Annotated in this window: 95 protein-coding genes, 1 pseudogene and 1 riboswitch (1 of these 97 running past the window's edge); of the genes and pseudogenes, 64 read left to right on the top strand and 32 right to left on the bottom strand. The window is 73.5% G+C overall.

Going from position 1 to position 115343, the window contains the following annotated elements; genetic code table 11:
- Nucleotides 1–1052, bottom strand: the 5' portion of a protein-coding gene (locus IE244_RS25590) for an NAD(P)/FAD-dependent oxidoreductase (RefSeq protein WP_191875920.1). The gene continues 163 nt to the left of window position 1, outside the view; 1052 of the gene's 1215 nt are visible here — the first part of the coding sequence; the start codon lies at nucleotides 1050–1052; the stop codon falls past the left edge of the window.
- A 177-nt stretch (nucleotides 1053–1229) separates the two neighbouring features.
- Here IE244_RS25590 and IE244_RS42865 point away from each other — a divergent pair, with 177 nt between their 5' ends.
- From IE244_RS42865 to IE244_RS25550, 10 genes are all read left to right on the top strand, one after another.
- A complete protein-coding gene (locus IE244_RS42865; protein WP_268252913.1) occupies nucleotides 1230–1352 on the top strand; it encodes a putative leader peptide in 123 nt (40 codons plus the stop codon).
- A 78-nt stretch (nucleotides 1353–1430) separates the two neighbouring features.
- On the top strand, nucleotides 1431–2318 hold the full coding sequence (locus tag IE244_RS25585) for a glutathione S-transferase C-terminal domain-containing protein (protein WP_191875919.1): 888 nt from the start codon (nucleotides 1431–1433) through the stop codon (nucleotides 2316–2318).
- Between the two features lie 77 nt (nucleotides 2319–2395).
- A riboswitch (SAM riboswitch) is annotated at nucleotides 2396–2508 on the top strand.
- Nucleotides 2509–2540: 32 nt separating this feature from the next.
- Nucleotides 2541–2693, top strand: a complete 153-nt coding sequence (locus tag IE244_RS25580; RefSeq protein ID WP_191875918.1) for a hypothetical protein — start codon at nucleotides 2541–2543, stop codon at nucleotides 2691–2693.
- A gap of 202 nt (nucleotides 2694–2895) precedes the next feature.
- Complete coding sequence (locus IE244_RS25575) at nucleotides 2896–3876, top strand: amino acid ABC transporter permease (RefSeq protein ID WP_191875917.1); 981 nt, start codon at nucleotides 2896–2898, stop codon at nucleotides 3874–3876.
- The gene (locus tag IE244_RS25570; RefSeq protein WP_191875916.1) at nucleotides 3873–4664 is read left to right on the top strand and encodes an amino acid ABC transporter ATP-binding protein; all 792 of its coding nucleotides are present in this window, start codon (nucleotides 3873–3875) and stop codon (nucleotides 4662–4664) included. The genes IE244_RS25575 and IE244_RS25570 overlap by 4 nt, the downstream gene beginning before the upstream one ends.
- Before the next feature lie 42 nt (nucleotides 4665–4706).
- The gene (locus IE244_RS25565; protein WP_191875915.1) at nucleotides 4707–5726 is read left to right on the top strand and encodes an ABC transporter substrate-binding protein; all 1020 of its coding nucleotides are present in this window, start codon (nucleotides 4707–4709) and stop codon (nucleotides 5724–5726) included.
- Nucleotides 5727–5847: 121 nt separating this feature from the next.
- A complete protein-coding gene (locus IE244_RS43210) occupies nucleotides 5848–5967 on the top strand; it encodes a putative leader peptide (protein WP_373305773.1) in 120 nt (39 codons plus the stop codon).
- Nucleotides 5968–6075: 108 nt separating this feature from the next.
- Entirely contained in the window at nucleotides 6076–7278 is a 1203-nt protein-coding gene (locus IE244_RS25560; RefSeq protein ID WP_191875914.1) for an LLM class flavin-dependent oxidoreductase, read from the top strand.
- Between the two features lie 23 nt (nucleotides 7279–7301).
- Complete coding sequence (locus IE244_RS25555) at nucleotides 7302–8681, top strand: NtaA/DmoA family FMN-dependent monooxygenase (RefSeq protein ID WP_191875913.1); 1380 nt, start codon at nucleotides 7302–7304, stop codon at nucleotides 8679–8681.
- Nucleotides 8682–8960: 279 nt separating this feature from the next.
- On the top strand, nucleotides 8961–10679 hold the full coding sequence (locus IE244_RS25550) for a LuxR family transcriptional regulator AbsR2 (RefSeq protein WP_191875912.1): 1719 nt from the start codon (nucleotides 8961–8963) through the stop codon (nucleotides 10677–10679).
- Between the two features lie 43 nt (nucleotides 10680–10722).
- Here the strand turns inward: IE244_RS25550 and IE244_RS25545 are convergent, their stop codons facing one another.
- Entirely contained in the window at nucleotides 10723–13335 is a 2613-nt protein-coding gene (locus IE244_RS25545) for a CHAT domain-containing protein (RefSeq protein ID WP_229854327.1), read from the bottom strand.
- A 75-nt stretch (nucleotides 13336–13410) separates the two neighbouring features.
- Here IE244_RS25545 and IE244_RS25540 point away from each other — a divergent pair, with 75 nt between their 5' ends.
- The 3 genes from IE244_RS25540 (at nucleotide 13411) to IE244_RS25530 (ending at nucleotide 16018) form a co-directional block, all read left to right on the top strand.
- Nucleotides 13411–14835 carry a S8 family peptidase gene (locus tag IE244_RS25540; protein ID WP_191875910.1) on the top strand — a complete coding sequence of 475 codons (1425 nt, stop codon included), beginning with the start codon at nucleotides 13411–13413 and terminating at the stop codon, nucleotides 14833–14835.
- The gene (locus IE244_RS25535) at nucleotides 14832–15470 is read left to right on the top strand and encodes an RNA polymerase sigma factor (RefSeq protein WP_191875909.1); all 639 of its coding nucleotides are present in this window, start codon (nucleotides 14832–14834) and stop codon (nucleotides 15468–15470) included. The genes IE244_RS25540 and IE244_RS25535 overlap by 4 nt, the downstream gene beginning before the upstream one ends.
- A 116-nt stretch (nucleotides 15471–15586) precedes the next feature.
- The gene (locus IE244_RS25530) at nucleotides 15587–16018 is read left to right on the top strand and encodes a hypothetical protein (RefSeq protein ID WP_191876082.1); all 432 of its coding nucleotides are present in this window, start codon (nucleotides 15587–15589) and stop codon (nucleotides 16016–16018) included.
- Nucleotides 16019–16024: 6 nt separating this feature from the next.
- Here the strand turns inward: IE244_RS25530 and IE244_RS25525 are convergent, their stop codons facing one another.
- The 7 genes from IE244_RS25525 to IE244_RS25495 all read right to left on the bottom strand — a co-directional run bounded on the left by IE244_RS25525 (nucleotide 16025) and on the right by IE244_RS25495 (nucleotide 24931).
- Nucleotides 16025–17242: a cytochrome P450 gene (locus IE244_RS25525; RefSeq protein WP_191875908.1), complete on the bottom strand. Its 1218-nt coding sequence runs from the start codon at nucleotides 17240–17242 to the stop codon at nucleotides 16025–16027.
- Between the two features lie 62 nt (nucleotides 17243–17304).
- Nucleotides 17305–18084, bottom strand: a complete 780-nt coding sequence (locus IE244_RS25520) for an N-formylglutamate amidohydrolase (RefSeq protein WP_191875907.1) — start codon at nucleotides 18082–18084, stop codon at nucleotides 17305–17307.
- Between the two features lie 106 nt (nucleotides 18085–18190).
- Nucleotides 18191–20410 (bottom strand): NADP-dependent isocitrate dehydrogenase, encoded by a 2220-nt coding sequence (locus IE244_RS25515; RefSeq protein WP_191875906.1) that lies wholly within the window; start codon nucleotides 20408–20410, stop codon nucleotides 18191–18193.
- A 253-nt stretch (nucleotides 20411–20663) separates the two neighbouring features.
- Nucleotides 20664–21074, bottom strand: coding sequence for a DUF4186 domain-containing protein (locus tag IE244_RS25510; RefSeq protein WP_191875905.1), 411 nt, complete (start codon nucleotides 21072–21074; stop codon nucleotides 20664–20666).
- Between the two features lie 20 nt (nucleotides 21075–21094).
- Nucleotides 21095–22180 carry a mechanosensitive ion channel family protein gene (locus tag IE244_RS25505; protein ID WP_191875904.1) on the bottom strand — a complete coding sequence of 362 codons (1086 nt, stop codon included), beginning with the start codon at nucleotides 22178–22180 and terminating at the stop codon, nucleotides 21095–21097.
- A gap of 182 nt (nucleotides 22181–22362) precedes the next feature.
- The gene (locus IE244_RS25500) at nucleotides 22363–23892 is read right to left on the bottom strand and encodes an amino acid permease (RefSeq protein WP_191875903.1); all 1530 of its coding nucleotides are present in this window, start codon (nucleotides 23890–23892) and stop codon (nucleotides 22363–22365) included.
- 52 nt (nucleotides 23893–23944) lie between these two features.
- The gene (locus IE244_RS25495) at nucleotides 23945–24931 is read right to left on the bottom strand and encodes a hypothetical protein (protein WP_191875902.1); all 987 of its coding nucleotides are present in this window, start codon (nucleotides 24929–24931) and stop codon (nucleotides 23945–23947) included.
- Nucleotides 24932–25181: 250 nt separating this feature from the next.
- Between IE244_RS25495 and IE244_RS25490 the strand changes: the two genes are divergently transcribed.
- Genes IE244_RS25490 through IE244_RS42190 form a run of 3 tightly spaced genes read left to right on the top strand, consistent with a single transcriptional unit; the run spans nucleotide 25182 to nucleotide 29520 of the window.
- Complete coding sequence (locus tag IE244_RS25490) at nucleotides 25182–26612, top strand: FGGY family carbohydrate kinase (protein ID WP_191875901.1); 1431 nt, start codon at nucleotides 25182–25184, stop codon at nucleotides 26610–26612.
- Nucleotides 26609–28054: an FAD-dependent oxidoreductase gene (locus IE244_RS25485; RefSeq protein ID WP_191875900.1), complete on the top strand. Its 1446-nt coding sequence runs from the start codon at nucleotides 26609–26611 to the stop codon at nucleotides 28052–28054. The genes IE244_RS25490 and IE244_RS25485 overlap by 4 nt, the downstream gene beginning before the upstream one ends.
- Nucleotides 28051–29520 (top strand): NAD(P)/FAD-dependent oxidoreductase, encoded by a 1470-nt coding sequence (locus IE244_RS42190; protein ID WP_229854326.1) that lies wholly within the window; start codon nucleotides 28051–28053, stop codon nucleotides 29518–29520. Before IE244_RS25485 ends, IE244_RS42190 begins: the two co-directional genes overlap by 4 nt.
- An 85-nt stretch (nucleotides 29521–29605) precedes the next feature.
- Here the strand turns inward: IE244_RS42190 and IE244_RS25470 are convergent, their stop codons facing one another.
- Together IE244_RS25470 and IE244_RS25465 are read right to left on the bottom strand one after the other, a co-directional pair.
- A complete protein-coding gene (locus IE244_RS25470) occupies nucleotides 29606–30370 on the bottom strand; it encodes a crotonase/enoyl-CoA hydratase family protein (protein WP_191875899.1) in 765 nt (254 codons plus the stop codon).
- Between the two features lie 48 nt (nucleotides 30371–30418).
- The gene (locus IE244_RS25465; protein WP_191875898.1) at nucleotides 30419–31393 is read right to left on the bottom strand and encodes a lysylphosphatidylglycerol synthase transmembrane domain-containing protein; all 975 of its coding nucleotides are present in this window, start codon (nucleotides 31391–31393) and stop codon (nucleotides 30419–30421) included.
- Nucleotides 31394–31489: 96 nt separating this feature from the next.
- On the opposite strand from IE244_RS25465, the gene IE244_RS25460 reads away from it, so the two are divergent.
- From IE244_RS25460 to IE244_RS25390, 15 genes are all read left to right on the top strand, one after another.
- Nucleotides 31490–33355, top strand: coding sequence for an ABC transporter ATP-binding protein (locus IE244_RS25460; protein ID WP_191876081.1), 1866 nt, complete (start codon nucleotides 31490–31492; stop codon nucleotides 33353–33355).
- A 434-nt stretch (nucleotides 33356–33789) separates the two neighbouring features.
- Complete coding sequence (locus IE244_RS25455; protein ID WP_191875897.1) at nucleotides 33790–34650, top strand: SCO4651 family lipoprotein; 861 nt, start codon at nucleotides 33790–33792, stop codon at nucleotides 34648–34650.
- Nucleotides 34651–34723: 73 nt separating this feature from the next.
- Nucleotides 34724–35263, top strand: coding sequence for a (2Fe-2S)-binding protein (locus IE244_RS25450; RefSeq protein WP_191875896.1), 540 nt, complete (start codon nucleotides 34724–34726; stop codon nucleotides 35261–35263).
- Nucleotides 35260–36255 (top strand): FAD binding domain-containing protein, encoded by a 996-nt coding sequence (locus IE244_RS25445; RefSeq protein WP_191875895.1) that lies wholly within the window; start codon nucleotides 35260–35262, stop codon nucleotides 36253–36255. Before IE244_RS25450 ends, IE244_RS25445 begins: the two co-directional genes overlap by 4 nt.
- Before the next feature lie 26 nt (nucleotides 36256–36281).
- The gene (locus IE244_RS25440) at nucleotides 36282–38381 is read left to right on the top strand and encodes a xanthine dehydrogenase family protein molybdopterin-binding subunit (RefSeq protein WP_191875894.1); all 2100 of its coding nucleotides are present in this window, start codon (nucleotides 36282–36284) and stop codon (nucleotides 38379–38381) included.
- A gap of 2 nt (nucleotides 38382–38383) precedes the next feature.
- Nucleotides 38384–40753 (top strand): glycoside hydrolase family 65 protein, encoded by a 2370-nt coding sequence (locus IE244_RS25435; RefSeq protein ID WP_191875893.1) that lies wholly within the window; start codon nucleotides 38384–38386, stop codon nucleotides 40751–40753.
- A gap of 156 nt (nucleotides 40754–40909) precedes the next feature.
- Entirely contained in the window at nucleotides 40910–42106 is a 1197-nt protein-coding gene (locus IE244_RS25430; RefSeq protein ID WP_191875892.1) for an exo-beta-N-acetylmuramidase NamZ family protein, read from the top strand.
- 48 nt (nucleotides 42107–42154) lie between these two features.
- Nucleotides 42155–43135 (top strand): GNAT family N-acetyltransferase, encoded by a 981-nt coding sequence (locus IE244_RS25425; RefSeq protein WP_191875891.1) that lies wholly within the window; start codon nucleotides 42155–42157, stop codon nucleotides 43133–43135.
- Complete coding sequence (locus IE244_RS25420; RefSeq protein ID WP_229854325.1) at nucleotides 43132–44511, top strand: ABC transporter substrate-binding protein; 1380 nt, start codon at nucleotides 43132–43134, stop codon at nucleotides 44509–44511. The genes IE244_RS25425 and IE244_RS25420 overlap by 4 nt, the downstream gene beginning before the upstream one ends.
- On the top strand, nucleotides 44505–45467 hold the full coding sequence (locus IE244_RS25415; protein WP_191875890.1) for a carbohydrate ABC transporter permease: 963 nt from the start codon (nucleotides 44505–44507) through the stop codon (nucleotides 45465–45467). The genes IE244_RS25420 and IE244_RS25415 overlap by 7 nt, the downstream gene beginning before the upstream one ends.
- Nucleotides 45464–46333 (top strand): carbohydrate ABC transporter permease, encoded by an 870-nt coding sequence (locus IE244_RS25410; RefSeq protein ID WP_191875889.1) that lies wholly within the window; start codon nucleotides 45464–45466, stop codon nucleotides 46331–46333. The genes IE244_RS25415 and IE244_RS25410 overlap by 4 nt, the downstream gene beginning before the upstream one ends.
- A gap of 101 nt (nucleotides 46334–46434) precedes the next feature.
- Nucleotides 46435–47247, top strand: a complete 813-nt coding sequence (locus IE244_RS25405) for a LytR/AlgR family response regulator transcription factor (protein ID WP_191875888.1) — start codon at nucleotides 46435–46437, stop codon at nucleotides 47245–47247.
- A gap of 125 nt (nucleotides 47248–47372) precedes the next feature.
- The gene (locus tag IE244_RS25400; protein WP_191875887.1) at nucleotides 47373–47768 is read left to right on the top strand and encodes a hypothetical protein; all 396 of its coding nucleotides are present in this window, start codon (nucleotides 47373–47375) and stop codon (nucleotides 47766–47768) included.
- Between the two features lie 31 nt (nucleotides 47769–47799).
- The gene (locus IE244_RS25395) at nucleotides 47800–49536 is read left to right on the top strand and encodes a sodium/solute symporter (RefSeq protein WP_191875886.1); all 1737 of its coding nucleotides are present in this window, start codon (nucleotides 47800–47802) and stop codon (nucleotides 49534–49536) included.
- Nucleotides 49537–49629: 93 nt separating this feature from the next.
- Nucleotides 49630–50817: a sensor histidine kinase gene (locus IE244_RS25390; RefSeq protein WP_191875885.1), complete on the top strand. Its 1188-nt coding sequence runs from the start codon at nucleotides 49630–49632 to the stop codon at nucleotides 50815–50817.
- A 39-nt stretch (nucleotides 50818–50856) separates the two neighbouring features.
- Here IE244_RS25390 and IE244_RS25385 read toward each other — a convergent pair whose 3' ends face one another.
- The 5 genes from IE244_RS25385 to IE244_RS25365 form a co-directional block, all read right to left on the bottom strand.
- Complete coding sequence (locus IE244_RS25385) at nucleotides 50857–51393, bottom strand: hypothetical protein (protein ID WP_191875884.1); 537 nt, start codon at nucleotides 51391–51393, stop codon at nucleotides 50857–50859.
- Nucleotides 51390–52565, bottom strand: coding sequence for a hypothetical protein (locus IE244_RS25380; protein WP_191875883.1), 1176 nt, complete (start codon nucleotides 52563–52565; stop codon nucleotides 51390–51392). Before IE244_RS25380 ends, IE244_RS25385 begins: the two co-directional genes overlap by 4 nt.
- A gap of 61 nt (nucleotides 52566–52626) precedes the next feature.
- Entirely contained in the window at nucleotides 52627–54852 is a 2226-nt protein-coding gene (locus tag IE244_RS25375; protein WP_191875882.1) for a hypothetical protein, read from the bottom strand.
- Nucleotides 54849–55925, bottom strand: a complete 1077-nt coding sequence (locus IE244_RS25370) for a hypothetical protein (RefSeq protein WP_191875881.1) — start codon at nucleotides 55923–55925, stop codon at nucleotides 54849–54851. Before IE244_RS25370 ends, IE244_RS25375 begins: the two co-directional genes overlap by 4 nt.
- A 13-nt stretch (nucleotides 55926–55938) precedes the next feature.
- Nucleotides 55939–56985 (bottom strand): protein kinase domain-containing protein, encoded by a 1047-nt coding sequence (locus IE244_RS25365; protein WP_191875880.1) that lies wholly within the window; start codon nucleotides 56983–56985, stop codon nucleotides 55939–55941.
- 135 nt (nucleotides 56986–57120) lie between these two features.
- On the opposite strand from IE244_RS25365, the gene IE244_RS25360 reads away from it, so the two are divergent.
- The 13 genes from IE244_RS25360 to IE244_RS25300 are packed head-to-tail and all read left to right on the top strand — an operon-like array spanning nucleotide 57121 to nucleotide 72800.
- Nucleotides 57121–57972 (top strand): CHAT domain-containing protein, encoded by an 852-nt coding sequence (locus IE244_RS25360; RefSeq protein ID WP_191875879.1) that lies wholly within the window; start codon nucleotides 57121–57123, stop codon nucleotides 57970–57972.
- Complete coding sequence (locus tag IE244_RS25355) at nucleotides 57969–58607, top strand: hypothetical protein (protein ID WP_191875878.1); 639 nt, start codon at nucleotides 57969–57971, stop codon at nucleotides 58605–58607. Before IE244_RS25360 ends, IE244_RS25355 begins: the two co-directional genes overlap by 4 nt.
- Nucleotide 58608: 1 nt before the next feature.
- On the top strand, nucleotides 58609–59622 hold the full coding sequence (locus tag IE244_RS25350) for a HesA/MoeB/ThiF family protein (RefSeq protein ID WP_191875877.1): 1014 nt from the start codon (nucleotides 58609–58611) through the stop codon (nucleotides 59620–59622).
- Nucleotides 59619–61118, top strand: coding sequence for an effector-associated domain EAD1-containing protein (locus IE244_RS25345; protein ID WP_191875876.1), 1500 nt, complete (start codon nucleotides 59619–59621; stop codon nucleotides 61116–61118). Before IE244_RS25350 ends, IE244_RS25345 begins: the two co-directional genes overlap by 4 nt.
- Nucleotides 61111–62202, top strand: a complete 1092-nt coding sequence (locus IE244_RS25340; protein WP_191875875.1) for a JAB N-terminal domain-containing protein — start codon at nucleotides 61111–61113, stop codon at nucleotides 62200–62202. The genes IE244_RS25345 and IE244_RS25340 overlap by 8 nt, the downstream gene beginning before the upstream one ends.
- Nucleotides 62150–63022 carry a hypothetical protein gene (locus tag IE244_RS25335; protein WP_191875874.1) on the top strand — a complete coding sequence of 291 codons (873 nt, stop codon included), beginning with the start codon at nucleotides 62150–62152 and terminating at the stop codon, nucleotides 63020–63022. The genes IE244_RS25340 and IE244_RS25335 overlap by 53 nt, the downstream gene beginning before the upstream one ends.
- The gene (locus IE244_RS25330) at nucleotides 63019–64929 is read left to right on the top strand and encodes an ATP-binding protein (RefSeq protein WP_191875873.1); all 1911 of its coding nucleotides are present in this window, start codon (nucleotides 63019–63021) and stop codon (nucleotides 64927–64929) included. The genes IE244_RS25335 and IE244_RS25330 overlap by 4 nt, the downstream gene beginning before the upstream one ends.
- Before the next feature lie 39 nt (nucleotides 64930–64968).
- Nucleotides 64969–66171: an AAA family ATPase gene (locus tag IE244_RS25325; protein ID WP_191875872.1), complete on the top strand. Its 1203-nt coding sequence runs from the start codon at nucleotides 64969–64971 to the stop codon at nucleotides 66169–66171.
- 30 nt (nucleotides 66172–66201) lie between these two features.
- Complete coding sequence (locus IE244_RS25320) at nucleotides 66202–66996, top strand: hypothetical protein (RefSeq protein WP_191875871.1); 795 nt, start codon at nucleotides 66202–66204, stop codon at nucleotides 66994–66996.
- Between the two features lie 3 nt (nucleotides 66997–66999).
- Nucleotides 67000–67272 carry a hypothetical protein gene (locus tag IE244_RS25315; protein ID WP_191875870.1) on the top strand — a complete coding sequence of 91 codons (273 nt, stop codon included), beginning with the start codon at nucleotides 67000–67002 and terminating at the stop codon, nucleotides 67270–67272.
- Nucleotides 67269–67943 carry a hypothetical protein gene (locus IE244_RS25310; RefSeq protein WP_191875869.1) on the top strand — a complete coding sequence of 225 codons (675 nt, stop codon included), beginning with the start codon at nucleotides 67269–67271 and terminating at the stop codon, nucleotides 67941–67943. The genes IE244_RS25315 and IE244_RS25310 overlap by 4 nt, the downstream gene beginning before the upstream one ends.
- 37 nt (nucleotides 67944–67980) lie before the next feature.
- A complete protein-coding gene (locus tag IE244_RS25305) occupies nucleotides 67981–69636 on the top strand; it encodes a DUF8588 domain-containing protein (protein WP_191875868.1) in 1656 nt (551 codons plus the stop codon).
- Complete coding sequence (locus tag IE244_RS25300; protein WP_191875867.1) at nucleotides 69633–72800, top strand: WD40 repeat domain-containing protein; 3168 nt, start codon at nucleotides 69633–69635, stop codon at nucleotides 72798–72800. The genes IE244_RS25305 and IE244_RS25300 overlap by 4 nt, the downstream gene beginning before the upstream one ends.
- 17 nt (nucleotides 72801–72817) lie before the next feature.
- Here IE244_RS25300 and IE244_RS25295 read toward each other — a convergent pair whose 3' ends face one another.
- From IE244_RS25295 to IE244_RS25280, 4 genes are all read right to left on the bottom strand, one after another.
- Nucleotides 72818–73027, bottom strand: coding sequence for a radical SAM-modified peptide, FtsH ternary system-associated (locus IE244_RS25295; protein WP_191875866.1), 210 nt, complete (start codon nucleotides 73025–73027; stop codon nucleotides 72818–72820).
- A gap of 4 nt (nucleotides 73028–73031) precedes the next feature.
- Nucleotides 73032–74039 (bottom strand): AmmeMemoRadiSam system radical SAM enzyme, encoded by a 1008-nt coding sequence (gene amrS / locus IE244_RS25290; protein WP_191875865.1) that lies wholly within the window; start codon nucleotides 74037–74039, stop codon nucleotides 73032–73034.
- A 121-nt stretch (nucleotides 74040–74160) separates the two neighbouring features.
- Nucleotides 74161–75315 carry a hypothetical protein gene (locus tag IE244_RS25285; RefSeq protein WP_191875864.1) on the bottom strand — a complete coding sequence of 385 codons (1155 nt, stop codon included), beginning with the start codon at nucleotides 75313–75315 and terminating at the stop codon, nucleotides 74161–74163.
- A 140-nt stretch (nucleotides 75316–75455) separates the two neighbouring features.
- Complete coding sequence (locus tag IE244_RS25280) at nucleotides 75456–76280, bottom strand: hypothetical protein (RefSeq protein ID WP_191875863.1); 825 nt, start codon at nucleotides 76278–76280, stop codon at nucleotides 75456–75458.
- A gap of 173 nt (nucleotides 76281–76453) precedes the next feature.
- Here IE244_RS25280 and IE244_RS42185 point away from each other — a divergent pair, with 173 nt between their 5' ends.
- The 5 genes from IE244_RS42185 to IE244_RS25260 all read left to right on the top strand — a co-directional run bounded on the left by IE244_RS42185 (nucleotide 76454) and on the right by IE244_RS25260 (nucleotide 78823).
- Nucleotides 76454–76780, top strand: coding sequence for a methyltransferase family protein (locus tag IE244_RS42185; protein ID WP_229854323.1), 327 nt, complete (start codon nucleotides 76454–76456; stop codon nucleotides 76778–76780).
- A gap of 21 nt (nucleotides 76781–76801) precedes the next feature.
- The gene (locus tag IE244_RS42180; protein WP_229854322.1) at nucleotides 76802–77032 is read left to right on the top strand and encodes a hypothetical protein; all 231 of its coding nucleotides are present in this window, start codon (nucleotides 76802–76804) and stop codon (nucleotides 77030–77032) included.
- Between the two features lie 315 nt (nucleotides 77033–77347).
- The gene (locus IE244_RS25270) at nucleotides 77348–77569 is read left to right on the top strand and encodes a CbtB domain-containing protein (protein ID WP_191875862.1); all 222 of its coding nucleotides are present in this window, start codon (nucleotides 77348–77350) and stop codon (nucleotides 77567–77569) included.
- Nucleotides 77570–77591: 22 nt separating this feature from the next.
- The gene (locus tag IE244_RS25265) at nucleotides 77592–78344 is read left to right on the top strand and encodes a CbtA family protein (RefSeq protein ID WP_191875861.1); all 753 of its coding nucleotides are present in this window, start codon (nucleotides 77592–77594) and stop codon (nucleotides 78342–78344) included.
- Between the two features lie 146 nt (nucleotides 78345–78490).
- Nucleotides 78491–78823: a hypothetical protein gene (locus IE244_RS25260; protein ID WP_191875860.1), complete on the top strand. Its 333-nt coding sequence runs from the start codon at nucleotides 78491–78493 to the stop codon at nucleotides 78821–78823.
- A gap of 174 nt (nucleotides 78824–78997) precedes the next feature.
- Here the strand turns inward: IE244_RS25260 and IE244_RS25255 are convergent, their stop codons facing one another.
- From IE244_RS25255 to IE244_RS25245, 3 genes are all read right to left on the bottom strand, one after another.
- Complete coding sequence (locus IE244_RS25255) at nucleotides 78998–79579, bottom strand: histidine phosphatase family protein (RefSeq protein ID WP_191875859.1); 582 nt, start codon at nucleotides 79577–79579, stop codon at nucleotides 78998–79000.
- A 183-nt stretch (nucleotides 79580–79762) separates the two neighbouring features.
- Nucleotides 79763–80311 carry an NIPSNAP family protein gene (locus IE244_RS25250; RefSeq protein WP_191875858.1) on the bottom strand — a complete coding sequence of 183 codons (549 nt, stop codon included), beginning with the start codon at nucleotides 80309–80311 and terminating at the stop codon, nucleotides 79763–79765.
- Nucleotides 80308–80775 (bottom strand): hypothetical protein, encoded by a 468-nt coding sequence (locus IE244_RS25245; protein ID WP_191875857.1) that lies wholly within the window; start codon nucleotides 80773–80775, stop codon nucleotides 80308–80310. Before IE244_RS25245 ends, IE244_RS25250 begins: the two co-directional genes overlap by 4 nt.
- Before the next feature lie 56 nt (nucleotides 80776–80831).
- Here IE244_RS25245 and IE244_RS25240 point away from each other — a divergent pair, with 56 nt between their 5' ends.
- The 5 genes from IE244_RS25240 to IE244_RS25220 all read left to right on the top strand — a co-directional run bounded on the left by IE244_RS25240 (nucleotide 80832) and on the right by IE244_RS25220 (nucleotide 87067).
- Nucleotides 80832–81761: a helix-turn-helix transcriptional regulator gene (locus IE244_RS25240; protein WP_191875856.1), complete on the top strand. Its 930-nt coding sequence runs from the start codon at nucleotides 80832–80834 to the stop codon at nucleotides 81759–81761.
- Nucleotides 81762–81986: 225 nt separating this feature from the next.
- Entirely contained in the window at nucleotides 81987–82790 is an 804-nt protein-coding gene (locus tag IE244_RS25235; protein WP_191875855.1) for an intradiol ring-cleavage dioxygenase, read from the top strand.
- Nucleotides 82791–82961: 171 nt separating this feature from the next.
- The gene (locus tag IE244_RS25230; RefSeq protein ID WP_191875854.1) at nucleotides 82962–85421 is read left to right on the top strand and encodes an ATP-binding protein; all 2460 of its coding nucleotides are present in this window, start codon (nucleotides 82962–82964) and stop codon (nucleotides 85419–85421) included.
- 67 nt (nucleotides 85422–85488) lie between these two features.
- The gene (locus tag IE244_RS25225) at nucleotides 85489–86202 is read left to right on the top strand and encodes a FadR/GntR family transcriptional regulator (RefSeq protein ID WP_191875853.1); all 714 of its coding nucleotides are present in this window, start codon (nucleotides 85489–85491) and stop codon (nucleotides 86200–86202) included.
- A 1-nt stretch (nucleotide 86203) separates the two neighbouring features.
- Nucleotides 86204–87067 (top strand): sterol desaturase family protein, encoded by an 864-nt coding sequence (locus tag IE244_RS25220; RefSeq protein ID WP_191875852.1) that lies wholly within the window; start codon nucleotides 86204–86206, stop codon nucleotides 87065–87067.
- Here the strand turns inward: IE244_RS25220 and IE244_RS25215 are convergent.
- Together IE244_RS25215 and IE244_RS25210 are read right to left on the bottom strand one after the other, a co-directional pair.
- Nucleotides 87061–87729 carry a M23 family metallopeptidase gene (locus IE244_RS25215; RefSeq protein ID WP_191875851.1) on the bottom strand — a complete coding sequence of 223 codons (669 nt, stop codon included), beginning with the start codon at nucleotides 87727–87729 and terminating at the stop codon, nucleotides 87061–87063. The genes IE244_RS25220 and IE244_RS25215 overlap by 7 nt on opposite strands.
- Nucleotides 87730–87738: 9 nt before the next feature.
- Nucleotides 87739–88455: a peptidoglycan-binding protein gene (locus tag IE244_RS25210; RefSeq protein WP_191875850.1), complete on the bottom strand. Its 717-nt coding sequence runs from the start codon at nucleotides 88453–88455 to the stop codon at nucleotides 87739–87741.
- 367 nt (nucleotides 88456–88822) lie between these two features.
- Between IE244_RS25210 and IE244_RS25205 the strand changes: the two genes are divergently transcribed.
- Complete coding sequence (locus tag IE244_RS25205) at nucleotides 88823–89578, top strand: AfsR/SARP family transcriptional regulator (protein ID WP_191875849.1); 756 nt, start codon at nucleotides 88823–88825, stop codon at nucleotides 89576–89578.
- A gap of 207 nt (nucleotides 89579–89785) precedes the next feature.
- On the opposite strand, the gene IE244_RS25200 is transcribed toward IE244_RS25205, so the two are convergent.
- Nucleotides 89786–89971 (bottom strand): hypothetical protein, encoded by a 186-nt coding sequence (locus IE244_RS25200; RefSeq protein ID WP_191875848.1) that lies wholly within the window; start codon nucleotides 89969–89971, stop codon nucleotides 89786–89788.
- Nucleotides 89972–90141: 170 nt separating this feature from the next.
- Between IE244_RS25200 and IE244_RS25195 the strand changes: the two genes are divergently transcribed.
- Nucleotides 90142–93543, top strand: a complete 3402-nt coding sequence (locus tag IE244_RS25195; RefSeq protein WP_191875847.1) for a LodA/GoxA family CTQ-dependent oxidase — start codon at nucleotides 90142–90144, stop codon at nucleotides 93541–93543.
- A 40-nt stretch (nucleotides 93544–93583) separates the two neighbouring features.
- Nucleotides 93584–94792: an NAD(P)/FAD-dependent oxidoreductase gene (locus IE244_RS25190; RefSeq protein WP_191875846.1), complete on the top strand. Its 1209-nt coding sequence runs from the start codon at nucleotides 93584–93586 to the stop codon at nucleotides 94790–94792.
- Here the strand turns inward: IE244_RS25190 and IE244_RS25185 are convergent.
- Genes IE244_RS25185 through IE244_RS25165 form a run of 5 tightly spaced genes read right to left on the bottom strand, consistent with a single transcriptional unit; the run spans nucleotide 94704 to nucleotide 103025 of the window.
- Complete coding sequence (locus IE244_RS25185) at nucleotides 94704–95594, bottom strand: RICIN domain-containing protein (protein ID WP_191875845.1); 891 nt, start codon at nucleotides 95592–95594, stop codon at nucleotides 94704–94706. The two genes, IE244_RS25190 and IE244_RS25185, sit on opposite strands and share 89 nt — an antisense overlap.
- Nucleotides 95595–95628: 34 nt before the next feature.
- Nucleotides 95629–96396 (bottom strand): T-complex 10 C-terminal domain-containing protein, encoded by a 768-nt coding sequence (locus tag IE244_RS25180; protein ID WP_191875844.1) that lies wholly within the window; start codon nucleotides 96394–96396, stop codon nucleotides 95629–95631.
- Nucleotides 96397–96447: 51 nt separating this feature from the next.
- Entirely contained in the window at nucleotides 96448–98625 is a 2178-nt protein-coding gene (locus tag IE244_RS25175) for a hypothetical protein (protein WP_191875843.1), read from the bottom strand.
- A 28-nt stretch (nucleotides 98626–98653) separates the two neighbouring features.
- Nucleotides 98654–100978, bottom strand: a complete 2325-nt coding sequence (locus tag IE244_RS25170; RefSeq protein ID WP_191875842.1) for a hypothetical protein — start codon at nucleotides 100976–100978, stop codon at nucleotides 98654–98656.
- A 25-nt stretch (nucleotides 100979–101003) separates the two neighbouring features.
- Nucleotides 101004–103025 carry a hypothetical protein gene (locus IE244_RS25165; RefSeq protein WP_191875841.1) on the bottom strand — a complete coding sequence of 674 codons (2022 nt, stop codon included), beginning with the start codon at nucleotides 103023–103025 and terminating at the stop codon, nucleotides 101004–101006.
- 188 nt (nucleotides 103026–103213) lie between these two features.
- Here IE244_RS25165 and IE244_RS25160 point away from each other — a divergent pair, with 188 nt between their 5' ends.
- From IE244_RS25160 to IE244_RS25135, 6 genes are all read left to right on the top strand, one after another.
- Nucleotides 103214–104203, top strand: a complete 990-nt coding sequence (locus IE244_RS25160; RefSeq protein ID WP_191875840.1) for a hypothetical protein — start codon at nucleotides 103214–103216, stop codon at nucleotides 104201–104203.
- Between the two features lie 38 nt (nucleotides 104204–104241).
- On the top strand, nucleotides 104242–106392 hold the full coding sequence (locus tag IE244_RS25155) for a hypothetical protein (RefSeq protein WP_191875839.1): 2151 nt from the start codon (nucleotides 104242–104244) through the stop codon (nucleotides 106390–106392).
- Nucleotides 106393–106402: 10 nt separating this feature from the next.
- Complete coding sequence (locus IE244_RS25150) at nucleotides 106403–108649, top strand: hypothetical protein (RefSeq protein ID WP_191875838.1); 2247 nt, start codon at nucleotides 106403–106405, stop codon at nucleotides 108647–108649.
- 23 nt (nucleotides 108650–108672) lie between these two features.
- Entirely contained in the window at nucleotides 108673–111021 is a 2349-nt protein-coding gene (locus IE244_RS25145; protein WP_191875837.1) for a hypothetical protein, read from the top strand.
- Nucleotides 111018–111935: a hypothetical protein gene (locus IE244_RS25140; protein ID WP_191875836.1), complete on the top strand. Its 918-nt coding sequence runs from the start codon at nucleotides 111018–111020 to the stop codon at nucleotides 111933–111935. The genes IE244_RS25145 and IE244_RS25140 overlap by 4 nt, the downstream gene beginning before the upstream one ends.
- Before the next feature lie 88 nt (nucleotides 111936–112023).
- Nucleotides 112024–112206, top strand: a complete 183-nt coding sequence (locus IE244_RS25135; protein WP_229854321.1) for a GMC family oxidoreductase N-terminal domain-containing protein — start codon at nucleotides 112024–112026, stop codon at nucleotides 112204–112206.
- A 69-nt stretch (nucleotides 112207–112275) separates the two neighbouring features.
- Here the strand turns inward: IE244_RS25135 and katG are convergent, their stop codons facing one another.
- Nucleotides 112276–114468, bottom strand: coding sequence for a catalase/peroxidase HPI (gene katG / locus IE244_RS25130; RefSeq protein WP_191875835.1), 2193 nt, complete (start codon nucleotides 114466–114468; stop codon nucleotides 112276–112278).
- 693 nt (nucleotides 114469–115161) lie between these two features.
- Between katG and IE244_RS25120 the strand changes: the two are divergent.
- Nucleotides 115162–115343: pseudogene (locus tag IE244_RS25120) on the top strand (flavodoxin family protein); the annotation flags it as partial.

Raw genomic sequence — 115343 nt, 5'->3', positions numbered from 1 at the left:
ACGGCCAGTCCGATGCCGGCGCCCTCGTGCCCGCACGCGTGGAAGAGGCCCGGCGCGCGGGGGTCGGGGCCGATCGCCGGAAGGTGGTCGGGCAGGTACGGCCGAAAGCCCGCGTACGTGCGCAGCGCGCGCACCCGCTCCAGGAACGGGAACAGTCCGATCGCCCCGGCCGCGAGCGCCCGTACCGCCGCGAGCGACAGTGAGCGGTCGAAGCCGACCCGCTCCCGGCTGGCACCGATCAGCACCGGTCCGGCGGCCGTGCCCTCCACCACCGGGGAGGTGCGCAGGGCGGCCGAGTCGCTGGCGACGTCGGCCACGTAGTCCGCGGCGTACACCTTGTGCCGGACCGTCCGCGGCAGCGGCTCGGTGACCAGGACGAAGCCGCGCCGGGGGAGCACCGGCAGCCGGACGCCGGCGAGCGCCGCGAGGTCGCCGCCCCAGGTGCCGGCCGCGTTCACCACCGCCGGTGCGTGCAGGTCGCCGCGGTCGGTGCGCACCCCGGCCACCGTGCCGTCGGCCGTGCGCAGCACGCCGGTCACGGTCCGGCCGGTGTGCAGACGGGCGCCGGAGGCGCGGAGCAGATGGGCGGCGGCGAGGGCGGGCATGACCTGGGCGTCCTGCGGATAGAACACGCCGCCCGCCTGGCCGGTGGCCAGGTGGGGTTCCAGGGAAGGGAGTTGGTCCGCGCGGACCGGGTCCGCCACGACTCCGGCGGACCGCTGGCCGTCGGCGAACGCGTGCAGCGCGGTGAGGGCGTCCGGGGTGGCGGCGACGACCAGGCCGCCCTTGGGTTCGTATTCGAACGCCGTGCCCAGTTCGTCGCCCAGCTGTGCCCACAACCGGGCGGACAGCAGGGCGAGATCGAGCTCGGGGCCGGGTTCCTTGTCGGAGACCAGCAGGTTGCCCTCACCCGCCCCGGTGGTGCCGCCGGCCACCGGGCCCCGGTCCACCACTCGTACGTCGAGGCCGGCCCGCGCGGCGTACCACGCGCAGGCCGCGCCTACCATTCCGGCTCCTACGACCACGACGTCGCAGGTCAGTCGCTTCGGCACGTCAGTACTATGTCACATGGCGCTGGTTCTGAGGAGACCTCGGAAGACATGGGGCCCCGACTCCGCCCGACCGGCGCCGCACACGACACCTGTTTCCAGGCGTGGACGCCCCCTTGACGCCGACTTGAGCCGGATCGACACTCCAGTCAGGGAATCCTAGTGAACAGGTAGGAAATCATGAGGCGCCTCGAAGCGGTCACCGGCCGAAAGGGCCGTACACCGCTGCGCGCCCCCCTGCTCACCTCCCGCCGTCACATCGATCTGCTGCGCGTCTGCAGCGCCATCAGCCTCCACCGCTGAGCCGGGGCCCCTGGCGCCCACCGGCCCCGTGCCGCTCGCCGGCGCGCACCTTCGCATGCCCACGACCCGGGGAGACGCATGTCCATCACCCAGCTCGCCGCCGTCCCGCCCGTCCACCGCGCCGCCCCCGTCTTCCGCGGCCGGCTCGGGCGGGACGCGCGCAGCGGCCACCACGCCGTGCCGCACCGCTACCGGCTCCATCTGTCCACCGCCTGCCCCGACGGACTGCGCCTCGCCGTCGGCCACAGCCTCCTCGGCCTCGACGACGGCTGTCCGGTCAGCCTCCTGCCCGCCGTCCCCGACTGTCCCGGCGGCGGTCACTCCGCGCTGCGCCCGCTGTACGAGGCGAGCGCCCACCACTACACCGGCCCCGCTCTCGGACCCGTGCTCAGCGACGACTGGTCCGGCCGGATCGTCAGTACCCACGCCCCCGACATCCTGCGCGACCTCGACCGCTTCCCGCACGAGGGGCGGGTCTCCCTCTACCCCCGCGGCCTGGAGTCGGTGATCGAGGCCGCCGAGCGGATGTGCTCCGAAGGGGTCGAGGAGGCCGCGCAGCGCGCCGGGCAGGCCGGCGGCGACCCGGCCGAGCGGGCCGCCGCCCTCGACGTGCTCCTCGACACCCTGGGCCGGCTGGAGAACCGGCTGGCCGGTGAGGAGTACCTGGTCGACGACCGGCTCACCGCGGCCGACGTGGAACTGTGGGCGGCGCTGGTGCAGTTGGACACCGTCCACCGCTGTCACCTGGACGCCTGCGCCGTGCACCGCATCGCCGGCCACGGCGCCCTGTGGGCCTACGCCCGCCGGCTCGCCGCCCACCCGGCCTTCGGCCGCCACCTCGACCTCGACGGCATCTCCCGTCGGCACCACGGCCGTTGCAGGGGTCTGGAAGCTGCCGGAGCCGCTGTCCAGATCCTGGACTGGGCGGGCCACGCCGCGGATGCCGGGGGTACTTCCCGCAGGTGAGAGCGGTCAGATGATGTCCAGTGGGCGGACGGCCGTTGACATTCGGACGGACGGCTGACTTACTTACGGCTCAGAACGGTCATGAGCGTCAGCGCCAAGCCCTGGCTCGCTGACCGGCAACCCTCGCATCGCGGTGGGGTGCCCCAGGTGAGGACCGGACCGGAACAGACGTTTTCGGTAAGCGCGAGGGCCCCGCGGGGCCGGACAGTGACAGGTGACGCCATGCACGCAGCTCCCAGGACGGCCCTGAGCCGCCCCCAGGGCCGCGTACGGTCGTACGCCGGGCTCCTCGTCGCCGACCGCGCCGTCGATCTGCTCCGCGTCAACAGCGCTCTGTGTACCACCGCGCCGGGCTGTGCCCGCTGCCGGGGCTGAGCTCCCCGTCCCGCCCGCGCCCTTCGCGGCCCGCGCCTCCGTCAGCCCCGCGTCCCTCAGGCACACCGATCCCGCGCTGTGCCGTCGCCCGCCCAGCCCCCGGTTCCCGCGCGCCGCCGTGCGCCGCCTCGTGCCGTAGCGCCGTCGCGGCCCGCACCGGCCCGCCGCGGTCCCGGGGTGTCCGAATCCGCCGGAGCCCGCCATGAGTGAACCCCCAGGCGCCGCCGTCTCCCTCGCCGAGGCGCCGCTCGCCGACACTCCGTCAAAACCGCCTGCCGCACAGCGTGTTCAGCCGCTGCGCCGGCCCGGCCGGTGGATCGCCACCGCCGCCGTCCTCGTCGTCGTCGCGCAGATCCTGCACGGACTGGCCACCAACCCGTTCTACCAGTGGGACCGCTTCCGCTACTGGTTCCTGCGGCCCGCCGTCCTCGACGGACTCCTCGTCACCCTCGAAGTCGCCGCGCTCAGCGCCGTGCTGGGGCTGCTCGGCGGCGTCCTGCTGGCCCTCGCACGGCAGTCGGGCAGCCCCGTGCTGAGCGCCGTGAGCTGGACCTACACCTGGCTGTTCCGCTCGGTGCCGCTGATCGTGGTCCTGATCTTCCTCTACAACTTCTCGGCCCTGTACAAGACGTTGAGCCTGGGCATCCCCTTCGGCCCCGCCTTCGTCACCTTCGACGAGTCGAAGCTCGCCACCGACATGACCGTCGCCGTGGTCGGGCTCAGCCTCAACGAGGCGGCGTACGCGGCGGAGGTCGTCCGCGGCGGCGTCCTCTCCGTCGACCAGGGGCAGCACGAGGCGGCGGCCGCGCTCGGGCTGCCCAGGGGCTACCAGTTCACCCGGATCGTCCTCCCGCAGGCCCTGAGGTCCATCACGCCGAACTACGTCAACCAGCTCATCGGCCTGGTCAAGAGCACCTCACTGGTCTTCTACGTGTCGCTGCTCGACCTGTTCGGCTCCGTGCAGACCATGGGCAGCACCTACCCCGGCGACATCGTGCCGCTGCTGCTGGTCGCCACCGTCTGGTACCTGATCCTCACCAGCGCCGTGTCCGTCGTCCAGTTCTACGTCGAGCGGTACTTCGCGCGGGGCGCCACCCGCACCCTGCCGCCGACCCCGCTGCAGAAGGCGCGCGCGGGCCTCGCCGCACTCCGGGCCCGAGCGGGCAGGGAGGCCGCCGTATGACCGCCGACGGCACTCTGGAGACGACCCCGGCCGCGCTGGAGGTCCACGACGTCCACAAGTGGTACGGCGCCCATCGTGTGCTCGACGGCATCGACCTGACCGTGCGCCCCGGCGAGGTCACCGTCGTCATCGGCCCGTCCGGCTCCGGCAAGTCCACCCTGCTGCGGGTCATCAACCACCTGGAGAAGCCCGAGGCCGGCCATGTCAGCGTCGGCGGCGAGCTGATCGGCGTCAGGCGCGGCAGCGGCGGACGGCTCCGGGAGCTGAGCGAACGCGCACTCCTGGCCCAGCGCAGCCGCATCGGGTTCGTCTTCCAGAACTTCAACCTCTTCCCGCATCTGACCGTCCTCGACAACGTCGCCGCCGCGCCCGTCGCCACCGGCCGCCTCGCCCGGCCCGAGGCCCGTGAGCGCGCCCGCGAGCTGCTCACCCGGGTCGGCCTCGGCGACCGTACCGACGCCTATCCGCGCCAGCTGTCCGGCGGACAGCAGCAGCGGGTCGCCATCGCACGCGCCCTCGCGCTGCGCCCCGGCATCATCCTCTTCGACGAGCCCACGTCCGCGCTCGACCCCGAACTGGTCGGCGAGGTGCTCTCCGTCATCAAGGACCTCGCCACCAGCGGCACCACCCTGGTCATCGTCACCCACGAGATCGCCTTCGCCCGCGAGGTCGCCGACCGGATCGTCTTCATCGACGGCGGCCGGATCGTCGAACAGGGCCCGCCCCGGGAAGTCCTGGACACGCCGCGCCACGCGCGCACCCGGGACTTCCTCGCGAAGGTCCTCTGACCGCCCGTACGCCCCCCGTGAACCCGAACGACAAGGACAGCCATGCCCACCCAGCTCTCCCGACGCAGCCTGATACGCGGCATCACCGCGGCGACCGCGGTCGCCACCCTCGCCACCGGGCTCGCCGCCTGCGGGGGTGACAGCGACGCCGCCACCACGACCGACACCGCCGGCACGGTGACCGTGGGCAGGGTGTCCAACGGCGCGGCCCGGCAGACCGCGCTGAAGGTCTCCGAGGTCAAGTCCATCAGCGCCGAACTGCCCGCCGCGGTCCGCAGGAGCGGCACCCTGAAGATCGTGGTGGGCGCGCTGCCCGACGGCTTCCCGCCACTCGCCTACATCGGCGGCGACCAGAAGACGCTCACCGGCGCGGAGCCGGACTTCGGCCGCCTGGTCGCGGCCGTCCTCGGACTCAAGCCCCAGGTGTCCAACGCCACCTGGGAGAACATGTTCGTCGGCATCGACAGCGGCAAGGCCGACGTCGGCTTCGCCAACATCACCGACACCGAGGAACGCAAGAAGAAGTACGACTTCGCCTCCTACCGCAAGGACAACGTCGGCTTCGAGGTGCTGAAGAAGAGCACCTGGAACTTCGACGGCCGCTACGAGAACCTCGCCGGCCGGACGGTCGCCGTCGACAACGGCACCAACCAGGAGAAGATCCTCCTGGAGTGGCAGGCGAAGCTGAAGAAGGAGGGCAAGACCCTCACCGTCAAGCACTACGCCAGCAAGAACGCCACCTACCTGGCGCTGACCGGCGGCAGGATCGACGCCTACTTCGCGGCCAACCCCGGGGTCGCCTACCACGTCGCCCAGACCGCCGGGTCGCCCGACCCGACCCGCAGCGCGGGCACGTTCTCCGGCGCCGGCGCGAGCCTCCAGGGCCTGATCGCGGCCACCACCAAGAAGGACAGCGGACTGGCCGAGCCGATCGCGGACGCCGTCAACCACCTGATCCGAAGCGGCCAGTACGCCCGGTGGCTGGCCGCCTACCACCTCTCCGACGAGGCCGTCACCACATCGCAGGTCAACCCGCCCGGTCTGCCGCTCGGCAACTCCTGACCGGCCCTCACCCGGCGGGCGCGCGCGGCACGGGAACAACCGGCGCCGGCGGAGCGTTGGACGTCATGACGAGAACCGACAGGCGGACGCCGTCCCGGCCCGCCGCGACCGACCGACGGAGGTGACGGCCGTGCCCCGTGCGTTCCCGCCGCGTGCCCCGCACCCGTACCGCTCCGTCCGTCTGCACTCCCGGCCGCACATAGACCTGCAGCGCGTGTCCGCCGCGCTCTGTCGCCGCTGAGTCCCTCCCCGGCCCCTCGGCCAGGGACTCCTCCTGCCGCGCTCGCCCCCGCCGACGTCCCGCGCCGCGAGCCGGTGTTCTCACACGGACATCAAGGAAGGCACCGACGTGTCCCCAACTCCCGCTTCCCACCTGCACCTCGCCGTCGCCCTGGACGGCACCGGCTGGCACCCCGCCTCCTGGCGCGAGCCGGTCGCCCGCCCCCATGACCTCTTCACCGCCGGCTACTGGGCCGGCCTGGTCGCCGAGGCCGAACGCGGCCTCATCGACTTCGTTACCATCGAGGACGGCCTCGGCCCGCAGTCCGCACACCCCCTCGACCCCGACGAGCGCACCGACCAGGTACGCGGCCGGCTCGACGCGGTCCTCGTCGCCTCCCGCGTCGCCCCGCTCACCCGGCACATAGGCCTGGTGCCGACCGTGGTGGCCACACACACCGAGCCGTTCCACGTCTCCAAGGCCATCGCCACCCTCGACCACGTCAGCACCGGCCGCGCGGGCCTGCGCGTACAGGTCAGCGGCCGGCCGGACGAGGCGGCCCACTTCGGCCGCCGTACCCTCGGCCGGATCGACGCCTACGACAGCCCCGCCGCGCGGGACCTGGTCGCCGAACTGTTCGACGAGGCCGCCGACCACGTGGAAGTGGTGCGCCGGCTCTGGGACAGCTGGGAGGACGACGCCGAGATCCGGGACGCGGCCACGGGCCGCTTCATCGACCGGGACAAGCTGCACTACATCGACTTCGAGGGCCGCTTCTTCCACGTCAAGGGCCCCTCGATCACCCCGCGCCCGCCCCAGGGCCAGCCGCTGGTCACCGCTCTCGCCCACCAGACCCTCCCGTACCGCCTCGTGGCCCGGCAGGCGGACGTCGGCTATGTCACCCCGCACGACGTGGCGCAGGCCCGCGCGATCGTCGCCGAGATCCGCGCCGAGCAGCAGACGGCGGGCCGGGCCGGGGACACCCTGCACGTCTTCGGAGACCTCGTGGTCTTCCTCGACGACAGCGAGGAAGCGGCGCGGGCGCGGCGGGACCGGCTGGACGCGCTCGCGGGGGAGCCGTACACCAGCGACGCCCGGATCTTCACCGGCACGGCCGGTGAACTGGCCGACCTGCTGGAGGACTGGGCGGCCGGCGGACTGACCGGTTTCCGGCTGCGGCCCGCCGTCGCCGGTCACGACCTGCCCCGCATCAGTCGCGACCTGGTGCCCGAGCTCCAGCGCCGGGGGCGCTTCCGGGAGGCCTACGAGGCCGGCACCCTGCGCGGCCTGCTCGGCCTCGCCCGCCCCGCCAACCGCTACGCAGCCGCCTGAGCCGGAGAGGACGACCGCACCCCATGAGCAAGCCGCTGAAGCAGATCCACCTGGCCGCGCACTTCCCCGGAGTCAACAACACCACCGTGTGGAGCGACCCCGCCGCAGGCAGCCACATCGAGTTCAGCTCCTTCGTGCACTTCGCACAGACCGCCGAACGCGCCAAGTTCGACTTCCTGTTCCTCGCCGAGGGACTCAGGCTGCGCGAACAGGGCGGCACGATCTACGACCTGGACGTGGTCGGCCGTCCCGACACCTTCACCGTGCTGGCCGCGCTGGCCGCCGTCACCGACCGGCTCGGCCTCACCGGCACCATCAACTCCACGTTCAACGAGCCGTACGAGGTGGCCCGCCAGTTCGCCAGCCTCGACCACCTCTCCGGCGGCCGCTCCGCGTGGAACGTGGTCACCTCCTGGGACGCGTTCACCGGCGAGAACTTCCGCCGCGGCGGCTTCCTGCCGCAGGAGGAGCGCTACTCCCGGGCCGAGGAGTTCCTCGCCACCGCGCACGAACTGTTCGACTCCTGGCGCGGCGACGAGATCCTCGCCGACCAGGCCACCGGCACCTTCCTGAGGGACGCCGGGGCGGGCTCCTTCGCGCACCGGGGGCAGCACTTCGACATCCACGGCCGGTTCAACGTCCCGCGCTCCCCGCAGGGCCGTCCGGTGATCTTCCAGGCAGGTGACTCCGAGGAAGGCCGGGAGTTCGCCGCCTCCGGCGCGGACGCGATCTTCAGCAGGTACGCGACCCTGAAGGAGGGCCAGGCCTTCTACACGGACGTCAAGTCCCGGCTCGCCAAGTACGGCCGCCGGCCCGACCAGCTGCTCATCCTGCCCGCCGCGACCTTCGTCCTCGGCGACACCGACCAGGAGGCCGCCGAACTCGCCCGCGAGGTGCGCCGGCAGCAGGTCAGCGGGGCGACCGCGATCAAGCACCTGGAGTTCGTCTGGAACCGCGACCTGTCGGGGTACGACCCCGAGGGCCCGCTGCCCGAGGTCGATCCGCTGGTCGGCGAGGAGCACATCTCCCGGGGCCGCGCCCAGGTGCGGATGTACCGGGACCCGATCGCCATCGCGCGCGAGTGGCGCCAGCTGGCCGAGGCCAACAAGTGGTCCATCCGGGACCTCGTCATCAACACCGGCAACCGGCAGACCTTCGTCGGCTCCCCGGCCACCGTCGCGCAGACCATCGACGACTTCGTGCAGGCCGACGCCTCCGACGGCTTCATCCTCGTCCCGCACATCACCCCCGGAGGCCTGGACCCCTTCGCGGACAAGGTCGTACCCCTGCTCCAGGAACGGGGCGTGTTCCGCACCGAGTACGAGGGCACGACCCTGCGCGACCACCTCGGCCTCGCCCACCCGGACGCCGGCGCCGCCCCGTCCCGGCGGGCCGCGTCGTGACGTTCCCCGCGATCAGCCGGGCGGGCCGGTCGTCCGGGCGGCCGCGGACACCGGGGCGGCCGCGGACGTCACCTCCCCCGTAGGTGACGTCCGCGGCCGCTCCCCCCGGCGCCGGACCGTGGTCGTCCCCGGTCGTGTGCCGTCACCAGCACCCGCCGCACAAGCGTGCACAGGCGTCGGGTCATGCGGCCAGCGTGCCGTCCGCCCGCGCCGGGCGCCTGAGTCGGGAGCTACTCAAGTCACCCTGTATCAAAGGTGAGCAGGCGCGCTCAGAAGACTGTGAGGACTCACGAACAGGACGCGAAGTCACTGGAGCAGCCCTGGCCGTTCACCGGTCGCGAGGACGAACGGGAGCGGGTGCGCGCGGCGTCGGCCGCGGGCCGGCCCGGCATCGTGGTGACCGGACCGCCCGGCCACGGCAAGACCCGGCTGATCACCGAGGCGGTCCGGGGCACGGGGCACGCCCGGGTGACCGGCACACCCGAGGCCCGGGGGCTGCCCTTCGCGGCCTTCGCCCACCTGCTGCCCGACGCCGTCTCGCCGCAGCGCGCGGTGCGGATCCTGTCCGGACTGCGGCTCCTCGTCGTGGACGACGCCCATCTGCTCGACGACGCCTCCGCCGCCCTCGTCCACCAGCTCGCCGTGCACGGCCGCACCCGGCTCGTGGTGGCCGCGGTCGACGGCGCGCCCGCACCCGGCGCGGTGTCCCGGCTGTGGACCGGGGAGCTGCTGCCCCGGCTGGCCCTCGACCCGCTGCCCTGCGAGGACGTCGCCCACCTGCTCGCCACCGCCGGGCTGGAACCGCTCACCGTGCGCCGTCTGCACCGGATGTGCCGCGGCGATCTGCGGCTGCTGCGCGACCTGGTCGACGCGCTCGACCGGGCCGGGCGGCTGCTTCCCGTTCCCGGTACACGGGAGCGGGCCTGGCGGGGAGAGCTGCCGGTCACGCCGGCGGTGCGCGAGCGGCTCGCCCCGGCGCTGGAGCGCCGCGCGCGGGGCGAGCGGGACGTCCTGGACCGCCTGGCCTTCGCCGAGCCGCTGCCCCTGCCGCTGTCGCCGGTGCCGGCCGACCTCGATCTGGACGTGCTGGAGCGACTGGAGACGGACGGCCTGGTCCACGTCGGCGATCAGGGCACGGTCACGCTGGCGCATCCGCTGCACGGACCGTTCCTGCGCGCCACGGCCGGGCGGCTGCGGGCACGCCGATGGGCCGGCGCGCCCCGCTCGTACACGGCGGCCCTGGAGGCCGAGCAACGGCTGCTGGCACGGCGGATCGAGCAGCTGGACGTCCGGCCGGTGCCGACGCCGGTGGGGGAGTGGCTGGTCGCCGAGGACGCGGGGCTGCCCGCCGGGTACGCCGCCGTCCGCGCCCGGTTCGCCCGGCTGCGCGGCGAGGTACGGGACGCCGCCGCCTGGGCTCGTCAGGGACTGCGGCGGACACCGGGGGACGTCGGCTGCGATGAGGAACTCGCCCTGGCCGAGGGAGAGTTGAAGGCCGGTCGCGGTGGCGACGTGTTCGCCCGCTACGACTGCGTACGCCTCGGCGCGCCGGAGCGGGTCGCCGGGACGCTGCCGGCGGGCAGTGTGGTCGCCCGGCACGCGGAGGCGCTGTCGCGTGGTGACGGGGCCGCGCTGGACCGCGCCGCCGAGGCCCTGGAGGAGCGGGGCTTCCTGCTGTTCGCGGCCGAGGCGCGGGCGCAGGCCGTGCGGGTGCACCGGGATCCACGGTCGGCGCGGATGTCCCGGACCCGGGCGGTCTCGCTCGCACGGCGGTGCCAGGGGGCGCGCACGCCGGCGTTGGCGGGGCTGGTCCTCGGCGAACTCACGGCCCGGCAGCGGCAGATCGTGACACTTGCCGCGGCGGGCCTGAGCAACCGGGAGATCGCGGAGCGGCTGACCCTGTCGGTGCGGACCGTGGGGAATCATCTGTACAGCGCGTACAGCCGCCTCGGTACCGGCGACCGGGGAGCTCTGCCGTCGCTGTGCGAGTCCGCCTGACGTCCGCCGCCCGCACGCGCCCCTGCACCGCCCGAGAGCCTCTTCACGCCGCCCCGAAGGCCGCGAACGCCCAGCCCGTCGCCTGGTGCACCGGGTCCTCGGGCAGGGTGGTGCGGGCGTCCCGGAGCGCCTCCGCCAGCGACAGGCCCGCGCCCAGACCCTTGTGCAGGGCCAGCATCAGGGGGACCACGGCGGCGTCGTTGACCGGGGCACTGCTCGCCACCACCCCGGCCGTGCCCAGCGGCAGCAACGCGGTGACCAGCCCGAGGAGTTCGTCGGCGCCGACGGACGCCAGGCGGGCCGTGTCGCAGCTGGAGAGGATGATCCGGTACGGGCTGCGGGCGAGCCGTTCGAAGTCGTGCACGATCAGCGGGCCGTCGGCCATGCGCAGGGCCGAGAAGAGGGGGCTGTCGCCGCGGAACGTGCCGTGGGCGGCGATGTGCGCGAGAGCCGCGCCGTCCAGGTGCTCCAGGACGCGGGGGACCTGGGCCGCGTCGCCCTCCAGGACCGTCGCCGTGCCGTAGCGGTCGGCCAGTTCCGGTACTTCCGCGCCGCCGGTGGCGAGGCCGGGGCCGCGCACCAGGACGTGCCGGCCGCCCGGCGGCGGCTCCGTCTCGCGGGCGCGCAGCCAGCTGCCCGCCGACGGCGACACGCTGAGGACGCGGTCCCGCAGCGCGGGCAGCAGCGCCCACGGCACCCGGTGCAGCGCCCCCGGAGGAACGATCACCACCGGACCCGGACCGAGCTGTGCCGCCGCCCCGCCCAGCAGCAGCTCCTGCAGGCGCAGTCCCGCGGCCTCCACCAGGGGCAGCCGCGCCTCGGCGCCGGGGTGGGCGAGCCGCCGCAGTCCGGCCTGGACGTGCTCGGCCTCGGCCACCGCCTCGGCCAGCGGGCCGCCGGTGAACCGCCGTACCCGGCCCTGCCCGCACAGCAGGACGTGCACCCGCCCGTCGACCACGGCGAGTTCGGCCAGGTGCGCCTCGCCCAGCCGGTCCAGCAGCCGGGCCACGTCGAAACGGTCGCCCTCGTGCGGGGCGGCGCCGCGGATGTGATGGGTGCGGGAGCGGATCTCCCGTTCCAGGCGCCGCTGTTCACGCTCCAGCGCGGGTATGGGGCGGCCCTCCATCCGGGCCTCCTCCGCGCGGGCCGCGATCTCCCGGTAGGCGGTCAGGCCGCTCAGCAGCGCCGGGTCGGCGGGCGGCCGGGTGGGCGGCGCGGACAGCACGGTGGCCCGCCAGCGCTCGCTCCACTGGAGCAGCCGGCGCGGTGTGCCGTGGGCGAGGCTCACCTCCTGGGCCAGCGCGGCCAGTTCGGCGCCCTGCGCGGAGGCGTGGGCCCGCAGCTCCGAGGCGCCGAGCGTCATCCGGTGGTCGTCCAGCACCTCCAGCCCCCGCCGGCAGGCCTCCAGCACGCCCCGCCGGGACCCTGCCGCGCGCGCCCGGAGCGCCTGCGCCGCCCAGCCGGTCACCCGGGCCGGCGGCGGGCCGCCGTGCCGGCTGCGCGCGGCCACCGCCAGATGCCGCTCCGCGTCGGCCGTCCAGCCCAGCGCCAGCGCGATCCGGCCCGCGAGCAGCGACGCCTCCGGTGCGGCGGGCGAGCCGAAGGAGGCCAGCTTCCCGGCGACCGCCGCCGCGTCCGCGACCAGCCGCCCCGAGCGGCGCCCGGCCGCCACCCGTGCCTCGATCAGCACCAGCCGGGCATGCGTCTGCCACCACAGCCGCCGCTGCGCCGCGAACAGCCGTACGGCGACGGCGGCGCGGGCCACGGCGGTGTGCGGGTCCCCGGCCGAGCGGGCGGCCCGCGCGGCCGCCAGCAGCAGCTCGGCCTTGCGCGTCGACTGCCCGCCGATCCGGTCCAGCAGCGCGATCGCCGCGTCCGCCTCGGCCAGCGCCTCCGGGGCCAGACCGGCCGCCATCAGCACCTCGCAGCGCCGGATGGACAGCATGTACGTGGGGGTGCCGAGTTTCGCGTACCGCTCCTCGGCCTCGTCCAGCAGCCGCAGCGCCGCCGGGATGTCCCCGGAGCGGAACGCGGCGAGGCCCCGGCTCTCCACCGCGTCGGCCTTGTCGTGCTCCTGGCCGGTGGTGTCCCACAGCCGCTCCGCCGCCGTGAAGTCCGCGACCGCCCGGTCCACCGCGCCGAGCGCCAGATGCACGGTGGCCCGCAGGGTCAGCGCCCGCGCGGTCCAGATGTCGTCGCCGACCTGGCGCAGCACCGGCAGCGCCCGCCGAACGTCCTCCAGCGCCTCCCGGTGATGCCCCAGCACCCACCACACATACGCCCGCCGGTACAGCACCCGGGCCCGGGTGTGCCCGGAGCCCCGGGCGACCCCGCGCTCGAAGGAGGTGAGCCCCTGCCGCGTGCGCCCCGCGTGCACCAGTGCGACCCCGAGCGTCGCGAGCACATCCGCCTCACGGTCGGCCGACTCGGCGCGCGCGGCCAGGTCCCGGGCCCGGCGCAGATGCCGGAGCGCGATCCGCAGGTCCCCGAAGTCCCGCTGCCAGATGCCGAGCACCTGGTGGGCGACGCTGGCGTGCAGCGGCGGCGGAGCGGCGTGCAGCACCTGTTCCGCGCGTGCCCGGGCCTCGCCCGGGTCGGCGAACACCAAGGGCAGCAGTTCGAGCACCGACTCGCTTCCCGCTGTCACGTCTCGCATGGTAGTGGCCTGCTGTATCAGACGGTGGTCCCACGACTCTCACTGTCGAACACCGTCTTCAGGGGGAGGAAGGCCATGGCACCACAGCGATTCCACGAGCAGTTCGCACACATCCAGCACTCCATGCCCGGCGTCGCGCTGGCCATGGGGCCGGAGGAGGACGCACACTTCCTCTACGAGAAGGGGGTCGTCCTGGCCCGCGACGGCGAGGAGGCCCGCGTCGTCGAGGACACCGTGCGCGCCCACTTCACCGCGACCGAGGGCCTCGTCCCCGACCACGTCCGCCGGGACGGCCCCGAGACCGGCCGCACCGGCGTCACCCGCATCCGCACCGGTGCCCCGGACGCCGGCGAGGACACCGTCCCGCACGCGCTGCGCGCCCTGCGGGAGGCCGAGGACCGCCGGGGCCGCCGGCTGGTGAGCCGCAACCACGTGGTGCACATCGCGGTCAACGCCTGCCCCGGCGACGAGCCGGTGCCCGTCGCGCGCACCCAGCCGGCCAACCCGGCCGCCGCCGAGGGCCGTTACGACGCGGGCAGCGCCGTCGGCGTCCTCGTGATCGACACCGGCCTCGTGCACGACCACGGCTCCTACCCGCTGCTCGCCCACACCACGGGCGACGCCCAGGCGGCCGAGACCGACGCCGGCGGCGTGCTCGGCCAGTACGTCGGCCACGGCACGTTCATCGCCGGGGTGCTCGCGGCCGTCGCGCCCAACACCGCCCTCACCGTCCGGGGCACCCTCAACGACGCCGGGGCGATCCTGGAGTCCGAGTTCGGTGCCCGGCTCTTCGAGGCGGTCGACCGAGGCGGCTGGCCCGACATCATCAGCCTCTCCGCCGGCACCCCCACCGAGGGCGGCGACGGCCTGCTCGGCCTGGACGCGTTCATGCGCGAACTGCGCGGCCAGCGCACCCTGCTGGTGGCCGCCGCCGGCAACAACGCCAGTGACACGCCGTTCTGGCCCGCCGCCTACGCCGCCCTGCCCGAGTACGCCGACAGCGTGCTGTCGGTCGGCGCGCTGCGCGCGGACGGCGACGGCGCCGCCTGCTTCAGCAACCACGGCCCCTGGGTGCGGGTCTACGCCCCGGGCGAGCGCCTCACCAGCGCCCTCACCGGGTTCGCCGCCCCCGTGCCGTACGTCTACCAGCACTCCACCTACGACAGCTGCCGGTACGGCTCCGACTACCTGTGCACCTGCCAGTTCCCGCGCCACACCGGTGTGCTGAGCGAGGGCCGGGAGAGCACCGGTGCCAAGCCGGACCAGGTGATGTTCGACGGACTCGCGCAGTGGAGCGGCACGTCCTTCGCCACCCCGGTCGCCGCGGGTCTGGTCGCCGCCCATATGACGGCGCATCAGGAACGTGACCCGCGCGCCGCGCGCACGCGCCTGCTGGCGGCCACCACCGACACGGCCGATGTGCGCGGGGCGCACGTCCCGGCGCTCCGGCCGCCCAGCTGGCGCCCCGTCCCCGTCGTCGTCCCGGCCCTGCCCGCATGAGGGCCGGAACCCTCCGCTCCACGGCGTACCATGACGTGCCGTACACGAGGGGTGGAGCCGTGGACCGAACAGAGGTCGGCGCGCTGGTCCAGTCCGCCGTCGACGGAGACGCCGCGGCCTGGAAAGCGCTGGTGGAAGGGATGAGTCCGCTCGTGTGGTCGGTCGTGCGCGCACACCGGCTCTCCGACGCCGACGGGCACGAGGTCTATCAGACCGTCTGGTTCCGCTTCGCCCAGAACCTGGGCCGCATCCGCGAACCCGACAAGGCCGGTTCCTGGCTGGCCAGTACCACCCGCCACGAGTGCCTGAAGGTGCTCAAGGCCCTGACCCGGCTCACCCTGACGGACGATCCGCGGGTGCTGGACCGGGCCAGCGACGACCGGACCCCCGAGGAGTCGCTGATCGACTCGGAGGAGGCGGCGGACCGGGCCGAGCGGGTGCGCTGCCTGTGGCAGGAGCTGGAGGGACTGGGGGAGCGCTGCCGGCAGCTGCTGCGCGTGCTCGTGGCCTCCCCGCCGCCCAGCTACGGGGAGATCTCGGCCGCCCTCGGTATCGCGGTCGGCAGTATCGGCCCCTTGCGCCAGCGCTGTCTGCGCCGGCTGCGGGCCCGGATGGACGCACGGGGGGCGGCGTGAGCGACGACGAGGACCGGTTCCCGCGACACGGCGCGGACGAGCACCGACAGGCCGGGGACCGGCATCGACGGGCCGGGGACGAGTTCCGCGGGGCCGGGGCCGGGGACGAGGAGGAGCTGGCGGACGCCGTGCTGGAGGAGGGGCTGCGCCAGGCCGCCGCCGTCCTGGACCCCGTCCCGGACTTCCTGCGCCAACTCGCCCTGGACGCCTACGCCCTGCACGACCTGGACGCGCAGCTCGCCGAGCTGACCTTCGACTCGCTCGTGGACGCGCTGCCCGTCAGGGGCGTCACGGACGCGCCCCGGATGCTGACGTTCCGGGCGGGTGAGGTCACCGTCGACGTCGAGGTCACCGACCACGGGCTGATCGGCCAGCTGCTGCCGCCGCAGTCGGCGCGCATCGAGGTGCTCGGCGGCCCGCAGACCGCCCGCCAGGTCACGGTCGACACCCTCGGCCGCTTCAGCAGTGACACGGCGCCGGCCGGCCCGTTCGCCCTCAGGCTGCGCACCGGCGCGGAGGTGATCGTCACGGAGTGGCTGCGAGCCTGAACCCGGTCAGCTGGACCAGGTCACGGGCAGCGTCCGCGGGCCGCGGATCATGGTCTTGTGCCGCCAGCGCACCTGCTCGGCCGGCACGGCGAGCCGCAGCCCGGGCAGCCGGTCCAGCAGCGTGTCCACCAGCAGCTCGGTCTGCAGCCGGGCCAGGACCGCGCCGGTGCAGAAGTGCGGGCCGTTGCCGAACGCGAGATGCGGACGGGGAGCGCGGTCCGGATCGATGCGGTCCGGGTCCGCGAAGACGTCCGGGTCCCGGTTGGCGGCGAGGTAGGAGACGTAGACCGGTTCGCCCGCGGTGATCCGGTGACCGGCGATCTCCACGTCCTCCAGGGCGATCCGGGCGAGCCCGACCGTGCTGCGGTGCGGGATGTGGCGCAGCAGCTCGTCCAGCACCGGACCGCGCGCCTCGGGCCGTGCCCGCATCCGCTCCATCAGTTCCGGCCGGGTCAGCAGCAGGTACAGCATCTGCCCGCAGTTGTGCGTGACGGCCTCACCGCCGATCTGCAGCGGGCCGGCCAGCCCGACGGCCTCCTCCTCGCTGATCTCCCCGGCCGCCACGGCCCGGCCGAGCAGCGCGTAGACGTCTTCGCCCGTGCTGTGCGCGCGGGCCCGGACGACGGAGCGGATCCAGTCGTACAGACCGTCCTTGGCCTGGCCGGCGGCCTCGGCCCCGGTGGTGGAGATGATCTCCCGCGTCCAGGTGTGCACCTGGTCCCGGTCGGCGGGCGGCACCCCCATGACCTCGCTGACGACGCTGATCGGGAACGGCTCCAGCACCCGCTCGACCAGGTCGGCCGGCGGCCCGTCCCGGACGACACCCTCCACCAGCTCGTCCAGGATCGCCTGCGCGCGGGGCCGCAGCCGCTTCATCGCGCTCACCGTGAACGCGCCGGCGACGGGCCTGCGCAGCCGGTTGTGGTCGGGCTGGTCGGCCCAGGCCAGCGAGCCGGGCCGGGGCGCGAAGTTCGGTGCGAGCCGGGTGATCTGACGCCGGGTCACCTCGGCACGGCTGAACCGCGGGTCGTTGGTGATCAGCTTCACGTCGTCATAGCGGGTCGCCAGCCACGCCCAGCCCTCGCCGAACGGCAGCCGGATGCGGGTCAGCGGGCCCTCGCGCATGAGGTCGGCGAGCACCGGGTCGAAGTCCGTCCCGTCCAGGTCGGATGCGGGCCAGTCGCGCACGGGGGCCTGGCCGGTGAGCGTGGTCTCGTCGGTCATGCGCACCACACTGGTACGGGCAGCGGTGGCTGTCCTGTGGGAGTGCGCCAGGCGGGGGCGCTTCAGGCCGCGTCCACGAGTGCGGCCAGGGCGTTCGCCAGCCGTTCCAGTCCCGGCCCGGCCGGGCCGCCCGGCTCCGTCATGTAGGTGTCACGGCGGATCTCCACCATCAGGGCCGCGACCCGGGTGTCGGTGCCGTGGAACTCCAGCGGCACGTATGTCCCGGCGAACGGGCTGTCCAGCCCCGTCCCACCGCAGGCCGTGAACGCCCTGCGGGCGGCCTTGGCCAGGCCGGGCGGGGTGTGCAGGGAATCCGTGCCCAGGCACACCGGCGGACGCGGCCCGCTGCCGTGCAGCTCGTAGGGGAGCGGCTCGCTCGGATAGGAGTGGACGTCGATCACCACGGCCCGCCCGGTCGCGGCCAGCCGGTCCGCGACCGCCTCGGTCATGGCCCGCGCGTACGGCCGGAAGTACCGCGCCAGCAGCGGCTCCGGATCGGTGTCCGCGGGCCGCAGCGCGGTGCGGTGCGTGGTCCGGGTGTAGACGGCGCCCATCCCGACGGCCGTCATCTCCTCCCGCTCGTCCGGGAACCGCTCCGGGTCCACGACCAGCCGGGACAGCCGGTTCACGAACCGCCACGGCGTGACGCCGGCCCGCTCGGCGGCCCGCTCGGCGAGCTCGGCGGTGTGCGCGTCCGTGATGTGGTCCAGCTCCCGCTCCAGCGCGGCGTCGTCCAGCACGATGCCGGCCCGCACGTCCGCGGGGACCGCCCGCGCGGAGTGCGGCACGTGCAGCAGCACGGGCGAGTCGGGGGCGCCGGGCAGGAGTTCGAACGAGGACACGGGCTGCTCCGTGGCGTTTCGGTGGTGTGGACACGGCTCCGCCCCGGCCGGGGTCGCCGGCCGGGGCGGAGGATCACTCGGGTGAGCGGCTCGGGCGCCGCGGGCGTCAGCTCAGGGACGCCAGCACCTCGTTCCAGGTGGCGGACGGGCGCATGACCGCGTCCGCCTTGGCCTTGTCGACCTGGTAGTAGCCGCCGATGTCGGCCGGCTTGCCCTGGACGGCGATCAGCTCGTCCACGATCTTCTGCTCGTTCGCGGCGAGGGTCTCGGCGAGCGGCGCGAAGGCCTTGGCCAGGTCGGCGTCGTCGGTCTGCCGGGCCAGCTCCTGCGCCCAGTACAGGGACAGGAAGAAGTGGCTGCCGCGGTTGTCGATGCCGCCGACGCGGCGGGTCGGGGACTTGTCCTCGTTGAGGAAGGTCGCCGTGGCGCGGTCGAGGGTGTCGGCGAGGACCTTGGCGCGGGCGTTGCCGGTGGCGGTCGCGTACTGCTCGAAGGAGGGCACGAGCGCGAAGAACTCACCGAGGGAGTCCCAGCGCAGGTAGTTCTCCTTGACCAGCTGCTGGACGTGCTTCGGCGCGGAGCCGCCGGCGCCCGTCTCGAACAGGCCGCCGCCCGCCATCAGCGGCACGACCGACAGCATCTTGGCGCTGGTGCCCAGCTCCAGGATCGGGAAGAGGTCGGTCAGGTAGTCGCGCAGGACGTTGCCGGTGACCGAGATCGTGTTCTCGCCGCGGCGGATGCGCTCCACCGACAGCTTGGTGGCCTCGACGGGGCTCAGGATCCTGATGTCCAGGCCCTCGGTGTCGTGCTCGGGCAGGTACTGCTTGACCTTGGCGATCAGGTTGGCGTCGTGCGCGCGGCCCTCGTCCAGCCAGAACACGGCCGGGTCGCCGGTGGCGCGGGCGCGGGTGACGGCCAGCTTGACCCAGTCGCGGATCGGGGCGTCCTTGGTCTGGCAGGCGCGGAAGATGTCGCCGGCGGCGACCGGCTGCTCGATCAGCACGTTGCCGGTGGCGTCGACCAGGCGGACCGTGCCGGCCGTGGCGACCTCGAAGGTCTTGTCGTGGGAGCCGTACTCCTCGGCCTTCTGCGCCATCAGGCCGACGTTCGGGACCGAGCCCATGGTGGACGGGTCGAAGGCGCCGTTGGCCCGGCAGTCCTCGATCACGGCCTGGTAGACACCGGCGTAGGAGGAGTCCGGGACGACGGCGAGGGTGTCGGCCTCCTGGCCGTCCGGGCCCCACATGTGGCCGGAGGTGCGGATCATCGCCGGCATGGAGGCGTCGATGATGACGTCGGAGGGCACGTGCAGGTTGGTGATGCCCTTGTCGGAGTCGACCATGGCGAGGGCCGGGCCCTCGGCGATCTCGGCGTCGAAGGAGGCCTTGATCTCGGCGCCCTCGGGCAGGTTCTCCAGGCCCTTCAGGATGCCGCCCAGGCCGTCGTTCGGGGTGAGGCCCGCCGCCTTGAGCGTCTCGCCGTACTTCGCGAACGTCTTCGGGAAGAAGGCGCGCACCACGTGACCGAAGATGATCGGGTCGGAGACCTTCATCATCGTCGCCTTCAGGTGCACGGAGAACAGGACGCCCTCCTGCTTGGCGCGGGCGACCTGCGCGGCGAGGAACCCTTCGAGCTCGGCGACGCGCATGACGGAGGCGTCGACGACCTCGTCCTTGCGGACCGGTACGGACTCCTTCAGGACGGTGGTGGTGCCGTCCGCGGCGACCAGCTCGATCCTCAGCGCGCCGTCCTCGGCGATGACGACGGACTTCTCGGTGGAGCGGAAGTCGTTCTCGCCCATCGTGGCCACATTGGTGCGGGACTCGGAGGTCCAGGCGCCCATGCGGTGCGGGTGGGTCTTGGCGTAGTTCTTCACCGAGGCCGGGGCGCGGCGGTCGGAGTTGCCCTCACGCAGGACCGGGTTGACGGCGGAGCCCTTGACCTTGTCGTAACGGGCGCGGATCTCGCGCTCCTCGTCGGTCTTCGGGTCGTCCGGGTAGTCCGGCAGCGCGTAGCCCTTGCCCTGCAGCTCGGCGACGGCGGCCTTCAGCTGCGGGATGGACGCCGAGATGTTCGGCAGCTTGATGATGTTGGCCGCGGGGGTCTTGGCCAGCTCGCCCAGCTCGGACAGCGCGTCCGGGATGCGCTGGTCCTCGTTCAGGTACTCCGGGAAGACGGCGATGATGCGCCCGGCCAGCGAGATGTCCCGGGTGGTCACGGGCACACCGGCCTGCGAGGCGTACGCCTGGATCACCGGCAGGAACGAATGCGTCGCCAGGGCCGGGGCCTCGTCTGTGTAGGTGTAGATGATGGTCGAGTCAGTCACCGGGTGCTCCGCTCCACGTCTGCAACATTGCTCGACATCAAGATATCTCGTGATGGAGTCCGGCTCGACAGGGGTCCTGACCGGAAATCGTTCCCGTCGGCGCGGCCGCACGCCCGCGCCGGCCGCACGCGGTCGCGAACGGCCTGCTCAGCGGCGGCGAGGTGCGTGAGGGCGGCGGGCCTGCGTACCCGCTGCGCTCGCCGTCGCCCGGGGCCCCGCACGGGGCGACGACGGAGACGCGGCCGCGCCCCGGTCAGCCCGGGCGGGCGGGGCCGGGCCCGCCCGGGGTTCCGCCCGTCATCTCCCGCTCGATCCACCGGCAGATCACGTCCACCACGTACATGTGCTCGGCCCGGGTCAGCTCCCGCCCCTTCGGGATCCCGTGCCAGCGCTCCAGACAGCCCCGGCAGCAGGTGGCGGTCGCGTGCTGGGCGACGAAGACCGGGTGGCCGCGGTACGGCGTCTGCTTGCCGTCCTTGTGCGGCCGGGCCGGTGCCAGCCGCCGCGCGATCAGGTCGTAGGCGTGCCACCGGATCGTGGCCGGGCCCTTGAGCTCCGCGGTCGCCCGGTCCCGCCCCCGCAGGCGGAACCGGGCGCGGAACGGCTGGCGCGCGAGCGCGTCCAGCGTCCGGTCCAGGGCACGGGGGTCGGGCGAGGCGGTCATGCTGCTTCGAGCATACGGGGCTACTCGGCGGCCCCCGAGACGACGTCCTCCCCGCTGCGCTGCTGCGGGATCACCACCGCGCCCTGCTGCAGCGCGACGGTGCGGGTGGGGGGCGGGATGCTGATGCCCTCCGCGCGGTAGCGGCGGTGCAGGCGCTTGATGAACTCGTGCTTGATCCGGTACTGGTCGCTGAACTCGCCGACACCGAGGACGATGGTGAAACCGATGCGGGAGTCGCCGAAGGTGTGGAAGCGGATGGCGGGCTCGTGGTCCGGGACGGCGCCCTCGACCTCGCGCATGACCTCCGTGACGACCTCCGCAGTCACCCGCTCCACGTGCTCCAGGTCGCAGTCGTAGCCCACCCCGGCCTGCACCAGCACCGTCAACCGCTGCTCGGGGTGCGTGTAGTTGGTCATGTTGGCCTTGGCGAGCTGGCCGTTGGGGATGACCACCAGGTTGTTGGACAGCTGGCGGACCGTCGTCTGGCGCCAGTTGATGTCCACGACGTACCCCTCCTCGCCGCCGCTCAGCCGGATGTAGTCACCGGGCTGCACGGTCTTGGAGGCCAGGATGTGGATGCCCGCGAAGAGGTTGGCGAGGGTGTCCTGCAGGGCCAGGGCCACGGCCAGGCCGCCGACGCCCAGGGCGGTCAGCAGGGGCGCTATGGAGATACCGAGCGTCTGCAGGACGACCAGGAAGCCGATCGCCAGGACCAGCACCCGGGTGATGTTGACGAAGATGGTCGCCGAGCCCGCCACGCCCGAGCGGGACTGGGTGACCGAGCTGACCAGGCCGGAGATCACCCGGGCCGCGGACAGGGTCACCACGAGGATCAGCCACACTTCGAGGATCTGGTTCGTGTGGTGCTGCACGGTCCGGGTCAGCGGCAGCACGACCGCTGCCGCCGCCGCGCCGCCCGCGATCGCCGCCCACGGGACGACCGAGCGCAGCGCGTCCACGATGACGTCGTCGCCGCTCCAGCGGGTCCGCTTGGCGTGCCCCGCGAGCCAGCGCAGCAGCGTGCGCGACAGGAACGCGAGCAGCAGGCCCGCCGCGAGGGAGATGCCGGCGAGGACGAGGTCGTCCAGGGTCAGCGCGCGGTTCACCGGTCACCTCCGCGGCGTGCGCGGGCTGCGGAGTGGGGAGGTCTCGTCACGTGGTCACCTGCTCGATGTGCGGGAAGTGCGAACGCGCCGGTCCGGGAGCTCCGGTGACCGGCGCGATCGTTCATCCTGCCGTATCCGGCACACCAGTTCGCACCGGGACCGGCGCTCTCCGGGCACGTGGCTCAGACGATGCCCTCCGCCAGTTCGGCCTGGTCGCGGTCGCTGCCGTACGCGGCGGCGGTCGGAGTGCCGTAGGACCGGCGGGCGACGTACCACCACACGCTCGCCAGGACCAGCACGACGGCGAGCGCCACCGAGGCGTAGTTCATCGTGTCCACGGTGACCGGTGAGGCCTGCGGCAGGCAGAACAGCACGGTCACACAGGCCACCCAGATCACCGCGATCCAGCCGACCGGCCTGCTCCAGCGGCCCAGATGCCACGGCCCGGGCCGGAAACGGTCGCCCGCGCGCAGCCGCAGCAGCACGGGGATGGCGTAGGCCGGGGTGATGCCGATGACGTTGATGGCGGTCACCGCGTTGTACGCCGTCGCCGAGTACAGCGACGGCAGCGCGAGGACGCCGGCCACGACGACGGCCAGCCACACGGCGGCGACCGGCGTCTGGGTGCGGCTGCTCACCTTGCGCCACAGGTGCGAGCCGGGCAGCGCGCCGTCCCGGCTGAACGCGAACACCATCCGGCTGGCCGCCGCGACCTCGGCGTTGCCGCAGAACAGCTGGGCGATGATCACGACCAGCAGCAGCGCGCTGGCGCCGCCGGTGCCGAGGCCGTCGAGCAGGATCTGCGCGGGCGGCACCCCGGTCGCGGTGGTGCGCGTGGCGTCGTAGTCCTGGATGGCGAAGGTCAGCCCGGCGAGCAGCACGAACCCGGCGATCCAGGACGCCCAGATGGACCTGACGATGCCGCGCGCCGCCGCCACCGAGGCCTGCGAGGTCTCCTCGGACAGGTGGGCGGAGGCGTCGTAGCCCGAGAAGGTGTACTGCGCGAGCAGCAGGCCGACCGCCGCCACGTACAGCGGGTTGTGCCAGCCGGTCTCGTTGACGAACTTCGTGAACACGAAGGACACCGACCGGTGGTGGTCGGGGACGATCGCGAGCGCGCCGACGATGAGCGCGACGCCCGCCAGGTGCCACCACACGCTGACCGAGTTGAGCACACTGACCAGGCGGACGCCGAACAGGTTCAGCACCGCGTGCAGGAGCAGAATGGCGCAGAAGATGAGCATGGTCCGGCCCGGCGTCGGCGTGAAGCCCCACTGCAGGTTCGCGAACGCGCCGGTGAACAGCGCGGCGCCGTAGTCGATGCCGGCGATCGCGCCGAGCAGCCCGAGCAGATTCAGCCAGCCCGTGTACCAGCCCCAGCGCCGGCCGCCGAGCCGGTCGGCCATGTAGTACAGGGCGCCGGAGGTCGGATAGGCGCTGGTGACCTCGGCGAGCGCCAGGCCGACGCACAGCACGAACAGGCCGACGCCCGCCCAGCCCCACAGCATCACGGCGGGCCCGCCGGTGTTCAGGCCGAAGCCGTACAGGGTCATGCAACCCGACAGGATCGAGATCACCGAGAAGCTGATCGCGAAGTTGCCGAAGCCGCCCATGCGGCGGGCCAGGACCGGCCGGTAGCCGAGTTCGCGCAGCCGCTGCTCCTCGTCCTGCTGCGGCAGGCCCGGGGCGGGCGCGGGATCGGGGGTGGACATGCGGGGGACCTCCGGGTCGACGGGCTGGGGACAGGGCACGTTCAGGGGGTCTTCAGGGGCGGGTGCCGTCCGCGGCGGCCCGGCAGCGCTCCCGGGCCTGGGTGAACACCTCCACGGCACGGGCACGGTCGGGCGTGCGGTACAGCCACGGCGGGGGCGTGAAGTACGGGCCGATGGCGTCGAACACCCGGCCCGCGTCGGGGAACTGCAGCGAGCCCCACAGGGCGTGGGCCAGGTGGTTGAGGTCCAGCAGGGAGCGCTCGGCGGGCCGCGTGTGCCCGAACCAGGACTCCAGGGCACGCCGCGCCTCCCGGGCCGAGTCCTCCGCCACCCAGTGCAGGTCGAGCGCCGCGTCGTGCCCGCTGGCACGCCGGTAGCGCTCGACGCGGACGTACAGCGGCAGCACGTGCAGCGCGGAACCGCGCGGGGCCCGCGCGGCGGCCCACTGCGCGTAGCCGGCGGCCTCCGCGAGCCGGCCCGAGCCGCCCCGCACATACAGGAACTGCAGCATCCGGTGGTGCGCCTCGCGGTTGTACGGGTCGCGCTTGCCCGCCTCGGCCAGCAGCCCCCAGGGACCCGGCGGCAGCACCGGCTCGGGCGCGGCCACCCGGTGCTCCTCCCACCGCTGCTCCGGATCCAGCTGCGCCAGCGCCAGCAGGCACACCCACGGCACCGGATCCTGCGGGGCGATCCGGGTGGCGGACTGGGCGGCGTCCCAGGACTCGATCCACAACTCGTGGGTACGGCGGTGCCTCTCCCGCTGGGCCCGCAACGCCCGCTCCACCCCGACCCGCGCGTGCATCACCGCGGCATGGACGCTCTCCGGCTCCTCCGCGAGCCAGGCGCGCACCACGTCGGTGCCGGCGGCGGCCGCCGCGAGGACCTGGGTGCGCTGGGTCCACTGCCAGCCGTGCGCGGTGTCCGCCAGCAGCGCGCGCATCGCCATCCAGCGGCCGGTGCGCAGATCCTGGAGCGCGGCGCGCAGGGCGTGGTCGGGGCCGGCGGGGTCGTAGGAGGGGCGGGGGGCTTCTCTGGCCATCAGCCGTCGGTCCCGGGCCGGCGCACGGGCGAGCTGACGGGGTCGCGTGGCAACGGCCCTCCTGTGGGCGGCGGTCGTGGGGTGGCGCGCGGGTCGGCGGTCACTATAGAGGTGCCGGTTCCGCCTTGCCATTGTTGTCAACTCAACCATTTGTCCAGGCAAGTTGAGCGGCGGGGAGAAGCTTGACGGCGGCCATGGCACGGCGGCAGGCTGACACGGTGATCTTCGGGGCGAAGTGGCGGGAGGTGTGATGGCGAGGCCGGTGCTCGCCGTCGACCAGGGCACGTCCGGCACCAAGGCCCTCGTGGTCTGCCCGGAACGCGGTGTCCTGGGCTCCGGGTTCGCCGAGGTCCGCCCCCGGTACCTGCCCGGTGGACTGGTCGAGGCGGACCCGGCCGAGCTGTACGACTCGGTGGTCCACGCCGGCCGGCAGGCGCTGGCCGAGGCCGGTGAGGACGTCGTGGCCCTGGGCCTGGCCAACCAGGGCGAGACGGTCCTCGCCTGGGACCCGGCCGACGGCCGCCCGCTGACCGACGCCCTGGTGTGGCAGGACCGGCGCGCCGAGTCCGTGTGCGCCGAACTCGCCGAGCACGCCGAGGAACTGCGCCGGCTGACCGGGCTGCCCCTCGACCCGTACTTCGCCGCGCCGAAGATGGCCTGGATCCGCCGCCACCTCACCCGCGAGGGCGTCGTGACCACCTCCGACGCCTGGCTGGTCCACCGCCTCACCGGCGCCTGTGTCACCGACGCCGCCACCGCCGGCCGCACCCAGCTCCTCGACCTCGACCGCGCCGAGTGGTCCCCGCGCGCCCTCGACCTGTACGGCCTGGCCGGCGAACGCCTCCCCGAGGTGACCGACACGGCAGGACCGGTGGGCACCACCACGGCGTTCGGCCGCGAGATCCCGCTCACCGGACTGATCGTCGACCAGCAGGCCGCCCTGCTCGCCCAGCGCGTCACCGCGCCCGGCGCCGCCAAGTGCACCTACGGCACCGGCGCCTTCCTGCTCGCACACACCGGCGACCGCCCCCGGCGCGGCAGCTCCGGCCTGGTCAGCTGTGTCGCCTGGCGGCTCGCCGGAACCCCCGCCTACTGCCTCGACGGCCAGGTCTACACGGCCGCCTCCGCCGTCCGCTGGCTCACCGAACTCGGCGTCATCTCCTCCGCCGCCGACCTCGACCCCGTCGGCGGTGCCGTCCCCGACAGCGGCGGGGTCACCTTCGTGCCCGCCCTCGCCGGACTCGCCGCCCCCTGGTGGCGCGGCGACCTGCGGGGCTCGCTCACCGGCCTCGGCCTCGACACCGGCCCCGGCCACCTGGTGCGCGCCCTGTGCGAAGGCATCGCCGCCCAGGTCGCCGAACTCGCCGACGCGGCCGCCGCCGACCTCGGCGCCCCGCTGGACACGCTCCGCGTCGACGGCGGACTGACCCGCTCGGCGCTGCTCCTGCAGACCCAGGCCGACCTGCTGCAACGCCCCGTCGAGGTGTCCGCGCTGCCCGACGCGACCGCACTCGGCGCGGCCGCCCTCGCCCGCCTCGGCGCGGACCGTACCCTGGCCGTCGAACAGGCACTGCCCGACTGGAAGCCCGCCGCCGTGTACGAACCCCGGGTCACCGCCGACCAGGCCGCCGAACGCCGCGACCGCTTCCGCACCGCCGTGGCCGCCCTGCTCGGCTCATGACCGTCACCCGGGAAGGCCCGCTGCCCGGTCGGACGTACGACGTCGTGATCGTCGGCGCCGGAGTCGTCGGCTGCGCCCTCGCCCGTGAACTCGCCCGCCGGCCCCGGCTGAGCGTCGCCCTGGTGGAGGCCCAGGACGACGTCGGCCAGGGCACGTCCAAGGCGAACACGGCGATCCTGCACACCGGTTTCGACGCCGCCCCGGGGACCCTGGAGGCCTGGCTGGTCCGCGAGGGCTACCACCGGCTGGGCGCCTACGCCGCCGAGACCGGCATCCCCGTCGAACGCGTCGGCGCCCTGCTGGTCGCCTGGGACGAGGAACAGCTGGCCGCCCTGCCCCGGCTGGCCGGGAAGGCCGAGCGCAACGGCTACGGCGAGACGTCCTTGCTGGGCTCCGACGAGGTGTACGCCCGCGAACCCCGCCTCGGACCCGGAGCGCTCGGCGCCCTGCACGTGCCCGGCGAGAGCATCATCTGCCCCTGGACGACGACCCTGGCGTACGCCACCCAGGCGGTCCGCGCCGGAGTGGACCTGCACCTGAACGCCGCGGTCGCACAGGCGGCTTGGCAGGCCGGCCACCACCTCGTCACGTCCCGGGGCACCCTGCGCGCCCGCCGGCTGGTCAACGCGGCCGGACTGCACGCCGACACCGTCGACCGGCTGCTCGGCCACGAGGACTTCACCGTCACCCCGCGCCGCGGCCAGCTCCTGGTGTACGACAGGCTCGCCCGCCCGCTCGTCCGGCACATCCTCCTGCCCGTGCCGACCGCGCGCGGCAAGGGCGTCCTGGTCGCGCCCACCGTCCACGGCAACGTGCTGCTCGGGCCCACCGCCGAGGACCTCGACGACAAGCGGGCCACGGGCTCCACCGCCGAGGGCCTCGCCGGACTGCGGGACAAGGGCCGCCGTATCCTGCCCGCGCTCCTCGACGAGGAGGTCACCGCCGTCTACGCCGGGCTGCGCGCGGCCATCGGGCAGGAGGACTACCGGATCACCGCTCACCCCGAGCAGGGGTACGTCACCGTCGGCGGCATCCGCTCCACCGGCCTGACCGCTTCGATGGCCATCGCCGCCCATGTCACCGGCCTGCTGGCCGGCACCGGTCTCGACCTCGGCCCGGTGCGCGAGCCGGATCCGGTGACCGTCCCCGGCCTCGGCGAGGCGTTGCCGCGCCCCTGCCAACGGCCCGACCTCGTCGCCGCCGACCCCGAGTACGGCGTCCTCGTCTGCCACTGCGAGCGCGTCTCCCAGGGCGAGATCCGCGACGCCCTCGCCGCTCCGATCCCGCCCCGCACCCTGGAGGCCCTGCGCCGACGCACCCGCGCCGGGGCGGGCCGGTGCCAGGGGTTCTACTGCGGCGCGGCGGTGCGGGACCTGTTGGAACGGGGTCTCGCGCAGGCCGATCCGGCCGGCCGGGGGCCCTCGGGAAAGGGGTGGCCGTGACGAGCCCGCGCCGGGTCGACGTCCTCGTCGTCGGCGCCGGCCCCGCCGGACTCGCCGCGGCCGCACGGCTGGCCGCCGCCGGTGCCGGGCACGTGGAGGTGCTGGATCGGGAGGCCGAGCCGGGGGGAGTCCCACGGCACTGCGCACACGGCGGCTTCGGCACGTGGACGCGTCCGCTGACCGGTCCGGGATACGCCCGGCTGCTGGCGGAGGCCGCCGCCCGCGCGGGCGCGGTGGTCCGGACCGGGGTGACGGCTCTGGACTGGGCAGGGGCCGGGGCGCCCGGGGCGGTGGGTCTCTTCGGCCCGGGGCGGCCGTGGGCCGCGGATCCGGCGGCGGCAGGGGAGTTCGGGGCGGGTGTTCCGGACGGGGCCGCAGCCGAGGCGTCCCCCACGCGAACCGGCCGCCCGTGCGAGCGGACCGCTGCCGGAACCGGCCCGTGCGTGTCCACGAGCGTGCCCCTCGCCGGCTCCGGTACCGGCCGGGTGCCCCTCGGCTCCGGCTCCGGTACCGGCCCGGCGCTCCACGTCGTCGGTCCCGGCGGCCCCGAGACCGTCGAGGCGCGCGTCGTCGTCCTGGCCACCGGTGCCCGGGAACGCCCGCGCACCGCCCGGCTGGTGCCCGGCACCCGCCCCGCCGGCGTCTACACCACCGGTGAACTCCAGCAGGCGGTCCATCTCTTCGGGCAGCGCGTCGGCACCCGCGCGGTCGTCGTCGGCGCCGAGGACGTCTCGTACGCGGCGGCCGCCACCGTGCGCGCGGCCGGCGCCGAGGTGGTCGCCCTGGTGACCGAGCACCCGCGGGCCCAGACCGGGCGGGCCCGCGCCCAGACCGCCCGGCTGTGCCACGGCATCCCCCTGCTGACGGGGACCACGGTCGCCGAACTCCTCGGCCACGGCCGCCTGTCCGGCGTCCGCGTCCGGCACCGCGACGGCCGTACGACCGTGCTGGCCTGCGACACCGTCGTCTTCACCGGCGACTTCGTACCCGATCACGAACTCGCCCGGCGCGGCGCCCTCGCCCTGGACCCCGGCACCCGCGGCCCCGCCGTCGACGGCACGCTGCACACCTCCCGGACCGGGGTCTTCGCCGCCGGGAACGTCCTGCACGCCGTCGAACGCGCCGGTGCGGCGGCCGGTGAGGGGGCCAGGGCTGCCGGCGCGGTGCTGGACTTCCTGGCGGGCGCCCCCTGGCCGGACCCGGGAGTCCCGCTCGTCGTCGAGGAGCCGCTGCGCTGGATCGCCCCGAACCGCATCACCCCCACCGGGCCGCCCGCCCGTCACGTCCTGCGCACCGGCGCCCCGCTCACCCGCCCGGTCCTGCGGATCCACCAGGACGGCCGCCTCCTGCACCAGGAGCGGCCGGTACTCGGCACCGCCCTGCCGAACCGCACCCTCACCCTCAGCGCACACTGGTACGACCGCGTCGACCCGAAGGGCGGGATGGTCAGGGTGAGCCCGGCCTGACCGACCGCCCCCACCCCCGCCGACCGTCTCGCACCGCGGCCTCGCCCTCGCGTCAGCGACTCGCCCGGGACGGAAGGGGGCACGCTCACATGTCTGTGAAGGATCCGTGTCGTCCGGCGCCCGAGGCGAAGCGGGCGGCTCCCTCGGTGCTCTGGGCCAGCACGCCCAGGCCATGGCGGAGTTCACCGCGCATCGCCGTCTCCTCGTCCAGCCCCTGCTGGTCTAGGACCGACGCGCGGTCGCTGCGCAGACAGGCCTGCGGGAAGCGGGCGATCTCCGCGGCCAGCGCCTCGGCCCCGGCGCGGGAGCGCCCCGTGGGCACCACACGGTCGGCGAGCCCGATCTCGTGCGCCTCGCGGGCCGGTACCGGGCGGCCGGTGAGGATCATGTCCATGGCCCGGCCGGCTCCGATCAGCCGGGGCAGCCGTACCGTGCCGCCGTCGATCAGCGGCACGCCCCAGCGCCGGCAGAACACCCCGAACACGGCGTCCTCCTCCGCGACCCGCAGGTCGCACCACAGGGCGAGTTCGAGGCCGCCCGCGACCGCGTGCCCGGACACCGCCGCGATCACCGGCTTCGACAGCCGCATCCGGGTCGGCCCCATCGGGCCGTCGCCGTCCTCCGCCACCCGGTTGCCGCGCTCGGTGCCGATCGCCTTCAGGTCCGCGCCCGCGCAGAACGTACCGCCCTCGCCCCACAGCACCGCGACCCGGGCGTCGTCATCCGCCTCGAACTCCCGGAAGGCGGAGGCGAGTTCGGTGGCGGTGGGGCCGTCCACCGCGTTGCGGGCCGCCGGCCGGGACAGGACGACCGTGGTGACGTACTCGTTGCGCTCCACGCGGACCGGCACGGGAGACCCTCCTTCTCGCCTGCTTGTGAGGCGGAAGGCTACTCCGCCTCAGATCACCTTCAGCCGGAGCAGCGCCCCCAGCGTCAGCGCCCCCGGCAGCAGCGGTAACCACACCGTGATGATGCGGTAGGCCAGGACCACCGCCGTGGCCACCGCGGCCGGGCCGCCCACCGCGACCAGGGCCACGATCAGCGCCGCCTCGACCGACCCCAGGCCGCCCGGTGTGGGGACCAGCGCCACCGCGACGGTCGCCGCCAGGTAGGCGAGCGCCATGTGGGCCACCGGCACCGGCAGCCGGAGGGCCTGGCCGACCGCTGCGAGGCCGGCCGCCTGCAGTGCCGGGAAAGCCAGCGAGCCGCCCCACAGGGCCAGGGCGCGGGCCGGCCGGGCGTGCACCGACCGCGCCTCGCCGAGGGCGTCCCGGGCGAACCCGTGCACGCGCGTGCGCAGCGGTCGTACCAGGGCCACGACGGCCGCCGCCGCGCTCAGCAGGCCGGCCGCGCCCAGCAGCAGCGGCAGGGCCGAGCCGTCCGGCAGCAGGGGGCCGAGCCGCAGCGCGTCGGGGAAGGCGAGCAGCAGCACGCCGAGCAGTCCGAGCCGGCCCACGGACTCCGCCAGCAGGTACAGGGCGAGCGCGGCCGAGGAGCGGGCCAGCGGGACCCCGCACACGGTCATGAAGCGCAGGTTCACCGCGCCCGCGCCCAGCCCGGTGGGCAGCAGATGGTTGGCCGAGGCCGCCGCGAACTGGGTGGCCAGCAGCCGTCCCTTCGGCAGCGGCTGCATCACCGCGCCCTGGCGGGTGAACGCGGCGGCCACCCAGGTCAGGCAGGTGGCTCCGGCCGCCGCGAGCAGCCACGGCCAGGAGGCGGTGCGCAGCTGGCCGAAGCCCTCGGCGAGCAGGGCGCGGTTGCGTACGGCGACCACGGCGACGAGCACGAGCGGCACCAGGCACAGCACCTGGCGGAGGGGGACGCGACGGGGGAGTCGTCCCCGGGGCAGCGGGGGAAGCGGGACGGCGGTCACATCCGCAGAGGGTGGCCGTGCCACCCCAACGCGGGGTGAAAAGGCAGGAACATTGACCTCAACGAAGGTCGAGGTTCTACGTTCTCTCTCATGAGCATGGAGACCACCGCCTGGACACAGTTGCACAGCGTGATGAACGCGCAGGCCGAGCGCCGTCCGTTCGCCCGCGCCACGCTGCGCCGTATCGCCGCCTTCGCCCGCCCGCACCGCGCGGGCATCGCCCGGTTCGTGCTGCTCGGGGTGGTGACGGCACTGCTCGCCGTGGCCACCCCCGTGCTCGCCGGCCGCGTCGTCGACGCGATCGTGGCGGGGCACGACTCCGGCACGGTGGTCCGGCTCTCCCTGCTCATCGCGCTCGTCGCCCTCGCGGAGGCGGGGCTCGGCATCCTCGGACGCCGCCTGTCGGCGATGCTCGGGGAGGGACTCATCCTCGACCTCAGAACGGCTGTGTTCGATCATGTGCAGCGCATGCCCGTGGCGTTCTTCACACGGACTCGTACGGGCGCGCTGGTCAGCCGTCTCAACAACGACGTGATCGGCGCCCAGCGGGCGTTCGCCAACACCCTGTCGGGCGTCGTGAGCAACCTGGTCACCCTGCTGCTGACCCTCGCCGTGATGCTCACGCTGTCCTGGCAGATCACCCTGCTCGCGCTGCTGCTGCTCCCGGTGTTCGTGCTGCCCGCCCGCCGCATGGGCAGCCGGATGGCGCGCATGCAGCGGGAGGCGGCGGCGCTGAACGCGGCCATGGGCACCCGGATGACCGAGCGCTTCTCCGCGCCCGGCGCCACCCTGGTCAAGCTGTTCGGCCGCCCCGGCGAGGAGTCCGCGGAGTTCGCGGCCCGCGCCGCCCGGGTCCGGGACATCGGGGTGCGCACGGCCACCGCGCAGTCGGTCTTCATCACCTCCCTCACCCTGGTCTCCGCCCTCGCCCTGGCCCTGGTCTACGGCCTCGGCGGCTGGTTCGCGCTGCGCGGCACCCTGCAGGCCGGCGCGGTCGTCTCCCTCGCCCTGCTGCTGACCCGCCTCTACGCCCCGCTCACCGCGCTCGCCGGGGCGCGGGTCGAGGTGATGAGCGCGCTCGTCAGCTTCGAGCGGGTCTTCGAGGTGCTGGACCTCAAGCCGCTCATCGAGGAGAAGCCGGACGCCGTCGAGGTCCCCGAGGGTCCGGTCGCCGTCGAGTTCGACGACGTCCGCTTCGCCTACCCCGCCGCCGACCAGGTCTCCCTCGCCTCCCTGGAGGAGGTCGCCGCCCTCGACACCCGCGGCGGCGCCGAGGTCCTGCACGGCGTCTCCTTCCGCGCCGAACCCGGCCAGACCATCGCCCTCGTCGGCTCCTCCGGTGCCGGCAAGTCCACCATCGCCCAGCTGCTGCCACGCCTGTACGACGTCGACGCGGGCGCCGTACGCGTCGGCGGGGTGGACGTCCGCGACCTGACGGCCGCCTCCCTGCGCGGCACGCTCGGCATGGTCACCCAGGACGGCCACCTCTTCCACGACTCCGTCCGCGCCAACCTGCTGCTGGCCCGCCCGGACGCCGCGGACGAGGAGCTGTGGGACGCGCTCGGCCGCGCCCGGCTCGCCGAGGTCGTACGGTCGCTGCCCGACGGACTCGACACGGTGGTCGGCGAGCGCGGCTACCGGCTCTCCGGCGGTGAGCGCCAGCGGATGACCATCGCCCGGCTGCTGCTGGCCCGTCAGCGCGTGGTCATCCTGGACGAGGCCACCGCCCACCTGGACAACACCTCCGAGGCGGCCGTCCAGGAGGCCCTCGCCGAGGCCCTGGAGGGACGTACGGCCGTGGTGATCGCCCACCGGCTGTCCACGGTCCGGGCCGCCGACCAGATCCTGGTGGTGGAGGCCGGGCGGATCGTGGAACGCGGCACGCACGAGGGTCTGCTGGCGGCTGGAGGAAGGTACGCGGAGCTGCACCGGACGCAGTTCGCGGAGGCGCCGTCGGTGTGAGCGGGGCCGGGTTCCGCCGCAGGGGGGTGGGGGCCGGCTGCCGGCCGCGGGTCGCCGTGGCCGGTCGCGTCCCCACGGCGGAGCCGCATACCGGCACAGCCCCGCGCCCCTTCCCGGGCGCCCCCGGCCGAGCCGTGTCGCCCGCCCTCTGGACCGGGCTGGTCCGGACCTTTGGCTTCACGCGTTGAACGGAGCCCGCAGCCACCGCAACCCCCGGACGGTGCACGGGCGTCGGTCCGCACCCCCACGCCAAAGGCCCCCCACGGCCAGAGCCCTGCCCGCAGCCGTGCCCCTGGCCGTCCTGGCGCGGCCTCGGACGGGGCGGCCCTCGTCCGCTGTCCGTGACCGGACGGGAGTGAGCGACACGGAAGAGGGAAACCAGGAGCGGGCCAAGTGCGTGGGAAACAGCCCGACTTGCCCAGGAGGCTCTCACCGTGTCGAACGCCCGGATCGCCAGTGCCGCCGCCGTCCTCGTGCTCGCCGCCGGGCTGACCGGCTGCGGCAGCGGGGACGGCACCAGGGCGGGCGGGGACGCGCAGCACCAGCGCAGCGCGACCCCGCCCGTGCGCGCCGTCCAGGACGCCTACCGCACGACGGTGGCCGCGGGCACCGCGAAGCTGACCGTCACCAGCACGGCCGAGGCCGACGGACAGACCCTCACCGCCCGCGGCAGCGGCGTCGCCGACCTGAAGGACGGCGCCAGCCGGGTCACCCTGGCCTCGCAGGGCACCACCATCGAACAGCGCGTCCTGGACGGCGTGGTCTACCAGAAGCCCTCGGGCAGGCAGCGCGGTGCCGTCCCGGGCGGCAGGACCTGGCTGAAGATCGACCTCAGGCGGCTGGCCGCGAAGGGATCGGCGGGGCAGTCCCGGGTGAGCGACCCGGCCGAACCCGTGCGGTACCTCAGGAACGTGAGCTCCCGGAACGTCACCCGCCTGGGCGAGCAGACCCTGGACGGCACCCGCACCACGCACTACCGGGTGTCCGTGCCCGTCTCCGCGCTGTCCCGGGGCGACGCCGCGCGCGCACGGGAGCTGCGGCAGCAGCTCGGGACGTCCTCCCTCCCGGTCGACCTGTGGCTGGACGGCCCGGGGCGGCTGCGGCGGGAGAGCGTCCGGCTCACCCTGCACCCGCTCAAGGGCAGGACCCCGGGGCGGGGGAACACCACCATGGTGAGCACCACCGTGCTGCGCTTCTCCGGCTTCGGCACCGAGGCGGAGGTCAGCGCACCGCCCGCCCAGGACACCGCGGACGTCACCGACAGGCTGGCCGAGGCGGGAGCCGCGCGCGGCTGAGACGTGTGAGGCGGCGCCGCCTGGATACGCGGTCTGCACGGCACCAGGGCCCGTCCGGAAGGTCACCCCTGCCATGACCAGCGCAAACAAACCGGCTCCGGACTCGGAGATCACCCTCCGGGTCAACGGAAAGCCCCACACCCTGCACATCGACAACCGGCGCACCCTGCTGGACCTGCTCCGGGAGGACCTCGGTCTCACCGGGTCGAAGAAGGGCTGCGACCACGGCCAGTGCGGCGCCTGCACCGTGCTGGCCGACGGCCGGCGCGTCAACAGCTGCCTGCTGCTCGCGGTCGCCCTCGACGGCAGCGAGATCACCACCGTCGAGGGCCTCGGCGGGGACGGCGAGGAGCCGCACCCGCTGCAGCGGGCCTTCCTCGACCGCGACGCCTTCCAGTGCGGCTACTGCACGCCGGGGCAGATCTGCTCCGCCATCGGCATGATCGCCGAGGCCGCGGCCGGCCACCCCTCCCAGGTCACCGACCCCGCGACCCCCTCCGGGCGGCCCGTACCGCTGGACCGGTCCGAGATCCGCGAGCGCCTGAGCGGCAACCTGTGCCGGTGCGGCGCCTATCCGCGCATCGTCGAGGCGGTGGAGGACGTGATCCGGTGAAAAGCTTCGGATACCTCAGACCCGACAGTGTCCAGGAGGCCGTCGAGGCCTACGCCGCCCACCCCGGCGCCCGCTATCTGGCCGGCGGCACCAACCTGGTCGACCTGATGAAGCTCGGCGTCGAGCGCCCCGCCGTCCTCATCGACGTGGGCCGGCTGCCGCTGGACACGATCGAGGAGCTGCCCGACGGCTCCCTGCGCGCCGGCGCCACCGTCCGCAACAGCGACCTGGCCGCCGACCCGCGCGTCCGCGACCGCTACCCGGCGCTGTCCCAGGCCCTCCTCGCGGGCGCCTCCGGTCAGCTGCGCAACGCCGCCACCACCGGCGGCAACCTGCTCCAGCGCACCCGCTGCCCCTACTTCCAGGACCTGGACAAACCCTGCAACAAGCGCGAGCCCGGCAGCGGCTGCAGCGCTCTGGACGGCGTCCACCGCGACCACGCGGTCCTCGGCCACTCCCCGCACTGCATCGCCACCCAGCCGTCCGACATGGCCGTCGCCCTCGCCGCCCTCGACGCCCAGGTGGAGCTGTACGGCACCGAGGGCACCCGGCGGCTGCCGGCGGCCGAGTTCCACCGGCTGCCGGGTGAGCACCCCGAGCGGGACACCTGGATCCGCCCCGGCGAACTGATCACCGGCGTGCTGCTCCCGGCCGGGACCGCCGGTGTCCCGTCCGCCTACCGCAAGGCCCGCGACCGGGCGTCGTACGCCTTCGCCCTCGCCTCCGTGGCCGTCGTGCTGCGGGTCGCCGACGGCGTCGTGGACCAGGCGGGCATCGCCTTCGGCGGACTCGCCCACCGGCCCTGGCGGGCCCGGCACGCCGAGCTGGCCCTGCTGGGCGCCCACGCCACCCCCGCCGCCTTCGAAGGCGCCGTGGACCTGGAACTCATGCACGCCGAGCCGCTGCGGGACAACGCCTACAAGGTGTCCCTCGCCCACAACCTCGCCCTGGACGTCCTCAACCGTCTCGCCCCGGCCCCCGCGGCGGCCTGAGCACAGGGAGCAGGCAGGAGGATCCCATGACCGCGACCAGCCTGGGCGCCCCCGTCGAGCGCCGGGAAGGACGGCAGAAGGTCACCGGTGCCGCCCGTTACGCCGCCGAGTACCACCTGCCCGGGCGTGCCCACGCCTGGCCCGTGCCCGCTCCGGTCGCACGCGGCCGGGTCACCGCGGTCGACACCTCGGCCGCCCTCGCCCTGCCCGGCGTCCTCGCCGTCCTCACCCCCGATGACGCGCCCCGTCTCGCCGAGCCCGAGGACGCCACGCTCGCCGTCCTGCAGGGCCCGGACGTGCCGCACCGGGGCTGGTGCGTGGCCCTGGCCGTCGCCGAGACCCTCGAAGCGGCCCGCGCCGCCGCCCGGGCCGTCCGCGTCACCTGTGCCGCCGAACCCCACGACGTCGGCCTGGACCCCGGTCACCGGGACGCCTACGAGCCCAAGGAGACGAACGCCGGCTACCCCGGCCGCGTCGAGCACGGCGACCCGCAGGCCGCCTTCGCCGCCGCCGAGGTCCGCGTCGACACCGTCTACCGGGTGCCCCCGCTGCACAATCACCCCATGGAGCCGCACACCAGCACCGCCCACTGGGACGGGGACCGGCTCACCGTGTACACCTCCAGCCAGGGCGGTACGACCGTGCGGTCCGTGCTCGCCCAGCTGTTCCGACTGCCCGAGGACACGATCACCGTCGTGTCCGAGCACGTCGGCGGCGGCTTCGGCTCCAAGGGCACCCCACGCCCCGACGTCGTGCTCGCCGCGATGGCCGCCCGGCACACCGGCCGGCCCGTCACCCTCGCCTACCCCCGCCGTTCCCTGCCCACGACCGTCGGCCACCGCGCCCCGACCGTGCAGCGGCTGCGACTCGGCGCGCACACGGACGGCCGGCTCACCGCCGTGCTGCACGAGACGACCACCCACACCTCCCGTGTGAAGGCGTTCGTGGAGCAGGCCGCGGTACCCGCCCGCGTCATGTACGCCGCCCCGGCGCTGCTCAGCTCCCACCGGGTGGTCCCGCTCGATGTGCCGAGCCCGTCCTGGATGCGCGCTCCCGGCGAGGCGCCGGGCATGTACGCCCTGGAGTCCGCCATGGACGAACTCGCCGACGCGCTCGGCATGGACCCGGTGGAGCTGCGCGTCCGCAACGACCCCGAGTGCGAACCGGGCAGCGGCAAGCCGTTCAGCAGCCGGCACCTCGTGGAGTGCCTGCGCGAGGGCGCCCGCCGCTTCGGCTGGGCCGAGCGCGACCCCCGCCCCCGCTCCCGCACCGAGGGCCCGCTGCTCATCGGCACCGGCGTGGCCGCCGCCACCTACCCGGCCGCCGCCGTCCCGGCCACCGCCTCCGCCCGGGCCCTGCCCGACGGCACCTTCGCCGTGCGGATCAACGCGACCGACATCGGCACCGGGGCCCGTACCGTCCTCGCCCAGGTCGCCGCCGACGCCCTCGCTGTGCCCGTGGACCGGGTGGGCACCGAGATCGGGCACAGCGACCTGCCGCCGGCCTGGCTGGCCGGCGGCTCCATGGGCACCGCCTCCTGGGGCTGGGCGGTGCACGAGGCCTGTGCCGAGCTGGCGTCCCGGCTGGCCGCGCACACCGGCCCCCTGCCCGCCGACGGCATCGAGACCCGCGCCGACACCGCCGGGCGGGCCGACGCCGACAGCCCGTACGCCCGGCACGCCTTCGGCGCGCACTTCGCCGAGGTCGCCGTCGACAGCGTCACCGGCGAGACCCGGGTACGGCGACTGCTGGGGATCTACGCCGCCGGACGGATCCTCAACGCCCGCACCGCCCGCTCCCAGTTCACCGGGGCCATGACCATGGGCCTGGGCATGGCCCTCACCGAGGGCAGCACCCTGGACCCGGCGTTCGGCGACTTCACCGAGACCGACCTCGCCTCCTACCACGTGCCCGCGCACGCCGACGTCCCCGCCATCGAGGCCGACTGGATCGACGAGGAGGACCCGCACCTCAACCCGATGGGCAGCAAGGGCATCGGCGAGATCGGCATCGTGGGAACCGCCGCCGCCCTCGGCAACGCCGTCCACCACGCCACCGGCATCCGCTTCCGCCACCTGCCCCTCACCCCCGACCGGATCCTCACCGGCCTGCTCGCCGGGGGGTGACGGTGCAGGGACCGACCTGGGAGTACGACGGTTACCGCCCCGAGGAGGAACGCCTGAGGGAGTCCCTGTTCACCCTGGGCAACGGCTACTTCGCCACGCGCGGCGCGCTTCCCGAGTGCACCGCCGACGACATCCACTACCCGGGCACCTACGCGGTCGGCTGCTACGACCGGCTCACCTCCCAGGTCGCCGGACGCCGGGTCGAGAACGAGGACATGGTCAACCTGCCCAACTGGCTGCCGCTGCGCTTCCGCCCGGCGGACGGTGCCTGGCTCACCCCGGACACCGCCCCCGTGACCGAACACCACCAGGTGCTGCATCTCGACCCCGGCCTGCTGGAACGCCGCACCGGCTACGGCCTGGACGGCGGCACCACGCTCCATGTGCGCCAACTGCGCCTGGTCCACCTGACTGACCGTCATCTCGCCGTGCTGCGCACCGAGTTCACCGTGGAGGGCGACGGCCTCGACCTGGAGGTCGAGGCCGCACTCGACGGGCGGATCACCAACTCCGGCGTGGCCCGCTACCGGGACCTGGACGGGCGACACCTCGTCCATGTGCGGACCGGCATCGCCGCCCACGACACCGTATGGCTGCGCTGCCACACCCGCACCTCCCGCATCGAGTTCGGCCTCGCCGCCCGGCTGACCGTCGACGCGCCGGTGAGAGTGGTCCCCGAAGTCGAGCGCTCGGTCCAGCAGCTGAGGCTGCGTCTGGTGCCCGGCCGTACGGTCACCGTCGACAAGACCGTCGCGCTGCACACCTCGCACGACCCGGCCATCGGCGACGCGCTGCAGGCGGCGGTCGACCGGGTCGGCGCCGCACCCGGCTTCGACGCGCTGGTCGAGTCGCACGCCGCGGCGTGGGAGCAGCTGTGGCGGCGCACCGCGCTGGAGGTCCCCGGTGAGGCGGGCAGCATCCTGCGCCTGCACCTGTTCCACGTGCTGCAGACCCTCTCGCCGCACACCGCGGACCTCGACGTCGGCGTTCCCGCGCGCGGACTGCACGGCGAGGCCTACCGCGGCCATGTCTTCTGGGACGAACTCTTCGTCCTGCCCTACCTCAACCTGCACCTGCCCGAGGTCTCCCGCGCCCTGCTCCACTACCGCCACCGCCGGCTGGACGCCGCCTGCCAGGCGGCCCGCGACCTCGGCCGGCGCGGGGCGCTCTACCCGTGGCAGAGCGGCAGCGACGGCCGCGAGGAGACCCAGCAGCTCCACCTCAACCCCCGTTCCGGCCGCTGGCTGCCGGACCACACCCGGCTCCAGCACCACGTCGGCTCGGCGGTGGCGTACAACATCTGGCAGTACTGCGAGGCGACCGGAGACATCGACTTCCTGCACGGCGAGGGCGTCGAGATGCTGCTGCACATCGCCCGGTTCTGGGCGGACTCGGCCGCCTACGACGCCCGCCTCGGCCGGCACCGCATCCGGGGCGTGGTCGGCCCCGACGAGTACCACGACGCCTACCCCGGCGCCGCCGCACCGGGCCTGGACGACAACGCGTACACCAACGTCACCGCCGCCTGGGTGCTGGCGCGCACCCTGGAGCTGCTGGACCTCCTGCCCGAGCCGCGCCGCCGGGAACTCGCCGAGAGCACCGGACTGGGGGACGACGAGCCCGCCCGCTGGGAGGAGATCTCCCGCACCCTCCACGTGCCCTTCCACGACGGGGTGATCAGCCAGTTCGAGGGCTACGGCGACCTGGCCGAGCTGGACTGGCACGGCTACCGCGAGCGGTACGGCGACATCCGGCGCCTGGACCGGATCCTGGAGGCGGAGGGCGACACCGTCAACCGTTACAAGGCGTCCAAACAGGCCGACGTCCTGATGCTCGGCTACCTCTTCTCGGCGGCCGAACTCCGCTCGCTGTTCGGCCGGCTGGGCTACCGCCTCGACGAGCGCACCTGGACCGCGACCGTCGACCACTACCTGCACCGCACCAGCCACGGCTCCACCCTCAGCGGCCTGGTCCACGGCTGGGTCCTGGCCCGCGCCCGCCGCGCCGACGCCTGGGCCTTCGTCCAGGAGGCGCTGCGCGGTGACATCGCCGACCTGCAGGGCGGCACCACCGGCGAGGGCATCCACCTCGGCGCCATGGCCGGCACCCTCGACCTCGTCCAGCGCGGGCTGACCGGCCTGGAGACCCGCGGCGGCGCCCTGTGCCTCGACCCGGTCCCGCTGCCCGAACTCTCCTCCTACGGCTTCTCCATCCGCTACCACGGCCACTGGGGCGTCCATCTGCGCCTGCGCAGCGGCCTGCTGGAGATCACCGTGCCGTCCTCCGACCGCTCACCCATCGACGTCTGCCTGCGCGACCGGGTCGTACCGGTCGGACCGGGGGAGTCGGCACGGCTGGTCGTACCGGAGTGAGGCTGAGCGAGCCCGGAGTGAGCCCGGAGGGAGCCCGGAGTGAGCCCGGAGTGAGTTCGCGGCCACCCACGGTGAGTGGTTCATTGCCAAATTCCCTGACAAGCCAGTAAATTTCCGGCAACCGCTTCGAGATGTCACCGGCAGACGGGGCCCAGGATGAGCACGGACGACCGCGCCGCGGTGACGACCGGGATCGCGCGACTGCACGCGTCGCCGGCACTCGCCGGACCCGGCCGGCTCGGGCTGGTCACCAACCACACCGGTGTCCTGGCCGACCTGCGCCCCACCGCGCCCGCCCTGCTGGAGGCCGGCGCGCGCCTGACCGCCCTGTTCGGCCCCGAGCACGGGCTGCACGGCACCGCCCAGGCCGGCGAGAGCGAGGCCGCCCGGACGGACCCCGCCACCGGCCTGCCCGTCCACGACACCTACCGCCGCGACGGCGAGCGCCTCGACGCCCTGCTGCGCGCCAGTGGCGTCGACGCCCTGGTGTACGACCTGCAGGACATCGGGGCCCGGTTCTACACCTACGTGTGGACCATGTGCGACCTGATGGCCTCGGCGGCCCGTACGGGCGTACGGTTCGTGGTCGCCGACCGGCCGAACCCCCTCGGTGGACTCGTCAGCGAGGGACCGCTGCTGGAGGAGGCCTGGGCCAGCTTCGTCGGGCGCGCCCCGATACCCGTCCGGCACGGCCTGACCTGCGGCGAACTGGCCCGGTATCTCAACGCCTCGGTCGTGCCCCGGGCGGCGGGCACCGCCGCCGACCTGACGGTGATCGAGGCCACCGGCTGGCGGCGCGCCCTGCGCGCGGAGGCCACCGGCCTGCCGTGGATCGCGCCCTCGCCGAACATCCCGACGCCCGCCACCGCCGCCGTCTACCCAGGCACCTGCCTGTTCGAGGGCACCAACCTCTCGGAGGGCCGGGGCACCACACAGCCCTTCGAGATCGTCGGGGCCCCCTACATCGACGCCCGGTTCGCGCCCTCGCTCGCCGAACTCGCCCTGCCCGGAGTGCACTTCCGTGATCTGCGGTACGTCCCGACCTTCCACAAACACGCCGGACGGCCGCTGCGCGGGGTCCAGCTCCACATCACCGACCGCGAGGCGTTCACTCCCGTACGCACCGCCGTCGCCATGCTCGCCACGCTGCGCCGGCTCTACCCGCACGACTTCGCCTGGCACCCGGCGGACGGCGGCGCGCAGGGAACGGGACACCGCCACTTCATCGACCTGCTGTGGGGCTCCGACCGGCTGCGGCGCACCGTCGACGCCGGTGAGGACCCACTGCCGCTGTGCGACCCGCCCGCCCCGCCGGACCACTGGGCCGGCGAGCACGCACTGCTCTACCCCTGAGACCTCCCGCCCGCCGCGTGCCGCGCGCATGGAAGGACGACCCCGTCGATGACCGATCGCACGACGAGATCCCGGGCCGAGGTGCGAGGCTTCAGGGCGGGCGACGGCCCGCGGCTGGTGGCGGCGTGGCGGCGCAGCGCGCCGGCCGACCCCATCACCCCGGACCGCTTCCGCTCCCTGGTGCTGCTCGACGCCAACTTCGATCCGGAGGGGCTGCGGGTCGCCGTCCACGGCGACCGGGTCGTCGGCGCCGCCTACGCGGTGCGCCGGCTGACCGCGATGACCGGCACCGACCTGGAGCCCGAGCAGGGCTGGATCCCGTTCTTCTTCGTCGACCCGGCCGCCCGCGGGCGCGGCCTCGGCCGCCGGCTGCTGACCGACGCCCTCGACTGGCTGCACGGCCACGGCCGCACCCGGGTGGACTTCTCCTCGTACACCCCGAACTACATCCTGCCCGGGCTGGACGCCGAGACGTACCCGGAAGCGGCCGGGCTCCTCGACTCCCTGGGCTTTCGCACGCTCTACGAGGCGGCGGCGATGGACCGCGGCCTGGTCGGCCATCGCCTCCCGGACGATGTCGTGCACCGCCTGGGCGAACTGACCGCGCAGGGACACCGGTTCGCCACCCCGAGCGACGACGACCTGGTGGAACTGATCGCGCTCGCCGGCACCCACTTCACCCCGGACTGGGCGCGCGCGATCCGGGAGTGCGTGGCCGCGGGCACGCCGCTCGACCGGATCGTCGTCGCCCGGGACCCCTCGGGCCGCCTGGCCGGCTGGGCGATGCACGGCGCGTACGAGTCGGTGGACGAGCGGTTCGGCCCGTTCGGTGTGCTTCCCGAGATGCGCGGCACCGGACTCGGCAAGGTCCTGCTGCACCTGGTCCTGGAGCGGATGCGGGCACGCGGCGCGCACTGCGCGTGGTTCCTGTGGACCGGCGAGCGGTCCCCGGCCGGCCATCTGTACCGCACGGCGGGTTTCACCACGACCCGGCTGTTCCGGGTGATGCGCCGGGAGGCCGCCCGATGAGGCCGGCGCACCCCGGCAGCCGCCGTGCCCGCGGCCTGAGCCGCCGTCACTTCGCGCTCGCGCTGCCCTCGGCGCTGCTCGCCTCCGGGTGCGCCGCGCCGCACCGGGGCACCGGGCGCCCCGGGGATCCGGTCGTCCTCACCCTGCTCTCCCACTACGCGAGCGGGGAGCTCAAGCGGGCCCTGCAGGGACCGGTCGACGAGTGGAACGCCACGCACGACCGGGTCAAGGTGCGGACGAAGGCCGTGGAGTTCACCGACCTGCTCACCACGTTCATGGTCCGGCAGGCCGCGGGCCAGGGCGCCGACATCCTCCATCCGTACTGTCTGTGGAACGGCCAGCTCGTCCGGGCCGGCGTGCTGCGGCCCGCTCCGCCGGAGCACGCCGAGGAGATCAGGCGCGGCTACAGCCCGGCCGCGGTCGGCGCCGCGTCCGTGGGGGGCAGGGTCTACGGCTACCCCACCGAGACACAGACGTACGCCCTCTACTACAACAAGCGGCTGCTGCGCGAGGCCGGCCTCGACGGCCCCCCGCGCACCTGGCGGGAGCTGGAGGAGACGGCGTACCGCACCGCCAGACGGGACCGGTACGGCAACACGCTGGTGCAGGGCTTCGGACTGTCGACCGTCGACGACTCCACCACCGTCGGCCAGACCCTCGCCCTGCTCAGCGCCGCGGGGGGCAGGTTCGTCTCCGCCGACGGCAGGAGCACCGCCATCGACGCACCGGCCGGCCGCGCCGTGTTCGACCTGGAGCACCGGCTCGTCGCCGCGGGGGCGAGCGACCCCGGCGTCAACGTCTACCAGGCGTTCCCGTCCGGACAGGTGACCATGGTGATCAGCGCCGGCTGGTGGACCGGGAGCCTGAAGCCCCTGATGGGCAGGGACTACCGCGACGTCGGTGTCGCGCCCGTGCCCCTCCCCGACGCGGACGGCCGGCGCGCCACGCTCTCCACCGGCTTCATGCTGGGCGTCAACACCGCCAGTGAACACCCGCGTGAGGCCTGGGAGTTCCTGCGCTGGCTCAATGCCGGGAAGGTGCGCGTGCCGGGCGCCGGGAAGGGTGGGTCGGTGACCCGGATGAGCGCCCTGCAGGTGTCGGTGGGCTCCCTGACCGGCCGCGCCGACGACATGCGGACGCTCCTGGGCAAGGGCGGCGCGGTCGGCAAGGGCGGCGCGGGCGGCGATCCGAACCTGCGCCCGTTCCTGGACGCGCTGGCGTACGCGGTGCCGGAGCCGAACGTGCCGGGCGCGCAGCAGGCCAAGACGCTGCTGCGCAAGAACATCGAGGCGCTGTGGACCGGCCAGCAGTCGGCCGGCGAGGCACTGCGCACCATCCGCCGCCAGGTGGACCAGGAGGTGTCGCGCTCATGGTGAACGCCCTGACCCCGGAGGCGGCCGAGCGGGCGGCGGCCACCCCTCGGTCCGCCCGGCCGGCCGTCGGCGCCCGCGGCCGGACCCGGCACCGGCAGGCCGTCGTCGCCTATCTGTTCCTGGCGCCGGCGCTGCTGTTCTTCGCCGTCTTCCTCATCCTCCCGCTCGGCTTCGCGCTGGTGCTGTCGATGTCCCACTGGGCCGGGTTCCGGCTCGGCGACATCGATCCCGTCGGTCCGGACAACTTCACCGGCCTCTTCGCGGACGGATCGACGTTCCTGGCGCCGATCCTCACCAACACCCTGCTGTTCGCCCTGGGCACCGTGGCCCTCGCGCTCGCCGGCTCCGTGATCGTCGCCACTTGCATCGACAGGCTGCGGTACCAGGGGCTGTGGCGCACCCTGTACTTCCTGCCGATCGTCACGACGGTCGTCGCCGTCGGCAACGTGTGGAAGTACATGTACGAGCCGGGGGGCCTGGTCAACGGCGTCCTCAACGCCGCCGGGCTCGGCTCGGTGGCGTTCCTGCAGGACCCCGGCACCGCGCTGCCGTCGGTGGTGGTCGTCCAGGCCTGGGCCTCGGCCGGCTCGGCGATCCTCGTGCTGACCGCCGGGCTGAAGTCCGTCCCCGAGTCGTACTACGAGGCCGCCGCGCTCGACGGCGCCGGGCCCGTCACGGTCTTCTGGAGGATCACCCTGCCCCTGCTGCGGCCCTCCCTGCTGTTCGTGTGCGTCACCCAGTTCCTCACCGGCCTGCAGTCGTTCGCCCTGATCATCGTGATGACCCAGGGCGGGCCGGGCGACGCGACCAACGTGGCCGCGCTGGAGATGTACCGGCAGGCCTTCAGCTACGGCGACTGGGGCACGGCGAGCGCCGCCGCCTTCGTGCTGTTCGTGGTGGTCCTCCTGGTCACCCTGGTGCAGTTGTGGATCTTCCGGCGCAAGGGGGAGGACGCGTGAACCGCCGCCGTTTCCCGTGGCTGTCGTACCTGGTGGTGGTGACCGGCGCCGTGCTCACCGTGGTGCCGTTCCTCGACATGGTGATGACGTCGTTCAAGGGGCCGGGGGAGGCCGGCACGCTGCCGTACCGGTTCCTGCCCGAGGCGTTCGACCTGTCCAACTACCGGGCCGCCGTCGACCAGCTCGATCTGCCGGTGCTCTTCCGCAACAGCGTCGTCGCCACCGCCCTGATCACCGGATCGGTGCTGCTCACGTCGTCACTGGCCGGCTACGCGCTCGCCAAACTCCGCTTCCCCGGCCGGGACCTCGTCTTCCGCCTGGTGCTGTCGACGATGATGTTCCCGCCGTTCCTCTTCTTCATCCCGCACTTCCTGATCCTGGTGCACTGGCCGCTGGCGGGCGGCAACGACCTGACGGGGCGCGGCGGAGCGGGTCTGACCGTCAGCATCGTGGCGCTCGCCATGCCGTTCCTGGTCAGCAGCTTCGGCATCTTCCTGACGCGCCAGTTCATGGTCTCGATCCCGGACGAGGTCCTGGAGGCCGCGCGCATCGACGGGGCGGGGGAGTTCACCGTGTGGTGGCGGATCGTGCTGCCGCAGACCACGCCGGTCCTGGTGACGCTCGGGCTGCTGACCTTCGTGGACGCCTGGAACGAGTACATCTGGGCGCTGCTCGTCTCGACCGCCAACCCGGACGTGATGACCCTGCCGGTCGGCATCCAGCTCCTTCAGGACCACGTCGACCCGACCCGCACGATGCCCGTCGTGATGGCCGGGCTCGTCCTCAGCGTCCTGCCGGTCCTGGTCCTCTTCCTGCTGCTGCAGAAGTACTACATCCGCGGCGTCATGCTCAGCGGACTCAAGTGAAGCGGACGCAGCCGTCCCCGCGCGTCGGCGATCTCGACGGCGGCGGCCCTGGGGGCCACCATGCACCAGTAAGCGGTTGCGAAGGGGAGGAGACTGCGGAGATGAGCGCGAGCGACGTGGCCTTGCGCGTGCTGGCGGTGGACGACGAGGAGCCCGCGCTCGAGGAACTGCTGTACCTCCTGGGGCGGGACCCGCGGGTCGGCAGCGTGGTGCCCGCCACGGGACCCACCGAGGCACTGCGGCGACTCGGCCACCTTGCCGAGGACGGCCCGGACGGCGCGGGAGCCGTCGACGTCGTCTTCCTCGACATCAACATGCCGGGACTCGACGGCCTCGAACTGGCCCGGCTGCTCGGCCGTCTCGCCGCACCACCGCTGATCGTCTTCGTCACCGCCCACGACGACTTCGCCGTCCGCGCCTTCGAGGTCAAGGCCGTCGACTACCTGCTCAAACCCCTCCGCGAGGAGCGCTTCGCCGAGGCCGTACGCCGGGTCGCCGAACTGGTCCTGGCCGGCCAGGGCCCCCGGCCGGCCGCACCCGCCGGCACCCCGCCCGAGCCGGCGCCCGCCTTCGGCGACCACGTCCCCGTCGAACTGGGCGGGGTGACCCGGTTCGTGCCCATCGCCGACATCACCCATGTCGAGGCACAGGGCGACTACGCCCGGCTGCACACCCCGCACGGCAGCCACCTGGTACGCGTGGCGCTGTCCGCCCTGGAGGACCAGTGGCGCGCCCGCGGCTTCGTACGCATCCACCGCAGCCGGCTCGTCGCACTCGGCCGCATCGAGGAACTGCGCCTGGACGGCGGCAACGTGACCGTACGGATCGGCGACCGCGTCCTCGCCGTGAGCCGGCGCAACGCCCGGGAACTGCGGGACCTGCTGGCCAGGCACGCGGCCGGCCGGGCGCGTTGAGCGGCCGGGGCGGTCCCCGGGTGACGGACCCGTGGCGATGTGCGTCCGCCGGCTGTCTGAGCGCCGGCCCGCTGCGTACACTCGCGGCAGCACAAGGTGATCACCGCGGCGTCGGGGAGAGCGGCATGGGTGCGGAGTCCGTCCCTCGCAGAGAGGTGGTCACCGGGCGCGAAGAGACGGTCACCGGACGGCCGCCCCGCCCGTTCGGCGGTACCACCGCCGCGCGCCCAGAGCCCTCATCCCACCCCCGGCCGGACCCGCGCCTGCGCCGGTTGATGCGTCGGCAACTGCGGGCCGCGCTCATCGCCACGGCCCTCCTCGCGCTGCCGCTCGGCCTGCTCCCCGTCCTCCTGCGGACGCTGCCCCTCGCCGGCGCCGCGCCCCGCGTTCCCCCGGCGGTCTGGCTCCTCCTGGGCGTGGCGCCGTATCCCGCCCTGCTGGCCATCGGCGCCTGGTACGTCCGCCGCGCCGAACGCAACGAGACCGACACGGCCGCCGGCGCCCCCGCGGAACGCCCCTGACCATGCGCCGACCACCCGCCGGAGCCAGCCGGTGAACCAGACGTACGGCATCGTGGGCGTGACGGCCGTGATCCTCGCCACCGTCCTCGTCGGCGCGCTCGGCCTGCGCGTCTCCCGCACCACCTCCGACTTCTACGTCGCCTCCCGCACCGTCGCCCCGCACCTCAACGCCTTCGCGGTCAGCGGCGAGTACCTCTCCGCCGCCTCCTTCCTCGGCGTCGCCGGGCTCGTCCTCGCCCAGGGCGCCGACATGCTGTGGCTCCCCATCGGCTACACCGCCGGCTTCCTCGTCCTGCTGCTCTTCGTCGCCGCCCCGCTGCGCCGCTCCGGCGCCTACACCCTGCCCGACTTCGCCGAGGCCCGGCTGGAGTCGCGGGCCGTGCGCCGGGTCGCCGGGGTGCTGGTCGTCGGCATCGGCTGGCTGTATCTGCTGCCCCAGCTGCGCGGCGCCGGCCTCACCCTGCGGCTGCTCACCGGCGCCCCCGGCTGGCTCGGCGGACTGGTCGTCGCCGCCGTGGTGACCGTCGCCGTCGCCGCCGGCGGGATGCGCAGCGTCACCTTCGTCCAGGCCTTCCAGTACTGGCTGAAACTCACCGCGCTGCTGGTGCCCGTGGTGTTCCTGCTGCTCGCCTGGCGCGCCGACCACGCCCCCGCCCCCGCCTGGGACGACCGGCCCGTCTTCCACCGCGCCACCGAGGTGCGGGTGGACCGGCCGCTCACCCTCACCGTGCGCGAGCCGGTCCGCGTGACCGTCTCCGGAACCGTCGACGGCCGCCCCGCGCACGGGACTTCGCTGCGGCTCGGCGAGGGCCGGCACCGGATCGGCGCGGACACCACCGTGCGCTTCCCGGCCGGCGCCCACGTCCCCCTGCCCGACCGCGCACCGGACCGCACCGCGCCCTCCAGCTGGGCCGAGCCCCTGTCCCCGGACCGCGAGCGGCACAGCCTGTACGCCACCTACGGCCGCATCCTCGCCACCTTCCTCGGCACCATGGGCCTGCCGCACGTCGTCGTCCGCTTCTACACCAACCCCGACGGCCGCGCCGCCCGCCGCACCACCGTGAGCGTGCTCGGCCTGCTCGGCGCGTTCTACCTGCTCGTGCCCCTGTACGGCGTGCTCGGCCGGCTGTACGCCCCCGACCTGCTGCTCACCGGCGACACCGACGCCGCGGTCCTGGTCCTGCCACAGCGGCTGATCGGCGGGGTCGCCGGAGACCTGCTCGGCGCCCTCGTCGCCGGCGGCGCCTGCGCGGCGTTCCTCTCCACGGCCTGCGGACTCACCATGTCCGTCGCGGGCGTCCTCGGCCAGGACGTGCTGCCCGGGCTCGGAATCCGGCACTTCCGGCTCGCCACCCTGGCCGCGATCGCGGTGCCGGCCGCCGCGGCGGCCGTGGTCGGCGACCTGCCCGTGGCCGACGCGGTCGGTCTGGCCTTCGCGGTCTCGGCCTCCTCCTTCTGCCCGCTGCTCGTCCTCGGCATCTGGTGGCGCGGACTGACCCCGCCGGGCGCGACAGCCGGACTGCTCCTCGGCGGCGGCTCGGCGCTCACCGCGGTGACGGCCACCATCGCCGGCGGCGCCCGTTCGGGCCGGCTGCACACCCTGCTCGCCTGGCCCGCGGTGTGGTCCGTGCCCGTGGGTTTCGCGGCGATGGTCCTGATCTCCCTCGCCACCCGCGACCGCGTCCCACCCGGTACCGCCACCACCATGGCCCGCCTGCACCTTCCCGAGCCCACGCCCACCCCCCGCCCAGGACCGGCCACGACCTGACCGAGGAGCCGACGTGTTCACCCGTTCCGCGCGCTTCAGCCACCCCGCCCGAAGAAGTCCCCTCCGCCGGTACCCGCCGGCTCACCGGCGCCCATGACCGTCCTCGGCACCGCGGCCCTCGCGCTGGCCGGTCTCGCGCTGTTCGTGCTCGGTGTCGCCCTCGGGCACGGCGCGGCGCGCCGGCAGCGGGAGCACGCGGCCGACAGCGACGGGGCGCGTGCCCTCGCCCAGGCGCTGCACACCGCCGCGCTCGCCGCGGCACCCCTGCGCGCCGGACTGACCCCGGACACCGCCCGCAAGGCCGCCCGCAGGCTGCGCCCGCAGCTCGGCACCCCCGCCCTCGCCCTCACCGACGACACCGCCGTGCTCGCCTGGGACGGCGCCGCCGACCACCACCGCGCGCAGCTCGCGCAGCGGCTCGCCCAGCCACCCCGCACCCGGGCCTTCCCGCTGTCCTGCGACGACGCCGGCTGCCCCGTCCGCTGGGGTGTCCTGGTGCCCCTCGCGGCCGACGGCGACGCCCCCGGCGCCCTCGCCGTGTTCGCCGCCGCCGAGTCCGGCACACTGCTCCGGGCCACCGAGGAAGCGGCGCGCCGGCTCTCGCTCGAACTCGAACTCGCCGGCCTCGACCGGGCCCGCGCCAGCGCCCACGAGGCCGAGGTCCGGGCCCTGCGCGCCCAGATCTCCCCGCACTTCGTCTACAACTCCCTCGCGAGCATCGCCTCCTTCGTCCGCACCGACCCCGAGCGCGCCCGTGAACTCCTGCAGGAGTTCGCCGACTTCACCCGCTACTCCTTCCGCCGGGACGGCGACTTCACCACCCTCGCCGAGGAGTTGCGCTCCATCGAGCAGTACCTGGAACTCGCCCGCGCCCGCTTCGGCCGGCGCCTGAAGGTCACCCTGCGCATCGCCCCCGAGGTGCTCCCCGTGACCCTGCCCTTCCTCTGTCTGCAGCCGCTCGTCGAGAACGCCCTCAAACACGGCCTGGAGGAGACCGTGGAACGCAGCAACGTCACGATCACCGCCGAGGACGAGGGAACCGAGGCCCGGGTCGTCATCGAGGACGACGGCGTCGGCATGGAACCGGAACGCCTGCGCGCCATCCTGCGCGGTACCGCCGGACCCGCCACCGGCATCGGCCTGAGCAACGTCGACCGCCGGCTGCGCCAGGTCTACGGCGACGACCACGGCCTCGTCATCGAGACGGGCGTCGGCGCGGGCACGAAGATCACCCTCCGCGTCCCCAAGTTCCGCCCGGGCGTCCAGGCCCCGCCCCCGTGACGCCCGCCGCGGTCCGGCCGCCACCGGGAACCCGGTCGGTCAGCTGTCGTCGTCGGAGGAGTGACACCCTTTCGGGAACGAGGTGTCGCCGTCGGCCGTGGCGAGGAAGAAGACGTCGATCCTGACCTTGCCGGAGGGCCCGCCCTTCCAGTAGCCCCGCTTGGGCGCGTGCCTGAAGTGGGAGAACCCGCCGGTGATCATCGAGTTGACCTTGTCGGCGGCCTCCTGGCCCGGCCCCGGATCCGGAGCCGTACCGAAGGAGAGCACAAAACCCGCCGTACGGTTCGCCACTCCGGCCCCGCGCAGCTGCGTGCCGAACTGCTTCCGCACGGACCCGGCGCCGCCCGTCCGCACGGTGAAGCTGCACGGCTTGAGCACCAGCCCGCGCTCCGCCGGCTGGGTGCTCGGCGGCGGGCTGGACGGTGTGCCGGGCTTCGGTGTCGCGTCGGTGCGCTGCTCACGCGGCAGCGAACCGAGCGCGATCACGAGCAGCAGCAGGAGCAGGTCGGCGAAGAGCCACCCGGCGAGCAGCACGGTGCGCCCGACGGCAGCCGGCTGGGGCGGCCGGCCCCTCATGGCCGCCCCCGGTACGGCGGCGGGTCGGCGTTGTCCAGGCCCCCGGGCGGAAGATGGCCGGCTCGGCTGTCGAGGCGGTCGACGAGCTGCCAGATGCTCCGGGTGGAGTCCACCAGGTTCTCCGCCCGCTCGGTGAAGACCAGCAGCGTCTCCCCGAGACTGCGGGCCAGTTCCCGGACCGCGGCGACCGCCAGGTCGTGCCGGTGGATCTCCTGCCCGGTCGTCTCCTGGGCGCGCCGCAGGTCGCCGACGAGCGTCTCGATGGCGGCGCGCAGCTTCGCCTCGTCCTCGGCGGTCTGCTCCCGGATCCGGATCAGGTCCTGGGCCAGCTGGCTGGGCGGGGTGAGTCCCCGGATCAGCCGGGTGAGTTCGTCGACCGTCTTCGTCCAGCCGTCCAGGGCGCTCTGGATCCTGCTGCCCGGCCCGGTCTCCAGGACCGCCGTGATCTCCTCGGAGGTCCTGCGCAGCGCCGATTCCAGCTGCTGCGTACCGGCGTTGAGCTGGGCGGCGAGCCGCTCCGCGCTGCGGCTGTCCAGCGGTTTGCCGGCCGGCCGCGCGGGCGTGGCGAGCAGGAACGTGGCCAGGGCCAGCTCGGTGGCGAGCTGCCCGCGCTCCTCCTCCCGGGACAGCCGCCGTTCCCGGCTGCGCTGCAGGGCGTGCAGCGCCAGGGTCAGCGCGACGACGACCAGGATGAGCAGCGTGACGTGGAGGGCGGACGTGCCGAGGGTCACGGTGGTCGGTGCGGGCGGGCTGCCCTGCGGGAAGCCGCGGGCCCAGCCGAGCAGGAAGGGGTCCCTGCTGCGGGTCGCGTCGTAGGCGTCCAGGGCCCCGCGCAGCCGCCACCAGGTCAGCGCGATGGGCGCGAACACCAGCACGTCACGGACGACGCCGAGCCAGCCCTCCAGGCTGCCGCGGCCCTTCGCGGGCGCGTCCGGGAGCAGCACCTCGGGCGGGTAGGCGGCGACCAGATCGGTCCCGGCGAGGGTGGCGCCGCCCCGCTCCAGGTCGGCGACGACATGGTCGAGCACCCGGGTGTCGGAGCCGTCGGCGCGGGCACGGTGCGCCAGGGCGCGGATCCGCCCGGCGATGCGGTCGAGGTCCGAATCGGAGCCCGTGCGTTGCGCGGGCACCGACCCGGGGTTCGGCGGTGTGGCCTGATCAGTGGATGTCATGCGGCGTCATTCGTGTCGTCCTGCGGTCGGTGGGGGAGAGGGGGTGGCGGGTGTGCGGAGGTCAGGGCATCCAGGTCAGCAGGATGTAGCCGAGCATGCAGAGCAGGACGAAGAGCAGCGCCGACACGATGGTCACGGTCACGCCGTCGAGCTGACCGAGACCCGGGACCCTGCGCCGGGGGCCCTCGGACGGCGTCTGCGGGCCGCCGGCGTGCGCGAAGGGCGCGTGGCCCGGCTCCTGGGGCGGGCTGAGGGGGTCCCAGCGGGCGGGGTCGGGGAGGACACCGTGGCCCTGGTGATCGGCATCCGGGTGCGCGGCGGGCGCCTGCGGCTGGGACCGGCCCGGGGCGTCCGGATGCGCCCACTCGGAGTGCGTCCGCGCGGGGGAGGAGGACGACGGGTACGGGCCCGCGGTGGGCGGCGGGGAGCCGTCGCCCGACGGCGGGCCCTGCCAGGGCCGTTCCGCCGCGGCCGGGACCGGCCCCGCGGCGCTGTGGCCGGGCGGTGCACCCGGCCCGGCCGTTCTGCCGCCCAGCACCGGCCCGCGCGGCCGGGATCCGTACCCGGAAGCCGTGCCGGGCCCGGCGTAGCCCTCGGCACGCAGGAACTGCTCCGACAGCTCGTACCGGATCCGCTGCTCGGCCCCGTCGTCCGCGGCGAGTTCCAGAGCGGCGGCGTACAGCCCCAGCGGCGCCCGCACCCCGGCGCGTTCCACCAGGGCCGCGGCGGCCGTGTGGTCCAGGCGCGGGCCGTGCGCGGCGAGGAGCAGCTGGCGGAAGCAGTCGGCCTCCTTCGCGCGGTCGCCGCCGGCGATACGGTCCACCGGGTCGAGCAGCAGGCCGTGTTCGTACCACAGCCGTGCGGCGACCGGGCTCTGCCCGGCGTCCGCGAGGTGGCGCAGCACCAGGTGCATGGCCTGCGGGTAGCGGTCGGAGTAGCGCACCACGAGGTCCAGCAGCTCGTGCGCCGGGCTGGCGGCGAGGAGGTCCGCGTGGTCGAGCGTGTCGGGGGACATGCGCAGTGCCAGGGCCACGATCAGCAGCCGCCGGTGTCCGGCCCGGCTCAGGTCCAGGCCCCGGGGCGGCACCTGCCGGCCGAACACCCTGGCCACCGCCGGGGGCGCCGGCTCCGCTTCCCGCGTCGCCTCCACCAGCTCGTCGGGTCCCTGTCCGGCGAGGCAGGCCTCCAGGGCCTCGCTCATCAGCAGGTCCCGCAGTTCGGGATGGCGGGTGGCCCGCTGTTCCAGGCGGCGCCAGCGGCGCAGCGCCGCGATGAGCCACTCCGCGGGCTGCTTCCTCAGTTCCCCGGTCAAACGGGCCCGTTCGTGGACCAGGGCGGCGCGTGCCACGGTCCGTTCGAGCAGGGAGTCGTCGAGGAAGATGTCGAGCCGCACCCGCGGGTCGGCGATCCGGCCGTCCACGACCGGTACCGACCGCCGCCAGGCGTCCACGTCGTCCGCGGTGTGCAGGGGGTGCCGCGGCCGGATCCGTTCCAGCGCCGCGGGTCCGGCCTCCCGGTACAGCTCCACCAGCTGGGCGGCGAACCGGGCGCTGTCCGTGTCGGGCGGGGGCTCGGTGACGTCGACGCGCCGGCGCTGGTTGATGTACATCGACTGGGGCGGGCGGGCACCGAGGAACACCACCCGGGGCTGATGGCCGCCCTTGTCGGTGGACTCCCGGCTCGCGAAGGTCCAGGGCCGGCCGGAGACGGGCCCGGCGATGTCGAGGAGGGCCGTCATGGTCGGCAGGGCGAGCTGGGGCCGGGTGAGGACGCTGAACTCCTCGGCGGGCTCGGCGAGCACCCGGGCGACGAGCGCGTTCAGCTGCTCGGCCGGGACCTCGGTGACCCGGTCGCGCAGCGCGGCCAGCCCCGGCCGCGCCGCCTCCCTGAGGTCGTCGAGGTCGAGCGGGGCGAGGTCCGTCCCGGTGCCGTCCGGTTCGCGGTCCCGCCAGCCCGGCCAGTCGTGCAGTCCCAGGGCGAGCTGTGCGTCGATCGCGCGCGGGTCGCCCACCAGGACGTGGGTCAGGGTGGCGCCGCCGCGGCCGTGCGGGTTGCGCGAGGGCAGCTTGCGCAGGACGGCCGCCTCGTCGTCGAACACCAGGTGGACGAGGCTCGCCGAGTCCTCCGGCTGTTCGCCCTGGCCGTCCTGGGTGGCCCAGACGTACTGGAGCCGTTTCGCCCAGCGGTCGAGGGTGCGCAGCCCGGAGTGCGCGACCGGGCGCACCCCGGCGTTGCCTTCGTGGTCCCGTTCGGCCCAGCCGAAGAGGATCTGGTCGACCGTCGTCATCGGACAGCTCCCTGGCCGAGGTCGTGGATATCGAGGACCCCGCACATGGCGAAGAGGGCGAGCATGGGTTTGAGGGTCCGGCGCGGCGCGAAACTGCCGTGCGGGGAGCGCTGGACGCCGTCCGCCTCGACCGCCTTGTGGCCGGTCGCGGTGGCGAAGTGCAGCGTGGAGCGGGCGCAGCGCACGAAGGGGGCGAGCCAGCCGGCGGCGCCGCGCGAGCTGAGGAAGGCGTAGGCGTCCTCGCTCTCCTGCTCCAGGGTGGCGAGCTGCAGCTCCTCGTCGGGGGAGGCGTTCTGGAACCAGCGGTCCACGAGGGGTTCGTGGTGCCGCAGCAGATCGCACTTGCCGACCACGACGGCGGCCGGCAGCGGCAGGAACTGGGAGCCGTCCACCCCGTGCAGCCGACCGATCTTGTCCAGTACGACGCCGAAGGACGGGTCGCCGGTGACGCTGCCGGTGGCCGTGGTCAGGCCGCGGATGCGGGTCGGGTCGACCACGAAGACCAGGGCGCTGACCGCGCCGAGGAACGGCACCTCGGCGTCGTGGTCGGCGAGCCACTCGCCGGAGACGTCGAAGAAGGCGACCGCGAAGTTGCGCCCGGAGTTGCTGTTGTGGATCCACAGGGCGTCGGTGAACTCCGGTGGCTGGGCCGGGGTTCCGGCCAGGCCCTGTCCCTGGTCGAGGAAGGGCCGGACGACGTCCTTCAGATAGCGCTGGTGCAGCTTCAGGTCGAGCCCGCCGACGACCAGGCCGAGGCGGGCCATCCGGTCGACGTCGGAGAGCATGCCGAGCATGGCGGCGAGCAGGTGGCTCTTGCCGGCCGCGGACTCGCCGACCACGCCGATGACCAGGGGTTCGCCGAAGTCGCCGTAGCGGCCGGGCAGGACGTGCGGCTCACCGCCGCCGGCGCACAGCCGGTAGGCGTTGAGCCGGCGGTGGTTCCAGCGCACCTCGTCCTCGCCCTCGCCACGGACGAGCTGTTCGGGCCGGCCGTCGGTGTTGAGGGTGACCGTGTCGGCCCTCGCCCAGTCGACCATGTCGAGGCAGATGGGGCACCTCACCTTTGCAGCCATGTCACTCCTCCCCTCAGACCAGCGCCAGGACGGCGATCAGCACGCCGAGGAGCGCGGCGGCCAGGGTGACGGACAGGACGACGACCCGCCGGCGCTCGGCGGGCCCGAGCGGGCGGACGCGCGGGGGAGCGGCGGGCGGCTGGGGGTACGCCGGTCTGTGCTGCTGCCGGCTGAAGGCGTGCTGCCGGGCGCGCAGTTCGTGGAAGTGCTGGCGGGCCTGCTGTTCGACCTCGGCGAGCCGGGGCGGGCGGAACGTGCCCGGTCCGGGGCCGGTGCTGCGGCCCGCGTCGGTGTCACGGCGCAGCCGGAGTGCGTATCCGCTGACGCGCTGGCGCGCCTCGTCGGTGAACACACCTTCCAGCAGCTTGCGCTGACTGGAGTCGAGCCAGCGCACCCGGTCGCGCATGTCCGCGGCCGTGGTGGCCTCCTCGCCGGTGGCGAGGTGGAAGATGACGGCGCCGGCGGAGTAGACGTCGTCCCGGCAGTCGGCCCGGCCCTGGCCCTTGGCCTGTTCCGGGGACCGCCAGGGGTCGGTCCCGGCCGCCGCGCCGCGCGGCTCGCCCTCGTCCAGGGTGAGACCGAAGTCGGCCAGCTGCACGGTGGTCCCGTCCCACCACAGGGTCTCGGGCCGGATGTCCCGGTGCACCAGACGCAGGTCGTTCAGCTGCCGCAGGACCGTGAGGATTCCGTCCACGACGGCCCACAGCTGGCCCGCCTCAAGGGGTAACCGGTCGCCCAGTGCGGACAGGGGGCCGCCGCGCCGGGTGGCGACCAGGTAGGGCGCGCGGCCGTCCGGCCGGTAGCCGACGACGCGGCTGAGTTCGGGCGGGTAGCGGGTGATGCCGAGCCGGCGCACCAGCACATCGGCCGTTCTCACGGTCCGCTCCAACTCCTGGCGCGCCGCGTCGGTGTGGGCGATGCGCTGTACGACCCGCTCCCCGCCGCCGTGGACCAGCAGTCCGTGGCGTTCCCGGAACCCGTTCCGGGAAGTTTCTCCCTGGCGATCAAAATCGATCTCGAAGATCGATTTTCCGGCATCGCGGCCACCACAGGTGATCATTTCCAGACGCTCGATCAAACCCGCCCCCGATAAGTGTGCTGCGGAATCCGAAACTACACCCGCGGAGCGTCACTGCGCGTACCCTTCTCACCAACGGCCCAATACGTGACGGTAGTTGGCTCGGGGGACGAACAGATGGCCAGTCCTGCATGGACACACCTGCGCGATGCCGGCGCATTCGAAACACTGGGCGAATTGTTTCCGGACGCCCTCAGCAGTCACGCCTTTCTCGAAGACCTCGGAATCAGCCCCGCGCTGCTGCCCTCATTCGCCCAGACGCCCGCCGCCTCCTGGTGGCGCACCGTCTGCCGGACCATCGACCAGGGCCGCTTCCAGGGCGTCACGCTCGGCGACCTCCTCGCCGCGGCGGCGGCCCTGTACCCCGGGCACGAGGGACTCGCGGCCCTGGCCGGCCGGAGCGCACCGGGGGGCCTGCGGGTGCTGTGCCTGCTGTCCGCGCCGCTCGACGAGGCCCGGCTGCGCCTCGGCGCCGAGCAGCGCGTCATCCGGGAGGCGGCGGCCCGCTCCGCCGGCCGGCTGACCGTGGAGGCGCACCCGGCGGCCCGGGTGTCCGACATCCTCCCCCAGCTCCGGTCGGTCCGGCCGCACCTCGTGCACTTCGCCGGACACGGCACGGACGACGGGCGGCTGCTCTTCGAGGACGAGACGGGCACCTCCGCCCCCGTGCCGGTACGGGCGCTCGCCGCGGCCCTCGCGCTGCACGCGCCGCTCGACTGCGTCGTCCTCAACTCCTGCTGGTCCGCGGCGTACGCGGACGGCCTGCTCGACTGCGCCGCCACCGTCGTGGGCACCGGCGGCGAACTCCCCGACGAGGCCGCCCTCGCCTTCGCCAGGGGCTTCTACGAGTCCCTGGCCCACTCCGCCGCCGTCGACCGGGCCTGCGCGGCCGCCCGCGTGTCCCTCCTGCTCAGCGGCCACGACCCGGACGAGGTACACCAGTGCTCACGCAGGGACCGCGCCGCATGACGGCATCCGAGACGCCCCCCGCCACCTCCGCCCCGGCCGGCGTCGCCAGCGCCTTCGAGCGGGGACTGCAGCGCGGCGACAACCCGCAGGTGGCCGGCGCCGACGGCCCGGCCTCCACCACCCTGGACTCGCGCTGGCTCGGCACCTGGCGACGGCCCGGCTCCGCGCGCCGCGCCCCCTGCCGGGTGTGCGGCCACACCTTCCGGCTGGACGACACCGTCTATCTGCGGCACGCCGAGGACGGCAGGCTGACCGACGTCACCCACCACCTGCGCAACCTGCCGTGCAGCGGCGAGGCCCCGCCCGCCGGCCCGTCCGACCCCGGGGCGCAGGCCGCCTTCTTCCGCGGCGTCGACACCAGCGACCCCCGGCCGGACACCCTGCACACCGTCCGGCTGATGCCCGGCGACCCGGTCCTCGGGCACCCGCGGCAGCGCAACGCCTGCTTCGTGTGCACCCACACCTTCCGGCTCTTCGAGACGGTGGTCGTCTGCCCCTGCTCGCCCGGGGACCCCGGCTGCCGCAAGGCCGTCCACCAGGACCCGGCGCGCGGCCTCGGCTGCTTCGAGCAGTGGCGCAGCGAACTGACCGTCCAGCAGTGCCCGATGAACTTCCGCACCCTGAGGCGGAACTGACATGGGACGCTTCGACCGGCACGCCCTGATCGACGGCTGGGACCAGCAGCGGCTGGCCGAGGCCACCGTCGTGGTGTGCGGAGTGGGCGCCCTCGGCAGCCAGTGCGCGCAGGCGCTCGCCCTGGCCGGCGTCGGCCGCCTGGTGCTGTGCGACCCCGACGACGTCTCCGAGTCCAACCTCAGCCGCGCCCCGCTGTTCCGCGCCGACGACATCGGCAGGCCCAAGGCGCCCACCGCGGCCCGCGGGCTCGCCGCCCTGTCCCCGGTGACCCGGGTCGAGGCCCGCACCGCGCCCCTGGTCAGCGGGGTGGGACTGGCGGAACTGCGGGACGCCTCGCTGGTCGTCAGCTGTCTGGACAGTCTGGCGGCCCGCCTCCAGCTCGCCGGCCGCTGCCAACTGGCCGGCGCGGCCCTGCTGGACGGCGGCACCAGCGCCTGGGGCGGCGAGGTACGGCTGTACGAGCCGGCCGGGCCCTGCTTCGGCTGCGGCCTCACTCCCCGGGACCGCGCCACCCAGGACGACCCGTGGGCCTGCGCCGACGCCGTCGTACCCGAGGCCGGCGCCTCCGCGCCCGTGTCCGCGCTGATCGGCTCCTGGCTGGCGGTGACCGCGGTACGGCTGCTGTGCGGCGCCACCACCGGCCCGGGGGTGATCCGGGTGGACGCCGCCGGCGGTACGGCGACCCCGGTCACCGTGCCCCGCGACCCCGACTGCCCCCTGCACAGCCGCATTCCCGCCGACCTGGTGGCTCCCGTCCCGGACACGGTGCTGTCCACCCCGGCCGACCTGACCGACCATCTGGCCCCCGAGGAGACCGTGATGACCTGGGCGCCGCTGCCCGGTTCCCCGCCCACGCGCGAGTCCACCCGGCTCGCCGACGCGCCCCCGCGGGCCCGGCTCGCCGACCTCGGCGTGGCGCCGCGCGAGATCCTGCCGGTCCTGCGGGCCGGCCGCCCCCGCGGAATCCGCTACCTGGAACTGGCCGAGGCCGACGGGAAGGGAACACCCCGATGACCTACGAAGCGGGCAAGCTGCCCCCCGAGATCAAACGCGAGCTCGTCGACCTGCTCGCCGAGCTCTACCGCACCCAGAACCAGGCCGAGGAAGTCCTGGAGGACATGGACTTCCCGCCGCAGGCCCGGCCGCGCTGGGACGCGGGCCAGGAGGTCGTCGCCTACTGGCGGCAGGTGGTGCGCGCGCTGGAGCTGGGCGCCGTGCAGCGGGACGGCGTCCACCAGTTGCTGGTCACGGTGCTGCGCCGCTGGCCGGGCAACCAGGTCCTGCAGAAGATCCGCGCCTTCCTCGACGAGGAGGAGCGGGAGCAGCAGGGCACCGCGGGCAACGCCGAGACGCTGTACCGCACGGTGGAGTTCGTGGGCAGCGAGGCCTATCCCGAACTGCTCAGGCTGGTGCGCGAGCTGATCGACGCCGACGCCGTCCAGCTGTACGCCGGCCACCGGCAGGCCGCCTTCCGGATCGCCGCGATGCTCCCGGACCGGCTGGACCAGCTGCGCGAGCGGGCCGCGCGGATCGCACCCGACGTGGAAGTGCTCTACGGCGAGTACGACTTCCGGCCCACCCTGTACACCCGCCTGGAGGTCATGGGCCCCGACGGCCAGCAGTTCGAGATCCCGTACGTGCCCAACACGACCCTGCCGAGCGAACTCGTCCCGGCCGTCTGGGCCCAGTACCGTCCCGAGGTCGCCCAGGACGCCAACGGGCATCTGCTGCGCGCCGTCGTCGACTTCCGCGACGAGAGCGGCGAGGCCCGCCGACTCGACCCGGAGCAGCCGCTCTACAACCAGGGCGTGCGCGACGGCGGCCAGTTGCAGATGTCCGCCGAGTCGACCGCCGGCGTCGACAGCTGGCTGCGCTTCGAGGCACTGGCCCGGGCCCGCGACGACATCGTCGACTTCGCCGCCGAGCACGACGAGTTCACGCTGGTCGCCATGGACGACGACAAGCTCCCCGTGGAGTACCGGGTGGACCTGCACGTCCCCGGCTTCGCACCACCCGACGACCTGGAGTCCTGGCCGCTCGACCCCCGCCGCATCGACCAGCACGAGCTGACCGTCTGGATGCCCTCGGAGTTCCCCATCCAGGCCCCGCGCGTGCGCTGGCGGTCGGACGTGTTCCACCCGAACATCGCCCGCGACGAGGACCGCAAGGGCGCGGTGTGCCTCGGCCCGCTGATGACGGACTACACACCGAACCTGAGCATGTACTCGCTGTGCCAGATGCTCATCGACATGGCCCGCTACCGCAACTACGAGATCCTGCCCCACGACTACCGGATGGCCATGGACTTCGACAGCCTCGTGCAGGACATCATCGAACGCGGCGGATACCTCGACGGAGACGCCGCCGCCTGGGCGTTCTCCTGGGAGGGCCAGGAGCGCATCAAGGAGATCGGCGGCACCACCTGGCTGGCCCGGGCGGGCCTGACCGAGCGCGCCGACCGCTCCCGGTTCCTCAAGGTCCGGCGCGTGGAGGCGAGCGCGGATGAGTGAGGAGAACCGCGCCGGCACGGCCATGGTGCTGCTCTACAAGGGCACGTCCTTCGACCTGATCGGCAAGATGACCCTGTCCTCGCTGATGGTCGAAGGGCTGCGCCGGGACCTGCCCGACGGCGAGCCCGACGAGCCGCTGATCATGCATCTGCGGTACGTGCGCAGGCCGGATCCCCGGCTGGTGGACGGCCCGCGCACGATCCACAACCTGCGCAGCCAGATCGGCCGCCTGGGGGTGATCGTCTCCCAGGGCGGAGAGACCGTCATCGACCGCGAGTACCCGGTGCGCGAACTGCTCGGCCCGGTCCTGCAGCACGTGGTGCAGCAGCTCGACCCCGACGAACAGGTCTGGGGCTTCTGCATCGACCACCCCTCCCTGAGCGGTCTGGCACTAGGCCGCTCGACCCCCGAGGTCGAGGGCACCATGGACCTCAACCTCCGGGAGAGCAGGCGCAGTTTCACCGTGCGCAAGGTGGCCGAGCCGCCGGTACCCGGTATCGACCCGGCCGAGCTGGGCATCGACGCCGCCGATCTCGGTCAGGTGACGGTCCTGCTGTCCGAGGACATCCACGGCCATCTGCAGGAGATGAAGCTGTCCCGCCGGCTGGAGGAGGGCGGCTTCCTGCTCGGCAAGGTGCTGCGCGTCCTCGGCGCGGAGCTTCCCCAACGGGCCGGCGACGACGGCGAGGCGCCGGCCGACCGCTATCTCGTGGAGATCAACGAGGTCACCCCGGCCGAGCACTCGGGCGCCGGAGCGCTGCACTTCACCTTCACCGGGGACTCCTTCCGCGACGTGAACCAGCGCATCACCGCCTCCGGCCAGGACCGGCAGCTGATGGGCTGGTACCACACGCATCTGTTCTCGGGGAACGACTCGGGTCTGTCGAGCATCGACGTCGATCTGCACCTCGGCACGTTCCGCCAGCCCTGGCAGGTGGCGGGACTGATCAATCTCAGCGGCGACGACCGGCTGCTGCGTTTCTACGCACGCTCCGGCGACTCGGTGCGCGAATGCGAACAGTGGGTGAAAGATGACCGCGGTCGATACCGCCTTGCGCGTGCTGTCGTGGGCGACGGCCGCTGACGGCGGCCCGGCCGCCCATCCGGCGCCGCCCGAAGGAGAACTGACCCTTCCCCAGGAGCTGGCCGCGCCCCCGTCCGACGTCACCGCGGCGGTGGTCCGGCTGGCGGCGCAGTCGGCGGCCCGGCTGCGGCTGGACGCCCTGGCCTCCCGCGAGCGGCGGCCGGTCGGGGCCGGGGCCCTGCTGCTGGCCGCGGCGGTCGGCGCGCGGTCCCAGGCCCAGCTCGCGGCCGAGACCGTCCGCGCCGTGCCGCCGGCCCGCTCGCTGTGGGACGTGCTCGCCCACCACACGGTGGTCGCGCCCGCACTCCCGCACATCGCCGACCCGGCGCTGGCCGGCCGGCTGCGGGCCGCCTCACCGCTCACCGCCCTGCTCGACCGCCCCGACCCGGTCGGCGAGACCCACGCCGAACTCCTGCTGGAGGACGTGCTGCTGACGCATCCCCAGGGCCGGCGTCTGATCACCGCCGTCTACTGCGAGGCCCCCGCCTCCCCGGCCCAGGCCCTGTGGCGGGGCCGGCTGCTCGACCAGCTCCGGATGAGCGAGCGCGAGCTGGTGATCGACGTGTACGAGGCGGCCCTGCTGCGCCACACGGAGGCCCACCTCGCGCTCATCCGCCGGGCCCGCGCCGGCCTGACCGTGCCGCCCGACCTGGCCGCCGCCCGCCCGGTCGCCTGCTGGTGGGCCGCGCTCGCCCGGCTGGAGCGCTCGCACCGGCGGCTGCTGCGGGCCCGCTCCGGCATCGGCACCGCGTACCTGGCGGGCGTACGCCTGTACCGGCAGGTGGAACGGCTCGAAGCGAGTGGGGGGAGTACCGCATGACCACGTCCGTACGCCGTATGTCCGTCGTCGCCCCGGACGAGGCGTCCCTGGCGGCGCTGCGCCGGCAGCCGCCCCACATCACCGTCGGACAGGCCCTGGCCTCCGGGCCCTACATGCTGCTCCTCCCGCTCCCGCCGGGCTGGGACGTGCTGAGCTGGGAGACCGTTTCCCCGGAACTGCTGCTCCAGTCGGAGCTGCCGCACGGTACGCCGCTGTACGCGCCGGCGTACTCGCCGACCGCGCCGGCGCCTGACCTCACCAAGCGGCCCGGCCCGGACGGCACCGCCGAGCCGCCCCGCGAACAGCCCGCACCCGAGGAGCCGGTGTACCGGCACCCGCAGCCCCGGGAACTCCACGAGGACCAGTCCACGGTCCTCGCCTACGGCCGGGACATCGCCCAGGTCGCCTCGCTGCTGCGGGCCCGGCTGTCGGTGCTGGTCGTCGCGGAGAAACCGGTGGTGCCGCACCTGTGGCGGGAGATGGCCTCCCGGGCCGGACTGCGGGCCGAGGTGCTGGAGGAACCCCCCGAGGGCGAGGACGGCGACCCGCAGGAGCAGCCGCCGCCCGGCGAGCAGCTCATCCCGGTACAGCAGAACCCGCGCCAGCGCCTGCTGGCCCGGCTGCGCGAGCTGGTGCGCGCACTCAACGACGACACCGTGCTCGTCGTCCAGCACCTCGATCTGCTCGCCGGCGGCTCCGACGGCCAGCTCTCGCCGGAGGCGCGGGAGGTGACCGAGCTGCTGCACGGGGCGCCCGAGCGGGTGATGCTCGCCTTCGCCGCGCCCTCGCTGTCGGTGCCCGAGGTGCTGGCCGAGCGGTTCAGCACCCGTGTCACGATCACGGGCGTCCCGCGTACCGTCTGGTTCCGCGACGACCAGGAGGAACAGCCCCTGGGCCGGGCCCTGGTGACGGTCGGCGAGGCCGAGCGGTTCGAGCGGTACGACCCCATCGAGTTCTACAAGCACGTCGCCGGTATGAACCCGGTCCTGCTGCGCCAGGCCATGCGCTACGCGGTGAGCGTCCACAAGGACCACCCGGCGCCGGTCGCCCGCGACCTGTACGCCACGATCCGGGCGTTCAAGGCCCAGATGTCCAGCAACTTCGAGGTCCCCGACGTCGGCTTCGACGACATCGCCGGCTACGACGAGGTCAAGGCCCACATCCAGCGGGCCATCGACATCGTGATGGGCCACCACCGGCTGCCCCCGGAACACGACCACCTGCGCACCAAGCTGATCCCGCGCGGCTTCATCTTCCACGGCCCGCCGGGCACCGGTAAGACCCTGTTCGCCAAGGCGATCGCCAACCGGATGAACGCCACCATCCTCGTCGTGTCCGGCCCGGAGGTCATGGGCACCTACGTCGGCGAGAGCGAGCGCAACGTCCGGGAGATCTTCTCCGAGGCGCGCCGCAACGCCCCCTCGGTGGTGGTCTTCGACGAGTTCGACTCCATCGCCTCGCGCCGCTCGGAGCACTCCGACGGCGGCACCCGCGCGGGCAACGCCGTGGTCGCCCAGATCCTCACCGAGATGGACGGCTTCCGGCCGGAGGTGCCGACGCTGGTGATCGGTACCACCAACCGGCTCAACCTGATCGACGAGGCCCTGCTGCGGCCCAGCCGCTTCGAGAGCATCGCCATCGACCTGCCCAACGACGAGGCCCGGCTGAAGATGATCAACCTGCACGCGGCGAAGTTCGGCATCGACGTCGGCGGCGGCGTGGACGAGCTGATCGCGTCGGCGCTGCGCGGACGCAACGGCGACGACATCCACTCGGTCTTCCGGGACGCCTTCGTCGCCGCCCACTTCCAGGATCCGCCGGTACCGCCGACTCCCGAACAACTGGGCCAGATCGTCGGCCAGTTGCAGCGCAAGCGCCGCGAACAGCGCCGCTCGGGCAGGCGCTGACGCCGTGACGGTCACGAGGGACACGCGGAAGGAGGCACGGTGAGCTGGGGCCAGGACACCGTCGACACCATCAGGGACCTGGAGTACGTACGGCGACGGCTCGACGGCGAGTTCGTCGGCCGCGACCGCGCCGTGCGGCTGCTGCAGCTCGCCGTGGTCTGCCGGGAACACGCGCTGCTGCTGGGGCCCACCGGAACCGCCAAGAGCGAGCTGATCTCGGCCCTCGCCCGGCACATCGAGGCCCACCACTTCAGCTATCTGCTCACCCGGTTCACCGAGCCGTCGGAGATCTTCGGCGCGCTGGACTTCGAGCAGTTCCGGCAGGGCACCTACCAGGTGCGTACCGAGGGCATGCTGCCGACCGCCGAACTCGTCTTCCTGGACGAGGTGTTCCAGGGCAGCAGCGCCATCCTCAACACCCTGCTCACCCTGCTCAACGAACGCCGCTACCACAACGGCGCACGAGCCGAGAACGCCCCGCTGATCAGCCTGCTGGGCGCCACCAACGAGATACCCGACGACCCCGGCCTGACCGCCTTCTCGGACCGCTTCCTGATCCGGCTGGAGGTGGAGCCGGTGGGCGGCACCGATCTCGAACGGCTCCTCCAGGTGGGCTGGGAGCACGAGGCCCGCCGGTTCACCGCCGCCGTCCAGGCGGCCGAACAGGCGCGGGGCGCGGGCACGGCCGCCCCGTCCGCCGGTCGGACCTCCGGTACGGTGACCGTCGAGCGGCTGGGCCGGCTCACCCTGCGGCTGAGGGACGTCGACCTGGACCCCGTACTCGGCGAACACCGCGAGCTGGTACGGCAGTTGTTGATCCAGGGGGTCCGGCTCTCGGACCGCCGGCTGGTGCGCAGCCTGAAACTGGTCGCCGGGGCCGCGCTGCTGCGTGAGTCGCGCACCGCCGAGCCCGTCGACCTGTGGCCCATGGCCCACATCTGGACCGACCCGGCCGACCGCACCACGGTGGAGGAGGCCGTCCAGGCCGTGGTGGAGAAGCACGGCGGGGAGCCGGCCCGACGGCGCCGCCCCGACCACGAGATCCTGCTCGACGCCCGGGAGATCGGCGCGCCGCTGACCGCCGACCGGCGGCCCAGCGAATGGAGCGTCGTCGAAGGGCTCCACAAACTCGCCGACCTGTCACGGGAGTTGAGGGAGCATCCCCCCGTGAACACCCAGACCGAGGCAGAGCTGTCTCGTATCATTGCCGAAGTGAACGCCTTGCTCGACCAGTTCGAGTGAGGGCGGGAACACACGAGGGGGTACCCCAGCATGTGCAATCCCCGACGGGTCCGCGTCCGGGCCTCCAGCCGGCTCACCCGCATGTGGCAGGAAGAGCTGCGCCGCACGGGCCGGGCCAGCGCCGAGGTGGCCGGCGAGGCCACGCTCCGGGAGGAGTTCGGGACCCTGCTCGGCGCCCCGGCCCGCCGGGCGTTCGAGGACGCGCTCGGCGCCGACACCCGCTGGACCTGGCAGGACGGCGCCTACCGGCTCGACATGGACGGCGGCACGGTCGTCTACCACCTCGACACCGGAGAGATCGAGATGACCGCCCGCCTCAGCGACGTCGTGACCGCCGAGGCCGAGGTGACCCGCACCCTGCAGGGCACGGTCGACGTGAACACCACCGCCGAGCACACCGCGCGGTACTACGACGACAGCTGGGCGGGCCTGAGCAAGTCGGTGGCCGAGCGCACCGCCCGCGCCCAGGCCCAGGAACGAGCCGACCGCGACGCCGCGGAGCAGGTAGCCCGCGAGGAGGAGCAGGAGCGGCTCGCCGGGCGGCGCAGGCTGGCCGGCCAGCGCGACGAGATCGACGCCGAGGCCCGGGCGGAGGCCGAACGCCGGGCCGCCGCCGAGGCCGAGCGGCGCCGCGAGGAGCTCGAACGGGACGCCGAGGCCCAGCTGCGGGACGCCCGGACCGGCTTCCTGCGCCCGGTGCACGAGGTGCTGGCCGTGGCCTACCGCGACGCCATCGTGGCCTACGCGCGCGAGCACGGGGTACAGGACATCCAGGTCGACGACACGGACGGCACGCTCAACATCCAGTTCGAGATGGAGGCCTGAGCGATGCGGGTCAGGGTCGAGTTCCGGTACAACTCCGAGACCGGCGAGGTCGAGCTGTTCCAGGTGGACGACATCGGCCGCACCACCCGGATCGAGGATCACGACGCGGCCCACGACGAGATCGCGTACGCGATCGGCCGGGTGCTGGACCGCAGGCCCGGCGTGGCGGAAGAGGTACCCGAGCGGGAACGTGAGCCCCAGCTCCGGCAGCTGCCCGCGCAGACCGATCCGGACGACGGGGAGCAGTACCGCGAACCGAGGCGCGCCCACGAATGACGAGATCGCCCGACCTCCTGGCGGACGCCGCCCGCTGCTACGAGCAGGCGGGCGACTACGCCGAGGCCGCCCGCTGCCACGCCGACGCCGGCCACCCGCTGAAGGCGGCCGAGCTGTGGGAGCAGGCCGGCGACCTGGAGCGCGCCGCCGGCCTCTGGCGGCGCGCCCGCCGGCCGAGCCGCGCCGCGGAATGCCTGCTGTCCGCACGCCGCTTCGAGGCCGCGGCCGAGTGCTTCGAGGAGGGCGGCGACCTGCTGCGCGCCGGCTGGACCCTGGTCACCCTCACCCGGTCCTACGCCACCGCGGAGCACCTGTTCGCCCTCGCGGAACCACGGACCGCGGCCGAACGGCTGCGGCGCCGGCTGGGCCGGCAGCTGGCCGCGGCCCGCGCGTACGGCGAGAGCGAGGCGCTGCTGCGCACCCTGGCGGGGGTGCCGGAGCGCATCGGCTCGCTCGCCCCGGCCCGGGAGCGGGCCGAGGTGGAGGCGTGGGCGGTCACCGCGGCGGACCACATCCGCCGCCCGGACCTCGGCGCCCTGGTGTTCGCCGCCTCCTACCGGGCCGGCGTCACCGGCTGCGCCGACCGCTGGCAGCAGTGGGCCGCCCGCACCCTCGGCGACACCACCGGCGTACCCACCGGACCCGCGCCGCCGGCCCCGGCACAGGCGTAGGCGAGCGGCATCGGCAGATCCATCCATCGGGGGACCCATGAGTACTCTTTGGCGGCGCAAGAAGTTCCCCTTCGTGTTTCCCGCCCAGCCATCCGCCCAGCCCGTGCCGGCGCCGGCCGACCGTTCACGCCCCATCACCGTGATCCCCGTGCCCCCGCACGGCCAGGAGACACCGCCCGCGCCGCCCGGCGAACCCCCGGCCACCGACCCGGGGGAGCGGGGCGAGCCGGCCGGCTGGTCGGCCGTCGTCCGGTTCCCGTCCCCCCGCGCCGCCCTGGGCCATGTCGCGGCGACGGCGGAACTGGGCCCGCCGGGCCTGCGCAGACCACCCTACGACCAGTCCGTGTGGGCGCTGCTCACCCCCGGACACCAGCCGGGCCTGCCGCTGGCGGCCGGGTACGGCGGCGTGGTCTGCGAGGCCGACGCCGACGGCCTGCTGTGGCCCGACCGGCCGGCCGCGGGCGTCCCACGGGCCATCGGCGAGCTGTCCACCGTCGCCGAATGGGACCCGGTGTCCCTCGCCGAACTCGCCGCCCACAGCCCGGTGGCGGGCCCGCCGCCCGGCCTGAAGGAGGTCGCCGTCCTCGCGCCGGGCGCGCTGGGCCGCTGGCTGCTGCGCCGCTGTCTGGCCACGGGCGTCGCGACCACCTTCACACCCGTCGAGCGGCTCGGCCCCGGGGCCCGGGCGGACACGGGCTGGCTGCTGCTGCGGCTGCGGGCCGCGGACGGCTCCGTACCCGTCGGACTGGTCGAGGCGTGCGGCAGGCTGCCGGGAACCGTGGCCTGCCGGGCGGCGGACCCGGACTGCCGGCTCCTGGTCGACGTGCGGCTGCGGCTTCCGCTGGACGACGCCGTACTGCTGGAGGAGGTCCCGCCCGGCGGGCACCTCGTGGTGGAACGCGCCGTGGCCGGACCGCCCTGGCAGTGGCGGCCGCTGGGCGAACCGGCCGCGGGTGAACTCCTCGACGCGCACCCGGTGCCGGCCGCCGCACCGCCCGTCCGCACACCGGTGCCCGTACCCGCCCTCGGGCCGCCGCTGCCGGTCCGCCTGGTGACCAGCGCACGCGCCCCGCACCGGGTCGACGCCGTGCTGGTCGCGGACGGCGAACTCGACGCGCTGCGCCGCTTCCTGCGTACCCGGCCGCTGCACGAGACCGCCGTGGTCGCCTTCGGACCCGGCCGCCACCTGGTGACCGAGCCGCCCGGGCTGTGCCAGGCCCTGCCCTTCGGCATCCCCGTCCACCAGGCCGGTCCGGGCGCCCTGTACCTGGAGAGCGGCTGCGTCCTCAACCCGCCGCTGCCGGACACCGCACGCGACGAGGTCCTCGGCCTCGGCCCGGACGTCATCACCGTGCTGTGCCGCGACGGCGCCTGGCGGCTGCGGCTGGCCGACGTACGGCCCGCCTGGCAGCTGTGGATGCCCGCACCGCCCGCCTTCGCCACCGGACTGTCCGAGTCCGCTCGGGACCTGCTGGACCGGCTGGCCCAGGTGATGCCCGAACCGGAGCCCGCCGCACCGGCCGCGGCGCGCACCCCGGAGGCGGAACGGCGGCGGCTGAACCAGGTCGCCATGGAGCACTCCCTGCGCGGCGAGTACCGCAAGGCCGCCGAACTCCTGGAGCAGGCGGGCCACTTCCAGCGCGCCGCCCAGATGTACGAGCGGGCCGCGGCCGAGCTGGGCGAGGGCCTGTGAGCACTCCGCCGGCCGGCGCCTGGAGCGCCCAGCAGATCCTCACCGTGCCGGCCGCCGACGCCCGCGGCCTGTGCCTGTCGCCGGACGGCACCGGACTGGTCGTGCTGCACGGCGGCGAGGTGCTGCGCTACGACGACGAGGGCCGTGTCGTGTGGCGGCTGGCCCGGCCCGGCGCCCCGCCCGGGCCGGATCCGCACCCCGGTACCGACGCGGCGGTGTGGACCCCCGACGGCGACCGGCTGTTCCTGCTCGGCGCGGGCCGGTTGATCCTCCTGGACGCCGACACCGGGGAGCCCGTGGAACTGCCCGCGCAGCTCCACACCGAGGGTGAGATCACCGCCCTGGCCCTGTCGCCCGACGCCCGGCTGCTCGCGGCGGGGCTGCGGACCGGCGACGTCCTGCTGCTGTACCGCGCCGAGGGCACCGTGACCCGGCTGCGCGGGGTCGACCCGGTGGTGGAGGTGTGCTGGATCCCGGGCCGGCAGGACACCCTGTGCGTGGCCACGGCCACGTCCGCGCAGCTGTGGGAACCGCACGGCGGCACCATGACCGGCACGCTCGGCGGGCTCTTCGAGGGCCTGCGCCGCGTGGCGTGCTCCCCGGAGGGGCGGGCCATCGCCGTCGAGGACTACGCGGGCCTGCGGCTCCTGGACCCGGGCTCCGGGCGGGAACTGCGCCGCGAGTTCGTGCCGTACCGCATGAACGCGCTGACGTTCAGCCATGACGGCTCCCTGCTGATCGCCGGCTCCGAGCTGGACGGGCTGCGCATCCTCGGCCCCCGCCTCGACGTCCTCGGACGACTGCCCGGCCGGGTCACCGGCCCCGGCGACCTGAGCCTGTCGGCGAGCGGGCTGGTCGCCGCCCGGCTCGACGCGGACACGATCGCGGTGTGGGAGCCGTCCGGCGCGGTACCGCGCCCGCACCGGCGCCGGGACCCGGCCGCGCTGCGCCGCTGGGCCAACGCCATGGGCGTCACCGTCGGCAAGGTCCACACCCGCACCGGGGAACGGCCCCCGGGGGTGCTGCGCGCCCTGCGCCTGCCCGAGGCCGGGCTGGGCTGTGTCGCACCGGCCCTCGTGTGGTCGCCCGACGGTGCCGGGCACTGGTGCGAGTCCGGGCCGGGCCGCATCCTCGACTACCCCGCCGACGCGGCACACCCGCGCGGCGAGGCGGCCGTGCGGAGCTTCCCGCATGGCTGGTACGACGCCGCCTGCCTGGCCGGGGACAGCCCGGTCCTGGTGCTCGCGTCCCACTACGAACAGGGCGTCAACCGGCTGGTGGACCCGCGCGACGGCCGGGTGCTCGCCGAACGCATGGCGGGGCAGGCGGTCACCGCCCATCCGGTACGCCCGCTGCGCTGGGCGGCGCCCGAGCCGGGCGCCGCCCCCCGGCAGGTGCTGGTGCACGACCTGGCCCAGGACAGCGGCGGACCGCAGCGGCTGCCCGTGGAGGACGGGGTGCGCCGGCCCGCCTGGTCCCCGGACGGCAGACTGCTCGCGGCCGGCACCCGTGGCCGGGTGATCGTCTGGGGCACCGGTCCCACCGGCCGTTGCCGCCGGGTGCGGGTGCTGGACTGGCCCGACCCGCAGGCCATGGTGTGCCGGGTGGCCTGGTCCCCGGACGGCAGCCGGCTGGCCGCCACACCGGGCAGCGCCGGCGGCCCGGTCGTGGTCTGGGACACCGGCGCCTGGCAGCGGCGGCAGACGTTCGGCGAGGCCGGCGGCCGGGACTGGGCGCCCGCGCTGTCCTGGTGCGCCGACTCCCGGCTGCTGGCGTTCGCGTCCGCCGACCAGGACTCCGTGGCGGAGGTCTGGGACGCGCAGGAGGCGCGCCGGATCCGGGTGCTGGTGCCGCCGGACGGCGTCGGCGGGCATCTGTGGACCTTGCGCTGGTCACCGGTCGGCGACCAGCTCGCGGCCACCTACAACTCGGGTGCCGCGGTCCTGTGGGAGCTGTTCACCGGCGGCCCGCGCACGGCCGCCGCACCGGTCGCGCCCAACGGCCAGGAGGAACTCGTACGGCTCGCCGTGCTCGCCGCCGTCCACGGGTTCGGGGTGCCGCTGGACCTGCTGGCGGACGTACTGGCCTTGCTGCGCGGCACCACCCCGCCCCGGCTGCGGATCCTGGCAGACCACCGTGGCCTGCACGCGCTGCGCGAACTGGGCTGGCCCGGTCCCGCCCTGGCGGGGCTGGCGCTGCTGCTGGTCGCGGACCTGCCCGCCGACCCGGCGTACCTGGCCCCGCCCGAGGTCACCCCCGCCGATCTGGCCCAGGCCCTGGGCCGGGCGCTGACCGGTTCCTCCATCCCCGCCCGCGGATCCGCGCCCATCCTCACCGAACTGACCGCGGCGCTGGGCACCGTGGACGACCGGCTGGTCGCGCTGCTGCGCATCCTCGGCCCCGAGGCGGTGGCCGCCGACCCCACCCTGCCGGCCCGGATGCGCCGGCTGCCGCTCTCCCTCACCCCGCCCGGACCCGCGCAGCGCGCCCTGCTGGGCCTGAGGCTGCTGGACGGTGACACCGGCCTCGCCATGGGCGGCGCGGGCGGCACCGGCCGCTCCGGGCTCGCCCGGCACGGCCCCGCCAACCGGCTGCTGCCCACCCAACTGGCCCTGCCCACCGAGCTGCTCAGGGCCCGGCACGCCCGCGACGAGCTGCTGTACCGCACCAGCAGCGGCCGGCTGCCGCGCGATCCGCACGGCCTGGTGCTGGTGCTGGACGACACACCCGCCACCCACGGCAAGGTCGGCTCCGTGCTGCGGCTCGCGGCCCATCTGATGGCCGCCACCGTGCTCAGGCTGGGGCGGCCCTGCGCGCTGGTGCCGCTCGCCGAGCCCTGGCGGTCGCGGTACCTGCAGGGCCCGGAGGACCTGGTCCATGTGTGGGCCGCCGGTCCGCTGACGGCCGGAGACGCGCCGACGGCGTTCCGGGAGGCCGAGGTGGTGGCCGCCCGGCTCACCGCCGACCTGTCCGGACCGCCCCGGGTGGTGCTGCTGTCCCATCCCTACCTGCGGCCCGCACCGCGACCGGGACTGCGTGAACTGCGCGTGCACTACCCGCACATCCCCTGGCGCGAGCCCGCCCGGCACCGCCAGGTACTGCCGCCGGAACCGTCCCCGGAGGAACTGCGGGCGGCACTGACGGCGCTCCTGTCGGACGAGTGAGACTTCGGGGCGCGCGGTCAGCCGCAGAGCATCTGCTCGATCGCGTCCGGCCCCAGTGTCTGCAGCAACTGCTCCAGCACCTCGGGCCGGAAGGCGTCACCGAGCACCTGGACGCCCCCGCCGTCGACCCGGATGCTGATCCGCACCAGGCGGCCTTCGGGATGCTGCTCGTACTCCTCGGGCTGGATCAGGTCGGGGATGTGCTCGACCATCCGGTACTCGGTCATGGCGTCACCATCGTCCTTCCACTTCGGCGCCGCACCGCGGGCACCTGCCGTCCTTGAGAAGGTTCTCGCCCAGGGCCCACACGTCCCGCGCCACCACGGTGCCACCGCACCTCGCGCACCGGGTGGCCCGCCCGTCGGCGCCCAGGGCCCGCTCGACGTACACGTGCCGCAGCCCCTCCTCCTGCCCGATGCGCACCCCGGCCTCCAGGTCGGCCACCGGCGTGGGCGCGTGACCGGTGCGGCGGTGGGCGGGCGTGGCCCGGACCAGGTGCCAGGGGATCGCGGGGTCCAGCGCGGCCAGCGCACGGGCGATCGGGCGCAGCGTGCCGGGCCCGGCGGTGAGCCCGGGGATCAGCGGGGTCGACACCTCCAGCCAGACGCCGCGTTCCCGCAGCCCGGTGAGTGCGTCGAGCACGGGCCCCGGCCGGGCGCCGGTGAGTTCACGGTGGTCGCGTTCGTCGAGCGTCTTCACATCGACGTTGACGGCGGCCACATGGCGCGCCGCGAGCTCGACGGCCTCGGCGGTCAGGAAGCCGTTGCTCTTCCAGACCACCTCCACCCCGAGCGGACGGCCCGCTTCGGCCAGTGCGGCGGTGAGTTCGATGGCCAGCGAGGGTTCGGTGTAGGAGATCGCGACACAGCCCGAGCGTCCCGCCGCCTCCCCGGTCACCTCCGCCGGGTCCACCGGCTCGGCGTCCCAGCGCACGGAGTCCACACGGCCGTACTGCGACATGCGGTGGTTGATGCAGTAGTCGCAGGCGAAGGTGCAACCGGGTGCGGCCAGGGTCAGACAGGGAGTGCCCGGCCGGTAGTGGTACAGCGGCTTGCGCTCGACGGCGTCCCAGTGCCGCACCGACGACGCGAAGGTCGCGGTCTCCAGCCGGTCCCCGGACCGACGGCGCACCCCGCACAGACCCGTCTCGCCGTCCTGCAGCGCACAGCGGAAGGGGCACAGCATGCACTGCACCCGACCGCGCTGCGGCCGGTGAAGGACCGCCGGTGTCCACTGCATGCCCATGTACCGTCCCCCGTCCGGTCGGTGTGTGCGCTGTGGCCAGCGTAGCCCCGCCCCGCTCAACTCATCCGTGAACCAGCGCACTTGGGTCATCGGTCCGGCAGGTCGCGGCAGGCGCTCACCCCACCACCGCTTCCCCGGGATCCGCCGTCGCGTCGAGCGCGGCCAGCAGCGCACCGCCCGCCTCCGCGCGCGAGTGACGGCGCTCGGCTGCCGACGGATCCGCGGCCGGCGCGGCCCGTGTGCCGGCGGACCGCAGGCGCAGCACCTCGGTCACGGCCCGCTCGCCGACGCCCTGCCGGTCGTACGCGGCGGGATCCCGCTGGAAGGCGAGGGCGGCGGCGGCCAGCACACCGGCCGTCGAGGAGCAGCGGGACGGGCCGCCCGCCAGCATCCGGCGTGCCCCCTCGGGTACGTCCGCACCACCGGGCGGCCGTGCGGGCGCGAGCAGTTCGGTGAGCGCCAGCCCGCCCAGCCCGGACCAGCCGCCCGTCGTCAGCGCCCCGGCCACGGCACGGGCCTCGGCGCCGTCGCCGGTGTCGTCCGGCGCGCCCGGGTGCGCGGCCGGCCGGGCGGCGGCGGCCGCCAGCCGCAGCCGGGCGCCGGGCGGCGGATGCGCGCCGTCGAAGTCCCGCTCGTCCACGTCGTCCCCGGCGTCGAGCAGTTCGGCCAGGACGGCGGCGTAGGCGGGCCCGCACAGCACGGCGGCGCACACGTCGGCGAACGCCTCGCCCGACCACCGCTCCCAGTGGGCGGCACGCTCCGGGGACAGGCCGGCCGTCGCTACCCGCCGCCGGATCTCGTCCCCCAGACCGCAGTCGTCGTCGATGTGGTGCGCGGCCTCGTGCGCCACCGTGAGCAGGCCGGGCAGGTGCGAGCGGAAGGACCAGGGCACGTCGATGACCGGGAACGGCAGCCGCGTGGCGGCCTCGCGGCCCTTGGCGGTGTGGATGCCGCCGCGGGGCAGCAGATCGTGGTAGGCGCTGCCCCGGCGGTGGGCGCGCGGCGCGGCCGCCCGGCTGAAGCCGACCAGCGGGGGCTCCTTGGGGCGGGCACCGGCGAGCCCCAGGACCGGGCCGTAGCACTCCCAGGCCAGCTCGTCGGCGACGTCGAGGAAGCGGCGGTAGTCGCGGACGCGGCGCAGCAGGAACCGGGTGCGGTAGAAGTCCCACACATGGTGCAGGTCCAGGACCCGGCCGGGCACGTCCCCGGCGCGTCCGTCCCCGAGCCGGGCCCGTACGTCGGCCAGCCCCACGCCGAGCAACGCGGCCACCGCCTCCAGTTGGCTGTGGTGCTTCTCCAGCGGGCCGCCGGCGCGGCTCGTGGCCTGCCACTGGCGCAGTTCCTCCTCCAGCCCGGCGACGGCGTGCAGCCGCGCGGCGGCGCGCCGGACGGACAGCGGCGCCGCGCCGGTCAGGACGGGTCCCGGGCCGGTTCGGGTGCCACGAGGAGCTGCTGCGGTGCTTCGAGCACGGCCGCCGGGTCGTCGGCGGCCTGCTCCAGCAGCAGGGGCGGTACCGGCTCGGCGTCGAGGCCGCGCCCCGGCTGCACGGGCCCGTACTCCTCGCGCACCCCGCCCAGCCAGGTGCCGCGCAGCCGTACGACCCGGAAGAGCGGGGTGAGCGCCTCGCCGATCCACTGGAAGCCCAGGTGCCGGCTGCCGGCCAGCTGTGCCGAGCCCGCCAGGTCGAGCAGCTGCACCGGACCGCTGCCCACGGACGTGGCCAGGCGCAGCTCGGCGGCGGCGCCCGCTCCGGCGGCCACCAGCACGACGGCCGCGTCCGCCCGGACCACCTCGGTCACGGCGAGCAGCCCGGTGTCCCACCGGCCCGCCCAGTAACGCCGGACGAGCGCGCCGGCCAGGGCCCGGCTGTCGGCCATCCCGCTCCCGGTCAGGCCCCGGTACGCCACCAGCGCGGCCCGCTGCCGGGCGAACCGCAGCAGCACTCCGGCGTCCGCGTCGGCGAGGGCCGCGAAGAGGGGGTCCGTGGCACCGGACGCCTTGAAGCGGACGTCGATCCCGCCCCCCGCGTCGTACAGGAAGGCGCCGCGGGCCTCGGGCGGCGTCTCCTCGAAGCCGATCCTGTGGTCGGCCAGTGTCCCGGCCGCGCGGACGGACCCCCGTGAGTCGTGCAGGACGTCCCCCACGGCGACCTTCTGCAGCAGGGGCCAGGCCAGCCACCAGTCTCCCCACGCCTCACGCATGGCGTCCCGGTACACGGCGAACGCATGGACCACGGCGTTCAGCTCCTCCCCTGTCCCGCCCGAGCACCTGGGCGCAGGCTAGCAGCGCCCCACCCGGGACACGCCCGAACTTCCCCGGCCCGTGCGGAACTTGGCCCCAGTGCCCGGCTCCGCGGCCACGGGGACCGGCTTCTCCATCCGTGGGTGGAGACCGGTGGAGGCCGGTGGTGCCCTCTCCATCGACCCGCGACCGGGTGCGCGGGCTGCGCCGCACCCTGCCGCGCCGGATGCTGTTGATCGCGGGCGTCTGTGTGTTCTACGTCCTGGTCGCGCGCTCCGAGGGTTTCTGGCGGCACCTGCGGTACTGGAGGCCCGAGCGGCCCGGGCCGGCGCTGCCGGGCGTCCTGCTCTCCGTCGCCTCGACCACCCTGCTGCTGTGGGCCCGCCGGGTGCTGGGCACCATGTGGGCCGGTGTGCCGACGGTCCGGGAACACCACGAGCTGCGCACGGAGGGGCCCTACCGCCTGGTCCGCCACCCCATCTACACCGGGTAGCTCGGCCTGGTCACCGGCTCCATGCCGGCCTGCGGCTTCGGCGTCCGGGTGGCGTACCTAGCGGTCGCCCTTCCCTGGCTGCTGCGCCGGGTCCGCGTCGAGGACGGCCTGATGGCCCGTCGGTTCGGTGCCGCCTACGACGCCTACCGCGCCGAAGTCCCGGCCCTGATCCCCCGCATACGGCCCGCGTCCCACCGGGCCGGCAGCGGGCGCGGCGGCACAGCGTCCACCGGGGGCGCGGGAGCGCGCTGACGCCGGCGAGGCCGCGGTGCGGCGGCCCTGAGCCGGCCTCCGTGCCACCGGCTCGTCTCCCTGCCACCACCCGCCCATGCCGAACCGCCTGGTGGAGAGGAAGATCACGCCGGGCGGAGGCGGTCTTGGCGGGGTGCGCGGCACGCGGTACGGTCTGTCCGATATCGACGACGGCGAGACGGAAGCCGGTGGGAATCCGGAACGGTCGCGCCACTGTGTGCGAGTCGCCGCCCGAGGCGTCTCGTGAGTCAGACCCGTGGCCGTCGTCCTGTGCACCACCGAGATGGGACGCGAACTCCCAGAGGAGGTCCTGCCATGGCGCAGACCGTCGCCCAGCCGACAGCCACCACCCCCGTCGTTCCCGCCAAGCTGCCCCTGAAGGCGATTGCTCCCTGGGCGGTCTTCTTCGGCATCCTCATGCTGGTCCTGCTGTACTTCGTCGGTGCCGAGCAGGGCGCCACCTCCGTGTTCAACGGCACGGACGTCCACGAGTGGGTGCACGACGCGCGCCACCTGCTCGGTTTCCCCTGCCACTGAGGCGAGGGGACACCGCACGCCCATGAACTCCGCAACCGTACGGAACCTCCTCGTACGGGGCATGCTCGCCGGCCTCGCGGCCGGCGTGCTCGCCCTCGTCGTGGCGTACTTCCTCGGTGAGCCGGCCGTCGACAAGGCGATCGGCTTCGAGGAGGCCCACTCCCACGAGCACGAGATGGAGGTCGTCTCCCGTTCCCTGCAGTCCACCGCCGGGCTCGCCACCGGCGTCCTCGTCTACGGGGTCGCCTTCGGCGGCATCGCCGCGCTCGCCTTCTGCTTCGCCCTCGGCCGCGTGGGCCGCTTCAGCCCGCGCGCCACGGCACTGCTGCTGTCGGGCTGCGCCCTGGTCGCGGTGTACGTCGTGCCGTTCCTGAAGTACCCGGCGAACCCGCCGTCGGTCGGCAGCCCCGACACCATCGGCAAGCGGACCACCCTGTACTTCCTGATGATGCTGCTCAGCGTCCTGCTGGCGGTCGCCGCCACCCTGCTGGGCAAGCGCCTGGCCCCCCGCCTGGGCACCTGGTGGGCGACGGTCGGCGCGGTGGCGGCGTTCGTCGTCGTGGTCGCCCTGGCCTACCGGTTCCTGCCGGTCGTCAACGAGGTGCCCAAGGACTTCCCGGCCACCCTGCTGTGGCGGTTCCGGCTCTCCGCGCTGGCGGTCCAGAGCGTCCTGTGGGGCGGATTCGGTCTCGTCTTCGGCGAGTTGGCCGAGCGTCTGCTGAACCCGAAGCCGGCGGAGGCCGCGAGCGGGCGAGCGGTTCCGGCCGCGCACTGACTCCTTCCGGACAACAGAGGGCCCTTCGGAACCATCCGGGGGCCCTCTGGCGTTTTCGGGACACCGACGGGCACGGGAGCACCGGCAGGGCCCGGGAGCCCGGCCGGCCGGACGCGGTACACCCGGGCGAGGAGCGGAGGAACCGAGTGGCCAGACCCCCACAGCCCCGCCGTATCACTCTCGGTGGCCGCGAGGCGGTCGCCCTCACCCTGCGGGAGTACGAGCAACTGGTGGCCAGCCGACGGCAGATCGGCGGCCAGAGCGCCCGCGTGCGTGTGCTCGCCCAGCAGGCCAGGCGCACCGAACGGCTCCTGCACGACCTGGAGACGCTGATAGCGGCCTCGCGGGACGACTGCCCGGGACGGCCCCACCAGGCGTCTGCGGCATGCCCCGACGGCGCCCAGGGCGGCGCCGACGCCCCCTGCCTGCGCTGCGCGATAGCGGCGCTGCTGCGCCGTCACCGGGACCCGGCGGCCTGAACCCCCGGTCGGCCGTCGGGCCGAGCGCTGCCGCGCGGGTCGCGCAGACCGGGACGGCCGCCGGGGCGAGCTCCAGGACCAGGCGGCGGTGCCTTCGGGGGCCGGCGAGCGACGACCACGCGGCAGATGCGCGGCCGGGCCCCCGCGACGCCGGCCAGATCCGAGGGAGAGGCCCTAGCCGGCGTCCGGCGCGGTGAGCGGACGACCCAGCCGCACGTTCCAGCGCCCGGACCGGCCACTGAGTTCGGTCACGGTCAGCGGCGGCACGTCGAGGCGCCAGAAGACCGAAGCCGGCAGGTCCAGCGCGTCGACGACCGCCGCCCGCACCACCTCCGGCTCGACCACGGCGACCGTACGGCCCTGCACGGCCTGCGCGTCGGCCAGCCAGCGCGCGATCCTCCCGCACAGGTCCCGCACGGACTCACCTCCATGCGGTGCGCACGTCGGGTCGGTGAGCCAGCGGCCCACCGCCTCCGGCTCCGCGGCCCCCACCTCCTCCAGGGTGCGGCCCCGCCAGCGGCCCGCGTCAAGACCCGCCAGCTCCCGCGTCGGCCCACCCTCCAGACCCAGTGCCCGCGCCGTCTCCCGGCAGCGCGCGCTGGGGGAGGTGACCACCCGGACCGCGGAGGGCAGCGCCCCGGCCGCCGCCCGGGCCCGCGCCGCGCCGCCCTCGTCGAGAGACTCCCCGTCGTCGAAGCGGGCCTGTCGTGAGGACGCGGTCATCGCGGGAGAGACGAGAAGAACCCGACTGGTCACGCGGTCGCTCCGGCTGCTGGGGTCAGGGGGCTCGGTCAGGGGCCCGCTGGGCAAGGGTGGTGCAGCAGTCTACCCACGTCCGCGACGCGTGTGATCGACACGAGGCCGACCGGGCAACGGACCTCCGCGGCAGCACTTCTGCCGCGCCGTCACCCTTCGGACGGCCGCCACCCGAGAGCGCGATCACGTCGTCACGGGTGCCAGGCGCAGCCGCGCGGCCGGCCAGGGGGGTGGCTCGGCCGGGCCGAACCAGACCCGGACGCCCTCCCCGGTGCGGACGGGCAGAAGCGGGTAGTCGTTCTCGGCGTGCTCGGTGCGGTGCAGCGCGTGGGCCGGGCCCAGGTGCCGGGCGGCGTACGCGTCGAAGGCAGCCGGCTCGGCCGGCCGGCAGATCGTCGCGACCACCTCGCGGGTGCCCGGCTCCGCTCGGAAGCCCGGCCCGCGCAGCAGCAGGACGTCGTCGCTGTCCACCATGGTGGCGTTGGCCGCCTCGCGGTGCCTGCGCCAGACCGGGCCGCTGTAGAACGCCTCCAGCGCGCGCCGGCGGTGCGCCATGTCGGGAAAGGCGCGCAGCCAGACGAAGCGGTCCGGGTCGTCCAGGTCTCGGAAACGGCCGCCGACGGTGATGCCGGCCGCCTGCTGGCCGGTCACGAACGCGCGCTCGAACAGCTCGATCAGTGTCTCCCGGCTGCCGGGACGCAGGGTGTACTGCCGGAGTTCGACGATCCTCACGCGCCGGCCCGCCCGGTGCGGCTGAGGTCCATGGTCCAGTTGAGCTCCCAGGTGCGGCCGCCGTCCGCGGAGAACTCCTGCTCCCAGCGGGCGGTGTCCGGGCCGAGTCGGTACCAGGTGAAGTGCACCCGGATCGGGCGGCCGGCGTAGGTGTCGTCGCCGTGGAAGTCACCGCGGTCGCCCGTGAAGCCGCCGGTCACGGGGGGATCGAGCCGGCCCGTCCGGCTGTCGGACCAGTGGATCGCCCAGCGTCGCGTCTCCTGGTCGAACAGGCGCAGGGTCACGCCCTGGCGGCCGAGGGTGGGGAAGGTGATCTCGTCGATGTTGCCGGCACCGCCGAACAGCGGCCGGACCACCGCATGACCGGGGAACTCCACCCAGCTGCCCGGGCCGGAGCCGAGCGGCGCGGTGAGACGGCGGTTGGCCACGTCCCAGGAGCCGTGCAGGAAGTCGAAGTCGTCCATGCGCCGCAGGTTAGGGACACTCCACTGCCATCCACTGTCAGCGGATACTGGGCGCCATGCGCGCGAGCCGACTGGTCACCCTGCTTCTGCTGCTCCAGAACCGGGGCCGGATGACGGCCCGGGAGCTGGCCGAGGAACTGGAGGTCTCCGTCCGGACGGTCTACCGGGACGTCGAGGCGCTCGGCGGCGCCGGCATCCCGCTGTACGGGGAGGCCGGACACGCGGGCGGCTACCGGCTGGTCGACGGCTACCGGACCCGCCTCACCGGGCTGACCGCGGACGAGGCCCAGGCCGCGTTCCTCGCCGCGCTTCCCGGCACCGCCGCCGAACTCGGTCTCGGCGAGGCGCTCGCCACCGCCCAGCTCAAGCTGCGGGCCGCCCTCCCGGCGGAGCTGCGCGAGCACGCCGGGCGGATCCAGGAGCGCTTCCTGCTCGACGCCCCCAGCTGGTACGACGACGTCGACCGTACGCCTCACCTGGCCGCGGTCGCCGCAGCGGTGTGGGAGCTGCGGGAGGTGGTCCTGCGGTACCGGCGCTGGCGGGCGCCCGAGGAGATCGAGCGGCGGGTGCAGCCGTACGGGCTCGTCCTCAAGGCCGGGCGCTGGTACCTGGTCGCCGGCGGGCCGTCCGGCATCCGTACCTACCGGGTCGACCAGATCGTCGAACTCCACTGCCTGGACGAGGAGTTCACCCTCCCGGAGGGGTTCGGCCTGGCCGCGCACTGGAACAGGTATCTGGCCGACTTCCGGGCCCGGCTGCACACCGGGGAGGCGCTGGTACGGCTCACCCCGGAGGGCGCCCGCCGCCTCGGCGTGACGCCCGCGGGCGACGGATGGACGGAGACCCGGGTGCCCATCGAGTCGATCGACCACGCCCACGGGGAGTTCCTGCGGCTGGGCGGCGACGTCGAGGTCATGGCGCCGGCCGAACTCCGCGACCGCATCGCCGCGACGGTACGAACCCTCGCCACCCGCTACGCGGGATGAACCCGGGCCGGCCGCCGCACCTGCCCCGGCGCGGTGTTGTCGACCGCACCTGACCCGGCACGGCGTCGTCGAGAGGTGGCCCTCCCGGCGGCGGCGAACGACGGGACCCGCTCACGGCGTCGGGGTACGGCGCGCACGCGCCACCGGGGGTGGGTTTCGTAACGCGGTGGCTTCGTGGGTCGTCCGTGCGATCCCGTGCCTCGTCACCGGCGCCATGCTCGCACCATGACTGACATCCCCCACCACAACACCGCGGAACCGCAGCGCGACACCGAGCCGTCGGAGCTTCCCGCAGGTGCCACTCGCAGGTCCGTGATAGCCACCCTGGGCGGCGCCACGCTCGGCGTGGCCGCGCTGGGCCTCGCCGCCACGCAGGCGACCGCCGCCACCGAGCACCGGAGCGCGGCCCGGCCGGCCGTCGCCTGCGTCCTCACGCCCGAGCAGACGGAGGGGCCGTACTACCTGGACCTGGAGACGGTCCGCAAGAACATCACAGAGGGCAAGGCGGGCGTTCCGCTGACCCTCCGTGTGACGGTGGTCGACGCGGCGACCTGCGCCCCGCTGCCCCAGACGGCGGTCGACATCTGGCACTGCGACGCCCTCGGGGTCTATTCCGGATACGTCGCCGGAGGCTCCACCCCGGACACCACCTTCCTGCGCGGCGTGCAGCTGACCGACTCCGCCGGTGTCGCGGAGTTCACCACCGTCTACCCCGGCTGGTACGTGGGCCGGGCCCTCCACATCCACGTCAAGACGCATGCGGGAGGCACCGTGTCGGGCGGGACGTACCACGGCGGCCACGTGTCCCACACGGGCCAGCTCTACTTCCCGGAGACGTACAACACCAGGATCGCCGCCCTGTCCCCTTACCGGAACAACACGGCCACCCGCACGCTCAACGCGCGGGACGGCATCTACCGCAACGGCGGGTCCGCCACCCTGCTGACCCTCACGCAGGCGGGCAGCGACCTCGGCAAGGGAGTGACCGGAACCGTCGTCCTCGGCGTCAACCCCGCCGCCACTCCCTGACGCACCCCTGACGCCCCCGAAAGCCCTGCGGTGGCCGGCCCCGCCACGGTGCCGGTCACCGCACGCGTCACGGCGGGCCAGGGTCCGGCCGAGGCCGACGGGCGGTTCTCGCAGGGACACATGGCCGAAGGCGATGGTTTCGTTCCGGGGCGGTACGGCCAGGAATCGGGGATGGGCCGGAGTCGAACATGTGAGCTGTGTGGTGCGGCGCTGATCGTGCGGCCGCACGGGGGTCGGCCGGCTCGATACTGCTCCAGCGCCTGCCGGCAGCGGGCGCTGCGCCGGCGAGCGGCCTCGGGCGTCGCGCCCGCGGTCCCGGCGGCCGGCGGGAGCGTCCTGCCGTCGGCGCTCGACTCCTTCGTCGGCCGGCAGCACGAGTTGTCGGACCTGCGCTCCCTCCTGAGGCGCACACGCCTCCTCACGCTGACCGGCGCCGGAGGCGTGGGCAAGACGCGGCTGGCGCTGGAGTTCGCCAAGGGCCTGCCGAAGCGCTTCGCACGGGCCGACCTCGTCGAACTCGCCTCACTCCAGGACGGCGCACTGCTGACGCAGACCCTGACCACCGCGCTGGGGGTGCGCGAACGCGCGGGCCGGACCGGCGTCGACGTGCTGGTCCGGGCGATCGGCGACACCTCCCAGGTGCTGATTCTGGACAACTGCGAGCATCTGGCCGAGCCGTGCGCCCGGCTCGTGGCGACCCTGCTGGGCCGGTGCCCCCGGCTGCGGATCCTGGCCACCAGCCGGGAGGCTCTGAGAGTGCCCGGAGAGACCGTGTTCCGGGTCGGCGAGCTGACCCTGCCGCCGGCCGACGCCGGAGACGATGCGACGGCCCTCCTGCGATCCGAGGCAGTACGGCTCTTCGTCGACCGCGCCGCGAGCAACTCCCCGGGATTCACGCTCCATCGCGGCAACGGCCACCTGGTGGCCGAGATCTGCCGGCGCCTGGACGGCCTGGCGCTCGCCGTCGAACTCGTGGCCCGCCACGTCGGCGCCCTCGCGCTGAGCGACGTCCTGGCGGGGCTGGAAGACCAGTTCTCCCAACTGGACCTGCTGACCGGGGGCAGCAGAACCGGACCCGCGCGCCACAGCGGGCTCGCCGCAGCGGTCGACTGGAGCCACCGGCTGCTGGATCCGGCCGAGCAGGCGGTCTTCCGGCGCCTTTCGGTCCTGGTCGGCGGGTTCGACACGACCGCGGCGCAAACGGTCTGCACCGGTGACGGCATAGCCCGGCGGGAGGTCTTCCGCATCCTGTGCGCGCTGGAAGCGAAGTCGCTCGTCGTCCGTCAGCCCGGCGAGAGGGCGCCCACGCGTTTCAGGCAGTTGAGTGCCATCCGCGTCTACGCCCTGGAGCGTCTGCGCGCATCCGGCGAGCTGCACGCCACCCTGGGCCGCGCGTTCGCCTGGCTGACCGAGCTGGCCGGGCGGGGCCGCGGGGAGGTGTTCGCCGACCAGGCCGGCAGCCCGCTCGCGGGGGAACGGGACAACCTCGCCTCGGTGCTGGCCTGCGGCGCCGGCCACGGCGACGCCGTACGGGTGCGGCTGACCCTGGAGCTGGCGCGTGTGCACTACCAGCAGGAGCAGCCGTCGGCCGCCCGTGCGCTGCTCACCGGCCTCCTGCGGGGAGCCGGGGGCCGGGCGCTGGGTGGGCAGGTGCCCGCGCTCGCCGCGCGCGTGGCCTGCCAGCAGGCCGATCCGGACGAGGCGCTGCGCCTGGGCGAGCAGGCGGTGCGGAGCGAGCGGATACGCCGGGACGCCGCAGGACTGGCCAACGCCCTTGACGCCCGGGCGGCGGCGCGACTGTGCCGCGGGGAGTTCGCCGAGGCCGTCGCGGACCTGAGGGAGTGCCTGGAGGTTGTCGCCTCCTCCGGCAGCCCGCAGGACACGGCCTGGTGCACCCATCACCTGGCCTGGGCGCTGCTCCAGGCCGGCGGCGAGCTGGAGGCCGACGAACTGATGTCACGGTGTCTGCCCGTGCTGAGGCAGCAGGCACCGTGGCCCCGGACCGCGGCCGCGCTGCACACCGCGGGGGCCGTACGGCTGGCCCTGGGGCGTCTGCGCAGCGCTGAGACCCTGTTCGCCGAGGTGCTGCGGATCGTTCCAGAGGCCAGTTTCCATGCCCTGTACCCCGTGGAGGGCTTGGCCCTCGTGGCCGTGGAGAGCGGCGACATGCAGCGTGCGCTGCGGCTGTACGAGGCGAGCGCGCAGGAGCGGCGCCGTCTGGACACCGAGCCGGAGGCTCCCTGGCGGCACAGGGTGGAACAGGCGGCGGCGCGGGCCCGGACACGGCTGTCGGCAGCGGCGCAGGAGGCCGCCGTCGCCGGTGCCCGTGGGCTGCGCGGAGAGCGGCTGGTCGCGTACGCGCTCGGCGCGGCAGGAGGCGAGGAGCGGACGGGACGCCATGTCCGGGCCACCGGCCGGCCGATCCCGCTCACCGCAAGGGAGTCCACGGTGGCCGGACTCGTCGCCGAAGGGCTGACCAACCGTCAGATCGCCGACCGGCTGGGCCTTTCGGTCCACACGGTCGCCACGCACCTGGACAAGATCCGCGACAAGCTGGGCCTGCGCTCTCGCACCCAGATCGCGGTGTGGGCGGCCGCGCGGACCGAGGGCGGGTGCACGGCTCCGCGGTGAGCACCGGGAACCGAAATACTGGTCCAACCAGTTGACCAGCGAGCTGGTCGCCGTCACCCTGATCGCCATGAATGAGGGACTCATCCGGCGCGAGGCGGTCTCCGACCAGCTCTTCGCGGTGCTGCGCGACAGGATCCTCGGCGGGGAACTGCCGGCCGGTGCCGCGCTCACCGCCGAACGGGCTCTGGCAGCGGAGTTCGGGGTGAACCGGCATGCCGTCCGGGAGGCCGTCAAGCGGCTCCAGCAGGCGCGGCTGGTCGAGGTCAGCCACGGCGGCCGCACGCTCGTCCTCGACTGGCGGCACACCGCCGGTCTCGACCTCGCCATGGGCATCGCGGCGGCCGACGCCGGGCCCTCGGTGGAGGACCTCGCCCGCGACGCCCTGGAGATGCGGGCGTGCGTCGGCGCCGACGCGGCACGGCTGTGCGCGATCCGGTGCTCCGAGGACACCGCCGGCAGGATCGTCGAGGCCGCGGGCCGGTACGCGCACACCGGTCCCGACCTGACCGAGCTGGCCGACGCGGACGTCGCCTGGTGGCGGCTGATCGTGCAGGGCTCCGGGAACGTCGCCTACCTGCTGGCCTTCAACAGCCTGGTGGGCGGCACGTTCCCGGTCGCCGACGTGCCGGACGACCTGCGGACCGCGGAACTCCTCGACGTCGAAGCGCATCAGCGGCTGGCGGCGCACATCGCGGTTCGCGAGTCCGAGGCGGCCGAACGGCTGGCGCGCGAGCTGCTGTCCCGCAGCGTGCCGGCGACACCGCGCAAGGCGGTGCGCTGACATGATCCCGGCCGTGGTCTACGCGATACCCGCGTTCGTGCTGCTGGTCGTCGTCGAGGCGCTTTCCTACCGCTTCCTCCCGGACGACGACGAACGCGGCTACGAGCTGCGCGACACCGTCACCAGCATGTCCATGGGCGCCGGCAGCCAGGTCGTCGCGATGCCCTGGAAGGCGGTGACGATCGTGCTGTACGCGGCTGTCTTCGCCGTCGCCCCCTGGCATCTGTCGCCGTCCTCCGCATGGACGTGGGTCCTGCTCCTCTTCGGCGACGACCTCGCGTACTACGCCTTCCACCGCGCCCACCACCGGGTGCGGGTGCTGTGGGCGAGCCATGTGGTCCACCACTCCAGCCTCCGCTTCAACCTCTCCACGGCCCTGCGCCAGAGCTGGACGCCGATGACGGGCCTGCCGTTCTGGCTGCCGCTGGCTCTGCTCGGCGTTCCGCCGTGGATGATCCTGCTCCAGCAGGCCTTCAGCCTCGTCTACCAGTTCTTCCTGCACACCGAGCGGGTGGAGAGGCTGTGGCGGCCGGTGGAGTGGTTCTTCAACACGCCCTCCCACCACCGCGTCCACCACGGCTCGAACGACGTCTACCTGGACCGCAACTACGGCGGCATCCTCATCGTCTGGGACCGGCTCTTCGGCACGTTCGAACCGGAGGGCGTGCGTGTGGTGTACGGCCTGACGAAGAACATCGGCACCCACAACCCGGTGCGGGTGGCCTTCCACGAGTTCGCGGCCGCCTGGCGTGACGTCCGCGCGGCGCGGTGCTGGCGCGACCGGGCCGGGTACCTGTTCGGGCCACCCGGCTGGGCACCCGGGGGGTCCGTGGTGACGGGACAGGACCTTCCGCACGTTCAGTAGAGGGGCTTCGCCACACTGCCGTAGGCCCACGTGGGCCCCTTGGACATCTCGAAGTGCAGATGCGGTCCCGTGGAGTTGCCCGTGGTGCCGACCCGGCCGAGCTGCTGCCCGGCGCTGACCTTCTGGCCGGCCGTCACCTGCCGCTGCGAGAGGTGGCAGTAGGTGTACACGTGACCGTTGTCCGCCGCCAGACCGATCCACTGACCGTACGCCCCGCCCTCGCCGTTGGACCAGGCGATGCTGCCGTTGCGTACGGCGACCACGGGGGTGCCGCTCTGGGCGGCGAAGTCCTGCCCGGTGTGCCGGCCGACACCGTCCGGTTTCCAGGCGTAGGGGCCGCGCTCGTAGAACTCGAAGGTGACCTTGTGTCCCGGCACGGGCGACGGTATCCGCCCCGCGCCGGCGGACGCGCCCTGGCAGTCCACGCTGAAGCCGGAGTGGTGACCGAGGGCCGTCAGGGAGGCGCAGCCGGGTATGCCGTCGGCGTCGGCTCCCGTGAAGCCCTGGGCGAGCTGTTCGGCCCGGTAGGCCGCCCTGGTCTGTTCGCCGAAGTACCCGGTCGCCCCCTCGGGGATGGTGCGGCCGCGGGCGATCAGGGCCTTCTGCACGGTGCGCACGTCCTCGTTCTGCTTGCCGAACTGGACGTTGGACAGGGCCACCATGACGGGCTCCTAGTATCCCTTGGGCGGGCGGTTCGGATCGGCCTGCTGGACCCGGGCGGTGAAGTTGGAGCCGGACTGGTTCACGTGGTAGCGGTCGCGGACGTAGTTGATCGTGGCGCACATGCACGCGACCACGTCGTAGGGCGTGGTGGCCGTGCCCGCCTGGTGGTAGGCGGCGAACGTGGTCGGGATGCACTGGGTGGCCCCGCGGGAGCAGTTCAGCGCGTGGCCGTCGGCTGCCTTGCTGCCGTGTGCGTTGACGTCCCAGGTGTTGACCCGCTGCCCGGGCGCGTTGTACGCGGACTCGCGCTGGGCGATGGTGGTGAGCGCCGGAACCCCGAACCGGGGGTCCATGCCGGTCAGTTCGCACGCCTTGCGCGCATAGCGCTGCATGGCCGCCTCTCCGGAGTCGTCGCCGGGGTCGTGGTAGGTGACCTGGGAGAGAGCCAGCCGTCCCCCGCCGCCGGCCGGCACTCCGGCGCAGTCCACGGGGAAGCCGATGCTCTTGCCGAGGGCGGTCAGGGAGGCGCAGCCGGGTATGCCGTCGGCGTCGGCTCCCGTGAAGCCCTGGGCGCGTTGCTCGGCCTGGTAGGCGGCCTTGGTCTGTTCGCCGAAGTATCCGGTGGCGCCGTCGGGGATCGTGTGGCCTCGGGCGATCAGGGCCTTCTGTACGGTGCGTACGTCCTCGTTCTCCTCGCCGAACCGGACGTTGGCCAGAGAGACCATGATGTTTCGCTTCCTCTCGTCAGTTCCAGTCGGTCACGGTGAGGCGGATCCGCGCGTCCGCCGTGACCGAAGCTAGGGAACCGCCGTCAGCCCGGCGTCACCCCGCCGTCATCGCGGCCGCTGCCGCGGTGCGCGCCGCTTGGCGCAGGGCACCCTGGTGACCAGCGGTATCTCGCTGCGCGGCGTGGTCGTGCGGTGGGTTGCAGAGCGGGAAGGAGGGGCTGAAACTGGTGGAGACAGGCCTCCTCCGAGGTGGTGGACCCCGGAGCCGGATCGACGGGTCCCAGCGAGCTGTGGAACAACGCCGGCGAGACGGTACGGCTTTCGAGAGGCGCGCTCACGCGAGACCACGGTGAGCGAGGCGATCATGAACGTGTCTCCCTCCGCCCGGTTGCGGTTGCTCGGCCAGTTCCGGCTGGAGTTCGGAACCGAGAGCGTCGAGCTGTGCCGCAACGGCCAGCGGCTCCTGGCCTTCCTGAGCCTGCGCGAGAGGGCGCCCCGCACGGTCCTCGCCGGCACGCTGTGGCCCGAGGTCACCGAGGAGCACGCCAGGGGCAGCCTGCGCACCACTTTGTGGAAGCTCCCGCGGGGTGACACCCCGCTCGTCCGCTGCTGCGGAGACGTCCTGCTGGTCACCCCGGCCCTGCACGTGGACGTCTACGCCCTCACCCGCACGGCCCTCAGCGTCGTCGCGGGCTGTGGCCCACCGCCGTGCTGCCATCCCCCGCTCGGACTCCTCGTCGGAGAGGACCTCCTGCCGGGCTGGGACGAGGACTGGGTGCTGCTGGAACGCGAGCGCCTGCGGCAACTGCGGTTGCACGCGCTCGACTCGCTGGCGCAAACCCTGATCGAGCAGGGCAGAACCGCCCTGGCGATGGAGGCGGCATGGGCAGGCATCCGCGCCGAGCCGCTGCGCGAGAGCGCGCACCGGGCCGTCGTGGCCGCGCATCTCGCGGAGGGCAACGTGTGCGAAGCGCTGCGTCACTACGCGGCGTTCCGCAGCTTGTTGAACGACGAACTGGGCGTCGAGCCCTCGCCCCGGTTCACCCGCCTGCTCGCCGAGCGGGTGCCGCCACGCCGCGGGCGCGTCGACTTCATGTACCTGGACACGAAGGGACCGTGAGCACGGGCATCGCCACGTCCGGAGCCGGCGCCGTCCGGTCACCTTGGCTTCCAGCCGCCCTTGACGAGCCTTCGGGACACCCGCGGCCCTTCCGGCCGTCAGGCGCCCGGCTCCGTCACGCGCGGACCCGGCCGCCGTACCTCACGGGATTCGGCGCCCGGGTTGGACCGCGTCCTGGTGCGCAATCGCGTCCTGGTGCCGGAGGCATCAGCCCCGGCCGTACCTCCTCGGCTCGGGAGCGGGCGGTTCCGCCGGCGCGACGGGCTCTACAGGAGCCTGCTCGGGCGCCTGACTCTCCTTCTGCTTGCTCGCGGTGTCCTGCTTGCGCTGCTTCTGCGTGTCCTTCGCGGACTGTTCGGCGCGCAGGGCTGCCTCGTCCTTGGAATCGGCCACGACGACCACTTCTTTCGCAACGATGGTGTCCGGCTTCGGGATCCCGCCTGCCATTCTAGTCGCCGGGGCGCCCGCCAACCTCCCGAGCCACTGCACCGCACAGGTGACAAACCGTGCCCCGGCCAGGCCGCTCTTCGTTTCGGCCGCAGGAGTCCGGTGAACTGCTGCCTGTGAATCTGGACGACGTCGTACGGTGTGAGATCCATCCGTCCCTCGGCATTGCCCGGGTGGGGAACAGCCCCACGGAATTCTTCATCGGACCGGAGGTGCCGGGGGTCCCCCCGCAGCCGGCCGGCGGCTTCAAGGACGGCGAGGGCCGCGTCAAGCGGCAGGCGGCACGCTTCCGTGTCTACGGTTACGCGGCGGACGGCACCGCGCTGGGCGAGCTGACCGCGGAGCACGCCGAGATCTCCTGGACAGTGGAGCTCGCCAACACCAAGGCCGCCTGGTTCAAGTTCGTCGGGCGGCACCAGGACGGGGCGGAAGGCGGGGGAGCACGGGACCCGAGGGCCCGCCGCAACCAGGCCGTCGACGTCGATGACCCCGAGGCCCGCTCCCGGCTCGCCGTCAGACCCGGCCCCCGCACCGTCACCGGGCCGGGCCAGTCGGGTCCGGGCGGGCGATTCGACACCGGCACGTTCCTCGGCAGACCGGTACCGCTGGGTGAGCTGCGCACCGACGACGACGGCCGGCTGCTCGTCCTGGGCGGCTTCGGCCGTTCCGGGACCACCCGGCCGGACAACCCGGTCGTCCATTTCGCCAACAACGACTTCTGGTACGACGACGTGTCCGACGGGCCCGTCCACGCCAGCGTCACCTTGCGCAACGGGGGCGAGCCGCTGCGGGCACAGCCGGCCTGGGTCCTGGTCACACCGCCCGACTTCTCCCCCCACACGGAGAACCTCGTCACGCTCTACGACGTGATCGCCGAGGCCCAGCGGTACGAGCAGCCCGACTCCGTCTCCTTCACGCGGGACATCCATCCGATCCTGCGCCGCGTCAGCGACTACCAGTGGGTGAACGCCGCCGCGCTGCGCGGCCACGGCGAGGGGGAGCCCGGTGACTTCCTCGCCCCCACGCTCCTCGGGCAGCTGGCGTCGAACGGCCCCGGGACGGCCGAGTTGCGCCGGTCGGTCTTCCGGCGGCTGCGCGGCCCCGGTGCCGGGGTCGCCGAGGCCACCTCCGTGTACATGCCCCAGCTCGCCGGCGACGACGGAGAACCCCTGGACGGCAGGCCGGGCAGATGGATGTCCCTGCTGCCCGGACAGTACGAGAGGATGCGCCTCTGGGCGGAGGGGGACTTCACCCCCGACTGGACGGGCCGGGCGCCCGACCCGGCGGAGCCCGCCCCGCAGGACGAGCCGCACGCCCTGGTACGGGCCGCCCTCGAAGCATGCAGCGGGGGACCGTTCTACCCGGGTATCGAGATGACGTACATCGCCCAGGACCCGGACCTCTGGGCGGGCCCCTTCCGGCTGCGGGAGGACCTGGAGCCCGGCGACCTGACCAAACACATGGCCCTGCCGTGGCAGGCCGACTTCTACGAGTGCAACACCCACTGGTGGCCCGCCCAGCGGCCCGACGACGTCTATCCCGAGGCGCTCTTCCTCTCCCTGGTCCGCGCGGCGGGCGAGCAGGCCGCCCGGAGCATCGGCCCGACCCCGTACCGCCGGCCGTGGGCGCGCGGCGTCGGGCAGCAGATCGTCCGCAAACCGAAGCCGGCCCGCATGGCCGGGGAGAGCGACACCGCCTACGACAAGAGGGTGGACGACCGGTGGAGACGGATGCGCGCGCACGCCGGGGCCCAGGACATGGTCGGACAGTGGAGCCGGCTCGGCTTCGTCGTGGCCCGGCAGGCACCCGACGGCAGCCGTGTCCTGGTCGAGACGGAACGCGCCGACCAGGTCGGCCTCAGCCACCGCGAATGGTTCTACGCACTGCAGCATCCCGACCGCTTCCCCGACCAGGTCAAGGCCTCCCGGGCGTTCGCCCAGTCGTTCCTCGCCGAGGCCGTGGCCGTCCAGCACGATCCCGCCGCACCCCAGACGCTGCGGCCGTTCCGCTACACGCGGGAGAGCCTGGAGGAGCGGCTGGACCTGATCTACAGCCGGCTGGCGCAGGACGCCGAGGCGTACGATCCGGCCGACCCGGACGTCGAGCAGGTGTTCCGCACCCGGGACTCGGTCCTCGAACGGGTCAAACAGATGGCGCCCTTCAACCTCCTGGACGGGGTGTGGCTGCGGCACCTCACGGAGGCCAAACCCATGGACGACGTCCGCGGCCTGCTGTTCTCGATCTGGAAGGAGGAGGTGGGCGACGGCAATCCGGCACTGAACCACTCCACCCTCTACCAGACCCTGCTGCAGCAACTCGGCATCCACCTGCCGCCTGTGGACTCCTACGCCTTCACCGCGAGGACCGACCTGCTCGACTCCGCGTTCACCGTCCCGGCGTTCGAGCTGGCGATCTCCTGCCATCCCGAGGCGTTCTTCCCGGAACTGCTCGGCATGACGCTGTTCCTGGAGTGGGAGGTGCTGGGCGTCGTCCCCATGGCGAAACTGATGGACCACCACGGCATCGACTCCCGCTTCTTCCGTATGCACGTCGGCATCGACAACGCCGCGGACGGACACGGCGCCCGCGCGCGCGAAGCCGTCATGCGCTACCTCGACCAGCTGCACACCCTCGGCGGGGAGGAGGCCGTCCAACGCCAGTGGGAGCGCATCTGGAACGGGTACGTGGCCTTCGCGGTCACCGGCAACCTCGGCGAGGAACTGGTCGCGCACCTGAAGTCACCGCCCACGCCCGAGGAGAGCCTGCTGCGCATGATCAGGGACAAGGCTCCACGGGCCGCCCTCAACCACGAGAAGAGGATGCTCGCGGGCAGCTACCTCAACGACTGGTTCGCCGATCCCGAGGGCCTCCTCGCGGCGCTGACCGCCTCGGAGTGGATCGTCCCAGGGGATCCGGCCGGCAGCCCCCTCTTCCGCCTCTTCCGCTGGAACGGCCCCATGTACAAGGTGTTCGACGACGAGGAGACCGAGGTGTGGCGGGAGTGGATCCGCTCGCTCGCCGAGGAACCGGCCGAGCGGCGGGCCTACTCCCCGCTGGAGGCCATCCTCCTCCTGGCCGACGCCGTACGGACACGACCGGACGGTCTCCTCTCCGACAGCCGGGCCCTGGTCGGCCCCCAGCCGGGCAACCCGGACCGGCTCGTCGAGCGGCCGGTCGCCTGGTGGTGCCTCCAGCCGGCCCCCGCGCTGCTCGCGGCGCTGACGCATCCCGCGAACATGACGGACGGCACGGGCGACGACGGCCCGCCGACGGCCCCGGCGCCCGTCGCGGACTTCCTCCATGAGTTCTTCGCCCCGGCGGACGCCACCCGGCTCGCCCGTGACCTTCCGGTCTCGCGGACGGTGCGGCAGATCGTGCACGACTGGGTGGAGGCCGGCTGCCCGCTCCCCGACACCGGGGCTCCGGACACGCGCGTGAGCCTGTCGACGATCCAGCCCGTGCCCGAACCCGACAGCCCGCTGCGACTGCGCATCCAGGGCATGGGCGGCATCCATTGACCCGGACAGGGCACCGAGCGGGCGCTGGAGGCGGCACACCATGACCCGGCCGCGGAACAGCCCGGACGTCCTGGTCGCCGGAGGCGGCCCCGCAGGGGTGGCCGCAGCCCTCACCCTGGCGTCACGCGGCGCCGACGTCGTCCTCGTCCATTGCGCCCCGGCGGCGGGGCTGCGCGTCCCTGAAAGCGTGTCACCCCTGGCGCGGCCCCTGCTGCAGGGCCTCGGCGTGCTGGACCGGCTGCCTTCCGCATGCCATGCGCCCTGCTACGGCAACCAGTCGTCCTGGGGCGGGCCGGCCCTGACGGCCTCCGACTTCCTCCACGGGCCCTACGGAACCGGCTGGCACGTGGACCGCGCACCGTTCGACGCCGCGCTGCGCCGGGCGGCCCGTGCGGCGGGCGTGCGGCTGCACGCGGGCCGTGTCCGGTCGGTGGCCCGGCACGGCGGCCGGTGGCATGCGACCGTGTCCGGGACGGTGATGACCGCCCCGTACCTCGTCGATGCCACAGGAGCGCGGGCCCGGCTCGCCCGCCGGCTCGGCGCACGGGTGGTGCACACCGACCACCTGGTGGCCGTGGCGGCCGAGGTGCCGGTCACCGCGCCGGGACATGACGGCCCGTACGGCGCGCAGAACGGCCCCGAACGCACGTCGCTCGTGGAGTCCACGCCGTTCGGCTGGTGGTACACGGCGCCCCTGCCGTGCGGGCGGCACGTCGTCATGGCCGTGACGGACGCGGATCTGGTGGCCGGTGCGGGGCTGCGGACACCGCGAGGCTGGTGGGCCGCACTGGCCGCCACCCGGCACGTGCGGGCCCGGGCGGCCGCTCACGACACCACCGCACCGCACGCTCTGCGGGTGCTGCCCGCCGGCACCTCGCGCACGCTGCCCCCCGCCGGTCCGGGCTGGGTGGCGGCCGGGGACGCGGCCGCCGTGACCGATCCCATCGCCGCGCGGGGCATCACCCACGCCCTGGCGACGGGGATCGCGGCAGCCACCGCACTGACCGAGGAGGCCGACGGCGATCCGCGGGCCCAGGCCCGCTACGCGGCGCTCGTGGGCGCCGTGCATGACGAGTTCCTCAGCGCCCGAGCCACCTGCTATCGCGCGGAGGAGCGATGGGACACCCCCTTCTGGACACGCCGTCGCACCCCGGCGGGCGTCACTGGACGGGCACCAGGCGCCACCCCTGGTTCTTCCCGTCGAGACACGTCCACTGCTCCAGGTACGCGCCGGGAGGGGGCGCGATGAAGAGCGGATTGTGCGCCGTCAGGCACTTGTTGCTGTGCCGCGAACGCAGCTGCCAGTACCCGTCCTTCTGCGTCCACAAGGACCACACGGCGCCTTCCGACCAGTCGCAGTCACCCATGACGACACGGGTGCCGTTGCTCTGCCCGGCCTGGGCCACGGTCAGGCACCGGCCCGATGCCCGGTCCCGGATCTGGAAGGCGTTCTCGTGCGCCTTCAGGTCTCCGCGCCGCACGAACTGGAACCGCTGGGAGTCCGTGTCGCTGGCGCGGGCGACCTTGGTGCCCGTCGCGTCCTCGACCGGCGCGCCCTGCGCGTCGATCACCAGCCCGCCCCCGGTCGCGTCCGCGTTCGGTGTCGGGCTCGCGGCAGCCGGCCGCCCGGCGATCGTGTACGTCGTGTCGGGGTAGAGGAAGGGGTGGGCGTTGCCGCCGTCCGACCGCGCGGTGGCGGTCCAGCGGTCGGGGGCCTCACTGTTGTCCTGCCAGGCCTGCGAGCGGACCTCCGGATCGACGCACGTGAGGTCGTCCGGGGTGCCCTCGCGCCAGACCCAGCCCTGCAGACAGGTCGCGGGTCCGTAGGGACCGCCGTTGGGACTGCGCCGCTCATCGGCGTGGCTGTTGTCCTCGACCACCTGGTCGTGGACCGCCGGGTCGACACAGACGTGGTCCTCGGGCGTCGCCAGACGCCACACATACCCCTCCACACAGGAGTCCGGTCCCTGGGGTGTCGCTCCCTGCGCGGTACCGAGGCCGGCCGCCGCCAGGACAAGCGCGGCGATCACCGCGACACGGTGCCTGGTCACGGGGCACCTCCTTGCTCCGAGCGTGCCGTCGCCGTCACGCTTCCGTCATTCCGGTGTCGGGCCACATCAGTGTGAGGTGGTCCGCGTAGAACTCGTCGTCGTTCTTGCGGCAGGCGGTGACCCAGATCTCGTTGAGGGTCCGGCGCGGGTCGCTGCCCAGGTAGGCGGTGCGCAGCAGGACCCGGTTCCGCAGGGCCGAGCCGGAGGCTCCGTCGGTCAGCTGCCCGGCCGCGGTACGGACGCCTTCGGCGAAGCGTGTCTGCTTCTCCTGAACCGTCTCCGGGGAGTCGAGCGAGTAGGGCCCCTGCGGATAGACGGGCCCGCCCATGTCCAGGGCGCCGTACATGAGTCCGTAGCAGTAGCCCATCGTGCCGTAGGCGCGGGGCGCGGAGTCCAGCGCGTGCCAGATCTCCAGGGCCATGCTGATCGGCGCGAACATGGCGTTGACCGGCTCGACGAGGGCCAGCGCGCCCTCGGCGTTCGCCAGGACCAGCGACGCCTCCAGGACGCCGGTGATCACGTGGACCCCGCTCTCGACCTCCCCGCAGGTCGCCACGGGCTGCTCGGTCACGGGCGGGGCGGCCAGCGGGTTGCCGGTGTCGGGATCCAGCGGTGTGCCGTACCGGTCGTTGGAGGTACGGGTTCCGTCCGGGTAGGTGTTCAGCACCCTTCCGTCCGGGAACGTGCGCATGGTGGAACCGTCGGCGTAGCCGACTTCGGTCGTGCCGTCGGACCACGTCGTCGTCGACGTACCGTCGCCGTTGTCCACGGTGGTGGAGCCGTCGGCGTTGGTCACTGTCATCGCGTCTCTCCTGTTCGTGCGTGTCCCGCCCTGGCACCGCGGCGACCGCTCTCAGGTCACCGGAGTGACGAGCAGGTTCCGTCCCACCACCGACTCCCACGGGGAGAAGGGCCCGGTGCCCTTGGTCGCGACGTTGCGCCGCCGGTACTCGAACTTCGGCTGGTCCGGGTGCAGATCCGCGACCAGGTCCGAGAACCCGAACGGGATGTCGCTGGTCGCCTCGGGCGCGTCCCGGGTGAGGCTCACGGTGACCGCCTCGGCGCTGCCCCGCCGCATCTCGACGTCGATGCCGAACACGTCGGCCAGCTCGGGCGGAAGGGTCTCCGGGTGCTTGAGCTGGTAGCTGCTCACGTTCACGCGGGCCACCAGGCCGGTGGACATGCCCAGTTCGTGTACGCGCTCCAGCATGACGGCGGGATCGATCTTCACCGTGACCCCGGTGTAGTCGAGGGCCAGCGAGCTGACCAGGCGCGGATCGACGGGTTCGGCCTCGGTCTGGGTGAGCCGGAGCAGCACCTCACCGTTTCCCACCGGCGGGTTGGGGGGCGGCTGGAACGCGGGCGAGCCCGCGGCGGCGGCCGGCGCGGCCTCGGCAGGGGGCTGCACCGGCGCCGCGTCGGGCCCGCCCAGGGAGAACGACGCGGGGGTGGCCGCCGCGCGGGCGCGGTCGACCGGTACGCCGGTGAGCGGGTCGTTCACGAGCAAGGCCGCCACCACCCCCGAGACGTCGGCCCGCACGGCGCTCGGGGAGCGCACCTTGGCGTAGAACGGCGGAGTCCAGCCGGCCGGCCAGGTGGCGGCATCCGGGAAGGGGGCGGTGATCTGTTCCGTGGTGAGGAAACCGTCGTCGGGCTGGTCGAGCCGTATCTTCACCGGCACGTCGCGCTGTTCCTTCGCCGTGTCGTCGTCGGGCGACCTGCGCAGGCTGAGCACGACCCGGCCCTCGATCCCGGTCGCCGTGCCGGACGCCGGTGCGAGCAACCGCGCCAGCAGCGTGTAGTACTCCATGGAGCAGTCCTGCACGAGCTCGAAACCGCGGGCGTCGATCGTGGTGTTCCCGGCCTCCGTGCTGAGTGTCCTGCCTCCCAGGTCCTTGAGCCAGGAGGACTCGTCGAAGGTGGCACCGGCGTAGCCGCCCAGCACCAGCTGCGGGTAGGCGATCCCTTCCACGTCGGCCACGGCCGCGCGCAGGCGCTCCATCGACTGCGGGTCCAGCCAGGGCACCAGTTTGAAGCGCACCCTGACCTTCCACGCCTGGTCCGGGCCGGCGGCGGCGTCCGCTGCCGCGTCCGGCCGCACCAGCAGCACACTCATGGCGGGAGTGCCGCGCTCCAGATCGAAGGCCAGCCGGTACTCGCTGGGCAGGACGAAGTACTGGTTGGGCAGGGGCGACATCTGCCACAGCCCCGCGGGGCTGTCCACCCACACGTTGTCCGGGTCGAGTCCCTGGTCCGCGTCGGCGCCGCTCTTGAAGTTCCAGTGGTAGTAGATCGGGCGGTTGGGCTTGTCGGACGTCGGAAGGCAGGCGGCGATCCCCCCGCCGCCCGGGCCGAGCAGCATCGCCGTGCTGTCCACCTCCAGCTGGGCCTCTTCCTCCGGGGCCAGGTCCGGGAGGACCTCACCGGTGAGGGTTTCGGGGTCCCACACCCGGTAGGACAGCGTGCCGTTGACGACGATGGCCGCGTTCATGTCGTTCTGCAGCGTGTCGGCGGCTACGGCGGGATCCACCTCGGCGGCGAGGGCGAGACGGCGTACGACATGGGGGTCCGGTGCCGGCAGGTCGGTCACCGACGCGAAGGTCACGGTGGACTGCTCATCGGTGGTGGTGAGGATGGCCGTGAGGTCGCTCAGCGGCATCGGCCGGGCCTCGGCCGGAGCGGTGTCCGGCCGCACCAGGTCGATCCACACCAGCAGGCTCCATCTGCCCAGGTCGTCGGCCTCCAGGAACACCGCGGGTGTCCGCGACCGCTTCGAGCGGGCGGGCAGGGTCGCCACCGGCACGAAGTAGTCGGCGTGGGCCCCCTGCAGGACCTCGCCGGGTTCCTCGGGCGCCTTGGGCACGAGCGGAATCTGGTCGGCCGCCGGCTCGGCCCGCCGGGCCATCAGGTCGTTCAGGAGACCGGGCTGGAAGGTCTCGCCGGTCGCGGTCAGGGTCTGTCCGGTGGCGCCCGTGAGCCCGGGATCCAGGTTCCGGGTCTCAAGGTGCGGGGCTCCCGCTTCGTCGCTCATGACGCAGCTCCCTTCGGACGGCCGTCCGTCACAGCTCGACCACGAGCAGCTGTTCGCTGCTCGTCGTGGCGGCCACCGTCTTGTGGGTTCCGTCGACGCCGTAACCGTCCAGCTCGTAGGTGAAGGTCGTCGCGGTGGGGTCCTTCAGGGCGACCTTCCATGACTGGTCCTGGCCGGCATTGGCCGGGGTCAGCTTGATCGTCTGCTCCTGCACCTCGTGGGTGGCCGGGTCCTCGTGCCGCAGCTTGACGACGACGAGCTTCCACTTGGTCATGTCCAGCGCGGCCGCGGTCACCGTCACGTCCATCAGCGAGCTCTTCACCTCGCCGACCTGGACGGTGCCTTCCTGGCCCGCCTGCCACTGCCCGGGAGTGGTCGTCCCGTCGACGTAGGTGATGTCGGCCTTGTACTGGAACTCGCGGTTCTTCGCGGAGGGCAGGTCGACGTCCCAGCGCCAGGGCGTGGTGTTGTTGGTGAAGACGTACGTGCCTTCGGTGTGGTACGAGGCGGCCTCGTCCGCGTACTTCGTGGACAGCACGATCGACTGCAGCGGGGGGAAGAGGCCCTGGGGCACGAAGGTGGCGCTCATGCGGTCCTCGAAAGGCGCGTCGATGAGCAGCCGTGAGGCGGAGGTGCGCTGCGGTGGGGTCGTCATGCGGCTGCCGTTCACCAGCAGGAACTCGCAGCTGTACTCGTATTCGGGGGAGGTCTGGCCGCCGGTGTAGCTGAACCAGCTGTCCTCGACGGCCTGCTGGCTGAGGATGACCGTCTTCGTGGCCGACGGCAGGGACACGCCGGGCAGTCGCAGGTCGACCTGGACCGACTGGACCGTCGCCCACGGCACGGTGCCGGCCACCACCTTGACGTCGACACAACTCAGCCGGTCGTAGCCGATGATGAGGCTCTTCTCGCGGGTGGGCTGCGGGGGGATGTCGGTGGACGCCTGTGCGGCCTTGTAGTGGAGCCGGCTGGAGTAGGTGAACGTGTCCTTGGGCGCTCCCTGGGCGTCCTTGGCCAGGGTGGTGCGGAAGTAGTAGGTCTCGGATCCCTTGAGGAAGTCGTAGGTCTGCGAGAAGGCCTTGACCTCGCCGGTGCGGTCGTCGGTCTGCCGGTAGTCGAGCGTCACCTGGATGCCCGCGATCGGGTCGTGCTCGAAGTCGGCGGTCACCCGGACCGGGACCTGAAGGGTGTGGAAGATGGGCGTGTTGAGGTCGGCCTCGATGAATGCCTTCTCCAACTGCGGCTGGGTGACCATGGAGACCAGCGCGGCACTGGGATACGTGGAGAAGGGCCGGGCCATGTTGCCGTGGAAGGTCATCCCGAAGTCCGTCTCACCCGTCTGCTCGAACTCCTTGAGCCACAGCTGGTTGCTGCCCGTGACGGACGTACCGGGCGGCTTGAAGTTCTGCATCGGGTCGGTGCCCAGCTTCTCCTTGTCCAGCTGACCCGTGATCAGGGGCTGGCAGAACATGCTCTTCAGATACGCCGTCGTGGTCTGCAGGACGAAGTCCTCCAGTTGCTCGCGCAGCTTGTCGTCCTGCTGGGCGAAGTCGAACTTCGTGTACTCGACGTGGAGGCTGCCGCACGTGTCCTGCAACTCCTTCAGGCTGGTCACCTGGGGGAACGTGCGGACGGGGACGCCGTTCTCGGTCTCCACGATGGGGGCGAGGTCCTTCAGCTCCCGGTGCACCGCCTCGGCGTGACCGGTGATGGTGACCGTGATCGACGGGACGCGGGCGACGAACTGGAGGCTGTAGGCCACGTGGGCGGGCAGTTTGCCCGAGCTGATCGTCTCCCGGAAGAGCCGTATGCCCTCCTGCCCGAGTGCGATGGAGAAGCTGGCGACGTTCGACTCGGTCAGGGACGGTTTGACCTTGTTGTCCCCGGGCTTGACGAATGTGGGCCCCAGGGCCGAGGGCAGGCAGAACTGGACGTCACCCTCGATCCAGGTCGGGTAGGCGAGTTTGGGATCGCCGCTCACGGCGCCACGCCACTCGGTGCCGATCTCCCCGCCGGAGGCCACCGGACGCGCGAGGTGAAGCGCTCCCGACAGGACCTGGCTGCGCAGGTACGCGAGGATCTTCTCCTGGTCCTCCTGCTGCACCGTGCACTCGACGGTCAGGGTCATCAGACCGCCCTCGGTCTCGCCCGGCGGCAGCGGTGTGTCGATTCCCGCCATCAGACTCAGGTCCCTGGCGAAGGCGTAGATGGACAGTTCCGGGGTGTCCTCCGGACCGAGGGCGGCCCGGACCCGCTGCGGAATCATCCAGAACTGCAGCGGGTCCTCGTCGTCCTGGTAGATGTCGACGTGACTCACCTCGGGAACCACGAACTTGTTGAGCAGATTCAGCATGACGTGCTCTCCTCGCACAGCCGGTTCAGGCCGGGAGCCGCAGCACCACGATCGGGTCGGTCCCGGGTGTCTCGGGGGTGCTGCGGTGGTCTCCGTCCCGCAGGTAGAAGGTGGAGGTGACGGTGTAGTCCGGGCCGCCGTCGCCGCCGTCGTCGGACAGCGGCAACTGCCATGACTCGCTGGTGGCCCGGCCGGGGGCGAACACCATCTCGTGGGTGGCCGGCTCACCCGTGGGCACCGGATGGCGCAGGGTTGTCTTCACGAGCTTGACGACCGTGAAGTCCACGAGGTCGGCCACCACCGTCACATCCAGGACCCGCGACGGCGCCGGACCGACATCGAGAGTCCGGGAACCCTCGCCGTCCTTCCAGGGGTCCACGGTGGAGTGCCCGTCCGCGTAGAGGGTCGTCACGCGGTAGCGGAACCGCCCGGTGGCGGCGGGGGCGAGGCCGGTGCGCCAGTCCGCCGTGCCGGTCTCGGGGGTGAGCCGTACGGTGTTCCTGCTGGTGCGTCCCGTTCCGTCCTCGGCCTCCAGGTCGACCTGGAAGGCGCTGATGCCGCCGGACCAGCCGGCCGCGCGCAGCCGCAGGGTCAGCCACCGGTCGAAGGGCGCGGGTACGAGGACGGTTCTGCCGGTCTGCGGCGACCAGTCGCGCACCACGGTCTGCCCGTCGGTCAGGGTGTAGACCAGCCGCAGGTCGTAGGGCCGGTTCACGGGCGCGTACACGGTCCGCTCGTAGCGCTGACTGGGCCGGGACGCGTCGAGTTCGAGGGTGTCCTCGACGAGTCCGACGCCATGGTCGCTGTCCTGGTACCGGATGCCGGCCTCGACGTGGTGGACGGTCGACCAGTCGAGGGCGGCGCCGCTCAGGTCGACCGTCAGCCGTCCGACGTCGTCGACGCTGAGGAGCACGAACTGGTTGTCGGTGCGCAGCTCCGGCAGTTCCAGTGTGGCGCTGGAGGCGGCGAAGGACACCACCGGGCGCACGGCGATCGTCCTGCCGAGCGCCGGGTCGACCGTCCACGTGACCTGGTCGACGGTGTCGTTGTCGGTGAAGACGGCGTCGTGGCGCTGGTCGCCGTAGGCGATCCGGGCGGTGACGGCCGCGATCATGCCCGTCGTGAAGTCGGCGTTGCAGCGGACCACGGTGCGTCGTTGCTGGAAGATCGGATCGGAGAGGTCGAGGGCCAGGAAGCAGCCCTCGTCGCGGGTCAGGTCGGGCGGGTCCAGCGTGCCGGCGGCGTCGAACGGCCACGGCAGGCCGGCCGCCCCGGTGAACACGGCGTCGATGTCGCTGGTGGGCGGCGTGCCGTGCGGCGGCAGCCACGGGGCGAGCCACTCCCAGCCCCAGGAGATGAACGCCTCCCGCAGTTCCGGGTCGCCGTCCGCGGGCCAGTCCAGGACGTCGACGCCGGCCGCGGAGGCCTGGGCCAGTGCTCCCCGGGGGTCGGGGAGCGCGGTGGCCTGCGCCCACAGGGCGGTCACGTCGGCGCTGCGGGCGTATGCGTGCACCGTTCCGTCGGGAATCCTCGCCATGGCGCGCAGCCGGTAGGAGGCCTGGAGCGAGGGCCGTGCGGAGCGCAGTGCGTCCCACTGCACGGTGGCGCCCTCCTGCGTCAACGCCGCCTGGAAGACAGCCGGGTTGTTCCCGGACAGCGAGGGCTGGGTGTGCACCGTCCGTTCGTCGGACTTCGCGGCGGGGTCGAGGAGTTGCAGGGAGGCCGTCCCGTCCAGCCACAGGGGCGTGGCGAGTTGGGGTCCGCCCGCCGCCCGGACCGTGGCTGTGTCGCCGCCGTGGGCGCGTGCGGCCGCCAGGGCCTCGTCGCGTTCCTCCGGGCGCAGCGCGAGGTCCGTTTGCAGTTCAATGATTCCGCCGTTCAACTTGTCAGTCCCGGAACGGTACTTGATCAGTGACAGAACGGCGGCTCCGTCGGGTCCCCGGGCCAGCCGGGGAACCGATGCGATCGCGTAGAACGCCTGGTCAAGCTGGTCGTCGGCGTACAGCGACCAGGTCGGCCGGGCCAGGAGTGCGGGGAGCCGGAGCACGATTCTCCACCTTCTTCCATGCGACCAGGCGGAACGCGCTCTACACTCGATTGTGAGCATATCCACCCAAAAGAGGCAAAATGTCCTCGCATTCCCCTCCCCGGCTCCTCGTCGACCGGCATGACCCTCTGACGGTCCGTCTGCTGCCAGGAGACCCCGTTCTGGACCTCTCGCCGCAGGGCGTTCCCATGGCCAGCCTGGTGGTGGCGGGTACCTCCGCGTCCGTGCAGATCAGTGCGCACTGGTGGCCGGACCGCGACGAGACGGCCGTCCTGCTGGCGCAGGCCGCCGAGGAGTTGAAGGTCGCGCCAGGCGAGCTGATCGTCGCGATCGGCGGCGTGAAGGTCCACGGCGTCACCCTGAACGCGCGGGACGACGGGGGAGCGGAGACCGAACTGGCGGAGTCCGCGTCGTCCGGCGCGCCCCCGTACACGACGCTGATGACCGCCCCAGTCGAGCCGGCACTGGTCCCGCTGGTGGAGGAGGCCCTCTCCGGCTCTCCCGGCAAGCTCTTCGTCCGCTTCGACGCCACGCTGGAGACCGAGCGGGTCCAGCGTGAACTGGACGTCGGCCAGGCGCTGAGCGCCGCGCCCTCGGCGGAACGCCACACCTTCGCGGTCTCCGCTCCGGCGAAGCCCCCCGAGTCCGTGCCGCCCCCGCCCGAAGCAGCGCTGCCGCTCCGGGTCACGGCCCCCGTGGGGGATCCCCCGGTCCGCCGGCTGGACCTGTCCGGTACCGACGAGGCCGGGACGCCCTGGACGGTTTCGGTCACCGCCCCGGACACCGCTCCGGTCCGGCTGCCGGCCGGGGGGAGCCTGCGGTTCACCGTCCACGGGGACGACGGATCCTCCTATGAACGCACCGGCACACCCGACGCCTCGGGCTGGGTCGTGGACGACCGCGCCCTGGGCGTCGTCACCGTCACCTGCGAGGCCCCCGGCCGGGACGCGGGCGCCGCGGTCGCGATCGAGGTCTGGTACCAGCCCGCGGGAGACGGCCTGCCCGACCACCGCAGCCTCACCCTGACCGCACCCGCGTGGTCCGCGTCCTGGCGGGTGGCCAGCGGGCGGGACGACCTCGACGGCGAACTCGTCGTCGACGTGTCGGAGACCGACGGCAGTGGCGCGACCGTCCCGAAGCGCACCGTCCGTTCCACCACCCCCCACGTCCGGATCTAGCCGGAGCACCGGCCGGTCCCGGGCCCAGGAAGGCCACCATGCTCCAGATCGACAAGGCCCAGATGATCGCCGGCGTACAGGTCTACGGCGACCACGCCGACCCCGCGCTCTTCTACGCGGTGCCGCAGCAGCCGACCTTCCGCTGTGACGCCCAGGGAAACCCTGTCTTCATGTACCTCAAGTACCGGCAGCCGAAGGTCCAGCCGTCAGGCCAGACCGGGGGCGGGTTCGCGACCTTCGACACCCAGTTCGCGCTGGACGATCCCACCCGCGCCGTCATCCTCGGCCAGTTGCGCGCCCAGGTGGGTCAGGACCTTGCCGACCGGGTCGGCCTCGGGACCATCACCTGGGCGAACGGCACGGCCCACCTCAACCTGTCCGACGTGGGCGGAACTCTCGTCAGCAAGGTGTGGAACCCGGTCGGGCCCTCCCTGTACGGCGACAACGTCACCCCGTTCACCATCGAGCTGCCGGACTTCGGCGCCACCCTGTTCGCCGAGGCTCTCCAGGGCAAGGGCGGCATCGTCCAGGTGGCCTACGGGATGAACGGCTGGGTGAAGCTTCCCGCCGTCACCGGATACGGCCACTTCTCGTCGACCAAGTTCCGCTCCTTCGTCCAGAACGCCTCCGACGACGCGGGGTGGGGCGACGACACCTTCTCGAACACGATCGCCGAGGTGGCGACGAACACCGACGTGATCGAGACCCATGTGGACGCCGGCACGGGAGCGGACGCCCAGCTCGTGGCCCGGATCGAGGAGAGCGTACGGCGGACCGTGCTCGACATCGCGACCAAGCGGATGACGGAACAGGTCGAGGGCTACACCGGTGACCGTTCCGTCCTGGAGGACTACGAGACGATCCACCGCGAGTACACCAATCTGCACGTCGACGACTTCACGATCACCATCAACGAGCAGACCGCCGTGCTGTGGCCGTTCAATCCCCAGGGCACACTGCCGAACATCACCAACATGACCGACAAGCAGGGCCGCCCGGTGCTGTGGGCCGACCACTACCGCGAGATCGACCTGGACGACCCCTTCTTCCGCTCGTTCTCCGTCCCGGTGCGGGTGAACGCCGACTTCGGCGCCGGCCGGCCGGTGCACAGCGTGGACGTCCACGTGCAGTACCAGGGCGACAAGCTGGAGACGGGCGACTACCACTTCGACAAGCCCGAACAGACCGAGACGTTCGCCGCCTACGTCAAGGGCGACTCCCGGGAGTACCAGCACTCCTTCACGGTCAACTACAAGGGAACGTCGACCGTGTACCAGGCACCCCTCGCGCCGCACACCGGGCCCCTGACCATCAACGCCGACGACCTGGGCGTACTCGAACTGCACGTGCTGCCCGGCAACCTCGACTTCAAGTCCGTGGACTCCGCCACCGTCAGCATCGAGTACACGCCGGCCAACGGGCCCGCGATCACGGACCAGGTCGTGTTCACCGAGCAGAACAGCACCGAGCAGACCCTCACGCACGTCATCTCGGAGCAGCGCGACCGGCCCGTGCGGTACCGGGTGGACTACCGGACCAAGGGCGACACCTTCCAGGACGACTGGAAGGAGACGACCGGGAAGCGCATCTACCTGAGTTCGCCCTTCAACGACATGCGCAGGGTCAGGGTCGTCGCCGTCGGCGACCTGGTCTCCACGATCGACTCCATCCTCGTCGACGTCCGCTACGAGGACCCCCAGAGCGGCTACAGCTGGGCCGACAGCAAACTGCTGAACGCGGCCGATCCCTACAAGGAGTGGACGATCCAGGTCCGCGAGGCCCACTCCGGCACGCTGACGTACAGCGGCCTGGTGCGCTACAAGAACGGCAGCGTCCGGGAGATCCCCGAGACCGCGACCGAAGAGGCGACCGTCGAGGTCGGTGACATGGTCGGGACGGTGATCAGCGTCATCGTCTCCCCCGACCTCGTCGACTGGGCCACCGTCGACCTGGTCAAGGTCGTGCTGACGTGTGACGGCGGCGCCCCGGCCCAGGAGCAGGTCAAGAGCGCCCTGGTACGCAAGGGCGGCACCCCACCACCGGTGGTCTTCTCCCTGGCCGACGCCGCCACGAAGGACTTCTCCTGGACCGCCACCTACTACTTCACCGACGGCACCAGCGCCACCACCACCGCGGTCACGACGGCGGACGCCAACGTGCTGCTGCCGCGCCGTCCCGGCGCCGCCTAGGAGCCGTGCCATGCTCTCGCTCGCACCACCGTTCCTGATGGTGAACGGATTCAGCCTCTTCCCGGACCACGCCGACCCGCTCCAGTGGTACTACCTGCCCATGGGGCCGTCGATCGCCGTCCGCAGCGAGGGAGGGGCAGCGCTGCCGGTGTTCTCGCTGCTGGAGTTCCGCGGGGACAAGGACGAGACCACCGGGGGACTGCTGAATTTCGACGTCGTCCTGGGGCCGCCCGCCGACCGGCTCGACAGCGCCCTCGACGAGGTCGCGGGGCAGATCCAGTCGCAGCTGAACCTGCCCGACCGGCCGCGCCGGCCCGTTCCCGTGCCGCTGGAGAGCGGCACCGTCAAACTGGTTCTCCTCGACAGCGAGAGTGGTGCCGCACCGGACGACTCCCGCTTCGTCGAGCGCATCATCCACCAGGCGCAGCCCAGTCTGTACGGCGCCGACCAGGCCGCCTTCTCGGCCGTGCTCGACGCCCGCGGCGCGACCCTGACGGCGAGCTGCCTGGACGGGGCCGTGGCCCCCATCGGCGTCGTGTACGCGCTGGAGTTCCTGGCCCTGCGTCCCGCTTACACGGTGACCCTGAACATCCGCTGGGACGAGCTGAAAGAACGCCTCGACAAGACCTTCGGCGTGTCGGGCGTGTTCCTCTCGTCGCAGATCACCGAGCAGCTGGACAAACTCAGGGACGAACGGGTCATCGACATCCAGGACGACCTGTTCGTGCCCGAGGGCGAGGCCGGCAAGTCGGTCATCGCCGGCCACGACCGGGCCGTGTCCGCGGTCTACGACATGATCACCGACTCCTTCTTCGAGGCCGCCCTCGCCCCCCGGCCGGCCCCCGACGGCTGGGACCGTGCCGCCGCGCTCGCCACCGAGTTCGGCCGTGTGGCCATGACCGGTGGGCTGTCCCTCACCGGCACCTACACCTACCGTCGCAGCACCTCCGTCGAGGAGGTGCAAAAACGCCTGGACGTCCGCATGGGCGAGCGCACCGCCGTCCGCCGGACCGTCTACCCGCAGGGACATCTCAGCGGCATCGCCGCGCTGATCGCCGCGTCCGGACGCCCGCGGAGCGACTTCACCCGGCGCGTGTCGGTCGACGACCCGTGGTTCAGCCGCCGCAGCGTGAAGGTGGTCTCGCGCGTCGACTTCACCTCCGGGTTCCTCACCTCGGTGGGCGTCGACCTGCGCTACGGGGACGACGCCACAACCGTCCTCCTCGATCCGCAGAACAACACCGGCGAGGCCGACTGGCCCAGCCGGCTCGCGGGCGGCAGGATGGTGGCACCGGTGACCGTGGACATCACCTACCACCTGGCGAAGCCCGCCGGCTGGGTCCTCCCGGACCAGCTGACGGTCCACGACACCACCGAGACGGAGATCGCCGAGATCCGCCCCAGCGAGACCTTCGCCTTCCGCCCCGTACTGATCCGCGAGGACGGCATCCCCTGGGACGACTGGCGCGCCGTCACGGTCGAACTGCGCTACCAGGACGCGGCCTCCGGGGTGTCGGGGGAGTACGTCCTCGACCTCGACCCCAAGCAGCCGCTGTGGCAGTGGCCGCTCTTCATCGTCGGCTCCGCGCCGGGCACCTACGCCTACCGCCTCACCTACCACGGCATCGGCCGCCCGGACGTGGTGCGTGAGTGGACGCAGACGGACGACACCGAGGTGCGGGTGCGCGACCCCTTCCCCGACACCTACCCCCTGACCGTTCGCCCCCTGGTCGTCTGGGCGAACGTGAGCGCGCTCCTCGTCGACCTGCTGTACGAGGACCCCGCCCACCAACTGCGGCAGGAGGCGTCCCTGGAGTTCACCAGCGAGAAGGCCGGGGCCCAGCAGTTCAAGGTAGGCCTGCGGGACCCGGCCCTGCGCCGGGTCACCTACCGCGTCACCGTGCTCTACACCGACGGACACATGAGCACCGTCCCGGAATCCTCGACCGGACGCACCAGCCTGATCGTCACCGCCGACATGCCCGCACACCAGGCCGTGGTCGTCCGCGTCGACACGCAGGCCGCAGAGACGGCCGGCGTCCAGGAGGTGCGGGTCGAGTTCGCCCAGCCGGGCACGGAGACGGTCACCTCCTCCTACTCCTTCACCCGTGACTCGGCTCCGGTCGTGCACGAGTTCGACGTGACGGGGACACCCGGGTACCGCTACCGGGCCGTCCACGTCGACACCAGCGGACTGAGCCGGGTCGGGGCGTGGACCGACGCCAACCTGCCCGTCCTCGACGTTCCCGGCGCCTGACGCCACGACCGGAGGGCTGCCTCATGCTGCAACTGGGCACCACATCATGGCTCGTCGACGGCGTGGAGGTGTTCCCCGACCACGCGGACCCCAACCAGTTCTGGTACCTTCCCGCTCCCGTCACCCTGGCCCAGGGTGATCAGGGGCCCGTCTTCACCCTCATCACCTGGCGCGGCACGCCGGGCGACGGTGATTCCGTCGGGGGCGGCTTCCTGATGATCCAGACCGCCCTGACGCTCGACCCGGAGGCGGAGTCCCGGCTGCGGAGCCGGCTGGCCGAGCACGCCCCGGGAACGGTACGGCTGTCCCAGGTCCCGTACGACGAGGGCGACGTCCAGTGCGTCGCCCTGGACGTGCAGGGCCCCGGTGGGACCGTGAACACGCTCCCACCGGGGGCGTTCCGCGCCGTCGAGACGATCCTCGGATCGGCCGTGCCCTCGTTGTACGGCGACAACACGGCCATGTTCAGCCTGCGGCTCAGTGCACAGGGCGCGAGTCTGCTGAAGCAGGTCTTCGCCGCGGGCGGCACCCCCGTCGGTGTCATCTACCGCCTGCGGTTCACCGCCCTGCGGCCCGCCCTGTCCGTCACGATCACCGCCAACATGCACCGCGTGTACAGCGAACTGGCCGTCGGGATCGACGCCCAGATCTACTGGGCCCGCGTGGGACTGGAAGCCGCGTTCCAAAGGCTTCGCCAGAGTGGGGTCATCCACATCGACGTCAAGGAGTTCACGACCGACGCGGACAACGACCAGAAGATCCAGTGGGCGCTGGACACGTTCATGAACCATGTGCTCGCCCAGTGGTTCGAACCCTCCCTCAGCCCACGGGACCTGCCCTCTCCCGCCCCTCGCCCGGCAACCGCGGGGCCGGCCGGCGCTCCGGCGGGTCCGGTGGCCGGGACGCCCACGCCGGGCCTCGGCCCGGCCGCGGGCAGGGCGATGCCCCTGTCCCCCACGGGAGCCATCCCCCCGAGGACGGGACCGTTCGCCCCGCCGGTGGCCGGACCGGTCACCCCGCCCGGGGCAGGGCCGGTCACCCCGGCGACACCCGGCGCCCCGGGCGCCGTACACCCTCCTGGTGCGCCGGCGCAGCCCGCCGGGCCCGCCCCCGCGGTCCCGCAGCCGCTCGGCCCACCGCTCGCCCCCTCCCCGCCGGCGCCCCCCGCGATCCCCACCCCCCACTTCCCGCCGGCACCCGCGGCACCCCCGCAGGCAGCCGCCGCCTCTCCCGCAGCCGCCCCGCACGCCCCGGCACCGTCGGCGCTCCCGGCGGGGGCCGCACCCGCGGCGACCGGCGGCGTGAGCCCCGCGCTCGTGACCTTCCGGCTGCGCTACGGCCTGCAGATCGAGGACAAGGAGGTCTCGTTCAGCTACGACCGGGCCGAGGCGGTGCAGCGCACCTACGCGCCCCAAGGATTCCTCGGCACGCTCGCCGCGGACCTGAACGGACCTCCGCACGTCATCGACGCCGACCTCGACGATCCCTTCTTCCGCACCCTCACGGTGCAACTGGTCGGCGACGTGGACTTCGCCGCGCTCGGTCTGACGAGCATCGCCGTGACGATCCGCTACGGCAGAGCCGAGGACCCCGGCGGAGTACGCTCCTTCGACCGCCTCGTGGACGCTGCCGCCCCGCGTCCCGAGCCCGTCACCTTCTTCCGGGACAGCGCGGCGGACACCACGTACGCCTACCGGCTGGAGTACCACTTCGCCGCGGAGTCCGGCTGGCGGGGGCGAGAGCTCACCGTGGTGCGAGAGGGCTCCGACGACCAGTACGCCCTGTCCATCGATCCGCACCGGTTCCTGGGCTTCCTCCGGGTGGAGATCGCGCCGCACGACATCGACGCCCAGCTGGTCCGGGAGACCCGCGTCGAGCTGACCAGGAAGGAACCCGACGGCACCGAACTGCGGGACACCCGCACGGTGCGGCCCACCGATCCACCCACCGAGTGGAAGGTCCGCACAGCCGACCCGGCCGACCTGACCTACACCTACCAGCTCGTCCATACCATGACCGACGGCTCCGTGATCACCTGCGACCCCGTCACCACGGGTGCCACACACCTGGCGGTCAACGACCCCTACCCCGGGCAGCTCGACATCGACCTGGTCCCGGACTGGACCCCGGCCGCCATCCGGACGGTCTTCGTGGACCTGCGCTACGCCGACCCGGCGGCCGGCTACCGACGTGAGCAGCGCATCGAACTGGACGCCGCGCTGACCGCCACCCACCACGCCTGGTTCGCACTGCCCGACCCGCAAAAGCGCGAGTTCTCCTACCGCTTCACCTTCGTACGTGCCGACGGCACCACGTCCGCGACGGACTACACGACGACGACGGACTCGCTCGTCATGGTGCGGCCCCCGTGACCGAAGGGCTGCCGCCCGCCCTGGGCCGGGCGCTGGCGCTGCTCGGTCCCGGAGCCCGCCGGTGGCTGCCGAGACTCCTGGAACCGCTCATGGAGGCCCCCGGTGACGACCGGTGGCGACGCAGCCTGCTGACCCCCGAGCGGTTCCCGGTGGAGCTGAGCGTGTCCACGGCCTCGCCCCGCACCGACCGCTACGCCACGGAGTTCGTCTCCCCGGCCCGCCCTCCCGGGACCCGGCTGGCGGCGGGCCTCGAACGGCTCGCGCGGATCGGGCTGCCACCACCGCACGCCCAGCTCACCGCGCTCCTGCTGGACGCCCACCGTCGCCACCCCGTGGTCTGGGGGACGTGGCTGGCGGGCCGGCATGACACGCGCGGTGACCGCTTCAAGCTCTACGCGGAGGTTCCGAAAGCGGCCGCCGTCCCGGTCGAGCGTGCGGTGGCACGGCTCATCGGTGCCCGGCCGTTCCCGTTGCCCGAGGCCCGGCTCCGCCTGGTGGGCATCGACCTGACGACCGGCGCCGTCGAGTGCTACCACCGGGTGGGCCGCCTCACGGTCGCGGACCTGCGCCTGCTGACGCCGCGCGACCTGGACCCCGGACAGGAGTGCCTCGCCGACGCGGTCCGCGACCTGCTCGGGAGGCCGGCCGTCGACGAACTCCCCGGATTCAATGTGAACGTGAGTACCGCTCCCCGGGCCCTGAGCGTGTCGGCTCCGGCGCGCAGCTGGCTGGGGACGGATCCCGAGGCCCGTACCCGGCTTCTGGACCACGCCCAACGGCACGGATTCGACCTGCGCCGCTACGCCGCCCTGACCGCGGGGTCCCCCCTGACGCACCGCAACCGCCACGGCATGCTCACCGTGACGGCGCAGTCCGGCCCCGCCGCGCACCTCACCATCGGGTTCAGCCCCTGACCCGGCTCCCCGGTGGCCATGCCCTGGCGGCAGCGGGCGCCGGCCGACCAGCCGGCTGCACCCCGCGCTCGCACGCCCGAACCTCACCGTGCTCTCCTCGGCCCGCGCCCACCGTGTGGTGATCGAGGGCGGCCGCGCGAGGGGTGTGGAGGTGGAGCGGGGCGGCATCGTCGAGGTCGTCCACGCCGAGCGTGAGGTGATCCTGTCCGCTGGCGCCCACGAGTCCGAAGCTGCTGGTGCTGCCCGGGGTCGGGCCCCCACCCTGCCCTGACGCGTGCAAGCACCCGCCTGCTTCCAGCCTGCGCCCCGCCCCAGCGCTTCTCCTCCGATTCCGGTGGCTTCAGGCGAGGTCGAACCGGTCGAGATTCATCACCTTGTTCCACGCCGCGACGAAGTCACGTACGAACTTCTCTCCCGCGTCCCGGGCCGCGTAGACCTCCGAGACGGCTCGGAGCTGGGAGTGCGCGCCGAAGATCAGGTCGACCGCGGTGGCGGTCCACTTGACCTCGCCGGTGGCGCGATCCCGGCCTTCGAACACGTTCTCGTCCGTAGCCGACGCCTTCCACTCCGTACCCATGTCGAGCAGGTTGACGAAGAAGTCGTTGGTCAAGACTCCCGGCCGGTCGGTGAAGACACCGTGGGCCGATCCCTTGAAGCCGGTGTTCAGGGCCCGCATGCCGCCGATCAGCACCGTCATCTCGGGGGCGGTCAGCGTCAGCAGGTTGGCGCGGTCCAGCATGAGGGTCTCCGGCGACAGCTTCTCGCCCGCCGGAAGGTAGTTGCGGAACGCATCCGCCTTGGGCTCCAGGACGGCGAACGACGCCGCGTCGGTCTGCTCCTGCGAGGCGTCCGTACGCCCCGGTGCGAACGGAACCGTGACGTCGTACCCGGCGTCCCTCGCGGCCTGCTCGACGGCCGCGCACCCGCCGAGGACGATCAGGTCGGCGAGGGAGACCCGCGTTCCGCCGGTCTGCGAGGCGTTGAAGTCCTGCTGGATCTCTTCGAGCGTGCGCAGTACCTCCGTCACCTCGGGGAGGTCGTTGAGCTCCCAGTCCTTCTGCGGCGCGAGCCGGATGCGTGCTCCGTTCGCCCCGCCGCGCTTGTCGGTGCCGCGGAAGCTCGCCGCCGACGCCCAGGCGGTGGTGACCAGCTGGGAGACGGGAAGGCCCGAGGCGAGGATCCGGCCCTTGAGGGCAGCGATGTCCTCGTCCCCGACCAGCTCGTGATCGACGTCGGGAACCGGGTCCTGCCACAGCTGCGGCTCGGGAATCCACGGGCCGAGGTAACGCGAGAGGGGTCCCATGTCGCGGTGCAGCAGCTTGTACCAGGCCTTGGCGAACGCCACCGCCAGGTCGTCCGGGTTCTCGTGGAACCTCTTCGTGATCGGGCCGTAGACCGGGTCCACCTTCAGCGCGAGGTCCGTCGTCAGCATCATGGGGGCGTGCCGCTTCGACGGATCATGGGCGTCGGGCACGGTGTTCCCGGCCGCGGGATCCTTGGGAGTCCACTGGTGGGCGCCGGCGGGGCTGCTCGTCAGCTCCCACTCGTACCCGTAGAGATTGTCCAGGTACCCGTTGTCCCACGTGGTGGGCTTGGTGGTCCATGCGCCCTCCAGACCACTGGTGAGCGTGTGGGGGCCCGTGCCGCTGTCGTACGTGTTCCGCCAGCCGAGGCCCTGCTGCTCGATGGGGGCCGCCTCGGGTTCCGGACCGACATAACTGGCTTCGACCGCGCCGTGGCACTTGCCGAAGGTGTGGCCGCCGACGATGAGTGCGACCGTCTCCTCGTCATTCATGGCCATGCGCCCGAACGTCTCCCGAACGTCCCGGGCGGCGGCCAACGGGTCCGGGTTTCCGTTGGGCCCTTCCGGATTGACGTAGATCAGTCCCATCTGTACGGCGGCGAAAGGACCGGTGAGTTCCCTGTCGCCGCTGTAGCGCTCATCTCCGAGCCATGTGTCCTCGGGCCCCCAGAAGATCTCCTCGGGTTCCCAGATGTCCTGTCGCCCGAAACCGAAACCGAACGTCTTGAACCCCATGGATTCCATGGCACAGTTTCCGGCGAAGACCAGGAGATCGGCCCACGAGATCTTCCGGCCGTACTTCTGTTTGACCGGCCAGAGCAGACGGCGCGCCTTGTCCAGGCTCGCGTTGTCCGGCCAGCTGTTGAGGGGGGCGAAGCGCTGCGCGCCGCTGCCGCCGCCGCCGCGGCCGTCCTCGATGCGGTACGTTCCCGCGGCGTGCCAGCTCATCCGGATGAAGAGCGGCCCGTAGTGGCCGTAGTCGGCAGGCCACCAGTCCTGGGATGCCGTCATCACCTCGAAGACGTCACGCTTGAGCGCGTCGACGTCGAGGGTCGCGAACTCCTTCGCGTAGTCGTAGTCCTCGTCCATCGGATTGGACCGGGGCGAGTGCTGGTGGAGAACCTGAAGGTCCAGCTGATTCGGCCACCAGTCCCGGTTCGTCCTGGGCCGCCGCGTCGGTGTGGGCGTGGGCGAAGGGATTGCCGGATTCTCGCTTTCACTGCCGGACATGCCCGTCCTTCTTCCTGTCTTGGTGTTCCTTCTGCCGGCTGCCGCTCCTGACGCGTCGGCTTTGCCGTGTCGAGGGCACCGACCCACGCGATCAGCGCGCCATGGCACCCGCCGGCTGGAAAATGTGCGGGGCCGCGTCCGTATGGTCGCGTACCGCAGGCCACACCTCTATGAAACACGCGGAGCACCCGGCACGACAGACGTGAGAGCAGGGGCGGCCTTTCTGCTCCGTGCCGATGTGCGACGCGAGCCGAATCGAATACGACAGCCTCCGGACCCGTCGGCGAGCGGGCGGGCCGGGCTGTCGCTGCTCCCCGGCCCGGCAGGTCGGAACGGGCCGCTGAGGCTGCCGAGCCGGTCGGTCAAGCACAGGTTCTCGGAGTAGTCGACGGGGCAGGCGATCACGCAGACGCCTTCGTCGTCGAGGGCGCGGTGCAGTGCGGGCAGCACCAGAACGAGGACGACCAGCGGGATGCGTTCGCGGACGGCGGTCTCCAGTTCCTGTTGATCGCGCCGGGGCCCAGCGTGGCCGAAGCCACCCCGCCCCGGCCACTCGTCCGCCGCCGACCGGGGCGCGGACCGCTCAGGGCCATTCGGATGAGTTGTGTGGCGGCTGCCGCAGGCGGCCCGCACGCTGGGGGAGGTGGACGAGTCGCCGTGCACGGGTCGGCGGCACAACTGTGGGAGGACCGTGTGACCGCTTCGTCGCCCGACACCGACGCACCCCCGGCGCGGTACGACGACCTGCGCGCCCTGGTGGTCAACTGCACGCTCAAACGGTCGCCGGAGACGAGCAACACCGAGGGGTTGATCCACCGGAGCACCACCATCCTGGAGGGGCAGGGGGTGCACGTCGACGTCGTACGGGCCGTGGA

Source organism: Streptomyces filipinensis (genome assembly GCF_014649495.1).
GTDB classification, from domain to species: domain Bacteria; phylum Actinomycetota; class Actinomycetes; order Streptomycetales; family Streptomycetaceae; genus Streptomyces; species Streptomyces filipinensis.
The sequence above is the reverse complement of the archived record's forward strand: the minus strand, read 5'-3'. Positions and strand labels throughout refer to the sequence as shown.

Excerpts from the sequence above, each read along its gene's own strand:
- IE244_RS25460 (WP_191876081.1), top strand. The coding sequence starts at position 31,490 with ATGGAGACCACCGCCTGGACACAGTTGCACAGCGTGATGAACGCGCAG.
- IE244_RS25330 (WP_191875873.1), top strand. The coding sequence starts at position 63,019 with ATGACCACGTCCGTACGCCGTATGTCCGTCGTCGCCCCGGACGAGGCG.
- IE244_RS25580 (WP_191875918.1), top strand. The coding sequence starts at position 2,541 with ATGCACGCAGCTCCCAGGACGGCCCTGAGCCGCCCCCAGGGCCGCGTA.
- IE244_RS25175 (WP_191875843.1), bottom strand. The coding sequence starts at position 98,625 with ATGAGCGACGAAGCGGGAGCCCCGCACCTTGAGACCCGGAACCTGGAT.
- IE244_RS25485 (WP_191875900.1), top strand. The coding sequence starts at position 26,609 with ATGACCGTCACCCGGGAAGGCCCGCTGCCCGGTCGGACGTACGACGTC.
- IE244_RS25575 (WP_191875917.1), top strand. The coding sequence starts at position 2,896 with ATGAGTGAACCCCCAGGCGCCGCCGTCTCCCTCGCCGAGGCGCCGCTC.
- IE244_RS25305 (WP_191875868.1), top strand. The coding sequence starts at position 67,981 with ATGAGTACTCTTTGGCGGCGCAAGAAGTTCCCCTTCGTGTTTCCCGCC.
- IE244_RS25335 (WP_191875874.1), top strand. The coding sequence starts at position 62,150 with ATGACCGCGGTCGATACCGCCTTGCGCGTGCTGTCGTGGGCGACGGCC.
- IE244_RS25345 (WP_191875876.1), top strand. The coding sequence starts at position 59,619 with ATGACCTACGAAGCGGGCAAGCTGCCCCCCGAGATCAAACGCGAGCTC.
- IE244_RS25340 (WP_191875875.1), top strand. The coding sequence starts at position 61,111 with ATGAGTGAGGAGAACCGCGCCGGCACGGCCATGGTGCTGCTCTACAAG.
- IE244_RS25320 (WP_191875871.1), top strand. The coding sequence starts at position 66,202 with ATGTGCAATCCCCGACGGGTCCGCGTCCGGGCCTCCAGCCGGCTCACC.
- IE244_RS25375 (WP_191875882.1), bottom strand. The coding sequence starts at position 54,852 with ATGACGACGGTCGACCAGATCCTCTTCGGCTGGGCCGAACGGGACCAC.
- IE244_RS25415 (WP_191875890.1), top strand. The coding sequence starts at position 44,505 with ATGGTGAACGCCCTGACCCCGGAGGCGGCCGAGCGGGCGGCGGCCACC.
- IE244_RS25430 (WP_191875892.1), top strand. The coding sequence starts at position 40,910 with ATGAGCACGGACGACCGCGCCGCGGTGACGACCGGGATCGCGCGACTG.
- amrS (WP_191875865.1), bottom strand. The coding sequence starts at position 74,039 with ATGCAGTGGACACCGGCGGTCCTTCACCGGCCGCAGCGCGGTCGGGTG.
- IE244_RS25390 (WP_191875885.1), top strand. The coding sequence starts at position 49,630 with ATGACCGTCCTCGGCACCGCGGCCCTCGCGCTGGCCGGTCTCGCGCTG.
- IE244_RS25215 (WP_191875851.1), bottom strand. The coding sequence starts at position 87,729 with ATGGTGGCCCTGTCCAACGTCCAGTTCGGCAAGCAGAACGAGGACGTG.
- IE244_RS25510 (WP_191875905.1), bottom strand. The coding sequence starts at position 21,074 with ATGACCGCCTCGCCCGACCCCCGTGCCCTGGACCGGACGCTGGACGCG.
- IE244_RS25160 (WP_191875840.1), top strand. The coding sequence starts at position 103,214 with ATGGCCAGCCTGGTGGTGGCGGGTACCTCCGCGTCCGTGCAGATCAGT.
- IE244_RS25170 (WP_191875842.1), bottom strand. The coding sequence starts at position 100,978 with ATGCTGAATCTGCTCAACAAGTTCGTGGTTCCCGAGGTGAGTCACGTC.
- IE244_RS42865 (WP_268252913.1), top strand. The coding sequence starts at position 1,230 with ATGAGGCGCCTCGAAGCGGTCACCGGCCGAAAGGGCCGTACACCGCTG.
- IE244_RS25265 (WP_191875861.1), top strand. The coding sequence starts at position 77,592 with ATGAACTCCGCAACCGTACGGAACCTCCTCGTACGGGGCATGCTCGCC.
- IE244_RS25350 (WP_191875877.1), top strand. The coding sequence starts at position 58,609 with ATGGGACGCTTCGACCGGCACGCCCTGATCGACGGCTGGGACCAGCAG.
- IE244_RS25400 (WP_191875887.1), top strand. The coding sequence starts at position 47,373 with ATGGGTGCGGAGTCCGTCCCTCGCAGAGAGGTGGTCACCGGGCGCGAA.
- IE244_RS25295 (WP_191875866.1), bottom strand. The coding sequence starts at position 73,027 with ATGACCGAGTACCGGATGGTCGAGCACATCCCCGACCTGATCCAGCCC.
- IE244_RS25450 (WP_191875896.1), top strand. The coding sequence starts at position 34,724 with ATGACCAGCGCAAACAAACCGGCTCCGGACTCGGAGATCACCCTCCGG.
- IE244_RS25270 (WP_191875862.1), top strand. The coding sequence starts at position 77,348 with ATGGCGCAGACCGTCGCCCAGCCGACAGCCACCACCCCCGTCGTTCCC.
- IE244_RS25540 (WP_191875910.1), top strand. The coding sequence starts at position 13,411 with ATGGCACCACAGCGATTCCACGAGCAGTTCGCACACATCCAGCACTCC.
- IE244_RS25380 (WP_191875883.1), bottom strand. The coding sequence starts at position 52,565 with ATGACATCCACTGATCAGGCCACACCGCCGAACCCCGGGTCGGTGCCC.
- IE244_RS25210 (WP_191875850.1), bottom strand. The coding sequence starts at position 88,455 with ATGGTCTCTCTGGCCAACGTCCGGTTCGGCGAGGAGAACGAGGACGTA.
- IE244_RS25535 (WP_191875909.1), top strand. The coding sequence starts at position 14,832 with ATGAGGGCCGGAACCCTCCGCTCCACGGCGTACCATGACGTGCCGTAC.
- IE244_RS25190 (WP_191875846.1), top strand. The coding sequence starts at position 93,584 with ATGACCCGGCCGCGGAACAGCCCGGACGTCCTGGTCGCCGGAGGCGGC.
- IE244_RS25565 (WP_191875915.1), top strand. The coding sequence starts at position 4,707 with ATGCCCACCCAGCTCTCCCGACGCAGCCTGATACGCGGCATCACCGCG.
- IE244_RS25570 (WP_191875916.1), top strand. The coding sequence starts at position 3,873 with ATGACCGCCGACGGCACTCTGGAGACGACCCCGGCCGCGCTGGAGGTC.
- IE244_RS25585 (WP_191875919.1), top strand. The coding sequence starts at position 1,431 with ATGTCCATCACCCAGCTCGCCGCCGTCCCGCCCGTCCACCGCGCCGCC.
- IE244_RS25180 (WP_191875844.1), bottom strand. The coding sequence starts at position 96,396 with ATGACAGTGACCAACGCCGACGGCTCCACCACCGTGGACAACGGCGAC.
- IE244_RS25545 (WP_229854327.1), bottom strand. The coding sequence starts at position 13,335 with ATGCGAGACGTGACAGCGGGAAGCGAGTCGGTGCTCGAACTGCTGCCC.
- IE244_RS25365 (WP_191875880.1), bottom strand. The coding sequence starts at position 56,985 with ATGATCACCTGTGGTGGCCGCGATGCCGGAAAATCGATCTTCGAGATC.
- IE244_RS25205 (WP_191875849.1), top strand. The coding sequence starts at position 88,823 with ATGAACGTGTCTCCCTCCGCCCGGTTGCGGTTGCTCGGCCAGTTCCGG.
- IE244_RS25355 (WP_191875878.1), top strand. The coding sequence starts at position 57,969 with ATGACGGCATCCGAGACGCCCCCCGCCACCTCCGCCCCGGCCGGCGTC.
- IE244_RS25240 (WP_191875856.1), top strand. The coding sequence starts at position 80,832 with ATGCGCGCGAGCCGACTGGTCACCCTGCTTCTGCTGCTCCAGAACCGG.
- IE244_RS25315 (WP_191875870.1), top strand. The coding sequence starts at position 67,000 with ATGCGGGTCAGGGTCGAGTTCCGGTACAACTCCGAGACCGGCGAGGTC.
- IE244_RS42180 (WP_229854322.1), top strand. The coding sequence starts at position 76,802 with ATGCCGGCCTGCGGCTTCGGCGTCCGGGTGGCGTACCTAGCGGTCGCC.
- IE244_RS25555 (WP_191875913.1), top strand. The coding sequence starts at position 7,302 with ATGAGCAAGCCGCTGAAGCAGATCCACCTGGCCGCGCACTTCCCCGGA.
- IE244_RS25425 (WP_191875891.1), top strand. The coding sequence starts at position 42,155 with ATGACCGATCGCACGACGAGATCCCGGGCCGAGGTGCGAGGCTTCAGG.
- IE244_RS25495 (WP_191875902.1), bottom strand. The coding sequence starts at position 24,931 with ATGGCCAGAGAAGCCCCCCGCCCCTCCTACGACCCCGCCGGCCCCGAC.
- IE244_RS25145 (WP_191875837.1), top strand. The coding sequence starts at position 108,673 with ATGCTGCAACTGGGCACCACATCATGGCTCGTCGACGGCGTGGAGGTG.
- IE244_RS25440 (WP_191875894.1), top strand. The coding sequence starts at position 36,282 with ATGACCGCGACCAGCCTGGGCGCCCCCGTCGAGCGCCGGGAAGGACGG.
- IE244_RS25385 (WP_191875884.1), bottom strand. The coding sequence starts at position 51,393 with ATGAGGGGCCGGCCGCCCCAGCCGGCTGCCGTCGGGCGCACCGTGCTG.
- IE244_RS25220 (WP_191875852.1), top strand. The coding sequence starts at position 86,204 with ATGATCCCGGCCGTGGTCTACGCGATACCCGCGTTCGTGCTGCTGGTC.
- IE244_RS25245 (WP_191875857.1), bottom strand. The coding sequence starts at position 80,775 with ATGGACGACTTCGACTTCCTGCACGGCTCCTGGGACGTGGCCAACCGC.
- IE244_RS25370 (WP_191875881.1), bottom strand. The coding sequence starts at position 55,925 with ATGGCTGCAAAGGTGAGGTGCCCCATCTGCCTCGACATGGTCGACTGG.
- IE244_RS25500 (WP_191875903.1), bottom strand. The coding sequence starts at position 23,892 with ATGTCCACCCCCGATCCCGCGCCCGCCCCGGGCCTGCCGCAGCAGGAC.
- IE244_RS25150 (WP_191875838.1), top strand. The coding sequence starts at position 106,403 with ATGCTCTCGCTCGCACCACCGTTCCTGATGGTGAACGGATTCAGCCTC.
- IE244_RS25420 (WP_229854325.1), top strand. The coding sequence starts at position 43,132 with ATGAGGCCGGCGCACCCCGGCAGCCGCCGTGCCCGCGGCCTGAGCCGC.
- IE244_RS25235 (WP_191875855.1), top strand. The coding sequence starts at position 81,987 with ATGACTGACATCCCCCACCACAACACCGCGGAACCGCAGCGCGACACC.
- IE244_RS25525 (WP_191875908.1), bottom strand. The coding sequence starts at position 17,242 with ATGACCGACGAGACCACGCTCACCGGCCAGGCCCCCGTGCGCGACTGG.
- IE244_RS25225 (WP_191875853.1), top strand. The coding sequence starts at position 85,489 with ATGAATGAGGGACTCATCCGGCGCGAGGCGGTCTCCGACCAGCTCTTC.
- IE244_RS25155 (WP_191875839.1), top strand. The coding sequence starts at position 104,242 with ATGCTCCAGATCGACAAGGCCCAGATGATCGCCGGCGTACAGGTCTAC.
- IE244_RS25490 (WP_191875901.1), top strand. The coding sequence starts at position 25,182 with ATGGCGAGGCCGGTGCTCGCCGTCGACCAGGGCACGTCCGGCACCAAG.
- IE244_RS25310 (WP_191875869.1), top strand. The coding sequence starts at position 67,269 with ATGACGAGATCGCCCGACCTCCTGGCGGACGCCGCCCGCTGCTACGAG.
- IE244_RS25405 (WP_191875888.1), top strand. The coding sequence starts at position 46,435 with ATGAGCGCGAGCGACGTGGCCTTGCGCGTGCTGGCGGTGGACGACGAG.
- IE244_RS25360 (WP_191875879.1), top strand. The coding sequence starts at position 57,121 with ATGGCCAGTCCTGCATGGACACACCTGCGCGATGCCGGCGCATTCGAA.
- katG (WP_191875835.1), bottom strand. The coding sequence starts at position 114,468 with ATGTCCGGCAGTGAAAGCGAGAATCCGGCAATCCCTTCGCCCACGCCC.
- IE244_RS25230 (WP_191875854.1), top strand. The coding sequence starts at position 82,962 with ATGGGCCGGAGTCGAACATGTGAGCTGTGTGGTGCGGCGCTGATCGTG.